A 115,343-nucleotide genomic window follows, 5' to 3' on the forward strand; every position below is an offset into this window, starting at 1 on the left:
GCAGATCGGCCATCTCGATATCGAGCGCGAAGCTCTTCCCGATTTGCCGAGTTATCAACTCCGCGGCCATGGACCCCGGCAGCGAACGCGCGGAGTCCACACGATCGTTGAGTGCCGCACGGTCGGCGGCGGTACGTTCGGACTCCTGGTACGCCTGTACCACCGTGCGGTTGAACAACTCGAAGAATCGCCGCGCAACACGATCACACTCCGCGTTCAGGCGCTCGAGTTCACCGAGCGCCTCGGACATCGATACATCCAGCGCGAGTAGTTGATCGAGCAGTCGAACCAGAGCGGGGTCCGCGACCCGATAGTTGATCGCGTCCAGCGGTTCGAACAGCCCGAGCGCGACAACACGTGCCAGGCCGTTGGGGACATCGCGCAAGCGCTCCTGAAGTGCGATCGCGGTGACGGTGTCTCCAACGGGACGCTCGTCGCCGCTGGCGTCATCCGGGCCCGAATCGGCTACGCCCAGGACCTCACCCAGGCCGTCACCACGGCCCCAGGCCTCCAGCAATTCCCGGATCCCGTTGAGCTTGATGCCGCGTTCGAGCAGTCGACTGATCGTGTGGACCCGATTGAGGTGATCGGCACCGTAGTACCCCGTGCGGCCCTTCACCTGCGGCGGCGGCAGGACCCCGCGCTCGTGGTAAACCCTGAGGCTGCGCACTGTAGTACCGGCCTCGCGCGCGAGTTCGTCGATGGTGTATTCCACGGCCGCCATACCAACAAGGAAACCATATCTATCACGCGGGAACGAGCCTCGGGCGGCGATGACGTCTGATAGCGGGCACATGAACAGTGGCACACGACCCACGCGTCCTCAAGTATTCCCACCGGCGGGAATCCTTCCCTGTTCTGGGAACCCTGGCGTGACCGGTGCCCCTACCCTCGTGCCATGGCCTCGCTGCCTGATGATCGAGTGAGCACTCTCGATCGAGAACACGCTTTGGGTGAGTTGTCGCGCCACCTGGCCGAAGGGCGATTGTCGGTGGCCGAGTTCGACGATCGCTGCGTACTGGCCGCTGTAGCAGAGACTCGCCCGCAGCTGGCCGAGCTGTTCACGGATTTGCCCGCTTTGCAAGGGCGAGCGCCCATTCCCGCAAACCGTCGATATGCGAATGCCCCGCTGGCTGTTCTCGCCTTGGCCGGCGTGATCATGAGCATGGCGACAGGTAGCGGGTTCTGGTTGGTGATTCCCTTGGTGGTATTCGTAGCGGCCGCGGTGCGGCACCGGTGAGTGCCGCTGTCACCACCAGGTTCTGGGGCGGATCTGGTTGGCCAAGTCGACAATTCGGTATCGGTGCCATCGATCAGTGGTGGTCGAGGCCAGGGTACGCAGGCTGCGTTCGAGCTCTCGCCGGAGCCCCGTGGTGGTGAGCGGAACACCGAAGAGCGTGGCCGTGGGCGGACATGCGGTGGATTCCAGCCAGGCGATGGCTGCGCCTACGGTGAGTAGTCGGAGTGGCAGCGCGCGCGGATCAGCGGCGTGTGCGCCGGCACGACGTGCCGCATCATGAATGTCATCCAGGGACAACCGAGTCGGCGGACGAGAGACCAGCAGCAACGCCGCGCTGATTTGCGCTACCGCGAAGTGGCGGGAAGCCTCGGGGACCTCATCGAGGATTGCGACCGCTTCGCTGAGTTCGTCCGCGACGATGAGTTGTCGAACGAGCCCGAACGCAGCGCTGACCACACTGCGGTTGGTGCGCCAGACCATGCGATAGAAGGTCGCCGCCACGGTGACCCAGCGGTCGCGCTCGTCTGCGCGTGATCGGTGGTGCACGATCAGTTCTGCAGACACCGCCATCGCGAGCGCCGCTGTGATCTCTCCGGGCAGACAGCCGTACACGACGTCGAAATGCTCGTGGGCGCGGTGATAGTCCTGTTCCAGCAACGCGGTAATCCCTTGGTACCAGGGCAGGCGCCAGTCCGGGGATGCCCCATCCAGGGTGGCGAGCGCCGCTTCGGCACTATGCACGTCATTGAGCTCGAGGTGTGCACGCAGGGCGACGAGAGTGCTTTCGTGGTCGTACGACCACGGCGGGGAAATCGTCCCATCCCGAACCCGGACGCGATCCTGTCGCAAGGTGTCGAGTGCCTGGTTGGGCTGGGAGTACAGCAGCGGGGCCAGCAGATCATGGCTGGGGTCCTCTGGATCTATCAAGGGGACCGGCAGCGCGTTGGCGACTTCGGACGGGCTCAGCAGGGGTGTGTGCGGCTGGCCGGCTCGTATGCCCTCGAGTGGACTCAGAAGAGTCGTGATCCCGAATTCCCCGCGGTGGGCCCCGAATTCGAGGGTTGCGCGAGGGTGTTCGCGTCCGGTGTCTTCGGCAAGGATTACCCGCAGGACGCCGGCGAGCTGGTTGTGCATCGCGTAGGCGCTGGAGAAGCGCCGGGCCGGATCGATATCGAGTGCGCGTTCGAGGAGCCTGTGCAGGCCCGGGTATTGGAGCAGGACCGGCTCACTGCCTGGGTCGGGTAGAGACCGGACGCCGTGCGCATCGGTATGGGACATCGACAACGTCAATGCGGCCAGCGTTTGCCCGACCGTGTAGATATCGGAGGCGATCGTGGGACCGGTGTGTGTGATTTCCGGAGCCATGTAGCCGGGTGTCCCGTAAATGCTGCCATACGAGGCCATCGCCGCCACGGCTCCGAGATCGATCAGCTTCACCTCGTCGTCGGTGACCATGATGTTGTCGGGTTTTAGGTCGTTGTACGCCAGTCCGAACGAGTGCAGGTAGTCGAGCGCCGGGAGTACTTCCATGACGTAGGCGATGGCTTGAGCCACCGGAAGCTGGGCGGGCTGCGCGAGGTCGTGGATTCGCTTGAGTGACAAACCGCTGACGTACTCCATCACGATGTACCCGTCATTACCGTGTCTGACGAAGTTGTAGATCTTCACGATGCCCGGGTGTGTCATCTCGGACAGGAATTGTCGTTCTGCCAGAGCTACGACATGCGCTTCGAAATCCTGGGGGTTCTGCAGCCCCTTGAGGACTACCCAACGATCACTGACATTACGGTCAACGGCCAGGTAGATCCATCCCAGCCCGCCGTGAGCCAGACACCCTTGCACCTCGTATTGGGCGGCCACCGTGTCGCCCGTGGCCAGCGGTGGCCGGAAGTTGAACTCGGAGCCGCAGCGGCCACAGTGGCCGGTGGTGGCGGCAGGAGTGGAATCGCTGCTCCGTCCGACCCGATGTTGGCAGTTCCAGCACAGCCGCTTGTGTTCGGGCACTTCGGGATTGATGAGCAGCGCGGTGTCGGGTGCGATGGCTGACACCTGCGGCATCGGCAACAGTCCATCGGCGAGGCGGCGCGGGGTCGGGCGTGTGCGGGTACTTTGCGGGCCGCTGACTGCATCGTCGGCACCGAACACCGCGGTGCCGACGTCCCGGGGTTCGGAGATATGTTGCGGCGTGGCGGTTTCGAGCGACGTTGTTCGTCGTCGAGTGGCCCAGGCGGGTTGCGCGCCACGCCGCGACATGTGGTCATCGTGTGACCAGCGATTCGACCAGGGATGTGGTCCTGGACGCGGTGGTGGGGACATCCGGGCCTTTCGAATCCGCCAGGTGATTCGGCCCTATTGTGTTCCCGCGTCCGGTGTTCCGTCGCACAAGGTTGTTCCCAGTGCGGGGAAGCCGATTCGTTGCGATGGGGTTCGTGTGGAACGGTGCGCGGACAGACCTACCGATCAGTGTCGGTCGTGGCCGTCGTCGGGTTGGTCGGTTCAGGCGCCAGCGCCGGTCGCTCGGCGATTACGGGGAATTGGCCTGTGTGGCCCTCGCGCTGGGCGGCGATGAGTCCGACGCGCTTGCGGGCGAAGAACCAGCCGATGACGAACGCGGGCGCGACGATCAGGAACATCGTGAGCACCGCTCCCCGCTGGACGATGTCTTCGCTGGTAGCCATCAGAATCACCACGCCGGCGAGGAAGATCAGAGTGGCGAACCCGGTGTACGGTGTTCCGATCAGGCGAAAGGTCGGCCTTTCCATTCGCCCCGCACGCCACCATTGCCACAAACGCAGCTGGCACAACACGATGGCCGCCCACGAGGTGATGGTGCCCAGCGCCGTCATGTTCAGAACGATTTCGAAGGCTTGTTCGGGGACGAGCGCGTTCAGTCCTACGCCGAAGAGTGCGATCACTCCCGTGGCGAGGATTCCGACGTAGGGCACCCCGGAGGCGGACATGCGCCCTGCGACCGCAGGTGCGCTGCCATTCATGGCCATGGAACGCAATACTCGTCCCGTGGAGTACAGCCCGGCGTTGAGGCTCGAGAATGCCGCGGTCAGCACGACGAGGTTCATGATCGAGCCAGCGCCTTCGACTCCGAGCTTGGAGAAGAACGAGACGAAAGGGCTTTGCCCGGCCCGGAAAGCCGTGTAGGGCAGCAACAGTGCGAGAAGGACCAGGGACCCGACGTAGAACAGGATGATCCGGGCCACGACCGAGTTGATGGCACGGGGGATGATCCTTTCGGGGTTCTCCGCTTCACCCGCGGCCGTCCCGACCAGTTCGACGGCGGCATAGGCGAAGACCACCCCCGTGGTGACCAGCACCAGCGGCAACATACCGGAGGGGAACAGTCCGCCGTTGTCGGTGATCACACTGAAGCCGGTGCGTTGACCCTGGATGTCGAAGCGTCCGAGGAGGAAGACGCTGCCGATGACGAGGAACCCGACGAGGGCGACGACTTTGACCAGGGCTGCCCAGAATTCGAGCTCGCCGAACCAACGCACCGAGATCAGGTTGATGGACACGACCGCCACGAGCGCGACGAGCGCGATGACCCATTGAGGCACCACCTCGGTCGCGCCCCAGTAATGGACATAGGTGGCGATGGCGGTGATGTCGACAATTCCGGTCATACACCAGTGGAAGAAGTACATCCATCCGACCGTGAATGCCAGTTTCTCACCGTAGAACTCGCGCGCGTAGGACACGAACGAGCCCGAGGAGGGGCGATGTAGCACGAGTTCCCCGAGTGCGCGCAGGATGAAGAACACGAAGACGCCGCAGATCCCGTAGACCAGGAACAGGCCCGGCCCGGCACTGGCGAGGCGCCCTCCTGCCCCCAGGAACAAACCCGTTCCGATGGCGCCGCCGATGGCGATCATCTGGATCTGGCGTGGCCGAAGGTCCTTGTGGTAGCCGACGTCTTCCGGATTCACCTGTTTGCTACCGCTGGACTCCCCTGCGGGATGTCGGACTGTTGTCACGGTGTGCACCTTTCGCGCTTGCCAGTTCACGAGTAATGTACCGTTATCCAACGTCGCATTCAATGGAGGCACAACTAGACCTGTAGCGTTGGTGCGTGCTTGCAGCTCAGGGCCATATATTGCGACATCCACCCAGGTCTGCGGGTGGTAGACGTGGTATAGTGGCGCGTCAAACGGCGATACGTTAATCATGTACCACGGAGGACGTATGGCATGGTTTGCTCGTGAGTTCATAGCGGTCCCGGACGACCGCAAGCAGCAGTTGGTCTACAAGTGGCCCGACCGCGCCATCCGGCGCTTCACGCGCGCGCTGGTCAATATCGACGAGACCGCGTTGTTCGTGCGATCCGGAGCAGTTGTGGCCACGCTCGGCCCCGGCAGGCATCGCATCGATGCCGACGCATTGCCGGCCCTGGGGGCATTGGTCGATTCGATGACCGGCGGAAACTTCTATCAGGCCGAGCTCTACTTCGTGTCGTCGCGAGAATTCACCGGTCTGCCCTTCGGAGGTCGGCTCGCCGATGTCACCGACCCCGTGAGCGACCAGGTGGTCAGCCTCCGCACGCACGGCGAGTTCGCTCTTGTCGTCCGCGACCCCGCGACGCTACTCACGTCTCTCGTCGGTACAGCCAACTTGTCGGACGCCGGGCGATTGTTCGAGTGGAGCGCAGCACTGCTGACCAAGGCGATGAAAATCGCCGTCGCGCAACGGGTGATGGCGGGAGAGTGGCCGGTTCTGGGCATTTCCAGCCGGCTGCCCGCGATCGAAGCTCTCGTTGTTCGCGAGGCGAATGTGGCTCTGTACGACTACGGGCTGAGGATCTCCCGGATTGGCAATCTGGATCTCACGTTGGCGCCCGAGGATGCCGCCAAGCTCAAGCGCCTCGCCAAAGACCAGACGTACATGAATCTGGCGGGCGACTTTCAGCGGTACGCCGCTGGCGAGCTGGCGTTGGGGGCGAGCGCGGGAATGGCACACGATGCCGGCGATGCACTGACGACAGCGGTGGGGATGGCCGCGGTGCAGCCTTTCGTGAGTGCCTCCCCTGCCCCGTGGTCCCAGCCCGCCCCGGCCTCCACGCACAGCGACAGCGTTCCATGCGAATCATGTGCCGCGCAGATCAGAGCTACCGCGCGATTCTGCATGGCGTGCGGCACGCTGCAACAACCTCGAACGTGCACCGGGTGCGGGAGCAGAGTCGGTCGCCGCGCCAACTTCTGTGGTCAGTGCGGCCGAGCCCTTACCGAGGCCGCCGGTTAGCTCCGCGTTCGCGCGCTCGGCTTCAGGCGCGCACCAGGGCGCGCAAGCGGCGGGCCGCTATCGACAGCGCGGCCACATCGGGGTTTCCTGTCGAGAGAATCTCCTCGATCACCTCGTTCGTGCGGACGATCCGAACGCCTCGCTCGCTGCTCCAGGCGTGCACACGCTGGTCCGCGACCGCGACAGAGGTCGACTCGGTCAGCACGTTCATCGTCACCGTGCGAAGTATCGCGTAGAGATCATCGCGAATAGCGATGCGCGTGAGCTCATGCCACCGGTCGGGACTGTGCAGGGCCGACACTGTTGTCAGGAGCCGGTCGACGCCGAGATGACGCTCGAGTGTGAAGTAGTCAGTGGCGACCTCGGCCGGCGGGCGTTCGGCGGCGTCGGCGATCTCGACGATATCGAGCAGGGCGAACAAATGCGGCAGGATCAAAGCACGTGCCGCCAGTTCCCGAGGAGCACCACGCTCGACCAGTTCTTCGGCTCGGGTGGTGACCTGACGGGCCGCCTCGCGCGGCATCCACTGTGCGGACGTGTCGCTGAGCGCACGAACAGCGGAGTGATGATCCACGGCGTGGTTCAAGCGTGTTCGGTCCGCGAGCATCCAGCGCGAGGCGCACTCCACGAGCCGGCGGGCTTCGAGTTCGAGTTCGTAGGCGACGTGGGTGGGCATGGGCGTGGCGCGTATGTCGTGCCAGAGTTCGCGCAGATCGAACAGCGTTGTGACGACCCGGAAAGCACGGACCGCGTCCTCGGTGGTGGCACCGGATTCCTCGGCGAGGGCGAACGCGTAGTCGAGTCCCGCGTTATCGACCAGGTCGTTGACGATCGTGGTGGCGATGATATCGCGGCGCAGGGGATGGCGTCGCATGGCGGACACGAACCGCTCCCTGATCAGCGATGGGAAGTAGCCGATCAACGCCGACTCGAACTCGGGCTCATCGATCAGGGCGCCCGTGAGCAATTCACTCTTGATCGCCAGCTTGGTATGTGCGGTGAGCGTTGCCAGCTCTGGAGAGGTGAGCCCCTGGTTTCGACTTCGCCGGCGTGCGATGTCGGCTTCGGCCGGCAGGGACTCGAGGACCCTATCCAGATTGTGGTGACGTTCGAGGTCCGCGATCAGTTGTGCGTGCGTTACGAGACGAGCGCAGCTCGACATTCTGCTCAATCCGAGCTGGATGTTCTGGGCGATGTTGTTGCCGACCACTGCCGTAGCCACGTCCGCGGTCATCGCCAACAGGAGTGGGTTTCGCTCGTCGATGGCGAGTTCGCCGGCGGACACCGCGGAGTCGAGGAGGATCTTGATGTTGACCTCGTGGTCGGAACAATCGACACCGGCGGAGTTGTCGACCGCGTCGGTGTTGCATTTTCCGCCGTTCTGGCAGAACTCGATGCGGCCTCCGGGCGTAATGCCGAGGTTGCCGCCCTCCCCGATCACGCGAGCGCGCACGGTGTCCGCGACCACACGCACAGGATCATTGCTCTTGTCTGCGACATCGAGATCTCGCTCGTGGCCCGCTTTGATATATGTGCCGATCCCGCCGTTCCACAACAGGTCGACCGGGGCTTGCAGGATAGCCCGAATCAAGTCCGGCGGGGTCAGCGCGGTGATGGACGCGGGGATGTCCAGCGCGTGCCGAATCGCGTCGTTGAGTGGGATTCGCTTGCTTGCGCGCTCCCACACGCCACCACCGGTGCTGATCGCGGTGCGGTCGTAGTCCGCCCACGAGGAGCGCGGCAGGGCGAAAAGGCGTGCGCGTTCGAGATAGGAGGTCGCGGGGTCGGGGTCCGGGTCAACGAAGATGTGGCGGTGGTCGAATGCGGCGATCAAGCGAAGATTGGGTGAGAGCAGCATCCCGTTTCCGAAGACGTCACCGCTCATGTCGCCGATGCCCACGACGCTGAATCGGTCGTTGTCGATGTCGATGGAGAGTTCGGCGAAATGGCGACGGACGCTTTCCCATGCGCCTCGCGCGGTGATGCCGATGGCTTTGTGGTCATAGCCGACCGAGCCGCCGGACGCGAACGCGTCGCCCATCCAGAAACGGTGTTCCTCGGCGATGCTGTTGGCCAGGTCCGAAAATGCGGCGGTGCCCTTGTCCGCGGCGACGACAAGGTAGGGGTCGTCACCATCCCTGCGCACCACACGTGGTGGAGCGATCACTGCCCGGGTGGAGTGGTCGATCGAGTCGGTGACGTCGAGCATGGCGGTGATGAAGCGGCGGTAGCATTCTCGCGCTTCGGATTGGATGACGTGCCGGTCGACGCCGGGTGCAGAGGCATTTTTGAGTACGAATCCGCCCTTGGCGCCCACGGGGACGATAACCGAGTTCTTGACCGCCTGGGCCTTGACCAGACCGAGAATTTCGGTGCGAAAGTCCCCCAACCTGTCGGACCAGCGGATTCCGCCGCGCGCGACCTCGCCGAACCGCAGGTGTACGCCTTCCACCCGCGGTGAGTAGACGAAGATCTCGAAACGCGGGCGTGGCGGAGGCAGCGCTTCGATGCTTCGAGCGTCGAACTTGAGGGCGAGTTGGTCCGAGGCGGGATCGGTGCGCGGGTGGCGGAAGTGATTGGTCCGCAGGGTCGCGGTGATCAAGGTGAGGTAGGTACGCAAGACGCGGTCCGCGTCCATTTCCGTGACCTCGTCGATCATGCTGGTCAGTTTCCGCAGACTTCCGGACGTAGCGGCGTCCCGAGTGTCGTGGTGCGGTTCGAACATCGTGTAGAACAGGTCCACGAGTTGGCAGGCGAGCAAGGGATGCGTCAGCAGTACGCGTGTAATGCTGCGAAAGCTGTAGGGGAAGCCGATCTGTCGCAGATATTTCGCGTAAGCGCGCAGCACTGCGATACGCGGCCAGTCCAACTGTGCCCGCGTCACCAAGCTGTTGAGATCGTCGATCTCGATCCGGCCGGTCCAAGCTGCGGTGAACGCCGCGGTAAACGTCGCGGTCAACGCTTCGAGCCCCCCGGAGGTTGCCGCATGGGCCGGGTGCGCGGGGTCCGCCGCGGCGGGTCGCAGCCCGAAGTCGTAGACCCACCTCGAATGTCCGGCCGCAGAGCGAATTTGGTACGGGCGTTCGTCGAGTACCTCGACACCCATACTGTGCAGCACAGGCAGCACGCGACTCAGGGACACATGCTCACCGGCGTTGTACAGAGTGAAGCGCCACGTCTGGTCGTCGAGGCGTATCTGCATCGCGGTGTCGATGTCTCCATCGGGAAGCGAGTGCAGTCGCAGCAGATCGTCGACTGCCCGATTCGGTGCATGATCTTGCTGGTAGGCGGGTGGAAACCCGGACAGGTACTCGCGCACGAGTGTGCGCGGCAGGCCGGCGGCCCCGGCCGCCACCTCGAAGCGATCGACCCAGGTACGGGTGGCTTCGAACAATTCGGTTTCGAGACGCCGATGCTCTTCGTCGGTAAGGGGCTCGAGCGCGTGGACACGCGGCCGATGAATCCGGAAATGGACTACCGCGAGATCGGACTCGGTAGCACGGGCGGAGTATCCGATTCGGTCGCTGCCGAACCATATCCGCAGGATTTTCTGCATACGTTCTCGCGCGATGCTCGAATACCGGTCCCGGGGGAGGTGCACCAGGCAGTACACGGCACCGGTGTCGGCTTGATGGCGAACGAAGATGCTCACCTGCCGTCGGAGGTCGGTGCCGATGACCGAGGAAGCGACATGCAGAAGCTGAGATACGCTGGTGGAGAACAACTCTGCGCGGGGATACGACTGCATCACCTCGAGCATGGCTTGACCGTTGAACGAGTTGAGCGCGAAGCCCGCGTTCTGAATGACCTGCAAAGCCCGGTCCGACACCACAGGAATGTCGAGAATGTTCTCGTGCAACGCGGTTGAGTTCAGGGTGCCCAGAAATATCCAGCGTCGAGCGGCCGGGTCGGAACGAACGATGGGTTTCACGCCGACGGTGACGACGAACAGTTCGCCCGAGGCCGACAGCCAGGAGTCGACCGATGCGGTGGCCAGGTGGAGCGACAAGTCCGGCGCGGTCGCCACATGCGACAGATCGACAGCGTGATGGGTGAGTTCGCTGAGCAGACCGAAATGGGTGTCCGAGCGACCATTCACGCTGTCGGGTGTGCCCGTGCACGCGGCTCCCAAGAGGGTGAACCTCCCATCGGCCAACCATCGCAGCAGCTGGGCGGCGTCGAGACTCGCGCGATCGGTGGCCTCGTGCTCGAGCGCCTTCGCGGCGTGGTCGAGGGCAGCGTTCATCGCCGGCGTGTGATCCAGGATATGGCGCAGGTCGGTCAAGATATTCGGGATCGCCTGTTGCAAGCGGTGGAGGACATCCGTGTCGGCTACCGCGCCGAGCTGAAGATGGATCCACGACTCCTTGACAGCAGTCACCGGTGCGGCGCTGCCCGGTGCGAGCAGAGCGTTCAGTGTTCCATCCACATCACGGTGGGCATCGAGAATGGGATGAAGCACGTCGGTGATCTCGACGCCGAGACGCCGGACCGCAGCGGTGACAGTGTCCACGAGCAGGGGCATATCGTCGGTGACGATCTGTATCGCCGGCTCGATGCCGCTGCCGTCGCCCGGCACGTAGGTGTGAACGACGGCGGTGCCGGCTCGCCGGGTCCGTCCCAGTTCGAGGTGGTGTCCGAGAATCGAGGCGGCGCGTTCGTGATCACGGCGTTCGTTGCCGCCGTGCTTTATCCACCGAAAGTAGGCAGCCTCGACAGCGGTGAGATCCCCGGCCGGCAGGTGAGTAGCCGCAGGGCTGCGGGAGATTGCCATCGTCGTGCCTTTCGGTTCCGCAAGCGGCGGGCCGCGTCTTGCGTGGATAATGAGCCGTTATTTGACGGTACACTATTCAGCGATGCGCTATCTTCTAGCCACGTGTCACCGACTCACCTGCGTATGGCAGGTACTCCCCCGCACGGCAGGTACATGGGAACAACCTCGCAGGGCCAGAACTACCGCCCGGGAGTTGTCACCAACCCCGCGCGTGAGAGAAATTGGCGAGCCGCCTCACCCGAGGAGAATCGGCCTGTGTCCATTCGGGTGCCGGTGGCGGTGTTCGCGTACCACACCGTGGCGGTCGGGCCCACAGCAGCGAAAGTCTCACCATCCGCGACGACCGAACCTGTTGCGCGCCATAGTTGCAGAGTCGAAGCCAGAACGTCCGGGGCCATCGGACGAACCTCGAATACGAGCCGTTGTCCGCCCGTGAGGTCTTTGAGTAGCGGCGAGTTGCCGGCGATCACACATCGTTCGGCACTCGTGTGATGGTCGAACTCCGCACAGTCTGCAGCATCCTCGAGCGTCGGCGGCAACGTGGTGTGTCCGGGTGCGTGCCAGATGGTTGGCCGGGGATCGCCGATGGCGTGGACTGCCACTGCCACTCCCCCGAGCAGTACAACGCCGATGATTACTGCAACGATCCACTGCCGGGGCACGACGTGTTCGGCGAAAACTCTCGCCTGGCGCAGCGGAGCAGCCAGCGCGGCGACCTCGGTGAGGACCGCGCCGGCGTTGACCGTGGTTGGCGCACCGCAATTTTCACAATCGCGGGAGTCGTGGGCGGTGTGGTGGCGGCAGTATCGGCAACTCGAACTCATCGACGATCACTTTCCAGTGATGACGATCGAGGAGATGGCGGTGCTGTTCACCGTGGGTGCTCCGGTCGAGCGCAATACGGTGAGCGTCACCGTCGAGGTCTTGATCGGTGGGTCGAACTGGGTGACGACCATTGATCGCTGGTCGAGGGTGTCTTGCGTGTAGGTGGTCGAATCAGGGTCGTCGAAGCGGTATGAGACGCGACTGGCGGTGCGGTATTTGCTCCACTGGTCGGTTCCATCGTCACCGATATAGTCCCAGCCTGGCACGATTCCGATGCTGTCGACCGCAAAGCTGCCACCGAGGTCGATTCTGAGGACCTGCCCGTCAACTCGGTAGGCGCGCACACATGACCACGCCTTTCCCGGTACACCCTCGAACGCATCCAAACCGGGTGTACTCCCCGGCGGGCATTTCGATACTGCCGCATGCACCTTGAGCGTCTCCGAACCCGCAGAGGCTGATGTCGAGGGACTGACGAGAGTTGACTGTGCGGGAGTGGGTGACGCGCTTCTTGTCGCGAGTGGCGCGGTCTCGGGGGTGGAGCCGAGGTTGGCCAGAAATGCGATCATGACCGCGACGAGGACAACAGCGCCGATGAGCAGGAAGGCACGCTTTCTGCCCTGCGTCAACGTTCTTAGTTGCAGGCGAACTCGCGCGAGGGGCGCGCCGCGCGCCGCGGAGTCCAGTGGTGTTGCGGGGTCCGATCCGAGCCGAGAGGGTGCCTCGAACGCCCGGGCACGGGCGGGGCGCGTGGACTCCAGATGGGCAGAGGGCGGGTCGGGATGCCCACTCAGCAACTCATTGATCCGTGCTCCCGCCCTGCCGTTCACCCGAGCGGGCGACGTGGGAGCGACCGGGGGCGTGGGCGGTTCGTCGGTGACCGGATCGCAAGGCTGAACGTCGTCCCCGGTTTCGGTTGGAGAGTCAGCATCGGTTGTCGCGTCGTCCAGCGTGCTGTCGTCCAACAGCGCTTCGAGCACCAAGGCGCGGTGGTGCAATACCGCATTGTCGCTCTCGGCGGCCATAGCGGGATGGTATCCAGATACGGTGCCGGTTATTCAGCTCGAATTCCTTCTGGTGGGAAGGAGACTGCTGGATCAGGTTTGTTGATTGTTGGGAGTGACGAAATACTCCGGCGTCACATCGAACACGCGGGCCAAAGCGATGATGAGGTCCAGACGAGGGATCGCGTCGCCATGTATGAGCCGGTATAGACCCGACTGGGAGACGGGTACGTCCGGATAGGCCAGCTCCAGGTGTTGAGCGAGGGCGTAGAGCGTCAGGGAGCGCGTGGTTCCGTCCTCGGTCGAGACCTCGGACTCTGCTATCAGTTCCGCGAGGCGACTGGAGAATATCGCCGCGGCCGCTTGCCGCGGGGTCAACGTGTCTTTCGTCTGCTCCGAGTCGAAGTCGGGCGGCTCGGAGTCGTCGGATTGGTACTGCGCTACCACACTGAGGGACATTACCGCGCATCTCCTTGGTCGATGGTCCGATCGTGCGGCAAGAGCGCTGGAGCTGCCGGAGTCAAGACGGGGGATTCGGTGCTGTCGGGTGGCGCCGTCGTTGGCCGTGCGTTCACGTAACGAGTTTCGCCGCGAGGCTCGATCAGATCGACGCGAACTGTGCGCGAAGGAATACTCAGTTCTATCGCGCCGTCCCCGACTTGTTCTATTGCCAGGTCGGAGCTGGGCCGCCGGGGTTTGTCGGGTGCGGTGATGGTGACTGTGGTGGCTGCCTGCGAGGTTCTCGGGCTGACGCGATCGAAGACGGCGATGGTAGCGGGGGCTCGCGACTCCGTTCCGTTCTCCGCGACTGTCTGGTTGTCGACTATCAGGCGCAGAGATCGCTCATCGCCGAGTGCGGTGATCAAGGGCCGCCATTGGTCGGGCCGGTCCGTATGCACCTCGACGCTGGCCCCGACGACGGTGGCGCGGAGCAGTATTTGCTGTGCGATCTGCAGATCCGCGTGGATGTCGACGGTGCGATGGCGTGGGTGGTAACGAACAGGGTCGAACAAAGGTAGCGCCAGACTGTGCTCGTGTCTGCCGCTGATGGAGCCCAGCACCTGGCCGCTGGGGCCGATCGCGATCGTCAGTTCGCCCGGGTCGTGCTCGGTTCCCGCGCGATGGGCCGGGCCGAGTGAGTGGGCGGTCGCGGCAGCGGGCAGTGTCGCCATGAAAGCGTCCGACTGGCGGCCGGTCCAGAGCGACAATCCGGCCGGCGGGGTCCAGGGGTTCTCGGTGCCGTGGGTGTCGATGTAGCGCACGAGCACTCGTGGTGCCGCGTGGTGGGCGAGGCTGACCACGACGGTGGTGAATCCGTTGCCGTGTGACCAGCAGCTATCCAGGTCGAGGGGCTCGTGGGTGCGGTGACCTGTGTAGACGCGAACCGAGCGGCCCGTGGTGGCGCAATCGAGCCTGCCCCAGCGCTCGTGAAGTCGATCCGGATCGATGCCTTCGCACAGTAGGTCGCGCGCGTGGTCGATCTCTTCGGCGGGCAACGGGTGCGCGTCGATCCCGCGTGCACGAAGCCGAGCCGCTACGCGATGCGCTGCGACGGCCAGAGCTCGCGGTGCGGCGACCGCAACGGGGCCGCGGCGCCGCAGATGGTGAAGGTTGTCGTGCAAATCCAGGCGCACGATCAGCCATGCGAGTCGCTGTCCGACAACAGGTCGCGCGCCGATGAGCTGATCGTAGAGATCACCGTAGGAACCCACCTGCCGAATACGTCGGCCGGTGGTGACAAGGTCGATATCGACCTTCAACCCGTATTGAGCACAGTATTCGGACAGGGTGTCCGCGCGGATTGTGGCTTCGGTATAGATCGAGCGCTCGCTGATCACGGTGGGAAGATCGAGGTTCGGTGACAGCTGGATCATCGATACCAGGACGGTGCCGGATCGAATGACTCCGCAGGTCCCAGCGGGGACGGTGATATCCCGGGCACTGACGGCGGCTCGGCGTTCGTGCGCACGGCGCCCCCGTCGCACCCTGAATTCGACTGTGCTCCAGCACCATCGAGCTGTGGTGCGTCCTCTCACGCGAACTGTCACCACGACCACCAGGACCACGACGGTCGCGGCGGTCCACCCCCATGAAACGTGGTTGACCAGAGTGGTCACCGCGGCGCTGCCCCCGAGGAGGACGACGGTCAGCGGGGTCCCATCGGGCCCGGCGAGAGAGGCGACGGGCGCACTCACGAGTCTCTCCGCAACAGGATCGTCGTCGCTGTCGCCGCCGATGCGGTGAGGGTCGCGAGGAGAAAGATCGCGAACGCGACATGCGTGGGACGGTCGTCGCGCGTAGGTCCGGGGCTGGGCATGGTCAATAGCGTGCTCCGGAACAGCGATTCCGAATCTGCGGGAGGGTTGCGGGGGCTGAGCGCCGCCAGCGGGTCGATCAGACCCGCGCCCACCGCATTGTCCATTCCACGTGCGGGAGCGTGGGCGGTCCCGCGGAGGCGGGCGATGATCTGGGCAGGTGCCTCCGAGGGAAACCGCGACCGCAGCAGGGCCGCTACGCCTGCTACGTACGCGGTGGCGAACGATGCTCCGCCGACGGCGGTGTAGGCACCGGGAGCGCCCACGCCGTTGATCAAACCACCGCCACCGGGGCCGAGCGATTCGATGCCCACCCCGGGTGCGGCGATCGAAATCCACGGGCCGGCAAGCGAATCCGTCAGCGGAGTTCCAGAGGCGGTGGTTGCTGCGACCGAAAGCACGGTAGGGCCGAACCAGCTCGGTGTGGAGATTGTCTGAACGCCACGCCAATTGCGAACATCGCCGGGGTGGGCGGGATCCGGTCCTGGATTCTGTGCGCACTCACCACCTTTGGCAGAGCCGGCTCCGGCGACGATCAGCGCCCCCCGCTCGATGGTGGCATACCCCACCGCCGCGGACAGCATGGCTTGGTCGATGCCCAAGCTCACGGGGACGCAGATGGAGTTCGGTACGACGATGACGCCGGCGCCTTCGTTGGCGGCGCGCGTGATCGCGCGTGCCAGGGCGCGAATCTGCACTGCGACTTGTTCGGCCGGGTCGTAGGAGGTGGGGTGTTCGGCGGTGAAGGCATTCGAGCGGACGCGGATCGAAAGCAACTGCGCGTCCGGGGCCACACCTTGGAAGGGATCGGCAGGGTCGGACGCCGCGCCGATTATTCCCGCGATGAGTGTTCCGTGGGCGTCGCAGTCGAACAGTCCATCGCCGGCGTTCAGCACGAAGTCGCCGCCTCCGATGAGGTTGGGCAGGCGCAGATGGGGCGTCACTCCGGTGTCGAGGATGGCGACGGTAATGCCGCGGCCGCGGCTCAGCGCCCGTGCCGCTCGCAGATCCAGAGTCGTCTCCGGTGGCGGGACCCTGGTCAGATCACTGTCGGCCAGGACGCCCGCGGCCAGGCAGGCTTTGTCCTGCTTCATCGCGAACTCCGGGCCTGGAGCATCGGCGGGGGCGGGCCCGGGAAGCACTTCGGGGGGCGCGATGGCCAATGCCGCGGGCGTCAGCGCGACCATGAGTACGACCGCGACCAGTGCCGTAACCGAACGGGCGTATGGGACCATCACAGGCTCCGCATCGCGGTGTAGACGCCCATGATCCAACAGGCCAATACCGGGACCAGGACGATCAATGCGTATTCGATGAGATCGATGATGCGGCGGGTGACGGGCGAAAGGCGTCTGCCGGGCAGGCGGAAAGTGGCCAATGTAGCTCCTACCGCTGTGCCGGTCAGCACGACGAGGACGACCGCGCGGGCAACGGGGCTGGGGTACGAGCTCACGAGGATCGCGGCCAGGCCGACCGCGATGGCCGTGGCGCCGCTCAACAACGCGATAGCTTGGATGCGGTCGGGATACCAGCGTGAGCGCATCGCGAGGACGCCCGCGATCGCGACCGCCAAGACGATTTCGCGATTTCCGGTGGGGCTCAGCAGCGCTGGGCCGAGCGCCCCGCCGACGAGGATGGTGGTGATGGCCGCGATCAGCCCGCGAAGACTGGTTACCGCGACGCGGGCTCGGCTTTCGAAGTCGGTCGCCGCGTCGTCGGGGTCGCGTTCGCCTGGATCGACATAGTCTTCGTCGGAGACGTCGCGGCGCGTGGTTTCGGCGTCGAAGAGGTCTTCGAGTGTCGCAGGGGAGATTTCGCTGCCGGGGTCGGGCAGGTCGGGGGGGCGGATACGGGCGAGGATCATCGCCAGACGAGGCGCGATCGTCAGCAGAATCAGGCCCGCCAGCACTACGCCGCCCAGCACGCGCGGTAGGGGGATTGCTGTCATGGCCAGCAGAAAGCACACGACTGTGCCGCAGCCGGTGACTGTGACCACAGCGGTGAGAAAAGAGGTCGCTACCGCGGTCAGGCGGCTGGCGGCGGTAGCTGCCAGCACAGCGATGATCGAGCCCGCGGCGACGTTGGCGGCGTTGAAGGGTCCAGGTTGGTTGTAGGGATTGGGGACGAGCATCGCGGCACCGACGAACAGCAATGACACTGCCGGGATGAGCAGTCCGACGCAGGTGGGGACCGAACCGAAGCGCCGGCGTGCGGTGATCGCCGCGACCCAACTCGTGGATCCCAGCAGCAGCGCCGGCACCGCACAGGTCAGGATCGAGCCGGAGAGCGTCCAGGACCAGGTGAGCAGCGCGGCGACGGTCAGTGCTCCCACGCTCAACGCGATCAGGCCGACGATTGCCGCTGTGGGCGGGTCGAATTCGGCGAACTCACGGTCGTTGATGACGGCGAGAGCATCGGTGATGTCCTCGACGACGGGTGTGAACACTTCGGCGGATTCGACACTGGCGAGCAGTAGGACCGCGCCATCCGCGATGTCGTGATCGGCGAGGCAGCGCCAGCGGGGCATGGGGTGATCGCCCGGTCTGGCGAGCGTCCAATGTCCCTGTGCGGCTGCGAATTCCACGGTGTCATCATTGATGGCGCCGCGCAGCACGGCGAGCAGGTCGTCGATGAACGTTTCGATCGTGAAGGCGGTCGGCAGGACGACATCGACCTGGTACCGGGCTACGAGCACGGCCACGCGCACGCATTCGACTTCGGCGTTCTCGTCGGCGTTGTGATCTGTGGTCCCCTCGCGGGAGGCGGCGGAGGTGGCGTTCATCTACGGGCTCCGCTCGAGCTCGGGTTGGGGTGGCCCGGTCAGCGTCAGGCCGGGGAAGTCGTCAGCGAGTGCGGCGGCGAGTTCCTCGAGCGCGGTGCGCGTGCGATCGTGTAGCAACCGCAGGTCCACTTCGCCTCCTTCGGCCAGGTGCGGGTCGTAGGGCAGCGCGCAGGTGGGCCTGTTGATTGTCGCGAAGAGGCCGGCGATGGCTGCACCGTCGACTGCGGGTTTTCCAGGATGCTGATGGGTGATCGCCACAGTCGCTCGATGGACCAGACGGGCGAAGCCGTGAGAACCGAGCCAGTTGAGGGTGGCGGCCGCGCCGGTGAGTCCGCTAATGGTCGCGGGTGTGACGATCACCGCCGCGTCGCTGTCGTGCAGCACGGTGGAGGTGACCGGTTCCAGGATGCCGGTGTGGCAATCGATCAGCATGAGGCTGAAATGCCTGCGCAGGATGTCGGTTGCGGCCACGTATTCGGCAGCGGATAGCGCATGAATGGTCTCATTGCTCCAGGGAGCCGCCGCGACGGCGAGATCCGCGGTAGTGGTGGACAGGTACGCCTGCACTGTGGAGAACACGTCGGTATCGAGGGCATGCGCGAGATCGCGCAGTGTCAGCCCGTAGGGATGGCGGCGCGTGCGGGTGGCGAGATCGCCGAAGTAAGGGCTCGCGTCGATGGCGACTACTCGGTCCGGGCGTAGCCGCGCGAACGTGGATCCGAGGGCAGCGGTGGTAACGGTGCGCCCGACACCGCCTTTGACGCTGATGACCGCGACGCGGTAAATGCGGGGCAGGGCGCGGCGGATGCGTTCACGTCGTTGCTCGACATGCTGCTCGGCGGGTGACACCGGAAACCGGAAACCCGCCCTGTTCAACACTCCGCGGACACCTCGGCGGGAGCGAAGTCTTGTGGGTCTGGCGACGATTCCGGTGAGCAGTTCCGGCGTGAGGAGTGGCGAGGGCGCTCCGATGTCGGTGCGCTGCGCGAGGGTGATGTCGGTGGGTCCGAGGTGGTGAAGAGTGCTCCCGTGGTCGCGCCGCACTACCGAAGCATCCGTCGTCCGGGCCGGGGTGGGCTGACCGGGAGGTTCCGGTGTGATTGCTGTCTGCGATGTGTCGGCGCCGAGATATGCGGCGTAGCCGTCATGGGCGGTAAGGCTTGTGACGTCGTGACCGTGCAGCTCCGGGTTGGGGTTCACCGTTGTCGTCCCTCTCACGACCGTGTGCGTCATTCTGTGGTGCGGCTGGTGTCGAACCAGCTGCCGCTGGGCAGAAGTTCGATGAGTGCGGCGATCCCGGAACCGATCGCGGCGGCATCACCGCGGGTGTAGGTCGAGCGCTTGCCGCCGTCCAACGCCCTGGCCGGGGCGGCGACGATCCGGCCGCGGGGTGTGTCGAGCACGCTGAGACTGAATTGTGGAATCTGGTCCGTGCCGTCCCGGTGTTCGATTGTGACGATTTCGGCACGCCGGATGACCTCGTCGAGCGCTCGGGTCAGGGTGGCGGCCGTATGGGCGGTGGCACCCAGCGCGAGCAATGCCCGGCGGCGCTGCTCGGGTTCAGCGGGAACGGCGGCGAACTGTTCCATCGTGGCTGCGAGTGTGTCGATTGCGAGCGGAGGGTAGGGCCCCAGCGCGGCCAGCACCGCGCTGGTCAGGGTGGTGAGTTTCCTGCCCTCGTGGAACACGGGTTGCAGCACGACACGGTCATCACACCGTATGGCGAGAATGTGTTCCTCTGCTCGGCGGACGAGCGATAACCGCAGCATCGATGCCGGTTGGCCGTCGAGCCCGGTATGCACAACGCGGGCGGCCAGTTCCATGTCTGGGCGCTCGAGACATCGCAGCCAGTGCGCGACATGTGTGTGCACGCTGCCCTCATGGACTATGCCCGCGGCAGCGAGCTCGGTCACGATGGCAGCGTGCACACGATGTTGGTCCTCGGGCCGATAGATGTTCGGCATCAGCGCGAGTACTTGGGGGTACTCGTCGATGCCGACCATCGACTTGAGTACCAGGGCAGCGTCGACGTTGATATCGACCGCGACTGGTTCGGATGGCGTCCCGGGGGGCTGCGTTGGCTCAGTCATGTCGTCACCCAGCATGTCGATTGGGGCCGGGCCACACAGCCGGTGACTAGATTCCGACTGCGAGGAACTTCGCGCCCTGCGCTTTGTCGGTGTTGTAGACGTCGCCTCCACCGCCGAGCTTTGACTGCAGGACCGCCCGCAGTTTTCCGAGTTCGAGGCTGTAGTCGTTGACCTTGGCAAGCAGGGCGTTGATTTTCGGGTCCCAGCCCTCTCGTGCCGCGTTTCCGTCGAAGCACGATTTCAGCGCACGCTCCATTGCACGAAGCTGTTCATTGTTGGCTTCGATTCCGTTCACGATGTTCTGAAGAGACAACGCGTTCGAATCCACAGCAGTATAATTGATTCGAATCTGACCGCTCATTTTCTAGACCTTTCTTGATGAAATCTGGCGCCACTCACGACCAGGAGCTGTTGTCTATTTTTCCATTGGATCCCAGGGCACTGGCATTGTTTATTCCAGCTGCGGCGTCCATGTCGCTCGTGTCGATTCTGACTCCGGTCTCGACAAGGACTTCGATCACTTCTTGCAGCGATCGCCCGAGCTTGACGCCGGCCATGTGCGCGTTCTGCAACGTGCTCTGGGCCGCATCGCCGGCGCCGGCGCTTGAAGCTGCGACGCGAAACTCTTCCTTGACACTTGCGAGGGCCCCGAGGTAGCCCTCATGAGTTCCCTGCAGGGCCATAGCCTTTTTCCCCGATGCCGCAATTTCCGCGGGGACAGCTACGAGGTCTCCACTCACTGTGTTTCCTACCTTTCACGGTTTTATTTGATCGGCACCGGCAGTTTGCCGGGACGAGCTTCAACGACTACCGAGTATTCGAAACAAGCGACACCGCATCGGTCTCGTCGTCGGAATATTCGATAACCCCGATCGGCATGGCGTCTGCCAGTTCGGGGACGTCCACCGTTTCGCCCGGAGCGAAGACTCTGCGTTCGGTCGATTCGTCCGTGCGGCGCCGCGACTGAGCGATCGGCGCGCTCGTGGCACGGGGTGCCGCCGCTACCGGCGCGACAGACGATGACGGCGTTGTGGCCAAGCTGAATGGGGTTCCGGTCGAGGGCGCCCAGTTGCCGGGCATGCGGAAACCTGTCGCTGTGCCCGGGAGGGCGTTGAAACCTCCGGTGGTCATGCCGATCGCGCCGATCGGTCCGCCGCCTTGCAGGGCGGCGAGCGTGGCGGAGTTCGGGCTCGCACCGTAGAAACCCGGCTCGTTCAGCGAGTCGATCGTGTCGCTTCCCAAGCCTGCGGACTCCGCCGGCGTGGCCAGATCCGTCGGAGCCGCGAAGTCGGTGGGAGTGTCCGGGGTGGGCACCGCTTGATCACCTGGGGACGGGTTGGGGTTTCCCCCTGGTGACTCTCCCCCACCCGGGGTTGTTCCCGGGTGCGTGGGAGTTTGCGATCCGTTGCCGGGAAGTATGTCTGTACCGCCCGGTGCCGCATGCCCGGGCAGCGACGCCTGTGGCAGTTCGTTGAGCGCGCCCGTCATGTTCAGCGGCCCTGCTCCGGGACCGCCGGCGATCATCGGGGCGGGAGCAGGTGCGGGAACGACTACGTTCTGTGCTGTTTGCGCGGCGTATGCGTACATCGTGTTCGCCGCCAAGGTCCACATCGTGAGATAGGCGGCCTCACTGACCGCTATCGGCGCGGTGTTCTGACCCATGGTGTTGGTGGCGACCAGAGCGGCGGTGGTGGCGCGGTTTGCCATGACGACGGGGAACGGTGGCATCGCCGCCAGTGCGGCGAGGTAGGCGGCACCCTGGGCGGTAGCCCTGATCGCGGCGATGTCCAGCAGTGCCGCGTTCTGATGCATCCATGTCAAATGCTGAAAGAACGCCATTTGCGCCTGGGTCGCGGCCGCGCCCCGCCATGTGACCATCAGTTCTTCGAGGTGCTGTTGGGCACCGAGGGCGGCGGTTCGGATACCGGTGGCCACTTGCGTGTAGGCCGCCGCGGTGGCCAACATCGGAGCAGCGCCGGTCGCGGCGCCGCCCGGGCCGAAGGTCAGCCGGAACGAATTGACTTCGGGCGGCAGAGCCGCCCAGCTACCGAACACTATCCGTCCCGTTCGCTTAGATAGTCACCTGGGCGGCGGAGATAACCGCGCCACTGGAGATATCTGTTGCCAGGTAGGAAGCCCCGACGCCCGGAAGCTGCGCCGAGCCGGCCGCGAATTGTGTCAGCCCTTCCGAGGTGGTGGCGATGTTGAGTGAAGCGTGTGCCGCGAAGACTGAGGACGCCATAATGCTGACATCATCGAATGCCGCGGGCACCGGTGACAGAAGTCCACTCGCTCCACTGAGAGAAGCGAGCAACTGTGTCTGTTCGCCAACAAATTTCGCCGTTGCCATCGGAAAGTCCGAGGGAAGCGCTTCAACGAACATCGTAATGCTCCTCTGGATATGGGATATCTTGCCATCCCGCTGAGAACCAAGTTATTTCATTCCCAACGGTGGGAGCATGCTCGAGCTAGTCATGGGGAGGCACCCACGCGGCCTGGACGAGGTCTTTTCGGCCGTGCAGCGGTTCGACGAGCACCCCGCGCCCGGGAGGCTGTTCAGTGGCCTTGGCATCCCCGAGCAGAATTCCGTCGAACTTTGATCCGTCCATGATGAGGCCGGAGGAGTTGAGATTCTTCATCTGGCCGAGAACGTTGTCATACATTGCCGAATCCGCTTGGGCGATGTTACGTGCGGCGATGATATGCAGGCCGGTGTCTCGGGCGTCGACGATGACATCTTTGAGCGGATCGAGCGGATTGAGGGATCCACGTTGGGCGACCATGTGGTAATCGTCGACCACGACGAATATCTCCGGCCCGGTCCACCATGACCTTTCCCGCAGTTGCTGAGCGGTCACGCCGTCGGGCGCGCGCCGTGTCCGCATTTTCGCCGCGAAAGGCGGAAGGCCGTCGATCACGTCACGTTCGGAGGTCAGGTAACCGATCAGCATGGCGTCGGGGACCGAACCCATGTGACGGCGGCGGTAATCGATCAGGAGCACTTTGGCCTGGTCGCTGGTGAATTGCTCGGCGATCGAAGCGAGCAGCGCGGCGACGACGGTGGACTTTCCACAGCCGGAGGAGCCGAGCACGATCATGTGAGCTGACACCCCGAAATCGATCGCGGCCGGCCTCAAGTTCGACTCGCGCACTCCGAACGGGATGATCAGTTGCTGCGCGAGGGTGGTCGGCGGTGACCAATGCTCCCGAATCTCGGTCAGATCGATGTGGCCGGGGAGGAGTTGCACCTCGGGTGCGCGGCGGTCGGGGTACCGGAGGCGAAGGTGCTCGACCGCGTGGGCCAAGCCTTCTGCGGCGGTTTCCGCGTCCCCGTGGCCGTCGATGCGTGGCAGCGCGGTGAGCATATGCAGCATATCGGTGGAGATGCATCGTCCCGGCCGGTTGGTGGGCACCGCGTTGACCACCGCGCGATTGCCCAGGAATGTCGTATCGGTGGTGTCACCGAGTCGCATTTCGATCTTGGTTTGGATGAGATCCTTGATCGCGGGGCGGACCACAACCCACCGCGAACTGGTGAGCACGAGATGGATACCGTAGTTGAGTCCCTGAACCGCGATGGACTCGAGCACTCGTATGTAGTCGTCGTAGTACTGACTGGTGGGGGCGAACCCGATGTCCCAGCCGTCGATGACCAGGAACACATCCCCGTAGGCGTCGCGTCGTTCCAGGCGCGGGTCACGTTCTGAACGCATTGCCCGAAACCGCCGCATGCTGTCGATACCGAGCTCGGTGAACAACGCCTGTCTGCTGTCGATGAGCGCGGTGATGAGTGCGAAGGTGCGCCGGATCCGGTCCCCTTCGCGCGCGGTTGCCACCGAGCCGACATGCGGCAATCCGCGAAGCGCGGACAGTGCGCCACCGGAGAAGTCGACGCAGTAGAACTGGGTCTGTTCAGGCGTGTGAGTCAAGGCTGCCGATAACACGAGGGTTTGAAGCGCCGTCGATTTGCCGGATTGCGGTCCGCCGATGATGGCAACGTGCCCTCCCGCCGCGGATAGGTCGACAGACCAGATGTCTTGGCGTTGCTGGCGCGGTTTGTCGACCAAGGCGAGTGGCACGTGCAGCCGCCCCGCGGCCACCGATGCGGTCAGTTGTTCGAGCGTGGGGGGTGTACCCAAGGGGGGCAGCCACATTCGGTGTGCTGGTTGGCCTTGGTGAGCCAGCTGACGCAGGACCACGTCCATGATCGACTCGGGTTCGGGCGCATCAGTGGCCGCCTCGGGAGCGGGGGCTGGGGCGGGAGCGGGTGGGCGCAGCTCGCTGATCGTGCTGGAGGTGAAGAGCTGCGGTGGCCGGTAGCCGACGCTGCGGCGTGCGTATTCTGTGCCGGCGGCGGTCGCTCGGGTCGGACGGCGGTAGGGTTCGCCGACGTACGCGGTTTGGAACCGTTGCAGTTCACCGGCACCGACTCGCAGGTAGCCTGCTCCTGGTTTCTTGGGCAGGTGGTACGCGTCGGCGGTCCCGATCGCGTCGCGGGAGTCGCTGGTTTGGTTGGTACGCAACGCGATCCGGTAGGACAGATGCGCTTCGAGTTCGCCCATGCGGTGGGCGGGGACTTTCTGCGAGGCCAGCAGGAGGTGGATTCGAAGAGATCGGCCGAGTCTGCCGATGGCGACGAAGAGTTTCGCGAAGTCGGGGTGTTGTTCGAGGAGTTCCGCGAACTCGTCGAGCACGATGAGCAATGTTGGCAGTGGTACGAGCCCGGCGCCTTGTTCGCGTGCTCGTTCGTAGTCCGCGACGCTGGCGAAGTTCCCGGCGTCGCGCAGGACGCGTTGGCGGCGGATCATCTCACCGTTGATGACGTCTTCCATGCGGGTGACGAGGTCTGCTTCCTCCTCCATATTGGTGACGACGGCTGTTACATGAGAGAGCTGATCGAAGCCGAGAAAGGTTGCGCCACCTTTGAAGTCGACGAGTAGTAGGTTGAGGGCGTCCGGTGAGTGAGTGGTGACCGCGGACAGTATGAGAGTGCGCAGAAACTCGGATTTGCCCGAACCGGTTGCGCCGATGCACATTCCGTGGGGACCCATGCCGTCCTCCGCGGATTCTTTGATATCGAGGAGCAGCGTCGTACCGGCCGGGTCGTGTCCGAACGGGATGCTCAGTCGCGAACGGTCGGCTTCGCGGCGATGCGGCCACTGCCGGTCCGGCCGCAAGGTGGCGGCGTCGGCGAGCGAAAGCATTTCCGACCAACTGGTTCCGGAGCTGGCCCGGTCGGCGGCTACGACCTCCACGACGGTCGAGAGCCGATGGGGCGCCAGTCGGCGGGCCAGGCAGATCGTCGAGAAGAGGTCGAGCGCGTCGGCGATTCCGACCTTGCGAGTACCGCGTGCGGTTACCTCGTGCATGGTTCTGTCCGGGTCGACGGTGAACCGCAGCGCACGGGGCAGGAGTTGATCGGCACGTCCGAGTCTGAGCCAGGTACATCCGTCGATGCCGGAGATATCGCGTTCGGTCGCGGATCCGCCGACGTCGACGATGACCACGTAGTGTTTGCGGTCTTGTGCCGGTTCGGAGTTCGCGGAGAACGGGCCCCGGTTCAGACCCGCTAGCACCTTGGAGCGGAGCTGTGCGACATTGGTGTAGATCATGCGGGCCGAACCCACGGCGTCGGTGTCGGTGTGGTGCTGGCTGTGCGGGAGCCACTTGAGCCACGACCAGTCAGCGGAATCCGGATCGGACACCACCGCGGCGATGGCGACCTGATCGGGGCCGTGCAGGACCGTGACCTCTGCGACCATCGCACGCACGAGCGCCGCTACCCGCGCGGGGTCTCCGGCAAGGCTGATCTGGGGTGTGGACAGCAGATTGATCGCGACCGGCATGCCACCGACCGTCGAATAGGCCTTCGCGAATCGGGTTACCTCGACGACCCCGACGGGGTCGAGGTCAGAAGTTGGGGCGGCTTCGGGAACGATAACGCGTACCTGATTGGCGATGCGCCCGCGCCCGACTCGAACTCGGAGGAATTGTGGACTGGCGGCCTGCACTTCCCACATGCGTTTGCTCGACACCAGATGGTGCAGGCTTGCCGGGCCGGGGTGTATGTAGCGCAGGTAATGGTGGAGTTCGCTTTCGGCTTCGTGCACGCCTTTGCGGCTTTCGGCCAGGCTCCGCAGGTAGTCCTTGCGTTCCTCGTTGAGGCCGGCGGATCCCGCACCCCCGCCACCGGCCATTCCGCCACCCATCATGCCCACCATCGACACGAGCATCATGAGCGGGAACAACATCGCCATCGGAGAGGCTCCGGCGCCTCCGCCTCTGAACATCATGACCATCATTCCGGCCATCGCGGCGACCATGACCACCGGCAGCACCATGCGGAATTTGGACATGGGGACCGGTCGAGGCAGTTCGGTGGGGGGTTGCAGTCGCAACTCGGCGACGGCGGGCGCTTTGGGACCGCTCACCATTCGTGCGGGTCGCACGAAACGCCGGGTGGTCACGACCCGCCTCCGAGCCCGGTGCCTCCGAGGTTGACCGGTATTCCGTCGTGTTGAATGCGAGCGTCACGTTGGGACAGTGTGGGTCCGACAGCGAACAGCGACACAATGCTCCACGGGGCGAGGACGGGTGCGCGCAATGCGAGGGCCCGCAGGGTCGCGTCGGCGTTGTCGGCTGCGGTATCGATTCCGTGGCGTATGCCGGTCTCGGTGATCCAGTACAGGGACTCCCGCCGCGGGGAGGCGGGGTCGGATCCGGTCACTTGCACGAACTGCCCCGTTGTGCGCGGGAGGTAAGCGGCGTCGGCGGTGCGGCCGCGGGAACCGTTCGCGGTGACCAAGGCGACGGTCTGATTCGATTCGTTTTCCCGTAGCGGTAGTTGTGTCCCGACGACGATGTGAGTTGTGGCGTTCGCGTCGTCGGCGCGGCGCTCCCATTGATAGCAGGTAACCGGATTGGTGCTGGGATCGACCAGGTCGATGGGACGCGGCGGGAATTTGGCTGTGCCCGGCCATATCCCAGGTCGCAGTGCGGTGGCCACGAGGCCCGGCCCGACGGTGCGGGTGGACAACGTTCCGGCGGTGTCGGCGTTGCGGATCATCGCGGCGAGTACAGAGCTCACGCGCACGGCGCCGGAGTTGGACAGGATGTAGAAGGAGGCTTCTGCGCCGGGGTTGGAGACGGCCAGGATTGTGCCGACCGGCGCGGTGTAGCCCGAACTCAAGGTCATCGATTCTCCGAAGCCGGGTATTTCGGGGGCGCGCAAGGGTGGCGCTTCGGGAATCGCGTCGAGCAGACCTCTGGAGACCGTGAGAACGGGTGCGGTGGCGTCGATCCCCAACGCGAGGAGTACGGGGGTGTCGGTCAGGGACACCGCTGCGCGTACGACTCCGGATTCGGTTTCGGGGTCGCGGTAGATCAGCCAGACGGTATCGTCTCCGCGGACCAGGCGCGCCTGATCCGCTTGCAGTTGTCGACCGGTGCTCTGATCGATGTTCAGCGGTGCTCCGATCGCCGTGGTAACCACTCCCGCTCGCGCCGCGGTGGGCAGTCCGGTCTCTGGATTGACGGGTGCGGCTGCGCCTAGTTGCGCGGAGTCGCATACCGCCCAGGTGGATTCGGTGTCGGGCTGGTCGACAAGAGTGGCGGGTGCACCCGGGATCCCGACCAGTGGTCCTCGGGGGAACTTGGAAATTTCCGCGCCGCTGACTTGAACGGGTTTGTCCGGAGAGCCGGCTATCAATCGGGCGGAGGTGAGATTCAAAGCGGGGTGGAGCCGGTCGCCGATGCGCACGTAGACGGCACCCGAGTCCTTGTCTGCGACGACACGTGCGTTGCCGATTAGCTTGGCGGGCTTGAAGAAGGCCATTACCGCCGCGGCGGCAATGCACACGCAGGCCAGAGCTATACCGATGGTGAGCGCGGTGGAGCGGCCTCGTCCCGGATCATCGAGCATGGAGGTGTCGCGGCGAACGAGCGCGTGTTCGAGTCGGCGCAGCAGGAAGCGCCAGCCCGAGATCTGGTGTCGGGTGACGACTCGAAAGCGGGCCACAGCCGGCTACTCCGGGTCGGACGGGGCCAGTCCCGCCAGCGCCGTGGTGATGTCGAAGGCGTCGATGGTCATCAGTTCCAGGTCGGTCAGTTCCGACACGTCGGGGTGGTCGCGGGTGACGCGGTAGTCACGTTCGGATTCGGCCGCTTCGATGACGTTGCGTACGAATCGTCCGTTGCCAGCCAGATCGATCAGTCGTCGCCCTTGCCGCGAGTGTCGGGCCAATCGTTCACAACGTTCGCGCAGGATGTCGCGGGCAGCGTCCGACAGCACGGAGTCCTTGCCCTCGGCGATGTGGTCGGCGATGGAAACCAACTCGTCCGGATCGTACGACGGGAAGCGCACTCGTTTCGTGAATCGTGAAGCGAGCCCGTCGTTGGAGGCGAGGAATCGGTCGATCTGGTCTTCGTACCCGGCGATGATGATGACGAGTTTGTCGCGGTCGTTCTCCATGCGCGCCAGCAGTGTGTCGACCGCTTCTTTTCCGAAAGCGTCTCCGCCCGAAAGACCTTCTTGAATCAGGGTGTATGCCTCATCGATGAACAACACCCCTCCGAGCGCGGAGTCGATGAGTGCGTTGGTCTTCGGTGCGGTGTGCCCCAGATGTGTTCCGACCATGTCCTGACGGGAGACCTCGATGACGTCGGCGTTGTCCACCACGCCCAGCCCCGCCAGTATCTTGGCGATCACTCGCGCGATGGTGGTCTTACCGGTGCCGGGTGGGCCCGAGAAAATGAGGTGCTGTGACTTGGTGTCCACGGCCAATCCCCGGGTGGCGCGTACGCGATCCATTTGGATACCCGACCGCAACCGTTGGACTTGTTCCTTGACCGACTGCATACCGATTTGCGCGTCGAGCAAGGTGGAGGCTTCGCGCAGTAGCGCGCTGCGCTGTTCTTTGGCCGCGAAGGCCATGACCTGGGCGGGGTCGGCCCCGGAAGCGGGGTCCCAGCGGTCGGTTCGAGATGCGATCACGTCAGGCGTGGTCACCTCGAGTCGATAGGCCTTGTCTCGCACGGCTTGTTGCCAGATCGATCGATCGGACCAGAGTGCGGATCCGGGGAGTCCTGCCAGGACTCGTTCGGCCGTGTCGTGGTCACCGGTGTGGCGCAGGATCATACCGAGCAGAAAATGCGCGTCGGCCCAGATGTAGGACAGGTTGCCGCTCGCGCTTTCCTCGACGATTCGTTTCGCGCGCGGCAGGGCTTCTCCGAATCTTCCGAGGTGAGCCAGGGATTGGGCAGCCATCAGTTCCGCGGCGATGTCGAGAAGACGGTCGCTGAACGAAGGCGCCTTGGCGCGTGTGCTCAGAACGTCGGGCCATCGACCGGTGCGAAAGTCCAGGGTCATGCGTACGAACTCGGCGACCTCATCCGCTCGGATCTCCGCGAGCATCGTCGCGGCTTCGCCCCACTCCCCCGCATCGGCGTATTCGCATGCCTGGGCGATGGAGATCTGGTCTCGGTCCGCCATCGGCATTCGGAGGCCGAAGACACGAATCTCGGCTTGACACCAGAGCGTCCGCTCGACGAGACCCGCCTTCTGCTGGTCGCGGTAAAGGTTGTGTACGGATCGGTACGCGCCATAGATGACTTCGGCGGTGATCTCGCCGGCCATCGCGCGTCCGAGCCACGCATCGCACATGTCCGGGTCCAGGTCGGTGGCGGCACGAAATGCCGCTCCGGCGCGCTCGTCGTTGCGGACGCCGCCGGCTACCAAACCTAGGCATTGCACGCCGGTATAGAAGGCGTCTTCGGCCGCTGACACTCGGAATCCTTCCGCCGATCTCGCTTGGCTGAACGATATCGAGGGCGTTGCGGGCCGCATCCCGGGTCACTCCCACCGGTGGGAAGAAGGAACCGACCTATTCCCAGACATGAATATGCCGCTAGTTATTGGCTCATTAATCAACGTATCGTTGAGTGCTCAATACTCACTGATCCGCGGAGTCGACGAACCTCCCGAGCGGAACGCTCCCCGACCCCTTAGATCACCGTCGTGGAAGGGACGGTTTCCTCATGTTCGACTGGCATTTCCTCGCAATGGCGGGGACTACGCTACTGTGCCTGATTGTCACCGGGGCCTGCCTTCGCCCCTACCCTCACCACGCCCGTGGCGAAGATGCTCCACCTACGACATCGAATTCAGTTGAGCTCGAATCAATTTCGCATCATGAAGCGGACGACAAGACAGCGGCAGCGGCGTTGCTGTCACCGGGTGAGCTACGTCGGGCACACAAGCTGATGCAATGGCATCGAGAATGCCGGGTCGGCTCGTGTCCCGACAAAACCGCGGCCTTCCGAGCATTGGTCGCGGCTCATCACATCGTGCCCGATTCTTCGCGAGAGTGCGCACTGGCCGATCCTCGTCCAATAAGCCGCTGTTGAGAGAGCCGCTATTTGACGATACTCTCGTGACGGTTGGTTGTTCGCTTCTCGAAGATCCAGCCGTCACCGGCCCGGTGCAGGACCAGAAGCGCATGGGCCTGGGCTTGTCAGATCCGCACTGCTCCCCTGGCAGGTCGCCCAGCCGTAGCGACGACCGACGAACAACTGCCCGTTCGCCGGTCGTCGCCGTGGCGCGGGCTCGGATACTCCCGCCGGACACCCTCTCCGAGCCGCACGGTCATACGCCGCCCTGATCGGGCACCAATGATTCCTCTGGTTCCTGAACCGATTCGTCCGGCGACGTGACCGCCGGGGGCCTCTTACGATCGTTCGGCAGGCCGGGTGCGGCTGGAGCGACGGGTCCCGGTGACGTCACCGCGGGCGCTGAGTTCTCTTGTGCGGGTGGCGCGTCCACGGTCGACGGCACGAGCACCGGAGGTGCGGAGTCAGCCGACAGCACAGGCTGGGGTGGCGCGACAGGATCGGGCGCAGACGCGGGGGGTGAGCTCGGGCGTGGGTCCACCGACTGTCTCTTGTCTGTATCTGCGCCCTCGTTCGACCGCTCCTGGTCACTCTTCTCCTGCTGGGAGTTGTCAGGAAGCAGCGTGGGCAGCATAGCGAGCATCGGTACGGCGAGGCCGAGTACTCCCTGCAGGATCGATCCGATATCAAGTCCCCCGCCCCCACCGCCCGCTTCCCCACCGGTGCCGCTAGGAGTTGCGGTCCCGCTACCGGCACCGCCGGCCATTTCCTCGTTGACCCGCAGCACCTTTCGGATGTGCTCGAACGCGGCCTGGATGGCATCGGAGATCTCGGCCAAAAGCGTGGACTCTTGCGCGGCGCTGAGACGTTTTGTTTTCGGATCGGCGCCCTTCTGAGCCAGATCGAACTTGTGCTGAAGGGTGGTAAAGATCGAGTTCACCGCCGCGAGGGCTTTGACTCGTCCGGAGCCGACGACGAGAGTCGCGGCCGCGACCTGGTCATCGAGCTGCTCGAGTGTCACGATCCGACCGGCCAAGCCATCAAGCGTCTGAGTGTACTTTTCGACGACCTGCCCCGAGGATCCGGACTCGGGCAAACTCGGTGGCACCAGGTAGGGCTGTGTTCGCCGCGGGGGCGGGCATGTCGGTCCCCGGCCCAGGATGTTCACGGCCAACAGTCGCGCGGCCTCGGCCGCGGCGATGACCTTCTTCAGCCCCGCACTGGCACCAACGGGGGCTACAAGCGGTTTCGCACGATGGTGAAGGTCCGTGCGCGTGCCCAGCGTATCGAGATCGACGTCGTTTTCCTCGGTTCTTGACACCATTCTCCAGCGCCCGCCTTTCGATTTCCTCAATTGTCACTGCTTCCTGCGACTGGGAAACGGGCTACCTCTCTCTGGTGGGAATTCAGTCTCGCCGAGCAGGAGTGAAAATAGGATATCCGGCCGTCACGGCGATCAATCACAGAGAATGGCCTGTTCAGATGATGGACTACGCAGAGCAAGCAGACTACGCTTTGCGGGCTTTGCGTGGGCTGTATGGCACGGCCGGACCTCGTGGGCTGGAGATTTCCGCTCCCCGCACGAAAATCGATCCGCTACCGGAAGGTGGATCGAAGGCGTTCGGCATCGCCGCCTATGGCGAGATGGTTCGTTCCCATACACATGCTCTCGACACGACCGCGTCGAGGGACGACGTCGTGCGCACGGTAACCCGCACCGTCGGTGATGGAACGGTCGTCGGGCGGGTGACGCTGGACAACCACGTCGCTGATTTTCGATCGCGGGTTCAGGCGATCGCGGCGATCGCCGACACTCGTCTGAGTGTTCCGGCGCTCTTGGATTCGGCTAACCGGCTGTTGTCATCGGCGGGCTCCCAAGTGAATTCGGACGCGATCGCGGCCCAGCGGCAGGCCGCCCAGATTTCCGCGTCGCCGTCTCCTGTGCGGCGACGGCGCATTCCGCGGCGATCGAGGGTGGCCAGGGTCGTGCCTGCGGGTCAGAGGGATCGCCCGAATTCAGCCGTGCGCGGTCCGCAACGTCGTCGCGGCACCACTGGCGATTCGGTGGGTGCACGCGCCGAGAATGCGGCTGCGGCTTGGCTGGGAACCCCGTATGTCTGGGGCGGTGGCGGTGCGCAAGGTCCCAGCGGAGGCGGATTCGACTGTTCGGGTCTGACCCAATACGCGATCGCTCAAGCAACCAATGGTGAGGTAGTGCTGCCTCGGACGACATACGATCAGATCAACAGTGGGATCCGGGTCCATCCCGGTGATGCCCGCCCCGGAGATCTGGTTTTTCCGCGGGATCCGTGGGGTTCGAGAGGTCCTGAGCATGTCCAGTTGGCGGTGGAGGGCGGCGTGATCGAGGCGCCATATACCGGGGCTCGGGTGAGGAGAATGCCGATGCCCCCGGACGCGGTGGTTGTACGGGTCTTGTGACTTCGGTCGGGTTCAGGTCGTGGTTGCCGTTTCGAGTCCGATGCCGGCGCCGGTGGGGCGGTAGAAGCCCACGAATTGACCGTAGTCGCCGTGGCCGTCGTCGACCGGGAAATGCTGGTCGAGTGGAACAAGTTTGGTGCTGGCGACGGTGTGAGGCACACCGTCTTTCAGCACGATCAATCCTGTCCGGTTCTCCCATTGCACGACGTCACCGGTGCTCAGGTCCGCGGGATTGTCCAGCTCGGCCCACGGGTGCTGTTGCGTGTTCTCGCCGGTGGTTCCCTGGTAGGCGGCGTGTGCGTTGCTGCCGTTGGCGTTGTTGAGTTCCCGGTTGAGCGCCTCTGCCACGACCGGTGGACCAGCGACCTGCACGGTGCTGCCATCTGCCTGAGTGATCGTTATCGGTCCGACCGGCGCGGCGGCGGAGTCGGGCGCGGCAGCCGGTGCGCCGGGGGTGTCCGCCTGGACTGCCGGGGCCGGTGCCGCGTCGAGTTGCGATGGTGGTGTGTCTTTTGGGGCCTCGATCACTCGATCCTCGCGCGGCTCGGTCTCGATCGTGGCGGACTCGTCTCGGGGAGGTCGGCGGGTCGTGTTGTTGTTTCCGCCCATTTTTCCCGCTAGCGCCTGCGCGAGCATCGACATCACCATCGGGTTCTGCATGGGATCGCTGCCGGCAGGAGAGGAGGTCCCCGTTCCTGTGGCGGCACCGTTGGCGATGCTTGTAGCCAGTGATTTCAAAGCGGCGCTGAGTTCGGGATCAGGCGCGCGGTTGGAGTCCCGCAGCTGGTCCGCGTCGGAATCGAGGTCACCGCCCAGTCCGAGTTGGTTCAGCAAGTCCGAATCGCTCGGGGAGGTCTCGCCCCAGTCACCAGGGTTATTCAGGTTCTCATCGGTCGTGTCGTCCGCAGTAGCGGTTCCAGCGTTGCCTCCCGCTTTTGTGCCCGGAGTGGTCTGTAACTTCTTGGACGCCTCAGCGACCAAGTCGTGCACGCTGCCTATTCTCGCTTCGACCGCGTTGCGCGTGGATTCGATTGCGGTGATGAGACCGCTCTCTATTTCTTTGGCTAGTGAGTACGTCCACACGTTGTCAATGACCTCTACCTTGGTGATCGCCGCACGTAGTTCGGTGTCCAGCTTTGCGAGAAGTTCGCGTATGTCATGTGACTCTTTCTGAACCTTAGCGACTATACCTTCGGCAGCTCCGGAAATCTGTGAACTTTTCACGACGAGCTCGTCTATCAATTTATCGATTTTTCCCTCGTTTTCCACATAGGGTTCGTTGATGGCGGATTCCATCGTGCCCGAGCCGAAGCTCCTCGATATTATCTGCGTCACTTCACGACCACGCGAAGGAGTGCCTGCACCCAGCAGGTCGACAAGCATCTGGAGGGCTATCTCGTTCAATCGGATGATCTCGTCCAGCGTGTCACTTCTCCCGTTGGGCCGAAACAGAGACACTCGAAATAGATGCTTCTTCTTATCGTCGGCAGGTACGAGATACGACAAAAGTGAGCCATTCTTGTCGTAGAGCGCAATGCTCCCGTCGTCGCCGACTCGGAGATTGGCTGCACTTGTAGTGCGTGTCTGCGTAGACCACAATGTGCTACTGAATGCTCGTGACACTATTTTCAGGGAGCCATCATCGCCGAGTGTGGCCCATTGCTCTCCATCGAATTTCGCGGGTCCGGATGCCCATGTGATGTAGCCGTCGTTTCGAACGAGAGCGAGGCCGCCCTTCTCGTTCCACGACAGCGTGTACTCGCCATTGCCGGACCGCAAACTGGCGAGCTCTTGCCCAACCATGAGGCGGTCGGAGTATCGGGCATGGATTTCTGCTTCAGACATCACGGTCACCTTGGTTTTCGAACATCGCTTACTTGTCGAGCAATGCCGGTGAGAGGGTAGCGCGGGAGCGCGCGCCGTTGCTGTCAGTCTCGGCTATCCCCATGGCTGGCAGTCATGTCCAGCGTGAGGCCACATAGCGTTTCGGGAGCGAAGCTATTCGAACTTTACTCGGCTTAGGACCTCCTGCGTGGACCACTTTTCCGTCACCGATATACATCATGACATGTCCGGGCCTCGAACCTTTGAACAGATTCTTCGGATAGATCAGATCTCCGGGCCTGATTTTATTGGCAGGTATACGCCGGGTGGCAGCCAGCTGCTGGGCTGCGTTGTGCGGAAGTCTCACTCCAGCGTGTTCGGCGGCATACTTCATCAATCCCGAGCAGTCGAATGTCGATGGGCCATCCGCGGCCCATACGTACTTCTTTCCCAACTGTGCGAGTGCGGTGCGGACGGCAGCCTCACCCGCGACGGTGCCCCTGTCGCGGGTCCGGACAAGATCCGAGAGGTAGTGGTCGGACAGTCGGTCAACCGCCCGGGCTATTTCCGCGCTGGTGGCTTGGGTGTCGCCCACAATGGTGTGCGCCCGCCGGAGAGCCTGCACCATGAGATGGTCGATTTGTCGGCGTCCCGCGGGGGTGAGCGCGGCTGAGTTCAGTGCGCGGATCCGGGTCACCACATCTGCGCGAATCTCCCGCAGCTCGCCCGCTGCGGCCTTGTTCTTCGCGGCGAGCTCCGAGAGATACTTGTTGAGCTGGCCGTCGAGCCGGTCGTAGGAGTTAGCGGCATTGCGCTGGTACAGGGCGGTTCGCTGGTACTCGTCGAGTCCGCCGGCGCCGTTTGCGGGGTTGGCGGTGGCGGGTGATCGAGAGGCGGGTATGTCACCGCCGGCCCCGTACAGCCGCTCGATATCCGATATCGCCTGCAACGCGCGAGCGGCTTCGGGTGATACTCCCCCACCTGCGGGCTGTTGGGAGCTTCCGCCGAGCAGGCCGCCGAGAGCTTGCCCCAGGATGGGCAGCATCATCGCCGCGGTGGCAGCGAGAGGTGCCGCGACCTCAGCGAGTCGAGTGAGGTCGATCGGTGGCGCCGCTGGGACGGGCGGAGGGCGCGTGTCGGGGTCTTCGGGCTCCGCGGCGGGTGAGCCGGGCTCTTTCGCAGGAGTCGATGCCGATGGGACGTCGACCTGCTGGTCACCGACTGCGGTCGAGAGGCCGCCGGTTGCAGAAGAAGTGAGCACCGGCCCGAAGGAGTACGTCATTGGCGTCCGGGGGTCGGGGAGGGTTGCCAGGCCAGGTGATTGAGGTTCGGAGACACTGGGCGCGGTGGGTGGAGGCGCGGCGGCGGGGTTTCGCTTCAGCTGCCACGGAGTGGGATTGCCACGATGGTCGGTTCGCGGCGCCGGAGCCTCCCCTTGGTGCCACTCGGATCCCGACTCGCCCGTGCCGGAGGAGTCGGGAGAGGAAGCGGTCATAGTCTCCGCGTGGGTCACCAGAACCGTCCCGCCGTCAGGTTGCCAATGTTGTCGGCGGCGGCATGTCCGTCGGCGCGGAGGTGATTGCGGTGGGCTTCACCGCTGGAGACGACGCGGCACCGCCCGGCACGATGGCGGTCGCGGCGGTCGTGGCTTCGGGCCGGAAGCGCGGATGCTGGATGAGTTGGGCATGGGCATACAAGCCGTCGCGCAGAGTCTGACGGGTCGGTGTTGTGGCCAACGGCAGCAACAGCTCGTTGCACCGCCGTTCGAATTGCAGATGGTGCAGGACCGGATCGTCGCTGGGGCGCAAGTGCCCCAACGGTACTCGGCTGGTGTCGTGCCGCCGGGTCATCACTTCGGCCGCGAGCAGAGCATCCGCGTCGTGCAGGGCCTGCCAGAGGTGCTCGCTGACATCACGGTTCTCCGCGAGAGTGTCCAGTATGCGTTCGCGGATACGGTAGGACATGCCCGCTTCGGAGGTCACCGGCGCACGACCCCAGCGGCGATGCCCGTCGTTAGCGAGTCGCAGGCACTGTTCGAAGACAGCGGAATCTTCGACCGATGCCATGAACTCCAACGATTCCACCGCTCCGGTGAGTCCGAGCCGGTCGGTCGTATCGGCGGTGAATACTCGCAGATTCACGCGGGCCTCGGGGGACACGTGTTCGGCGGTGGCGACGTCGGACAACATCGCGCGCAGTTGTGCGTCGATGGGACCGGAGGATGCGAGTGCACTCAGTTGCGCACCGGCTTTGTGTCCCCACTCTCGGGCGAACTCGACCAGAATGCGAGCGGGGTCGGAGACGCCTTCCCAGCCGGCTACTCCCGATTCGGCCTCACGCGCCAGGAATTCGGTCCAGTTCCACGGTGTCGACGCTTCTCGCGGCAGGTACACCGCGGGTGGCAGCCACCCTCGTGCTTCGTTCGAAGTCAGGAACAGACCGAGGCCCGCGGGTCCACGCATGACCGATACAGCCCAGCTCATCCCGATCGCACTTGAGTCCAGCGCTGCCAGCACCGAACCGAGCAGGGTTCGAGCGATCACCAGGTCTTGACTGACTGTTTCACCCAGCACATGCACAGGCTCCGCCGCCTGGTCACGAGCCGCGGCGACGGCTGCGAGGAATGGTGTCGGTGGCGGCGTATCCAAACGGCCGCTGACGCCGTTGGAAGTGACGCGGTCACCGCCCACCGTTGCTGGCACCGAGCCCCGTGACGATGTCCCCGATGTCGCCGTGTAGAGGCTGGACGGGCCGCCGGTGCTCGACTGCGCCGGAGCGGCCGCCATCGTCGTCGGGGTCGGACCGGACGGGGCCACCTGATGAACAGATTCGTCCTGCGATACGGCGTGGGAAACCTGGCGCTGGTCTTGACCTGCACCAAGGCTGTAGGCCGGGGCAGACGTGCCGGCGGAAGCATCGGGCATCGCGGTGCCGGTGGGAGCGGAGAGTTGGGCGCTGGTCGTGTCGGTGCCGGTGCGCAGGATTGTGAACGCGGCGTCACGGTCGGCACGTTCGTATGCGTCCGCTGCTTCGCGGAGTGTTGCCGCGGTCTGGTCATGCGCGTCGGCGAGACGATCACCCGCTTGTTTGCGTGCGTTGAAGAAGTTGTGCAGCGCGATGCGTACCGGCTCGGCGATCGGACCGTAAGCTTCGGGGAACGCGGCCAACCAGTCACTCGGTGGTGCGGCCCAGTCCCGGGTGTCGATGGCGACTTGATCGTGGTTGAGCGCCGCACGGCGCAGAGCCATGGGATCGAGATCGAGATTGTCGGTCACGGGCGTGCCTCCTTCACCTCGACGATGGACCGGCTGGATCGGTTGCCGCGGAGTCGGTTCGGCGAGCGTCGGTCCAAGCGGTGGCCGCCGCCCGGATCTGTGCCATCGAATCGGCGTCGAGCGCCTCGAGCACGCGAGCGGTTTGGGTTAGCAGGTCGGCGGTGTCCTCGTCGGTGCACGCCACACGTTCCGCGATTGCGACCCGTTCGGTGCGATAGAAGGGATCCGCGATGTCGTTGAGGAATTGCGCGGTGATGACGCCGTTGTCCGCGATGAAGGTGTCGATCCAGGTAGGGGGACGCGCCCACGCTCGCGTTTCGAGGGCGCTTGTTGCGTGTTGAGCAGCCCGCCTGCGTAGTTCGTCGGTATCTATGTCGAATTGCTCGCGCATCGTGGGCACTCCCCTTTTCTCTCCTGCGTTACCCACATTGTGAAAGCTCCCCACGATTGGGGAGTGGCTTTTCGCAGGTGGGAAGGTGTGAGACTCGGATTCCGTGGCGCGAGCAAGCATCTGGGCCGAGGGCAGCAGGTTCCCTGCTCGGTGCAACAACGAGGGAGTGGACATGCGCTTTGACGATCTCGCTCTGCCGATCGAGGTGGAACTCGAGACCTGTTTCGTTCGTGATCGTGCCGGAGCCTCCGCCTACCTGAATTTTCTGATGACACGAGGATTGGGCCGCGAGTGGGCTATGTGGTCCGAAGACGATCATCGTGAGTTCGACGAGGTGATCGAGGAACTGGCGGACTTCTGGCGCCGGGAAACCCGCCGACTGGTAGCGGCACTCGTCAGCGGTCCCGGGAACTGATGACGGAGGTCGGTACATCACGAAAACCGGTTCGCAGTCCCGTTCCCGACCCGCGGCTGCGCAGACCTGTACGAATGTATAGCAGCACTGTTCGCGTATCGGCTATGTCTTGCGTGCCATGGCCTGATTTCGCCACTGCTGCGTCTCGCGGTGGACGCGGTCCTCGAGATCCGGTGGAAGGTGCCAAATGATGTCGGATCGCGTGGTGATCATGAGCTTTTGGCGGATCGCCGCGACTTGGGCGTCCACTGTGCGGATAGAGGAGCCGCGTCGTTCGGCGATCGCCGCGTTCTGCCAGCCCGCTGCGGCCAGGGTGGCGACCTCGGATTCCGCCGGGGTCAGATCGCGCCAGCGTGAAAGAGCGCGAGCCGGGCCGATCGAACCGGGAGCCACATCATCGAGGGAAAAGTCGCCCAGCACGAAGCGCTGTAACTCGTCGGCTTCGGGTCGGAGTAGAGCGCCGCGCCGCGCCATCGAGGCATAGGCCTCGCGGCCCAGAACCTTGGTAGCGACGTTGATCGCATTGTCGGTCTCGCGGGCGATCAACGGTGTATCTCGAAATCCGAAACCCATGGAACGATGAAGGGTGGACAAGCCGCCCTGCAGGGTCGCGACTTCGATAGCGACGGCGGCAAGGTGCTGCGCCGGGTGTGCAGGCTGTGCGTCCACCATGGTCGCAAGCACACGTGCGCGTGCTGCCATAACGTATTGGACCACCATTCCACTGACCCAGCGGTCCCCACCGACTTGATGCTTCTTCACCAGATCACGTCCGGCTCGTTCGGCCGCATTGGGGTCACCGTGAGTCGTCAGGGTGATCAGCCAGGTCAGCTCGGCACCGGAAACTTCTTCGGCCGCCCCCGAGATTTGTGCGTTCTTCAAGTACTGATATGCGGTATAGAGGGCTTGAGCGGGCTGATGAAACAGGCCGCCCGCCAGGACCAGGAAGAGCTTGCTGCGTTTGACGCCCGCCTTGTCACCGATCTGCTCGAACTTGTTGTGTGCGCGGGTGAGCACGTCGATCGCGGCGGGGTCGAGTTGCATGAGCATGTCGAATCCCCAGGTGAATTCGACGGGGGCGGGTAGGCCGATGTCGATTAGAGCGGTCGACCGCCAGTGCTCACGCACGTCATCGTCGGGCAGGCAGGCGTGTGCGCATTCGTCGAGCAAGATGCTTGTGTAGTCGGGGCGCCCCTGCCACAGCGCGTTCCATCCGATCAGAGCGGTAGCGGCGATGCGGAGGTTGGTTGGTACCACGCTGGCGGTGCGCGTGGTGTCCAGAGCTTGTTCGGCCAGGCGGGTGATGATGCGGTTGGCCGCCAGTACGAACGGTGCGCGGGTGCCCATCAACAGGATGGCGATTTCGAGCCCGACGACGGCTTCTGCCGGGTGGTCGAAGCTGGTGTCGATCGCTTGCAGGAGGTCCTCCCACGCTCCTCGCGCCCAGGCCAACCATGCCGGCTCCCCTGCGCTGAACCATCCGGCTTCTCGTGAGATGACCACGTCCCGATAGTGGCGGCGGTGGCGTGCGAGCAACGGCGCGGGGGCGGTCGGGTCGCGGCCCACAAGCCGTTGGGCGGCGAAAGCGCGAACGCTGTGCAGTAGGTAGTACCGGACGGTGGTCGCGGTGAAGTGCGTTGACACCAGCGAACGTTCGACGAGTCGTTCGAGCAGCCATGTGATGTCCTCGGGAGACAGGTCCGGGCCGGCGCACACCGCTTGTATGTCGCGCAGTTCGGCTCCGCCGCCGCGGGCATCGGCATCGGTGGATTCGAAGCCGGACGCGAACACCGAGAATCGTTCCAGCAGTAGCTGTTCGGCGGGAGTGCAGATGTCATAGGACCATGCGATCGCGTCGCGTACCGCCCGGTGGTGGTCATCGACATCGGCAAGATCTTGCGGGTGCCACTGCATTCGCTGGTCGTCGGGCTTGCCCGAGAGCTCACGCAGAACCGTTTCGATCGGCAGATGTGAAAGTCTCGCGGCCGCCAGCCTGATGAACAAAGGGTTGTTGTCGACTCGTCGACAGATTTCCCTGGCGACTTCGAGGTGATGTGGATCGTCGGGGATGGGGCGGCGGGTGAGACGGGCGTGCCGCTTGAACAGGCCGATGGCACTGTCGATCGGCAGTGGCGGGATGGTGAATATGTACTCGTCGGACCAGCCGAACGGCTCCCGGCTGGTAGCCAGGATCACCAAGCTGGGGAGGCTCTCGAGCAGGTTGGTGACCAGGGTAGCGGTGGCAGGTAGAAGATGTTCGCAGTTGTCGAGGGCCAGTACCGTGCGGACGCGCGGTTCGCGGGTTGTCAGGGTGTCCATCAGCACGTCCCACGCGGACCGGCCGGTGGTGTCGATGGTGGCGACCCAACGGACCACCTCTTCGGCGATAGCGCCGGTGGTGGCGTTCGGGGGCAGGCGGTTGAGCCTCGCCCAGTGCACCGCGGTGTCGGGCTCGTCCAAGTTTCGGCGGGCCACTTCCCCCACCAGGCGTGTCTTTCCGATGCCGGCGGGTCCGGTCACGGTGATGAGGCGGGCGTTGCCTGAATGCTCGAGTTCGACGAGCGTCCTGAGTTCCTCATGACGTCCGATGAATTCGCTCACCGCCCCGAGCCCTGGGGGGTTGCTACGTGGAGTCTCTTGCATGATGTTCTACATACTTTCGCCGTCCCGGGGAGCAACCGGTCACCCTCTGCCGGGATCTCGCATTCCGGTCGAGGGCGGCTATTGTCGCATCCGACGACGCTACTTCACACCGCCACGTGGTGTCGTCGATTCTGTGCGGCAGTGGGCGTACGCGTACTGCAGCTCGCGGCGATTCCGCAATGTGGGCTCATTGCGTAGCAATAGAACAAGCTCAGTGCGTCGTCGGTTCAGGAGTAACTCCTGGATATGCCGGTCGGGGGTGTAGCGCGCGTCGCGGTTTCGCCGGGCGTGTAGGCGCTGGGTGATCAGGTCTGCACCGAGCAGGCCGTATCCGGCGTACAGACTCTCCCACCATCGGTCCGGGACCGGGCGCGCTCCTCGCAGGGCTGCGACGATCGTGGTGCGCAGCTGACTCAGCTCGTCGAGGCCGGTCCTCGTGTGGGAGGAGGGCATCGCTGCCGCGGTGAGGCATCGTGCGACAAGGCCCAGGCGGTCCCGGTGCAGTTGCGCGCGGTCGAAACGAGGCAGGACGTGTGGTTCTCGGTTGCCGGCGAACGCGAAGCGGTCCAGTAGGCCGGGCGCCGACCGGGTGAGGTCGAGGATGGGTTCGGGCCGGACGGACTCGGCGAAGGACGCTGCTGTCACGTCCGTGCGAAGGTCGAGATCGATGGGATGTGTCGAGGCGATCGCGGACATCGTGGCACCGTGGCGTGGGCTCCAGCGGCTCGCGAAGTCGGCGAGAATCTGTGCCGGGTCGGCGAAGCTGGTCCAGCCTGGGTCGGCTTCGTTCCAGTTCCATGGACTGCCCAGGTGCTCTGGCAGGTAGAACCCGCCGGGAATCCAGCCTTGTCCTTCGTTGGTGGTCAGAAAGACACTCACGCGTCTACCGTGCTGCAGGACGGCGATTGCGCAGGCAAGCCCAGGTGTCGAAGGCATGGCTGCTGCGATGCTGGCCACGAGCGTTCGAGCGAGGACGAGATCGGTGTCCACCGCAGGGCCGAGGTTGTGCGCGGGTGCGGCCGCAGCCGCGAGTGCCGCGGCGAATGCGGAGTTCAGCACCGCATCACCGGCACGATCGCTCTCGTGTGATCTGGCGGGGGATTGGGGAGGCCTGGCTGAGACAAGTCCCGCGCGGGAACGAGAAGACTCCGACGCGGACGAGCCTGCCTTGTTCTGTGAGATACGTTGTTTTTCAGTAGTTTTCGCTGCTTCTGTTGATCTGATCGCTGGCGTTTTCAGCTCGGAACGCTGCAGCGTCACCGGCTGTGCGGCACCGTCGAGGTGGATCAAGGGACGTCCGGTGATTGCCGCCAGGCTCGCGAGCATCGGCGTGACAGTGGCGCTGTCCCGCGGCGTTACTTCGGAGGTTCTCTCGGGTACCGACAGCACCTGGTTCTCATCGCGCACCTGCCGAGATGGCGCGAACGCCGCAGCGTCCGCAGCGATGTGCTCCGGTCGCGTCGGCGGCTCCGCGTGAGCATCCTGGCCGCCTGTCACGATGGAATCGGCCGAAGCATGTAGGGAAGTCGCGTACAGAGTGTTCACGTCGGACGCACCCCATGGTCGGACAGTCGGGCCCACCTGTACCTGCGAATCTGAGGTGGATGCTGGAAGCGGCGGTGGGCCGGTCGACCGCTCGTGCTGCAGGAGAGCGATCTCCGCCTCCGACAGCTGTGTGGGTCCCGTCGGAGTGTCGGCGGCATCGAGCTGTACGGAACGGATCGGGTCTCGGACGAGTTGAGTGAGGTCGAACAGGTTCGTCGGGCCGATCTGCTCGATTGCCGCCTTGACGAGGTCCTGGACGTCGGCACGAGCGTGTTCGGTCAGCGCGGCGACGTGCTCGTCCGACGGGTGTTCGCCGGCGGGCTCTCGCGCCGCCGCGGCTCGATAGCCGTCGACGATGTCGAGGATCTTGTGACGGGTACGTTCGACGTGTCCCGCGAGTGCGTCGAGGGTGTCCGCGGCGGCGAGCAGGGTCCGGGCGAAGGCTTCCGGTAAGAGGCTGTGCTGGCGGAGCACATCGGTGACGTTGCCGAGTCCCTGGCTCGAGCCGATGAGCTGGTCGAGTTCACGACTCGCGCGGACGGCTGCCGCGCTGTCGAGCTGGACCGCACCGGCGCGGGCAGCGTCCGCGAGTTCTCTCCATCGAGCTGGGGCGATCATGGGCCAGTCATCGGCGACGATCGCATGCCATTCGTGCGTCGGCCCCACGGGTGATGGTTGAGTCACCGGCCGGCGTTTCCGACGGCATGCGCGCAATCATGGTCGGCCCAAGCCAGTTCCGCTGCCATGTCCTCGGCGGTACGGGTGACCGAGTAGGTACTTTCTCGGAGTTGTTGGGCCGCGTCCAGCAGAGCCGCTCGGAGCAGGGCCAGATCGTGGACGATGCGGCTGTCGAGTGAACTGCCGGTCGTGTGGTCCGGGGTCAACCGCTCGGCGGTGGAGATGACCGTGTCGGTCGCCGTCGATATGGCAGCGAGAAATCGCTCCGCGGCGGCGGCGATGTCTATCGGTGAGCCGATATCCAGCATGACTGTGCTCCTGGCGCCGAAAGGTCAGGCCCTGTCTCGGAATTCGTCTTGTTCGGCGGCCGTGTACGCCGCCTGGGTGGGGAGGCCGAACGCGTCGATGGTGTGTCCGAGTACGCCGTTCGCCTCCATTTCCGAACGCAATCCGACTCGTGATTTGAGGTTGGCCAGGTGCGCGACTCGCAGTATTTCGCGCGCTAGCCAAATCTCTCCGTTGTCGCGCGCGTCATCGTTGATGTGCAGTCCGATGATTTCCCCGTCACGGTTGCAGGCGGCTCCGACAGACTCGTCGGGATTGAAGACCTCAAAGGTCACCGGCGATTCGGCGGAACCATCGGCGAGTGGCTCGGCGTTGTTGAGCTCCGGCAAATCTGTTGTGCCCGAGTCGGATTGCGGCGTGTGGTTGGTCGCGTCAGTCACGGGAACTCCCGACGGTATGAGCGCTGGTCGCGCGATCGAGGTTGGGTGAGTGCGTTGCCGGGGTGGACAGCGGGGATTCGGAGGTGATCTTGGCGGAAAGCGCTGTCCACGACTGGTCGCGGATACGATGGATCGTGCGCAAGGGCCAATATCGAGCGCTCATATACATGCCGCCGCTGCCGCCGGTCGAGATCTCGAGGCGGTCGGGCAGCGTTTCCGTCGAACCCAGGGTGACCGTCGTCGGCGGGGGACGGCGGTCATCAGCGGTGAACACCGCGGTGCCGGCTCCGGGGATGAACGCAAGTCGGCATCGCGGTTCCGTGGGTACAGTCAGGGCTTCGTTGTTGGTGGTAACCGTACAGTCTGGGTCGAGGAGCAGTTGCAGGATCCAGGACCGCGCAACGGCGCGTTCGTTCTCACCGATGATTGAAATAGTATGCGTCGCAGCGAGATTGATGATCAGCATGCTTTCGTTGCTGGTGATACCCGCGATCAGCAGGCGCTTGCGTGTGCCTGCGGGGGGTGGGAGATCATCCGCTGCCATCGTGATCGGGTTGGCACCGAGTCCGTTGCCGCTCGCGGGGTGGGCGGTGACGGTGCCGTCTGCGATGGCGATCGTGTAGGCGCTGATGGGATCGTGCAAGCGGTCGCCGACAGCGGCGAGGCGGATGAGTCCTTCTTCGTGCAACCAGCGCATGGTGTCCACGGTCGTTACCGTCATGCCGAGGCGCCGACGGATTCGGAGGGTGTCTCGGTGGTAACGGCCTCGCTCATGATCGCGTGGTGTTGGCGTGCGGCATCGGCGGTGCTTTCGGTGATCGCGGCCATGATCTCGGTGGTCAGTGCGGCGCTGGTGAATCGCTCGGTGGTGCCGGGCGCGAGGTAGAGGTTGGTCAGTCTGCCCAGTGCGTCGACTTCGGGGATTACCGCGCCGCTGGGTGAGGGTCGTCTGGCTCTTATGCCGTCGATGCGGTCGCGCAGGTCCGCGATGCGGTGCCGCAGGTCGCGAGCCATGTCGAGGGCGGCTTGCACGTCGGGGTGGATGTTGCTCATAGTGTTCCTCCATGGTGAGCGGGAGCGGCCGCCGTCGGTGGCGTCACGGCGGGGACAATGGCCGGTTTCTCTCCGATGACCGGGTCCGTGTGCGGGGTGTCGTCGACGTACATCAGCCGATCGGGATGCCACGCAACCACGCGGCCGCGGTCGTTGCCGTTGCCGCCTGGCGCACCGCCCGGCGCCATCGGCATGTAGGGCATGTAGCCGGATCCGGCCCTGTTCGAAGCCGCTGTGGTGTTCGCGGGGGCGCCGTAGGCGTCGATCACCGGCGCGCGCGGTGCCACATTTCCCGAGCCGGCCGGGGCGGCGACCAGGGGCATGGGGCCGACGATGCTGGGCGAGGGCAACGGCGCGCCGGTGAGCGAAGGGTCGGTCGGAACGGGTCCGCCCGGCGAACCGTAGCCGGGGTAGGGCGCGGAGGGAAGGTATTCGTCGGGGTAGTAGTCCTCCGGAACGTAGAGGTCGTCCTCGGAGATGGGGGCGTCATCGGCTGTAGGAGAGAAGGCGTCGGAGGCCATGGTGCTCAGTAGCATCGGCAGCATGCTTTCGAGCCCGCTCATGCCTCCGGAGTTCTGCTGTTGGCCACCACCCGGCGGAGTCTGGGTGTCCTCGTCAGCAGGTGCGGATCGAGCGATTTCGGCGAAGTAGTCGCGGGCGGTCTCGTGCGAGCGTGCTTTGAGCTGTTCGTACTTCGTCAGTGCCTGTTGGATCGCGATGTCGTCACCGGATTTGAGAGCGGTGATGAGGTCTTGCCGAGCCTGGGACAATTCCCGCGGCGTGGGATGCTTGGCTAGGGTTGAGTCGAACGCCGCGGCGTAGTCGAGAATGTTCCGGGACACACCCGCGAGGCCGGTGGCGACCTCGTCCAGCTGTTGGCGGTGGCTGCGAATATTCGTCGCAGCCGCGGCGCCGACGGGAATCCAGTCCTCGAGTTGGTCTGCCGCGTGTGCCAGCGCCGTTATCGCCTGCCTGTGCGGACCCTGCAGGTAGGTGGTGATGTCCTGTGCCAGCTGGCGAGACGCGTGCGTGCCGGGGCCCGTGTGGAGCTGACGCGCGAAGGTCACAGGATCGACCGGCCCGGCAGCCTGTGATGCGGCGGGGGGCTCCTGCGAAAGTATTATCGGTTGATCAGCAACGGGATTGACGATGATGGGCGCGCCGTTGCCGTTGAGGGCGCGACCAGCGTCATCGTCGGTGGTGCTGTACTGCGTTGCGGCCGTTCCGATGTCGTATGCGGTGCGCTGAGTTTTGTTGAGCGCGAATGCCAATGCGGTGCGCAATGCGAGCAAGGTTCGATCGCTCGTTCTCTTGGCCGCGGTCGAGCCCGTGTCGGCGCCTGCGGGCGTGAGCCACCCTCGCGGCACCGCGCCCGCGGTCTCGTGCGCGGTCCGGGAGAGCTCGGCAGCGATGGTCGCGAGAATGTGTGGTTCAACTTGAAGTGGCATTGTCTCGCTCGCTTTCGATCTCGGCACGGTGCGGGAGGGTTGGGGGGTCAGGCTGACATCACAGCGGGTCCGGAAACGGGGGCGAGCGGGTCGCTCGGCGCGGCGCCTGCGGCGTTGCCGGGTTGGGAGGCGACCGCGTCGATCGCGTTGGGGTGTGCGAAGCCCGCGAAATCGCCGAAATCCCCGTCGCTGTCCTGCATTACCGCGTCGAATGGCGTCAGGGCGCCGTCGGCGATGATCCAGAGCGAACCGTCTCCGTCGGTGTCGAACAGCACCACGATGGCGCTACGGCCGGTCCAGGTGGCGACGTCGCCGGTGACGAGTTCGTAGGGGTCGACGGGTCGACCGGGGCGCTCAGTTCTACCCTGCTCGGGACGCTCCCACTTGGCAGGGGTGTTGGCGTAGGCCGCTTGGGCGCTGGTGCCGGCATTATTGGACTCGGCCGCGGTCAAAGCTATATCGACGGTTGGCGAGACCCACGCGGTGCGCGAGTCTCGGAAGGTGTGCAGGACCTTTCCGTCGGCATTGGGGACTGGCGCGCCAGGTTGTGTGGCTGCGTTGGCGGCCGAGGTGGTGGTCACGGGTGCCGTGCTGGTGGCGGCCGGGCCCGCGGGCGCGGAGCCGGGTGACCAGGGTGTGCCCGTGGACACCGTCGGTGCGGGAGCTGCGGCGGGTTCGGGTTCGCGGGGTCGCTCGGGTTCCGTGGGCGTCAGGCGGTCGCGTCGGTCGGATAGGTCGCGGTCGTAGTCCCGCTGCATCGCGCCCTGCTGCATCAGCAGTGGGAGCATGGACATCAGTCCGTCCATTCCGCCGAAGCCACCGCCCGTATCAGCGGGGCTGTACGGAGAATCAGGGGGTGCCGGAGTTTGCGGCTGGTCCGGTTGGCTCGGACGGTCTTGGTCGGGCCGGTCGGGCCGGTCCGGGTCGGGCGGTGGAGGGTTCTTGTCGTCAGCTGTACCCAGCGCTTCGAGGTCCTCGAGGGCCTGCTCGGCTTGCGCACGAGCACGCTTCTCCGCCTCCAGCTCTTTTGTGAGGCCATCGACATCATTCGCCGTGTTCTGATGAGTCCCCGTCGCATCGGCCAGGATCGTTCCGACTTTGTCGAATGACCCGAGTACGGTGGCGACGAATGCGCTTTGGTCATATGCAGCCTGCGCACCGTCGTTCATTTCGGTGACAAGGCGGCTCAAGTTTTCGATGCCCACAACGTTGGTTGATTCTGTCACTGCGATTGTCGCTTCGACTCCTCGGTCGAAACCGATGAATCGATCGGCTGCCGCATTGAGATCGTCGACGAGTTTTTTGTAACGCGGAATGTCGATGTCGGACGCGACGAGCCTGGGTTGCAGTGCAGAAAGGCGCGAGAGTACAAGCTCCGCCCCAGGCGGCCTGCCGAAGGACATCCGGGTTTCGAAGATCCATTCGGTGAGAGTTTTCGACCCCGAAGGCTTGGTCGAAGCATTCATAGGTGGCGACACGAGTACACCTACGTGTTGGATATCGCGTGAAGGGCAGCTTTGGGATCATTAGTAAACCAATTACTGACGAACCTCGAGTCCATTCCGCGTGGCAGGAAGAATGCGCCCGTCTCTCCAGGCGGAGGCACATAGGGCCGCTCGCCTTCGATTTCGCGAGGCGGCTTACCAACCCAGTCACCTTTGACAGGATCCCTCGGCGGTACGGGTTCTTGCGTGTTTCGAAACATCTGCGTCGCATAATTTCCGACACCATAACCGATACCTCTACCGGTTGTTACGGCATCAGCCCCCGTAATGCGAAATACTAGTTTATTCTTAGCCAGTGCGCGAACTGCGCTTTCTGCTGTTTTGGTCCCGAGTCTTCGAGCCAGAGCCCCGCCGAGACCCCAGCCGGAAAGCCCGCCGGCCGCGCCACCCAACGTAGCCCATCCGACATCATCCCAGCTACTGAGGTTGCCTTCCGCCCATTGGACTCCCAAGTTCACGAGCGAGCCGCCGACTATTCCGCCCGCAGGCCCGAGGAGCATTGTCGCGACCGCAGGCACACCGGCCTGCAGTGCGAACGCACCTGCCTCCGCCCAAATGCCCATCATGGCCCCTTTCCAACCAACGCCGTCAGCGACGGTTCAATTGTGGAGCGTTCCCAACATTGGGAAGTCTGTATGACACAAACGGGGCCCGTCGTCGTTACTTAAGGAACAGGCCCTGTCTCCAAGAGCGGCACGGCTGGTTTCACTCCGACGCGCGACCCAGGCCATGGATCGTTGGGGAGTTCGTCCGTGACATTCTCGAATACACGACTTTGGTCCAACATATGCAAGGCGTCGGCGAGCATTCTGCGGTCTTCCGGGTCATCGTTTATGCCTCTGCGCGCATTTTCTTCGGACGACTCAGCCCAAGCGCGAACACGTTCTCTATACTCAACCGACAGCTCTTTTCCCATATTCTTGAGCGTGTCGATCGAAGCATTCTCCCACTCCCTCGGCTCGAGTGCTTCGTCCAGCATTATTCCCGATGTCCACGCATTCCTTGCTTTGTTCAGTAGGCGTTGATCGGTCATGCTTCCAATGGCCGGATCAGGAACATTGTTCGCGAAGTTATCTGCCGTCACTACAGCCCAGCCTCTGAACTGCCCCGCCCATGGTCCGGTTCGTCGACTATTCTCGGACGCTGCGGATAGTGCGGCTTGAGCGACGACTCTGGGCCGGAACTCGAACGGGTTGGAGTCGGTGGTCGCTCGGGTAACCGCCGCGACCGTGGCTATTCTGGAAATCACAGAGTCAGGTACTCCGGCGCGCACCATAGCACCGATTTTACCTTTGTAATCGGCCTCGTGATCGCCGAGCGTGTCCCACGCGAATGCGCGGCCGATGTCACTGGCCATGCCGCCATTGTCATTTGCCTTTTCGAGCATGCGAAGGTCTAGAATTCTGCGGACCGCGGCCTGCTCGGCGTACGACTCGAGCACCTGACCCGATGCGGATAGTCGCATAGCGTTGTTCTCAGCGGCTTGTCTGATTCCGGAGCGCGGGTTCAAGGGACCGAGGCGCCGCCCCAGCATCCATGCAGCTGCGGGGTTGTTGTTGAACGCGTTCATGGCGGTCATCGCGGCTGTCCATCGCATCATCGATGACACCGAAGCGGTACCACTGGATGATGGGATCATTCCGGAGTGACCACCGGAATGCGATACCATGGCTGCTATCCGCCTGGTAATTTCGTCGTTGCTGCGATCCAGTGCCGCATTCACCCGCCGAGCCTGCGACAACGCGCCCATAACAACGATGCTCGCCAAGAAGGATGCTTTCATCTCATGCCCACGTGCGTTATCGAAAATTCCTATCAGAATAAATGTATAGATGCTGACTCCGAGCGTGAACGCCGCCATCTTCCCGGCGGCGACCAATCCGCCCACGAACCCGTGTATGAGGGTCGTCTGGGTTGGCCCGGGGATATAGCCACCGAACGCGAGAGCAAAGATGATCTTGAATGCGTGGTAGACGGTGTCCAGGGCCGCGCCGACTACCTTGGCTGCCATGTAGACCGCCATCGCGAGCAGGAGCGTCGAGGTGACGATCAGCAACGCACCTGTACCGATCTGAGCGACACTGGGAGAGTCAGCCTGCGCGACAGCGGAGAGGTCACCACACCGTCGCAGGTTGTCCTTGACCGCGTCGCTCGATCCGGTTCTGATGCCGGCGGACCATGCGATGCCGCACGGACTGTCGTCAGGTATCGGATGGCCAAAGTTCCACATCTTCAGCGGTCGGCTCGCGAAGGCGTCCGCGAGTTCTGTTTGCAGCGCGGGGATCATCGCGGAGGTGCTCTGACCGGAGCTACCGTGCAGGCCCGCCGATACAGCGAGTGCGAGGTTGCGGGCTTGAGCCAGTAGTCCGTGAGACGAGAACGTCTCACCGAGCGGATTGGGCAGCACCAACACGCCGAGGGCCGCGTTGGCCATGATGGTTAGTGTCTGCGTTGTTGCCCGGCCCATGAATCCGCGGGTCAGCGCTATGGCGACGACGAAGCCTCCGATGCAAACCCCGAGTGCCCGAACCTCGGTGGTGGCGATGTTCAGCGCGAAGTTCTGGGCTGCGGCGGTCAGCAGGCCCGCGACGGCGTCCATCCATTCGAAGCTCAGCGTGTAGCCGATCAGCCAGATGGCGAGGATAACGATGATCAGGTATCCGGTGCACTCGAGCTTCAACAGCAACGACACGATCGTGTGATCCGGTCGTATGACGCTGCCGTTGTTGGTGATGAACGCGTAGTCCGAGAGCGCCACTCCGCGTTTGTCACGAATGTTGGTCCAACTGAGGGCATCGATGGTCGAGCTGTCCGACGTCCCGTTACCTCCGCTTGCCATGGCGACTGCACCGACAATCGCAGGCAGGACGATGAGGGTGAGGAGGATGGCCATCAATGTGACCGAGCGGCGCAGTGCGCGGTGGCCGGCGAGATGGGCACTCAGGCGGCGAATCTGAAGGGTCAGGAAATGTGTCAGCGAGCTCTGATGTGTCCAGAGTTCAAAACCGTTTGGTCCGAACCGAATACATCGTTCCTCCGTCATTCACGCAGTATGGGTATGACCTGCCTCACCGCCCAACGGGGTTATCCCCACCACTGGCAATCCGCGGAGTGATGTTGTTGCGGAGTGTTCAAGCAACGTTTGTCTCTGATTGGTCAGTAACCGACGTAGCGGCCGCCTGAACGCAGGGCCGCGATGCCGGGGACGTTGTCGACCGAACCGTACCTGTCGATGGAGTAGCGCACACCGGCAATGATGTTGTCTACCGGGTTCCAGATATCGGTATGCCCCGGTAGCGCGTGTGCGGCGAAGGTGGAGTCGATCGTCTGCATCAGTCCTTTGGACGGCGTGCCGGCCGCTGCGTTGCTGTCCCACAGATTGATCGCATGCGGGTTTCCACTGGATTCGTGTTCGATGATGGCGCCGATGAGCGCTGGATCGATCGATCGGGTGTCGTATCCGTTTGCTGCCAGCACACGCAGTGCTTGGTCGATCCATTGTCGCTGGGTTCCGACGGGCAGAGGAGTCGCCACTCCGGGCTGGCTCTCCAGCAGGGCCGGTCGGGATGGGCGCGGGGCGGTTCGTTCCAGGTAGCGCTCGACGAGGGAATTCACCAGTGCTGCACGCATCGAGGCCGAGTATCTGGCATGACCGAGAATAGATTCCGCGCGTGCCAGCGCCGCTATCAGGGTATGAGTGAGGTTCGTTCTCGCCGAGCGGAACTCGTCTACCGTTCCGAGGGCAGTTACCGCCGCGTTGACTTCGGCGATCAAGGACTGAATGGCGCTGCTGCCCCGTAGGCCGTCTCTTCCCTCCGCACCGAGTATGTCCAGCATGTCGGTATCTAAGGCGGCGAGGGCATCGGCACGAGTACTGGTTTCGGTGCGGATGGTCTGGTAGCGGCTGGTAGCTGTCAGGCCGCCGTCACTCGGCGCCGACGCAGGTGCCGTCATGTATGGAATCAGCGGCTCGGGCGGGCGCGGTGGTGTGGTCCGTGTTCCGAATTGCCCTGCCATCGTCGTCAGCGCCATCAGTGTGGACGAGGCGAAAGCAGCGGACGCAGCGTCCTGGCCGCTCGCCGCTGTGGCGACTCTACCAGGGCGCGTGAGTAATTGGCTGTGCGCGGAAGGAAGGGTGCGCTGATCGGCAACGGGAACGGATGAAGGCGCGGTTCGTGCGCTGTGTTTGCTGAGTGGTTCGGCATGCTTCTGGGACGAGCTCGCACCCACGGGTCCGGTGTCGGTCCGCGGTGGCGTTATCTCGGTAGCCATGGGCCGCAGGTCTATTCGGACGGAAGCACCCGCTTGATGCGGGACTCGTCGCTCGAGGGAATGGCGATCAGCCGCGGACTTCCAGCGGCGGTTTCGAGGCTGATCACGGCAACCTGCGTTGTTGGGGGTTGGGAGGACTCACACGCTGTGTTGTTTCGAGCAGGTCTCGAATCGTCGCGGACTGCTATCCCGACCTGTGTGGCTTGGTTGTTGTCGAAGCCCCAGAAGACCAAATCTCCCGGGGAGACGGCGCACGGGTCCACGATCTGGCCACACAGCGCCTGATCCTTCACTGTCGCGGGCAGAGCTATTGAGCTTCGGGAGGTAACCGGCGCTGTCGCACTTGATCCAGCGCAACTGCCCTGCATGTGTGGACTCGAGATTTGTTCGCATGAGCCCAGTAGAGGCGCTAGCGAGGCAGCGTGGATGATGTCACGTAGGGTGGTCGCCCACTGCACGGAATCGATGTCAGCGGCACGTGCTGTCGCCGTCGCTGGACTCGTGAGTGCGAGAGCCAATCGGTTGGCACATTCGACGGATGGCCCCACAGCGGGGCTATCAATGGGTCCGAGCTGGTAGGGGGCGTTTCGCATCGCCTGAGCGCAGTCCTTGACGCGTTCGGGCACGCGGTCGTCGGTGGGTGAAAAGCTCAACTGGGCGTAGGGATTTGCGGTGGGGATTTGACTGGAGCGGATCTGGCCACCCTGGCGTTGACAGGTGGTCGTGGTGTCAGGACCCAATGCCGCGTCGCATTGACATGCGAAGTCGGCGCTTTGTGAGGCCGTGACGCCGAGGAACCCCAGAAGAAGACCGGCGGGGCCGCAGCAGACGACCAGGCACACGGCTGCGATCCACACTGATTTCGGGATCGTTCGGGCCAGCACCGGCAGGTTCAACAGCAGCAGGCGAAACACCATGGCGGGCTCCCTCAGCGGTCCAGTTCGTCGAGCGACGGTGGTGCCGAGTTCACCGTCGAGCGGCGGATTCCCGAAGACCACAGGTCGGATTCCATGCTCATGACCAGTTCTTCGCGCAGTTCGGCAAACTGTCGCTCTCCGATGTCTGTGCTCAGCTGAGCGGGAGTCAGGGAAAGCATGTCATCGAGCGCGTTCACTACCCGGTTGGCATGTTCGGTGCCGATCGCCGCCATGATCGTTTGAGCGTCACGAGGTGTGTAGCCCAGCCCGTTGATCTCCCCGGCGGTGCCACGTGAAATCGCTCCGATGGCATCGAGTTTGGTGGTACTCGGGCCGGCGAAGTAGTCGTCGATGACGCGTTGCTGGTGAGTGGTGGTGGGGACGATGTCATCGAAGCTGTCGCGGTAGCGCAGGATTGACATCTCCAACTCGGCAAGCCGGGCCGGTGTGCCGAATTCCTGGTATCCACGCATCGCGGCGACCGCGTATGCGAGTTGCTTGTGTACTCGAGGCTCATCCTCGTGGTGCTGCTGAACGTAGGCGCGCGCGGCGACCGCGTCCTGCATGATTGCTTCGTCGGTGAACTGTGCCCCGATCAGCGCGGCCCACGCTTTACCGATATCGCCTCCACCGTCGTAGAGCATGCCGTGAATGGCGGCCGCCCCTCCCCGCACAGTGTTGGCTCCACCCAGCCCTGCTGCGCTCGGAAGGTCCAGGCGGCCAGCGAGCTGTGCGCCCGGGACGCTGAAGTGTTGACGGGTTTGTACCGCTCGGTCGGCTGCTCTGATTACCTGTCTGCGGTCGTAATAGGTGTTGGCCCAGTCGGGACCGAGTGCTGCCCAGGTTGACCAGTTGTTCAATTCACCAAGGTTTTTTACTCTCGAGTTGGGGCTCAACGCTCCTCGCCGACGCAACAACTGCTCGGTGATCGGCGAGCTGTTGACGACTGTGGCGGCAGCTAGCAGCGGCAGCGGCCCCCAACTCGAGAGGCTGCTGCCGGCACGGGCGACCCCCATTCCGGATGACGAATGGCCGCCGCTGACCGCGGTTGTTCCGCTTTGCAGGGCAGAGGCGACCCAATTCGCGATCCATTGGTTCCCTTTATCGATACCCGCGCTCATTCGTCGTAGCTGCAGGACACCGACGGCCGTCGCGATGGCGGCAAGAACCAGGACAGGCATGACCTGTTCCCGCGCTTGCGAGAGTATCTCTCCCAGAAAGAGAACGTAAACGCCCAGCAGAATGCTGTACGCGGCCATCCGCAAGGCGGTGATCACACCGTCGAGCAGGTTACGGACCAACATGGATTGTGGAGGTCCATAGATGAATCCGCCTGCCGCGAAGCCGAAGAAGACCATGACCGCGTGGTAGATCGAATCCAGGACCGCCCTGACAACCAGGGTCGACAGGTAGAGCGCGAAGAACAGGATCACCGCGGCGGCGATGAGCAGGAGGACGCCGGCGCCGACCTGTTCGAGGCTCGGGTCGGTAGTCGCCGCGTAGGCCGAGAGATCACCGCACGCACGCAGTCCGTCCCGTAGTCGATCCGAGTCGTTGCTGCTCATGCCTTGTGACCAAGCTGAGCCGCAGGCGGGACTGTCGTCGACGATGTGGCCGAAGTTCCATACTTGAGCGGGGTACCGTCCGAATCCATCGGCGAGACGCTCCTGGACGCTGGCAACAAGGCTGGCCGAATCGGGATTTCGATCGCCGGAGATGTCCGCCGCGACCGCCATGCCGACGTCGCGGCCCTGGGAGAGCAGCCCGTCGGGGGCAAGTATGTCCGCAACCGGGTTGATCATGAAGATCGGGAAGACCGCTACCACGATCATCGTGGCGATCTGCGTCACAGCTTTCGCATAGTGCCCGGTCATGACGAACATCGCGACGATGAGGCCGCCGATGGTGACCGCCACGGCCAATAGCAGCGGTGTCCCAACATGTTCGGCGAGCGCGTCGCCGAGATCGCGAAGTGGGTCGCTGAAGTAGGCGAGCCATTGGAAAGAGAAGATGTAGCCGATCAACCAGATCGCGAAGCTGACCATGACGATGTAGCCGATGAATTCCAGGTCGATCACGACGGCGAGTGCCGTGTCGCCGGGATTCAGGACCCCGCCGTGATCGATGACGAGTTCGTAGTCGGTGAGCCGAACTCCGCGGGAATCAGTGACGCGAAGCCAACTCAGCGCTCCACCGTTGGTCGGCAAGGAGCCTGGGGTATCCCCGGAGGCGGTGGCGATCGCACCCACGATCGCCGGCATCACGGTCATGCACACCGTCCACGCAAGGATCCGCAGTACGGCGCGCGTACTCGGGATACGTCGCCGCAGGTGCGTGCCGAGGCATCGAAGGACGATCATGGCACCACGCTGCGTGGCCGAGGTGACCGTGTGCTGTTGTTCGAGGTGGGGGTACTGCTGATGGCGTGCGCGCGGTCAGTGCGTGCCGGGCCCAGAACCTTACCTCGTCCGATTCGATTGAGTGCGTCTCGCATGAACATCTCACCGCGGCGTTCGTCGGGTACTTGCCGCCCGAGTCCCACCGGTGGCGAGGTTTCTTCTCGCAAGATCTGCAACAGGAACGGCATGCTGGTGAGGTCGATGCCGAGCCACTCGAGACTGTTTCTGGCAAGTGTTTCGTCGCGTTGCCGAAAAACGAATCGGTTGGGGATCAGGTTGTGGGCAGCGCCCTGAAAGTCCGAGGCTGGGTCATGTGAGGCGAGTCCGATGGCGGCAAGGTGCTTTCGGCCGTCGCGACTGAAGTCGGAGGTCACGGCCGCCCCGACCTGAGTTTGGGTGAAGTGATGGGCTTCGTCACCGATCAACAGCCCGAATCGTCCGTTGTCGCTGAGAAAGGCAGTTCTGGCGGCCACTCCGACGAGCTCGTACAGTGCCGTACCGAGCCGCTTGGTCAAAGGCAGCCGGTGATATAGGTGCGGTGTGGTTAGCTCCTCGACCGTGGGCAAGGCTAGCCGATGGGAGCGGACGACGGTGGCGGCGGCATCCAGTCGCAATGGCGGCAATTGGGGATCGAACAGCACTGGAACACGGTCGATCAGAGAGGTCAGGCGCAGGGCGAGCTCGCGGTAATCCTCACCGCTCTCCGAGGTCCCGCTGAGATCGCGTGTGGCACGCACCAGATCAGGCAGACTCGCGACGCGGTGTTCGGCGAGCCCGCGGGGGCTGAGGAGACCTGCCGCCGCGGTGCCCGCGCCCGAAGTAGGTGAGATATCCAGCAGTGGCAGTACACAATCCATTGTGTATTCACCCGCGACGCGTTGATCGAACATTCGCAGTGGATCGAGTGAGACCGTCGGATCCGTGAGATCGATGACCACCGCGTCGTCGATCGCGGCCGCGAAGTGCGCCCACTCCCCCACTTGACTGCGGTCGATGGCCAGAAACTGTCCGCCCATGTCGTGGACCAGCACCGCGATGAGTTTCAGGAAGTACGACTTGCCCGACCCGAGCTCACCGGTCACAGCGAAGGACGCCGACAGGTCGTGCAGGGCGGCTTCCATGATGCCGAAGTGAATGGGTTCGAAGTTGCCGGACATGAGGTTCAGGCCGATAACGGGTCCCGAGTCGTCGCCGATCTGGTTGGTTGTGTAGGGCACGAACCCTGCCCACATGTCCGACGGCATGATGTGGGCGTAGTCCTCGAAGGCTCTGCGAGATGGGCTGCCGGGAATCAGCAGCGACCAAAGATCGACCTGTGCTCCGACCGGCGCTGTCATCTCGATTTGAAATCGCTTGTAGCGACGGCGCAGGACGTTGACCGCGTCCAGAGTCGCTTCGCGGGAGGGGCTGCCGACCGCGATCACAGTGGTGAAGCTGACTTCTGATTCACCAGCGTTGGTTTCGAAATGCTGGTTGTATTCGCCGAGCATGCGAGCTTTCGACATCAGGGTGTTCTGCGCGAACGAGACTTCCTGGTCGCGTTGGTCCAGTTGTTCACCGAGTCGTCGCAAACTGAGTTCGTTGTTCCTGAGCACTGCCTCGGAAGGGGTGGTCGATACTCGGATGCCCCAGTCGACCGTCACGCCCTCGACACCTTCCAGGACGTTCAGGAACTCGCTTCCCCCGGGAAAGTTCATGCCCGCGTATGGAAATGAGCGTGGAGTGAGCATCGTTTGATACGAGGGTGCGCTACTCGACTGCTCTTGAATTACTTTGACGACGGGGGCGAAGGACGGGCGCATGCGCCGGGAATTGTCGGCTTTCGCTCCTTCGTCCAGTGCGGCCGAGCGGAAGACCGCCGCGGTGGCGTCGTCGAGTACGCCGACGCGGGTGGGAGCGATTGGATCCTCGCCGGCGCCACGGGCAAGGTAGTGCTCCCACAGCCATTGAAACAATGCCGCGGGAACAGGAGTGGGATCGAATTCACCGCCGACGCGTGACAGCACCGCGGTAGCGGTTTCCTCGTAGCGTTCCAGGTCGGCGCGAGTGATCGCGGCGGGGTCGATGGTGCTGCCGTTACGCCAGATTCGAGTGACCGCGGAGTTACCCAGGTGTGCTGATCCCACGGGGATGGACAGGAGGTGGATTCGGGTTCGGGGTTCGATCGCCCGGATTCGCTCGTAGGAACCGATGACCTCGGCAGCGTAGTCGTCGCACAGATCGAGGTCGATGCCTTCGACCATCTTGCTCAGGGCTTCGAGTGTATCGAGGCGGGCTTGGATGCCCAGCAGCAGTGATCCGGCAGGGAGGTGGTTCACCAGAGCATGGTGGGCTGCCAGTACGTCGAATTTATCGCTGGCGGTGCGCAGTCCGTAACCCATCGGGCGGATGAAGTAGGTTGCGGTGACCAGCCCCGCATGGGTGAACTGCAGGTTCCCCCGGATGGCCGCTGTTGGCTGAAGGTCCCGCCCGAACATGATCAGTTCCGATCTTGCGGACTGGTCGGACCGCCACCGAGCCACGGCGTTTCCGCTACCACGGAGGGGGACGTCGAGTCGTTGCTTTCAACCACGAAGCGTGGGGTGCTCGGTTGCGAACGGCCGGCGTCGGGCAGGAGCAGTACCACCGTCTGCTCGATGAGCACGATGTGTGGATTGGAGTCGGTCGTGATCGGTACACCCGATGCCGATACGGGTCGTCGTGCGGTGAGCAGTCGCGCAATCCACCATGCTCGCGAGATCAGTCGAACCCCGGTGTAGGGAACGAGACCCAGAGCGAAGACGACGACGACGGTGAAACAGAGACCGGTGATGAACGTGACCGCCGCGTTGACCGGAAAAGTCAAGGCACACAACGAGGTCGCCAGCAGCAGGGCTGCACCGCCTGCTATCTGCGGGAGAGTGTAGGGCCCGAACGGTAGCTTCTGGCCGTTCTGTGCCTTGCCGATCATGATCGGTACTCGCTTGACCGGTGTGAAGACCTTGATCACGGCGGCCATCAGCGGCGGTAGTTCCCGATAGGCTGATTCGGCACGATGTTGCCGGAATCGCTACGCACGTAGTTGATCAGAGAAGGCAGGGTCCAGAACAACACCACCGCCAAGAGCCCAGAGCCGACCGTCAGGAGCATCTTGCCCGGCGAAAGACGAGATTTCGCCGCATCAGCGATCAGTACCCCTCCGGCGATGAAGGCCAGGATGATCGTCCCCAGCCAGCGAAACTCCAGCAATGCTCGGGTGAGGAAGGTGGCTAGGGCGCCCATCGGATTTCCATTCGCTAGTTTTGGGTGGCAGGCGGGACCCGCACGGTGCTCGTGAGTGAGGGCACGGTGGTCGCGCTCGGAGGTTGGGCTCCGAACCCCTGTGCGTCCACCACGGCCAGTGGCATGGACAGTGCCGGGATCGCGTCGATTGTGGACACCTGCCATTGGCCCGCGGTTCGATCCAGGGTCAGCGGATAACTCAGAGGTTGAAAGCCGGCTGCGCCGAGTTTGGGTTTGACCGTTATCAGCACGCGCGCTGTGGCGGTGGAGTCTCCGCAGGTTGTGTCATCTGTTGTGACACCCGTGGATTCGATCGCAGCGAAGGGCGGAGGTTGCAGTCCCGTGATTCCGGAGTTGACCGCCGCGTATCGATTCACATCGCCTGTGCCGGTGAGGAATGCGGTGATGAACCCCACCGCGACGTCACCGAGTGGAGTTCCCGTGGCGCAGGAAGAACGGTAGACCAACTCGAGGTCGAAGCCGCGTTGTGGAGGGTTGACCACCGACGGCAGAGCGAGCGCGCGTAGCTGCCCCTGCGCTGCCGATACGCCGACGCGAAAATACAGCCGGATGTCGCCGGTTGTCCCCGCGCGGCCGGCGCGCACCGCCACCGTCACAGCCCATACGTCCAGGTCGTTGGTGGTGACGGCCCGCGACGTGAATACGACGATCGGGTCCCGAACCTGGACCGCGGCGGCGGGAAGGTCGATCCCTTGGCCGGCGGGAACGTATGCGTCGAGGTGATCCTTCTGTCCGGCAACGGTATTGAGGTATTCCACGACGAACTGTTGCGCGAAGGCACCGACCAGCTGGGCTTGTCCGACGGTGACCGCGGCAGGCTCGGCCACGATGGCCGGTGGGTCGCTGGCGAACACATCGAGGATAGTGTGACCGCCACCGACGACGGCGAGTGTCGCCAGTAACGTCAGGCCGACCTTCTCCCGGCGACGCCGCACAGCCATCCGGCGTAGTAGCTGATCGCCGCTGTCGAGCGATCTTCGATTTGAGATCCGCACCTTCGAAATGCTAGGGAAGGTTGCGAGATAGCCTGATCGTGAGTGCTCCCACAGATGGGAACCCTGTTCAGCTGGCGTGGTCGCGAGTAGTTATCTCGCGCAGCTCAGCGTCGTAACCGAGTGGCTGTTCCGGAGCAAACGGATTGTTGTTGCGGCGAGATATGCGGGTGGTTGCCCCCGAATCACATGCGGCCCAAGTAAGTTGCGCAAGCGCGGATTTGCGCTGCGGGAAACCGGGGTGGGGATACAGCAGTAACCGCGTGGCTGTGTATTCCCCGAAGTAGTTCAGGGTGCGGATTGTCATACCGGCAGTGTCGTTGGACCGCAGCTGGTCCCCGAGCTCCATCAGCTGTGCGCGGTCATCGGGATGAAAGACATCGACCGGTCTGTAGAGATAATCCCACCGCACCCAGGGCGCTGGATCAGTCAGCCAGTGGGCGATGCTGGTCCACTCCACCTGAACAAGAGCCAGATGGGTGCCGGCACGTCTGTGAGCTTCGCGCAGTCCGACACTCTCCAACGGTGCCCGTTCTGGCGCAGAGGCCGTGGATGTGACATCTTCGATCAGCCACCACGCGCCCCGTCCACGATGGTCGACTCGCGTTCGAATAGTTATGCGCCATACGCCGTTTCGCCCACGGCGGTCTCGGATGGTGGCGTCGAACTGCAGTCGGCCACCACTATCCGGATCATAGAGCAGCTCCAGCAATTCGGCGTGTTGGTCGAAGACGGTCGCGCGGTGAAAAAGCTCGGCGATGGAGAGAGTGGGCACGTAGGCCTCCCCTCCGACCCCGGTGAGCTGGGTGACGGTGTCGGGCTGGAGGATTGTCTGGGTGTCGAGGTCCCAGATCACCCCAACGGCCGGCTGAGGAGTGGGAACTGTGACGTTGGCGGGCCCGAGCCACACCCGGACAGCGTGCACCTCTCCGGTCGGCCCGAAGATCGGCCGAGTCAACAGCCGGTATCGGCCGGAATTGGTGGGGATCGTGAGGTCGACCCCCTCGCCGCGCTGCCGTGTGGCACGTACTTTGTCAGCTATGTCGCGGGTAGTGAGGGTGTCATAGCAAGCGGGAATTTTCGAGAGCAGACGTTGCACCACGCGGTACCAGCTGGCGAAGTTACGGGGGGCGTCACCCAGAGAGGCCACCGAAACGATATCCGCGGCCAGTGTCTCCAGTGTCAACCATGGGATCACCATCGTGCTTCTCTCGTCGCGTTCACTCCGTATCGGACGCTCCTGCTATTGCACATCTAGAAGCGAGCCTATTTGAAATGTACCGTTAATGGACGGTTCATTCAACAGGTGATCATCTATTGGCTGCTCACCTTGACAGCCACCGCGATGAGGCCGGCGCCAACCAGAATCGCGTCCTCGCCGAGTTCGGAACGAACCACTCGAAGCCCGGAGAGGAACCCCAGGCGTGCCCGGTCCGAGATCGCCCGGCCCAGTGGGCTCCACAGGGCGGAGCCGGCATCAGCGACGGTTCCACCCACCACGACCAAGCCGACATCGAGCACGGCCGCTACCGAGACGATCGCTCGACCGAGAGCAGTCCCAGCGCGTTCGAGCGCGGCCAGGGCGGTCGGGTCACCGGCCTCCGCCGCGTCGATGAGAGCCGATTCACTCGATCCGCCCCACCCACGGGCTCGGGACCAACGCACCATGGCGGTTCCGCCGGCCACCGCTTCCAGGCATCCGTGGCCACCGCATTCGCAGATATCGTCGAAGCCCGGGACCAGTACATGCCCAATGTGCCCGGCGTTGCCCGTACGCCCGACGACGGTGAGACCTCCGACGGTGAGACCCCCGGTGACACGGGCCGAGACGTGGACGGTCAGCGTATCGAGTTCGCCACGGGTGGAACCGAGATTGCTTTCCGCCATCGCGTGACATGCACCGTCGAGTGCGAGCATGACCACGCAGTGCGGAAACACCTCCCGTACCGCGGCGGCGATGGCGAATCCGGTTCTCCATTCGGGTATGGCAGCAGAGGCGATAATGCCCGCCGCCATGTCGATGGGTCCGGAAGCGCCGATGCCGACCGCGGTGACGCGATCGTTTCCCGCGACCTCGATCAGCAGGTCACGGCAAGCGGCCCATACATCCCGCGTCGGCGGCGCGATCACGCGCATCTGTTGCGTGCCTTCGGTTTCGCTGATGCGCCCGACCGCGAAGCGTGACGGGCCGATCTCCAGCGCCAGGATCGTCATCGGGTTGCCCATACGCGCGGCCGAGCGGAGCGGATTTCAACAGTCATCGGTACCGGTCCGCGGCAGTCGCAGCGGGGATTGCCGGCCCAGCACGATCCGTCGAGCCGGTGCGGCGAACGTGAGTTCGGAACGCGTTGGCTCGGTGCCGGTACGAATGATCCGCAGAGGTCGGCGGCTCTCGCTCGGCACCCCTCGGTAGCGTTCCAAGTTCAGCACAATCTTGCCGGCATTGTCGTAGCCGATTCCGGCCCAGATCATCGCTCGCGGACCCTCGCCACGCGATATGAGTGTCTCTGCGAGAGTTTGACATTCGGCGCGCAGGGGGCACTCGTGGCAGATTTGTGTCGCCGCTCGCCACAGATCGGGACTGCCGGTATCGAGGTCCCAGGTGTCGGGGTTGTCCGCACAGGGAGGCCGTCGGGCGGCTGGGGTGTTTACAGGTGGAGCACTCTCGGACTCGGATGATCCGACGTCCAACCACCGGTTTCGTTTCGTGTTCATCGCCATCTCCGGGGTACCTGGAGCGCGATTGGCAGCGCGCCCCGCGTTTAGCCTTCGTCAGGGCTGCTCAACAGTCCCCGGGAACCCCAGCCGATCGGCTGGTCTTCGGACCGTAACCGACCTCACAACAAGACGCAATACTTTGAGCCGTTATTTAACGGCACAATCTAGTACGTATCATTGGATACAGTCACATCGTTAGCTACCGTAGAGAGATGGCTGGCGAGTCGGAGTACACGATCGATGATTTGGCACGCGCTGCGGACACGACGGTTCGCAGCGTCCGCGTGTACCACGAACGGGGCCTGCTGCCGTCGCCCGAGGTACGTGGTCGCGTGGGCTACTACGATAGTGATCACCTTCACCGGCTCCAGACGATCAGCCGTCTGTTGGGACGTGGAATGCGACTGAACGGAATCCGGGAACTGCTGGAAGCATGGGACCGCGGCGACGGGCTGGGCGAAGTACTCGGTGTGACATCGACTAACGAAAACCCGCCAGACCGTGGCCACACCTTCGAGTTCGAACCACCCTCGCAATCCGTGACGAACGCGCCGGCTCCGTGGTGTGCGGAGTTATCGGCGCGGCTGACGGAGATAGGCGCGACTCCATCGGATGTGGAGCGTCTGCTCCAGCAGCTGGCGGAGGACTGCGGCCGGCTGGCTGAGCATTGCGCCAACGAACTGCTGCTGCGGCTGCTCGGTGCCGAACACGAAGAGGTGCCGCGATCGATGGGCGAGCGACGCCGACTGGAGGCGAAGCGGGCTGCGGTCAGGACTGTGGTCGCGCAAGCCGCCGCAGAACTCATCGACCGTGCCATCGATCGCTACTGCGACTCGCCGCCCGGGATACCAGGCAACTGAGCACCGAATAGGGTTGGTGGTTTTCCCACCACAGGAAAGTCGCCGCCCCGATGGTGTGCCACGCGATTGCTAGTGTCGTATTCATCGACGCCTCGTACGGACGATCTGAGCAGCAATTCAGGCGGTGCGCGTGAACAGAGCTATACAATCCCGACTGAGAATTGGTCGGTTTCCCTCTTCCGAGAACGAACTTCTCGAGCATCTCGATGCCATCATCGACGAATCGCGTGTTGACGACCGATACACCCTCGGCCCTTCCGTGAACAGGAATGTCAGTTTCAGTCACCTATCCGCGCTGCTTAATGTATTCCCTTGTCACACAGCCGATCTCGGTGTTTCAGGTCGTCCACCGACACTTTCTATGGCGATGGAGCTGGCGGTCGTCATGTACCTGGCCGAGTTGTCCAACGGTGATCCGGATTCGACCTTCGGATACATCACTTCCGGTGTGCGCGAAGCGAACCAGTTCGGAATCGATCGCGGCTGTACCATCCTGCCGTACGCCAGGGTCTACTGCAGCGAGGCCGCGGATTCTTCGATCGCCGCATGTGCGCGTTTGATGCGCAGGGAACTCGTGCTCGTGGAATGCGACGCCAGCGGTGCGATGGACATGCGGCATCTGTCGCAACTGTGCCGGACCGCGGACGGCGAAGGGGCTGTTGTCGTTGCCACCGTCGGGACCCCGCTGGAAGGCGCTGTCGACGACGTTGCCGCGATCGGCGCCGCGGCGATGGGCGCGGGCAATGTCCACATTCATTTGGACGCGACCATCGGCGGGCTGATCGCGCCGTTCACCAGTGACCGGAGCCGTTGGGGTTTCGCACACTCGAATGTCGGCAGTATCGCGTTGAGCCCGCACACCGTGCTGGGCTTGCCGATGCAATCTGCGGTCGCCCTGTGCCGCACAGACGTTCTCGATGCTGACGCAAGTGGCTTTGCCGCGTCGAGCGACGCCACGATCAGCGGGTCGCGCAGCGGTTCGCCCGGTGTGTTCCTCTGGTACGCGCTGGCACGTAGCGGCACCGCGGGCTTGGCGCGTAATGCGTGGCGCGCTCTGGATACGGCCGCCTACGCGGCGGACTCTCTGGCACTGCTCGGGCTCGATCCTGTGGTGCACGGGTCGTCGATCGTGGTCTCGTTCGACCGCCCCGCGGAGTGGATCTGTCAGCGTTACCACTTGACCACCGCCGGCTCCCGTGCCGCTGTCACCACGGTGGGACACGTGACGAAAGACCTGATCGACGAGTTCTGTCGGACGATCGCCGATGATTTGGCTCAGCACATGACCTGATCGGGTTCGGCGGGCAGTATTTCGCACCACCCGCCCAACCTCACGGCACCTGGAAATCAGCGTTTCCCTTGGCACCAAACAGCTTGTGGACGACAGACGTAGGAACCGCCCGCACGATCCCCGCCCGCCCGCCCGGCGCCATCGCGACTGTGGACCGAGGGCGCAGGGCCTTCTCCCCAATGCAAGCTCTGCCCGGTGGATCCGTGATGGAAGTGGTACCCGCTGCGATCCCGGGTGCCGTAGGAATTGTTGCCGTAACCGTATCCGGACCCTCGCGAACTGTCCGCATCGGCGCCACCGGCCGCGATGACTGTGGGTAGTACGGCGAAGAGTAGTCCGGCGATGAGGGCGGTACCTGCCCAGTACCGAATCTCGGTCGTATTTATGGCCATGGGTGCACTCCTGTGCGCGATCGCTCACAGCGCCTCGGACGGGCCGTGACTGCGAATTCACTCAAATTATGTACCGTTATATAGCGTCTCGACCCTCCGTCGATGGGAGCAGCTGGAGGTTAGCAGCGGATCGATGCCGGCTTACCTGCTCGAATGCGCCGACAAGTCCCAGCAGTGAGAAGACGGCCCGTTACGCAGCGGTACATTAAATGTGGAGTTACCACAGCCTCCGAGCGCTACACAGGGAGTTGCGATGTTTGGACGGATCACAAGGCGCTTGACGCAACCCTGTTGGCGCACGCTCGCTCTGTGCGCCGGCGCGGTGGCGCTGGGCTTGGCACCCACGCATACCTCGCAGGCGCAGGCCGCTCCGGACGGTGCGCCGTGCCTCTGGGCGGACGTTGCCTACCCCCGCGGAGCCGAGGAGATTGCGGGCGGCTGGCACTTCACGTGCGCCACGGACAGTTGGGGCGCACCCGTGTGGATCAGAGGTGAGCGGACACAATCGGAGAGTACCGTCGCGAATCCGGGCGCCGTGACCAATCCCGCGGGACACTTCAGTCCGGGCGCTCGCCAGCCGGGTACGTCGTATAACGACTATTGCGTCGGAAGCCAGCTTATCGACGGATCAGAGGATGTGTACCAGGTGGTGGCACATCCGAATGGCTTTCAGCAATGGAAATACGCGGCGCCACTTCGGGAGTGGCAGTACAGCGGGGGCGACGCTGTCGCTGACGGCACCTGGAGGAGCTCGAGCAACTGCCTCGACGGTGTCCTGAGCTGAGGAACCTGTCCCGACTCGCTCACCAGCGGTGAGAATGCTCGAGCATCAGACACGGCGGCTTCTCGATTGTGCTGTCACACAGCAGAGCTCACTGTGAGGTTGGGGCCGATGTCGCCGTTCCAGTTCCGATCTGTTGTCGTGTGCGACGACAACAATGTCGATCTCGCCGTCGCAGATCAGCACCGCGAAGTGAGAACATATCGTTTCACCATGGACCGTGGCGACCGGATCCCGTTGATGCGCTGTTCGAAGAAGTACATCGATGATCACCTCACCTCGGTCACTCGTCGCGCCCCTGACTGGCCCACCGATCTGGCACTGACCGCGATCACTGCTCGCCGTTATCCTCTGCCGGTGATCATCGGCCCGCCCGATTCCCACGTGAACACTGCATGGCCCGACCCGAACCTGCTATTGAGCGGCGTGTTCCGCCGCAGTGCGAATGAAGTGGGTGTGGTCGCGCAAGACTCGCGCGGTGGATCCACCGAATGGACGTTCGTGGACCGCAGATCCGAACAGTACGGACTGGTGTGGAGCGAGACGTTCGCCTCCCAGTACGGGGACTCGGCACTTGCGAACCCTTGGCCGGTCGCGCTGGCGGAGTTGGTGTTCGCCAGCGATGACGACCCCTTGTTCGGTCCGCGAAAGCTCTCGTTGCGATGGCCGTCGCGTAAGTCGTCGGCACGATCATGATGGGCGCTATCGGTGGAGCAAGCCCCTCGGCCACAGGTCGGTACAGACCGTTTACGGCCTCCCACTTGCCACCCGTGGGAATTCGGCGTCGCTCCTCCGCCGTGTGCCCGCCTATCCTGGCTTCACTGTTCGCCCTATTGACGAAAGCAATTGCCGTACAGCGTGATTGACAGCGCGTCGTCCTCCGCTGGGCATTCCCCCGAATGCGCTCGATCGCCTCGATGCCCCTTGACACTGGTTCCGGAACGTGCTTGTCCGGTAACACAGTTCAATCCGCAGTCGTCGCAATGATCCCGAATCAAGCCAGGTGAGACGGTAGATGAAGTAGCCCGCGCGGGAAGTATCGAAGAAGGCCCGGGCAGCGGCTGGTATGACCCCCTGGGCGCAGCACCCGTGTCTTCCGCTATCGGATTGCACGGCACGCAGTATCAGGTGAGTGCAATGACAACTACAGACCTCTCCACCGGTGAATCCTCCTGTGGGCCCACACGCCACCGAGATATCTCGACCACGGAGAAAGCGCTGTTCGAGGTGATCTTCGGTGATCAGCTCGACTTGCACATGCGGGTTCGAGACGTTGTCGTCGGACTTGCCGATATCGCTCCGTCCGGAGTTACCTTCGATCAGGAAGCCGAGCGCGGTCCTCGCCTGCTGCGTGAAGTAATCGCCGCACTCGGCTGCTCGGCGCGTGAGATCTCCTCCGATGCTCAGATGCGGGGCGCATTGTGCGACTGGGCGCAGGTGGCAGCACCGCGATTGCTCCTCGTACTGACAGGTCATTTCGATCTGGCGATCGGCGCGATACTCTCGCTGGGCAATGGCTCGGCGTATCAACAACAGTGCCTGGCCGAGCTTGATACCGGTGCCGCGCTGGGCGTCTTGATGCTGACGGAACTCGGTGGCACCAATGGCGCTGACCAGCGAACCGTGGCGGTTTGGGATCGACAGTCTCAGGGTTTCACACTCGGTACACCCGGCCCCGAGGCAGTGAAGATGATGCCGAATGTGGCCGACCCCGCAATCCCGAAAACAGCGGTCGTCACAGCCCGATTGATTGTCGACGGCCGGGACGAGGGGGTGCTGCCTTTCCTATTGAAGCTGCGTACCCGACGAGGGTTGGCTGACGGCGTGCACGTGGCACGTCTGCCCGACAAGGTGTCAGCGCCGATGGATCACGGGTTGATCAGGTTCGACGACGTGTGGCTCCCCCGCGATGCGCTGCTGGGTGGCGACTTCGCGCGTATCGACGTCAACGGCCGCGTGGAGAGCGGGCTCCCTCCTCGGGTGCGGTTTCATCGCGCGATCGGGGTATTGGGCGATGGGCGGCTCGATCTGGCGAATGCGGCGATCGCGAGCGCTCGTGCGAGCCTGTCGGGATTGGTGAACTACGCCTGCCAGCGTCGTCCCGGTGACGGGACGTTATTGGTCGACCGTGACGCGGTCCGGCGGGATCTGGCCGCGGCGGTGGCCGCGGTGTACGCGATGAGCGCGCTGGGCCGGCGGTTGCGCGATATGCGTGTGAGTCAGTCTGGAACGGAACCGGTGCTGTGGTCGATGCTGGCCAAGCCGTTGTTGACGAATACGGCGCTCGAGGTGCTCATGATGTGTCGCGATCGGGCTGCCGCGCAGGGTGCCCTGCGCATCAATCACCTCGTCGACTGGATCGGCAATCTGGCAGCGATGCGGACCGCCGAAGGAGAGAACCAGATCATGCAGGTCGTCGCTGGTCGGCGGGGCGCGGAGCTGCCTGCCCTGCGGTTGCCAGGGCAGGAGGTCGACATGCCCTGGTATATGGGGATGCTCGTCGATCGGGAACGGGTGTTGGCGCAAGGACGGGCCGGCCATGGTGTCCCCGCGCGTGGCCGGGATGCACGGGCGATCGAATTGGCGACGGCGACCGGTGAGAGGCTCGCGGTAGCCGCACTGGTGACCGAAGCGCACTCGGTCACGGACCCCCTTGCGCGGAAGCTGCTCGAATCGGCAGCAGCCGCCTACGCACTCGGCCGCGTGCACGACCGCGGAACCTGGTACGCGGCAAACGACCAACTGGACACGCCGCGCGCCGAGTTGATCACACAGGAACTGGACCGCAACCTTCGTGTTGTCGCCGAGCATCTTTCATCTCTGGTGGCAGCGTTCGCGACCCCTGCGTTGCCCGGGCCGCTGTTCAGCGGTGACTACATCGATGCATGGATGGAGTATGCCGGTTGGGCGCGAGCGTCCTTTCCTGCCGGTCGAAACAACCTGTGAGCGTTCGGATTTCGAGGTATCTGCTGTTACACGGGTTGATCGAACGATCAGGTTTCGCCTCCGTGCTCCAGGTCTGGAACGAGGAGTAACACCATGAGAAACGCGGCCAACGAGATGGCCGCGCTGATAAAGAACACAGCGGCGATCGACACTCTGTCTGCGATTTGCCCAAGTGACAGTGACCCGGTGAACTGGCCGACGAAAATCGCCGTTGTCGACAGCGCTGTGATTCGACCCAGCGAGTTCGGTGGCGTCATCCGCGCTATCGTGAGCGTCAGTACCGTGAATCCGAGGCCCGAGCCCACCCCTGCGATGACAGCGGCAACGAACACGGCCACCAGCTGATGGCCTGCCCCCAGGATCACCAGGGCCACAGTCCAACATACGGTGCCTACACGAAGCAGGAGCACTGGACCGGCCACCCTGCGAACCTTCGGATACGCGATTCCAGCGGTACTGGCTGCAACGGAGAACAGCGTCATGAACAGCGAGACCGCAACGGGCGCATGTACGCCCAGCTCCGACAATCGCTGAGGCATAAAGATCAGCAGAGTGAAAGCCAGCGAATTGGTTACCGCGATCAGAAGCAACCATGGAACGACCATGCGGTTGTGCCTCAGTAGTCCACGCGCGCTCCCCGTACTCGAGCTCTGGTCCACGATCGGGATCGGCCGGATCAGGATCGCCGCGCCAAGGGGCACAGCGATTAGATAGATCACGAAGCTGGTACGCCAGCCGAACCCGCCGAGCAAGCCGGCGACGACCGGCCATACCAGTCCGCTCGCCGTCATTACCGCGGTTCGCCACCCCGCGACGCGGTCGCTATCGGCACCGTAGCCCAGGAGAGCGACGGTGGTGCCGGAGAAAACCGCTGCCACGCCGACTCCCAGCAACAGGCGGCTCGCAAGCAAAGTAGTCAGCGAGGTGGCAAGGCCGCCGATGCCCCCGGCGATGCCGTAGGCGAGCAATCCGATGCCGAGCACTCTCCAGGCGCCGCAGTGGTCGATCGCCCGCCCGATCGCAGGGCTTGCCAGCGCCACCACCGCACCGTTCGAGCCTACGACCAGTCCGGCTGCGGTGGTGGTCAGATGCAGGTCATCTCGAATGAGCTGCAAAACGGGCGCTACGATACCGCTGGCCACGACGGCGAGGCTGCTTGCTCCCAGGGCCATCGCGACGACTTCCCCGCGGCGCGACTGATCGAGCGGCGCCGCGGTCGAAGGGGGAATCCCAGCGATCACTGTTTCACCAGCTCGGTGTCGAGTGGAGCAATCCGGAATCGAGGTTTCGCCAGGGCGCGGACCATACTCATCTGTGTATGTACCGTCTGACCGGGCTGTGGCTCGATGAACAGGTACGCGGCCGCGCCGACCGAGCCCAATCCGCCGCCGCTGATGTCACCGGTGCGTACACGAACGTCTGCGCGCACGACGCCCGGCAGCAATTCCAGTTCCTCCTCCGTCGGCGCCTGCTCGATGATTCCGGCGGGAAAGGGGATTCCCACCACCCCGAGTGCGGCGTGAGCACGTGGTTGGGCTGCCTTCGGTTCGGTACCCACCCCGAGGTCGACACCGACACTCAAGGTGTTGACGCCGAACAACAGTTCCGACAGTGCCGGCAGCGCACCACCACCTGCGCGACATGCAATTTCGCCCAGAACATGCTTACCGTCCGCCGTGCGGAACACTTCACAGTGCACTTGCCCGGTCTGAAGCTGCAGGGCGGTCATCGCGCGACGGGTCAACTCGGTGACAGCGTGCGTGTCGGGGTCGCCGTCAGGCATGGTGAGGAACTCGCACACGCCACCTTGTTCCACCGCGTCGAGCACAGTGTCCGTATACCTGGTCACCAGCGTCAACCGCGGTTCCCCGTTCCAGAGCACACAATCGCACGTGAATTCTGCTGCGACATCGATACACCGCTCGACTTGGAATCCGTTCGGCGAGGAGAGCAAGCCGCTGTAGATCCCCGTCGTCTGAAAGGCACGCTCCGCGTCGCTCAGCGGATCGTGTCCTTCGAAATGGCCTTGTGCGGCGAGGTCGAACAGATGCTGTGGCGAGTAGGCCCGGGTGGTTCCGACTGCACCGAAGCCTCGACGTGGCTTGAGCACTATGGGCCAGCCCAGCTCGTCACCAATGGTGACGGCGTCCTGCAGAGAGTGTGCCACCGACCACGGGGCTACAGGAATACCGGCCGCATGGAGGGCGCTCTTCATTGTCGCCTTGTCGGTGAAAGCGATTGCCTGCGACCAGCTTTGACCAGGAATTCCCAACAGAGTTCGTAGGTACCCGGCGGCAGCGATTGTCATTTCATCGGTGCCGACGACTCGAGTGACAGGAAGCCGGGCCGTCGCTGCGGCGAGTGCGGTGTAGTCCGTCCACGAGGGGACAGCATGCACAGGTGTTTCCGGTACAGCTGCACGCCAACTCTGTTCTGTCCCAACAGGAATAAGGCAATGAACAGGGCCTTTCAGGCGAGCCAGATACAGGGCGGCCACCTGCGGGCGAGTTGCGACTACCACGGTTACCACGTTCGCTCCCTACTGTTCCAGTGGCGTATGCACATCGGGACGGTTGCCCGATGCGGCAACCTCTGTTCAGATGTGTGACGCTGCGAAGTTCGAGCGGTTGCCCGACAACCTGGCGAGTCCGCGAATGGGGTGCCATTTGGAGTCGTGCTCTCGCAAATCAATGGCCGTTAAAAAATTCAGGTGCAACCGCGGAAACCGTGCTCCGCCGGGCGCGGCCGTGAAATTGCATGCCGGGCAAGGTATCAGAGCGACCTCGACCGTGATATCGGACCACTTCCCCAATGTGGGGATATAACGCAGGTGTACTCCGGAGCACCGGATCATCACTGCCGGTGGCAGACTCGGCGCGCCACACACCATGATGCCGACATGGTCAGACTGTTCGAACTGGTATGTGGCGCAGCTTTTTTCGTTCTGCCGAGGGATTGTTCCCGGGGAGTCGTGTTCCACGCCATGGGAACCGGACGGCTTGCGCGCCTGTGGTCTCCTGGGGAAAACAGCCCCTTCACTCGATGAGGCTCTATGGGATCCGACCTGGAGACAACTCGGCAGTTCGCATGCGATCGACGTATCGGTTGGCGACCACTCGTCGATGGTGATGAATGGACCGTCCTGGCTTTGGACTGCGAGCTCAGCGCCAGGCCCATCGCGGGCTTTCCGGACTTCGCTCCCTTGCTTCCGGTCGGCTGTTCGCTGTGGCAAGGTGTCCACCCGCCTGTCACCGCCGATGGCAGCGCCTCCGCCGAAGCATATCTTCGGTGGTGGAGTTTCGATCCTCCCAGTCCGCCACCGGTAACGGCCGTGCTGGGTTTCTGCTCCGGCAGCGTATTCGCTGCCGCCCTGGCCAACCGGATCGCCGATCGCCAGGGCACGCGTCCGTCCTTGATTCTCCTTGATCCGGGACGACCCGATCGGATGTCGCTGGAGCACGATTTTCGCCGGGCGGTCATCGCGCTGGCAACGCTGTCAGAACAGGAACATGGGGCCCTCACGGCGCGTGTGACCTCGGAACTGGACCGATGGGGCGGCGACTTCGGTGGCATGGTCGACTCGGTAGTAGCTGCCTATGAGTGGGCGAGCAGGGTCGCGTTCGAGCGAGCCGGCATAGATCTATCCGCCGGAGCCGAGCTGGTGTCTGTCTTCGATTCGTACACAAGGTACTTACGCGCTGCGCAGAGCCTGGCGACCCGACCGGAGTGGTCCCCGGCGATCACGATCCTCTCCGCGGATCGTGACCCGCTGGCAGACATCACGGGCACGGTGATCCGGACAGGGGTCAGACGTGACGATCTGCTTCGTTCGCGCGAAATCGCCGGCTTGTTCCGAGACATTCTGCTGGGTGGAGTCGAGCGATGACACCGGCGGCGAGTTTCCTGACTCTCTTTCAGGCTCAGGCGGCCCGGGCACCGTCCCGGACCGCTGTTGTCGACGGTATGAGCTCCTGCCGATACGACGAACTCGATCGCCGGTCGACCTGTCTGGCCGCAGAACTGCGCCGACGAGGCATAGGTCGGGGTGACCTGGCCGCCGTGCTGATCGAGAATTCTCTCGAGTTGGTCGTCGCCTTGCTCGCGGTGATGAAGGCCGGGGGTTGCTACCTCCCCGTCGATCCTCGCGATCCCAAGGAGCGAATCGAGTCGTTACTGACCGCGGCACGGCCGGTACTCTGCCTGACGCGAGATGGATCCTGCCCTGTGTCCGCGGCAGTCCCGGTTATCGATGTGGGCGGTGCCTGCCTGGGACAGAGTGCCGGTTCGGCATTGTCACCTGTGACACTGTCGCACCATGACCTCGCATACCTGATTTTCACCTCGGGTTCGACCGGTTCACCGAAAGGCGTCCTGGTGGAGCACGGCGCTCTGGCGTCGTATTTGCTTGCTGCGACCCGGGAATGTCCAGGCCTCGACGGCCGGGTCCTTGTGCATTCGTCGCCGGCGTTCGACTTTTCGCTGACGTGCCTACTGGGAGCACTCACGTCGGGCGGAACCCTTGTGGTCCGCACCGACGCCGATCTCGATGACACGAACCCCGCCGACGAGAAGTACACCTTCGTCAAGCTGACGCCGGGACATCTGGAATTGGTACGGCACTACCTTCCCGGGTGGTGGCCGTCACGAACACTGATGGTGGCGGGCGAGGCAGCTACCGCGTCGGTGCTCGCGCCATGGCGCGCTTCCAACCCTGATGTCACGATCGTCAACGAGTACGGTCCCACCGAGACCACGGTCGGATGCTGCCTCCACGTGGTCGACTCCGGTCAGGTTCTCGAATCGGGTTCGGTGCCCATCGGTGGAGGTCTGCTCGGCACCGAAACCTACGTCCTGGACGACAGACTCGAGCCTGCGGACTTCGGCGAGCTGTACATCGCCGGACCTCAAATAGCCAGAGGGTATTTGGAGCGGTTCGCCGCGACCGCGAGCCGATTCGTGGCGAACCCGTTCGACACCTCGGGGAGCCGCATGTACCGCACCGGCGATCTGGTGCGACGACGACACGGAGTACTCGAGTACGTCGCCCGTGCGGACCGGCAGATCACCATCGGCGGTTTCAGGATCGAGCCGGAGGAGGTCGCGGCAACGCTGATGTGCGCGGAAGGGGTAGCGAGGGCGGCGGTGATCTCGCACGAACCAGACTACGGCGCAGTACAACTCGTGGCGTTTGTGACCGTTCAGCCGAGCGCGAGGTGCAGCCCGATGGAACTGCGAGCATTTCTCGCCGAGCGCCTGCCGTCGCACCTGGTGCCGGCACATGTCGTGATACTCGCCCGGATTCCACTGACCCACACGGGCAAAACCGATGTGGCGGCATTGTCCCGCGAGTTCGTGCCGGCCGGTGCGTCCGCTACCGGTGCCGTACTCACCGCTGACGAAGACATGTTGTGCCGCTTGGCAAGCGACGTGCTCGGTGGTGTGAATCTAGGACCGGACGACGACTTCTTCGGGCAGGGCGGGACGAGTATGGCGGCCGCACGGCTGGTCACCAGAGCCCGGGCACACGGATTCACCTTCGGTCTCACCGACGTGCTGCGCAATCGCACTGTTCGCAAGGTTCTGGGCCCGAGTTTCACGCGTTGAAGGAGAACTATGAGCGCCGGGCAGCCAATCGACTGTGTCGATCTCTCTTCGGTCACGGGGCGGATGGCCGGGAGTGCCTACTCCGGGGTGGCGGTTGTCCCGGCCGAGCCGCACGTACCCACATTGATGCCATGGCTACGCGAGCATCGATGCCTGCTACGCGACGTCCTCGACACCACGGGCGCGGTGCTCCTGCGTGGTCTTCCTACTGATCTGGATTTGTTCGCCGAGATCGTACACACGATCGGGGGACCGATGTTGCCCTACACCGAAGCCTCGACTCCGCGCTCCCGCGTGCACGGCGAGGTGTACACATCCACCGAATACCCGGCCGACCAGCGGATACGGATGCACAACGAGAACTCGTACACCGATCGTTGGCCGCAGTTGCTGTTCTTTCTGTGCATCGAACCGGCTGCGTTGGGCGGCCACACCCCGATAGCCGACAGTCGTACGGTCTACCAACTGATCGATCCTGCGATCAGAAAGCGATTCCAGGATGGGGTGCTCTACATCCGTAGTTTCCGGGAGGGGATCGGCCTGAGTTGGCAGGATACGTTCGGGACCGACTCTCTGACAGAGGTGGCCGAGTACTGCCGAACCCATGATCAACAGCTTGTCCGGACCGACGACGCCTTGCGTACCCACGCCTATCGCCGGTCATCCCTGGTGGATTCCCGCAGAGGTGAGGACATCTGGTTCAACCAGGCACACCTATGGCACGAATCGGCTCTCGAAGAGGATGTGCTAGAAGCACTCATCGGTGCGTATTCACGGAACGGCTTACCACGCAATGTCTTCCATGCTGACGGAACCAGCATCTCGGCCTCGGATATCGATTCGATCGAGCATGCGTATCGCAGGTGCACGGTCACGATACCTTGGCGGCGTGGCGATCTGCTGATCGTGGACAATGTGCTCATTGCCCATGGCCGGACTCCGTTCCGCGGAGACCGACGAGTCGTGGTGGCGATGACATGATCGGCGACCCTTCTGATGGCACCGAGTTTCCTTCCTACGACACCTCGTTCGGGCAAGCACGGTTGTGGTACAGCCAGAAATTGGAGCCCGCTCGGCCGCTGTTCAACACTCCGTTCGTTGCGAGGATGCACGGCCCGCTCGAAATGAGGTGCCTGCAAGGCGCCCTCGATGTGGTCGTCGATCGTCACGAATCTCTGCGTACGCGTATTGTCGACGATGACGGTGTCCCTCGGCAGCACGTGGACGGCACGCGAGTCTCCATCGAGGTTCTCGACGCTCGCACCTGGACTCCAGCCGGAACGACGCAATTCATCGATGCTTTCGCCATATCCCCCTTCGATCTGCGATGCGGTCCGCTGCTTCGTGTCACGCTCGTACGCACGGCTGCGATGTCGTATCTGCTGCTGATCAACGCACACCACGCCGTGATCGACGGTTGGTCATTCCAAATCCTGAGCCGTGAACTGTCACAGACCTACGCAGCGCTGGCAGCGGGCCAGGCACCCGAGCTCGGCGAGCTGAGCGTTCAATATGGCGATTTCGCCGAATGGCAACGGGATGTACTGGGCTCAGGGCGTTTCGACGATCAGCGCGCGTTCTGGCGGCAGGAGTTGTCGCAGTGGCCACTGGAGTTGCAGATACCCATAGATTCGAACCGCCCGGCGGTACGGAACTCCAGCTGTGGGGCTGTTCCTTTCGCCTTGTCCGTGGAGACTGTGAAACAGCTCAGGGCTTTGGCGCGTCGACTGGGCGGCACCGTTCACATGGCGCTGATGACCGCCTTCCAAGTGTTCCTGAGCGACCTCACCGGCCAGGAGCGCTTCACCGTGGGCGCAACGGTCACGGGTCGCCGCTCCGCCGCGGTGGATGAACTGATCGGATTCTTCGCCAACACCATCGCTCTGCGAGCGGACTGCTCGACCACGCCGAGTTTCACCATCCTGTTCGAGCGCGTGAGACGAACCGCACTGCGCGCCTACGAGAATCAGGATCTCCCGTTCGACGAGATCGTGCGCGCGGTCAATCCACCGCGAAACTCGGCTCGTACCCCGTTGTTCCAGGCGATTCTCACCTTCTGCCCTCATCCGCTGGCACAGCTTCGCTTGCCCGGCGTAGAGATCGACCACATGGTGCTTGCACCCTCGGGAGGGGCTCACACCGATATCGACCTGGTCATGTACGACACCGGGAGCACAATACTGAGCTACCTCCTCTATCCCAGCACACTGGTGGAGAGACATCGCGCCTCGAAGTGGGTGGATGCGTTCAATAGCGTACTGGCGCGAGCGATTGCGGATCCCGACGCACCTGTGTTCGCTGCGAACCGTGCGATTCGCACCATCACGCCTCCGAAGGGGGCGAGTGGCGAAGTCGTCGAGCCTCGGGCGAGCACCGCTACCAGCGAACTCCGGGAGGTGTTCGAACACATTTGGGCCAGTGTGCTCGGGCATGCACCTGTGAGCGTCGAGGCCGACTTTTTCAGCGCCGGGGGCGACTCGCTACTGGCTGTCCGACTGCTCGCTCGTATCGAGGTCCGCACAGGAACCCAACTCCAGCTGTCGGAGTTCATTCGCGTGCCCACGATCGCAGGACTGTCACACCTGTACCACGGCGCCGAAGCCGACCGGGACCCTATCGTGGCCGCCACGCGGAAACCGACACGAGCATCCTTCGGTCAGCATCGTATGTGGTTCATGCAGAACATGTTTCCCGGCTCGTCGACCTACAACGTGCCCTACGCGGTCCGGGTTCGAGGCTCGCTGGACGTGGAGCTCGTTCGGCGAGCCATCGGCCATGTTACGGCTCGACATGAAGTGTTGCGCACACGTCTGCGTTCGAATGCCGATGTGCTGGAACAGCATGTCGAGGACGAGTCCCGAATCGAGGTCGGGGTCAGCCACCTCGGCGATGCTTGGTCCGGCAACCACGCACGATCGTTCGTAGATTCGGTCATCAGCGTTCCGTTCGACCTTTCCGAACTACCGTTGATTCGATTGCATGTGGGTCGCTTTGGTTCTGACGATCAAGTCCTAGTCATCGTCATGCATCACGCGGTGTCCGACGGGTGGTCCTTCGGCGTGTTTGCCCGCGAGCTCTCCCAGCTCTACAACGCGTACTTGACGGGCGATCCGATACCCCTGGTGCCACTGACCATCCAGTACGGCGATTTCGCCGAGTGGCAGCACAACTGCCTGAACTCGGGGCAATGGGGCGCTCAGATCGCGTATTGGCATAGCGCACATAGAGATTGGCCGTTACTGGAACTGCCGACTGACCGACCCCGGCCCGGGACGCCCAGTCAGGCCGGCGCTTCGATCGCCTTCACTGTCCCCGAGCGGGTTTGGGACACAGTGCGTGCGGCCGCGCGACGACTGGGTGGAAGCGTCCACATGGTGGCGATGACCGCGTTTCAAACGATGCTACACAGGGTCAGCGGCCAAGCCCGGTTCATCGTCGGCACAGCGGTAACGGGACGAACACGCGCGAGTTTGGGCGACTCGATCGGGTACTTCGCCAATACGATTCCCGTCAAAGCAGATTTCGTCGGCAACCCCCCGCCGGATGAAGCGTTCGCGAGAGTACGGCGTCAACTGCTGATGTCGTACGCCAACCAGGATGTTCCGCTGGACCGGATCGTCCATGAACTGGGTCGATCCGGAAGTCCCGCGGTTCCTCTGCTTTCCGCGGTGTTCACCTATGGACCGCAGCCACTCGAGGGTCTCGAGCTGTCCGGGGCGGTTCTCGAGCCTTTCGCAGTCCTGCCGGCCACCGCACGCACGGACCTGACAATCGAACTCGCCGATGGCGACCGTCCCACCGGGATTCTCGAGTACAGCACCGATCTGTTCGTCGACTGTACCGCTCAGCGTTTTATCCGAACCTTTCTGCAGGAGTTGGCGACATGGCGTCCATGACACCCGAAGAACTCGAGCGGGTACGGGCTGCCGTCGCCGCAACCTGGCGCAGCGTGCTGTCTCGGAACGCGATCGGATATGAAGAGAACTTTTTCGATGCGGGCGGTAACTCGTTTCAGTTGCTGATGGTCAAGGATCGCCTCGACGCGATGTTGGGTGTCCGGACAGATCTTGTGGCGTTCTTCCGGCATCCGACCATCTCTCAGATCACCCACCACATCTACGGGGTGAAGTCATGAACCTCGGAGGGGCGATCGCGGTGGTGGGCATGGCCGGCAGGTTTCCGGGTGCCGCGGACGTCGGCCAGTTGTGGAGCAACCTGTTGCTCGGCAAAGAATCAATCGCCCGGCCCGACCCAGGAGATCCGCCGGCTCTGACTGGTCCGTTCGGTGTGCTGTCCGACATCGAGCTCTTCGATGCCGGGTTTTTCGGATTCTCTCCCGCTGAAGCTGAGATGCTCGACCCCCAACATCGACTCTTCCTCGAAACCGCTTGGCATGCCCTGGAGAACGGCGCATGCCCTCCGCACCGGTTCGGCGCTCAGACGGGCGTATTCGCCTCGTCCTCGACGAGCACATATCTGCTCGGCCCACTGCTGCCTCGGTTCGTGACGGCCAACTCGACCGAGAAGCACCGCATGATGCTCGCTACCGACAAGGATTTCCTGGCCACCCGAACATGCTACAAACTGGACCTGCGTGGCCCGGGCATCAACGTGCAGACCGGGTGTTCTTCCTCGCTGGTGGCTGTCCACATGGCTGCGCGAAGCCTTGCGGCCGGCGATTGCGGCGTCGCGGTCGTCGGGGCGGCCAGCATTACTGTGCCGCAGGGCTTCCCGGTCGAGCACGTCGAAGGCGCGATCCTGTCCGCTGATGGCTATTGTCGGCCGTTCGACGCGGCCGCGTCGGGCACCGTGGGCGGGAACGGCGTCGCCGCCGTGGTCCTACGGCGAGCCGAAGACGCTGTGCGCGACGGCAATCCGATCCGAGCGCTGATTCTGGGCTCTGCTGTGGCGAATGATGGTCGGCTCAAAGTGGGATACACCGCACCCGGCTGGGAGGGCCAGGTGCGAACGGTCTCGGCGGCGTTGCGGCAAGCCGGAGTCAGCGGCGCCGATATCGGTTTCGTGGAGGCACACGGCACCGGCACACTGATCGGCGATCCCATCGAGGTGTCGGCATTGGCCGAGGCGATTCGACTGCATCGTGAGGGACCCGCGGTCGGGAGGAGTTGCCTGTTGGGGTCCATCAAGTCCAATATCGGTCACCTGGACGCAGCGGCCGGAGTAGCCGGGTTGATCAAAGCGGTCCTGTGCGTGGAGACCGGGATCGTGCCCGGGACGGTGAATTTCACCCGTCCCAACCCGAACGTCGCGTGGGACCGGACCCCGTTCATGGTCAATTCCGATTCGATCGAGTGGACGAAGTCGCCTCGGCAACGCGTGTGCGGTGTGAACGCCCTCGGGATCGGCGGCACCAACGCGCACGTTGTGGTGTCGGGTTGGAACGCTCGACCGCGCAGCGGGACAGCCCACCGCACGCACATGGTGACGTTGTCCGCGCACTCGCCCGCGGCGGTGGCGGCGCGGACACGCGATCTGCGACAGATCTTGATCGAGGATCCCGAGGTTGATTCACAAAACCTGGCGGGTAGCTCGCGGACCAGCGATGGGTCTTTGCCATATCGACGAGTTGTAATTGCCGATTCACGGGCTAATTTGATCCAAGCCCTGGTGGATACCCCTGCTCCGGGGACGATGATCCCGGCCCAGAACTCCGCCGGAGTGGGCTTTCTCTTCCCGGGCCAGGGCGCGGGGTACCGCGCGGTGGCTTGGGGGCTCCGCGCGGAGTTCGACGAATTTCGCCGAGAGCACGACGAGTGTCTCGCGATGCTGTCGGAAGCGTGCAGGCAGCCGGTTGCCGCACTACTCGACCCCGAGGGAATGACTTCGGAACAGACATTGACCGCTCAACCTGCGTTATTCGCAGTCGAAGTCGCATTGGCACGTTTCTTCGCGCGGGTGGGGATCACACCGGCCTGCCTGCTCGGTCACAGCCTCGGGGAGTACGCCGCGGCCACCTTATCGGGCGTGATGAGTCTGGAGGATGCGTGCGGTGTTGTCGCAGCACGTGCGCGAGCGATGCACGAGATGCCTGCGGGCGTGATGCTGGCAGCCGCGATCCGCGAGCGGGATGTTGCGGAGTTTCTGGAGCCGGGAGCTGACCTCGCGGCGGTCAACAGCTCCGGTTCGTGCGTCTTGTCCGGGCCGATTCAGGTCATGGCGGTTGTCGAGCAAAAATTGGCGGCGAATGGGACCGCGTTTCGACGACTCGCGGTATCCAGGGCCTTTCATAGTTCGATGCTCGATGAGCAACTCGGCGCGCTGGGTGAAGCGTATTCGAAGGCGCGCCTGCACCCGCCACAGATCCCGTTTCTCTCCAACCTCACCGGCACCTGGATCACCGATGAGCAAGCCCTCAGCCCACAGTACTGGGGCCAACAGTCTCGCGGGACTGTTCGCTTTCACGATGGCCTGAGCACGATGCTGAAGTCATCGATCGACCTACTGGTGGAAGTTGGGCCCGGTCACGGATTGGCGCGCCTGGCCACACGCCATCCCGACAAACCTGAAAACCTGTGCGTGGTGTCCGCGATGACCAGCGCACGGGAAGCGGAAGTGACGGACTTCTGTCGCGCGGTCGGAGCTGGCTGGGCAGCCGGCGTGAACATCGACTGGGCTGCGTTGTGGCCGCACTCTGGACCCCAGCTGCTGCCTGCCTATCCGTTTCAGCGGGACCGTTTCTGGCCGACGTCGCAACCCGAACCGACGACTGCGCCGGGTCCCGCGGCCGGAAACCCCGCCGCGCCGAAACCGCTCAGCCGCAGCGAAAGTGCGCTCTCCCCCACATCCGGCCCTTTTCTGAACGCGGTACGACGTACGTACACCGAGGTGATCGGCGCCTCGGTCGCAGACTCGGCGAACTTCTTCGAAGTCGGAGGTGATTCGCTCAGCGCAGTTCAGGCGGTATTGGGATTGCGCAATGAGATCGATTGCCCACTCTCGCTGCGTGATTTCGTCGATAACCCCTCCGTCGCACAGTTGGTCGATTTGCTGTCGAGCAGGCTTGCCGTGACGAACGGTCCGGACCACTCCGAGATCACGTCGTGTGGGGCGGCCCGCTCCCGCGCTACCGATTCGGAGTGCTCGACGGTCTTTGCGACGAAGGGCGCACCGAACTCGACCGCACGTGCGACCGGCGCCAACCTGCAGATGAGCCTATTCTTCCTGGCCTCGGCGTCGGCGTCCGAGGACAGGTACGCGCTGATCCGCGAATGTGCCCGCACCGCTGATGAACTCGGCTACACCGCACTCTGGATGCCAGAACGCCATTTCCATAGGTTCGGCGAGCTACACCCCAATCCCGCGGTCCTGGCCGCGGGATTGGCCACCATCACGCGCCGAATTCACCTGCGGTCGGGGAGTATCGTCGCACCGTTGCATCACCCGGCGAGGATCGCCGAGGAGTGGGCCGTTGTCGACAACCTATCCAATGGCCGCGTGGGTCTGGGCTTCGCTCCAGGCTTCCAACCGATCGACTTCGTGTTCAACCAGACCGGCTACCGCGACAAGCAAGCGATCACACTCGAACACATCGAGAAGGTTCGTGACCTGTGGCGCGGCCGTAGCGTCGCGGATGTCAACGGTGTCGGGGAACGAGTTCGGTTGACGACCTACCCACGCCCGATCCAGCCGGAACTGCCGATATGGATGACCGCGTCGGCGAACCCCGAAACGTTCGCGCTGGCCGGTCGGTCCGGGACCAACGTCCTGACCGCGCTGATTCACCTCGACATGGACAAGTTGCGAGACCGGATCGCGACCTACCGGGCTGCACGGGCGGAAGTCGGACTCGATCCCACAACGGGCGTGGTGACGGTCATGCTGCACGCCTACCTCGGCGAGGGCGACGACGATGCCGTGCGTGCGGTCGTGGAGCAGCCGCTGCGGGCATACCTGTGGTCCCAGAAGGAAGTGATCGATTCTGCGGCAAGGTATCTGATCGGTGACATCGATCTCGACGAGTTGAGTGCTGATGACCGCGACACCCTGATCGACTTCGCATTCGACCGGTACTACGGATCACGTTCGCTGGTCGGGACCGAGGCGAGCTTCTCGGCGCGAACACAGCAACTGCGCGACATCGGGGTCGATGAAATAGCGTGTCTGGTCGACTTCGGACTGGACTCCTCGACGATTGTGGCGGGCCTGAAGCGCATCGCGAACGCCGCGACGCTGGCTTCGGCTCGATAGGCACGGACCGTGCGCCTTCTCGGCCCTTGGCCCGGGCGCGTTCGGCTCGTACTCGGCGGGCAGGCTGTCTCATTGTTCGGTGACGGTTTGGCTGTGGTTGCTGTACCGCTGCTCGCGTTGGGGCTGACAGACAGTGCGATCGTCACGGGATTGGCGACGGCGTCGGCAACGATCGGTTCGCTGATCGTCGCGATTCCGGCAGGGCTGATCGTCGATCGTGTCGACCCGTGGCGGGTCCTGATCGTCGCCGATGTCTTGCGGACTCTTGTTTTCGGTGCACTGTTCGGTTTGGCGGTCGCCGGGTTGTTGACCGCCGCGTGGCTTGTGACGTTCATTGTCGCCGCCGGTGCCGCGCAGGCGGGTTTCGAGACCGCATTGACGGTCGTCGTACGGAACATGGTGCCGGACAAGGATCTCGTTCGCGCCAACGCGGTGGTGGAATTCGCGGCCCAATCAGCGTTTGTTCTGGGACCTGGAACCGCTGCGGTACTCACTGCGGCGGGGGGACTTCATGTCGTGCTGTTGGCCAACACACTGACATTCCTTGTGTCGTTGGCGACCTTGGTGAGCGCGCGCGAGATCATAGGAGTGGCACGATCGACGGCGCGGTCCACGTGGTCCCACGCGATTGCCGATTTGAAGCAGGCTGCGCGCTACCTGTTGTCGATTCGCCCCTTGGTCCTGCTGACTGCCCTGCAAATGGTGGTGAACTTCGGGCTCGCTGTCGAACGACTTCTCGTGTTCTACGCAAGTCACAGTCTGCACTCGAGCCCTGCGCAGATAGGGCTTGTGGTATCGGGGGGTGGCCTGGGGGGAATGCTGGGCGTCGTGACCGCGATCGGATCCGCACGACGGTTCGGCTCGATCACGACCGTCGCGGGGGGTGTGGTGGCCGCCGCGATAGCCACCATCGCTATGAGCTTCGCGAACTCGTTCCACATGCTGTGGATCGCCAACGTGATGTTCGTTTGGGCAGTCGTACTGGCGAGTGTGGTCAACCGTGCTCTGCGCCAAGAGCTCACCCGCCCTGACATGTTGGGCCGGACGACCGGGCTTGCCCGGTTGCTGTTTCGCTCGGTGGACCCGCTGGGGGTGGTGGTGCTGGGGGCGCTGACGACCGCGGCCGGCGGCGACGCCCGCCCGGCTTTCATGGCCGGTGGTGTGCTCGCGTTACTGGCCGTCAGCGGCGCCTGGTTCGCAGGATTGCGGGAATTCGGGAGCCCGCGGGGCGGGCCCGGCCGGCGGTGAATCAGTACTCTTGCTCGAGTCCGATGAGAACAGCATCCAGAACCTCAACCAGCTCGGACGCGTCGAGCTGTGCACAATGGAGCCGCCCGTAGACGCGCGGTGCGATGTCGGCATCGGACACATGAGTGTGCAGCCCGGGCAAATCCAGGCGCGTTGGCGCGTGTTCGTGCAACTCGAGGTGATTGGCTAGCAGCGCTGGTGGAACTGCGCGTTCGCCGCGGAGGTACTCCAAGGGGACCCGTAGATGGTGCGCAAGCTCGGTTGCCTGGGTTTTCGCGTACAGCAGGGCATCCGGTAACGATGCTGTTCGCGAGGATTCGAACACCGCTGCGCGGAGCGGCGTGAAGGGACCGACATCGCGGCCGGTGGTGCGTTCTTTGTCTCTGAACAGACGCGAAGACACTGCCACCACGTGATCGGTGCCGTCGAATGTGTTCAGCGCGATCGCGAGGCAGGCGTGCAGGACATCGTGCACCTCGAGGTCGGAGGCTTCGGCGGCGGCGCGCAGTCGAATGAGTGTGGGCTCCGCGATACGAACCGGGGCACAGGACGGTACCGCGTCCGCGGGCGTTTCGGACAACCCTCCGGTTGTGTGTGCCCAATAGGACTGTGCTGCGAATATGTCTTCGTGCGAGGAGCTTTCCGAGTGAGACAGCACGGGATAAGCGGCATCGAGGCAGCTCAGGTCGGCGGGGACGCCGTGTACGGCGTTCGTGTAGCAATCGCCGAGTTCGCGAACCAGAATGTCCATCGAAACTTCATCGGCGACCAGCCGATCTGATTGCAGCACAAGGACATGTGCCGTCTGATCGAGCCGTGTGAGGGTGATGAGCAGCGGAGTGCGTTCCGGGTCGAAGGCCGCGGTTTGCCAGTGCTCGACCGCGGCGTCGGCGCTGGATCCGTCCATCGTCACGATGGACAGCGGTGTGGGGAAGCGATGTCGCACCCTATGCGCGGGCGAGCGACCATTCGACTCCTCCTCCGCCACCGCACGCAGGATCGAATGACGGCGCATCAGTGCTGCTGTCGCGGCGCGTAAGGCAGAGTGGTCCACCGTGCCGCTCAACACCAGGATTCGGGTCAAGATTCGTTCGTTGCCCGGCAGTGCGCGTAGTCCCCGCTGACGCAGAGTGAGTGGAAATCTGGCTCCGCTGCGCCGGATGATGTTGTCCGCGTGCGGTTTTACCGGTTGCTGGACCATGAGTTCGTTGATCGTCGGGTTGCCCATGATGAGTTCGGCGGTGAACCGCAGACCCGACGTTCTGCTCAGTTCGATCGCGGCGTGGGCTGCGGTGAGTGAGTCTCCACCGAGTGCGAAGAAGTTGTCGTCGACGCTGACCTTCGCTACTCCCAGGAGTCTCGCCCAGGTGTGCGCGATCGTCCCGGCCAAGTCTGAGTTCACGTCCGGGGTGCCGCTGCCCGTCTGGTGCTGCTGGCTCATGGTGTGCTCCTCGCCGAGATTCGGATGCGCCAGTCCAACAGGTTCGCTTCTGGCGTGCCAGTGCGACTTACTCCCATGTGTGGCAGCAACATTGGATTGACCGGGCCAACCGGATGCGGGATCGTCGGCGGCAACCGGCATCGATCTGCGAGGACATCATGGGATCCGACGAGCCAGACGGTGGCCCATTCTTGATCCGGCTGTTCGAGCACTGGGTTGCGCAGACTCCCGACTGCGTGGCGGTGGAATCGTGTGGTGCACGGCTCACCTACGCGGCCCTGGCAGAGCGCGCAGCGGGTGTGGCGAAGTCGTTGCGGCCATGGTTGTTCGAGCACGACACGCGCGTCGGTGTATGTCTCCCCCGCGGAGTCGACCTGGTTGTATCGATCATCGGTGTCGTGGCTGCCGGCGCTGCTTACGTCCCATTGGATCCCGGGTCGCCTGTCAGATGGAACCGTGATCGACTGCTCGCGAGCGCGGCAACGGTTGTCCTGACAGATCGTGCACACTCTCAGGTGTTCGCGAGCATGGACATCGAGACGATCGTCGTCGAGAACACCGTCGGTACCGAATGGGATTCGGCCACAACCGTTTCAGAATCGCACGGGATCGCCTATGTCATGTTCACTTCGGGCACCACCGGTGTCCCGAAAGCAGTTGCGGTTTCCCAGCGGGGGGTCGCGAATCTCGTTACCGGCCAGAACTACGGAGTATCCGGACCCGGCCAGTGTCAGCTGTTGCATTCGCCGATCACCTTCGACGCCTCGACGTTCGAGATCTGGGGCTCGTTGCTCACGGGCGGTCGACTCGTGGTGGCCCCCGATGGGCCACTTTCCATCGGCGACCTGGTGCACATCATCAACGACCACAGGGTCACGTCGGTTTTTGTGACCACGGCGATGCTACGGGTCATCCTTGACGAGCAGCCGAACGCGCTACGCGGCCTGCAACAGCTGGTCTTCGGCGGTGAGGCGGTGTTTCCCAACCTACTCGCCGAAGCCGGCCGACTTCTACCTGGGACGCGTCTGGTGGCCGCGTACGGGCCTACCGAGGCCACGACGTTCATCGCGACGCATCAGGGTTGCCACGCCGACGGTGCGGGCGCGGTGATCGGGTTTCCTCTCCGGCATGTCCAGACCTACGTGCTCGGACCGGACTTGCGGGCGGTCGCCCCCGGAGTTCCTGGTGAATTGTGCATTGCCGGTGCAGCGCTGGCTGTCGGGTACCTCGGAGCGCCCGCGGAGACCGCTGAACGGTTCGTGCCGAACCCGTTCGCAACCGAGCCCGGACAGCGCCTGTATCGCAGCGGGGACCGAGTGCGCATGCGAGAGGACGGTTCGATCGAGTTCATCGGACGGATCGATGATCAGGTCAAGATCCGCGGAAAGCGCGTCGAACCGGTCGAGGTCGAGCGAGCGCTACTCGACCATCCGGGTGTGGTTGCCGTGCGCGTGAGCGCGGAGCAGACTGCGACGCGTGGGACCTATCTGGTTGCTCATATCACGCTGGGCTCCAACAGTTCTGTCGATGAATCGACCTTGCGTGCTCACATGGCCGCGGTGGTCCCGGACCACCTGCGTCCCCAGACGTATGTTCTTCGATCGACCTCACGGCTCACCGCGCACGGCAAGGTGGAGGGGGCCCGCCGGGTATCGACCACGGGCGCACAGACACCGGACGCGGTGTACTCGGTCGTAGTCAACGGGGCGGGTCAGTGTGCGCTGTGGCCCACCGGCCACACTGTGCCTGTCGGCTGGTCTTCCACCGGCTACGAAGGATCGAGGGTGGAATGCAGGGCCGCCGTGGAACACATCTGGCCTGACATTTTGAGTCCCGCGCGCTGGGACAGCTGAACTGATTGCCCGCGCCGATCGATCGATTCCTAAGGGTCGGTGGCGCGTTCGGCATCGGGCAACGCGCTTCTGTCGATCTTGCCGTTGGCGTTGAGTGGCAGCGCTTCCAGGATGACGAAACGAGCCGGCACCATATAGGCCGGCACGATCCCCGAGAGCGCTGTCCGGACGCTGCGGCCCGTCGCTCCTGCGAGCGGGTCGAGGGTGACGTAGGCGATCAGCCTGGGTGCGTGCGTGTTCGAGGTTGCTATCACCACTGCGCCGGTGACCGCGGGGAGCGCGGTGAGGGCAGCCTCGACCTCCGCGGGTTCGACACGAAATCCGCGTATTTTGACCTGGAAGTCCGCGCGCCCGCGAAAATCGAGCTCACCGTCCGCATTCCACGCCGCCAGGTCGCCGGTGCGATACATGCGAGCGCCCGGGCTGAACGGATTTGCCACGAACCGTTCGCAAGTCAGGTCAGGCCGGCGCAGGTAGCCACGTGCGAGTTGTGTCCCCGCGATGTACAACTCACCGGTTACTCCAACCGGCACGGGGTGCATCCGACTGTCCAGCACGTAGACGTAGCAGTTCCAGGTCGGCGCACCTATCGATACAACCGACCGTTCCGAGCCCCGCACGCGATGCAGCGTGACGATCACCGTCGTTTCGGTCGGCCCGTACACGTTGAAGAACTCGCTGTCAGGACATTGCTCCAAGAATCGTTGCGCAAGACTGCTGGTCAAGGCCTCGCCGACGGTGAAAACGCGGGCTGGAGCATGTGTGAAGCCGGCCGACAACAGTGCGTCGAGTAGCGAGGGAACGACATGCAGCAAACTGACGCGATAGTCGGCGATGAGCGCGTCGAGGTACTGAGGATCGCGTTGCCCACGCGGCGCGCACAACACCAGGCAACCGCCGCTGATGGTGACCGCCCAGAACTCCCACACGGACAGATCGAAGGTCGCCGCTGCTTTACTGATAATGGTGTCGTCCGCGTCGATTCCGAATTCCGCTGTCTTCCAACGCAGATGGTTCACTACAGCCGCGTGGCTGACAAGGACTCCTTTTGGGCGGCCGGTCGAACCCGAGGTGAATACGGCGTACACGCTGTTGGATGGGCGCAGGGTGGTGATTCGCTCGGTGTCGTCCACACTGCCGATGGCGAGATGACTCAGCGAGAGATCATCGATGCGGATGATCGGAGCTCGATCGGTGTAGAACCCGGTTTCTGTGTTGGTCAGCACGCAGCGGGGCTGCGCACAGGATAGAACCGCTTCAGTGTGTGAGCGCGGCGCGTCCGGATCGATGGGGACGTAGGTTCCCCCCGCCACGACAATTGCGTACTGTGCGACGACGAGGTCGATCGACCGAACGAATGCGACGGCGCACAGCGTTTCAGGCTCTATCCCTTGTGCGATCAGGAACCGTGCGAGCCGGTTCACCGCCGCTCCGAGTGCGCGATAGGACATTTCGATGCGGCCTGCTCCCGCCGCGTCGGCGATCAGTGCTATCGCGCCGGGGTCCAGGGCGCACGCCGCGTCCAGCAGTTCGGCCAGTGTCGGATCGACCTCGAAGTCTCGAGCCGTCGCGTTTCGACGAACGATCAGTTCGTCGTGTTCGGCAGGAAGTAGAACGTCCAACTCTCCCACCGGCGTCTCGGGGTCGGCCACGATGACGGCGAGCAGATGCACCACACGCCGGGCAATCGTGTCGGCGGTCACGGTATCGAACAAATCGACGGAGTACTCGAGGCGACCGTGCAGCGGAATCGGGGTCCTCGACCCGCTGTCCGGTCCTTGCTCGAAGATGAAGTGCAGATCCAACGGCGGATACATCTGATCCGAGGTGCTCGCGGCGACAGCGGGCCCGAATGTCAGACCGATTTGAAAAAGCGGATGCCGGTCGTGAGGCCCGCTGGCCCCGTGAAGATCGACAAGCCATTCGAACGAAGCTCCGGCATGTGTGAGCACATCCATTTCGTGACGGCCTTCGCGCACGAGTAGCGCGGAGAACGGCTCCGCTGCAGCGACATCCGTGCGGTACAAGCTCATTGCGTGCTGCCCTGAGCCGCACGCTCGTGCCCCCATCGGTATGTCGACACTGTCGGACAAGCGCGCGAGCAGCGCTGCCAGCGCTGTCCGGACGAACGTGAACAGGCTTACCTCTCCAGCCAACGCCCATGAACTCATCAGACGGTGTGTGTCAGCGGGGACGCTGATTGCCACCCAATCTATTCGATGGCTCGGGTGGACCGGACGAGGACGATCGAAGGGGAGGTTCAGCTGATCCGGCAGGGCTGAGAGCATTCGTCGCCAGTAGCCGGAGACTGCACTGTGAGGATCGAGCGCATCGTGATCATCCAAGGCCAATGTCCACCCTCCGACGGCAGTCCTCCAGCCGAAGGTGGCGTCGGAGGAGTTGCGTGACAACGCTTTACGGCTGCTGCGCTGATTGTTTCGCACTTCTCACTGGCGCGAACGGCCCTGCTCTCACGGCAGGGAAGGTGACTCCGCAGAACGCAGTCCGCGTCCGAGACGCCGACATTTGCAGCACCCCATAGGTATTCGCAGGTGGCACCTTCGAGCCAGTTCCTCGTGGTGGGGAGGGGCCGAGATTCGGCAGGTGTTTGCCGGTACTCTTTGCGCCGCAAATCGTTTCGACATGTCAGGTAGGCGCGTGGACAAATACGGCGGTGGTGACCGAAGTCGGATGGCGGTATGGGTGAACGGTGCGCTGACAACCGGCTCGAACTCGGTGGTTTCGGCGCTCGATCATGGTCTGACCGCGGGAGATGGAGTCTTCGAGACGATCAAGACACTCGACGGGGTTCCATTTGCGCTCACCCGGCATCTGGATCGTCTGGCCCGCTCGGCGAAGGGCATGGGATTGCCCGCGGTGGAGCCGGGGAATCTCCGGGACGGTTGCAGTGCGGTGCTGTCAGCGAACGACCCTATCGACAATGGCAGACTCCGAATCACAGTGACCGGCGGCCCCGCACCCCTGGGATCCGAGCGTGGCACACAGGGTCCGACCGTCGTCATCGCTGTCGATCCGAATCCGGTGCGATCGAGGACTACTACCGCTGTCACGGTCGAATGGACACGCAATGAACGCAGCGCCACCGCAGGTCTGAAGTCTACGTCCTATGGCGAGAACGTAGTGGCGCTGGCTACCGCAACATCCTTTGGTGCCACAGAGGCGCTGATGGCGAATACGATGGGTCGCCTGTGTGAGGGCACCGGCGCGAACGTATTTCTTGCCATGAACGGTCAATTGTTCACACCGCCCCTGAGTTCCGGCTGTCTGGCCGGCATAACCCGAGCGTTGGTCCTGGAGTGGGTCGGCGCTGTCGAACTCGACCTCCCCTTCAGCGCGCTGGCCGTTGCCGACGAGGTTTTTCTCACTTCCACGGTGCGTGACGTTCAAGCCGTCACACTCCTGGATGGAAGGCAACTGCCTGTCGGCCCACTGACCGCGAACGCGATGCGCATCTTCGAGGCACGCTCGATCAGCGACGTCGATCCCTGACGACCCGGTGCGCCACATGCCGGGTTTGTCAGAATCAAGATCGAGCGACCGCCGTTGTACGAGAACGCACTCACACGCTGGCGTGTATCTAGGTCCGCGCCAGCGCCCGCAACCCAGGCGACAGCGGAACATGGGTCAGACTCGGGCGGAGCTCGACCCCGAAGTCGGTCACCTCGACCTTCGCCTGTGGGTACACGGCGACAACTTCCTTGAGGGCATCTGTGAAGTTCCTCCGAAATTGGTGGCGCCGACGCCTGGCGGTCGGGTCAGCATTTGATCCGAACTGAATCATCAGAGCGTTCCATGGGATGCGTGTCGGCCGAGACACCGTGAACATGCGGTACGTCAACCAGGCGTACGCGTCGAGTCGGAGGGCCGAACCGCCGAGCGCCTTGATGGCGTTGAGATCGATGGGCACCGGATGCTCGGTAACCTCCTTGAAGAACTCAGGGGACAGCCGCACCATCGAGGTGAAAAGCGACTCCTGCTCGCCCTGTGGCTCCGAGCCACACCACAGGTTGTACGCCGACGCGACAGACAGATTCGCGCCCACTCGACGATTGGGAGCTCCCTGGTATTCCACGTTGATGCTTGCCTTGAACAGCCGGTGACCCTGATTACGCATTCGAGTCAGTGAGCCGTTCTTCCCGCCGGTCGAATCCAGACCCATCGCCTCCATGAATTGGGACAGCGATCCGAACTCGATCTCCGGAGACTGTGTACGGACCGCCTCGGTCGCGAGCAGCGTCATTATCAGCCGCGGCATCGTTCCGTAGGGGAATCCGATCGATATCTGTGAGCCTTCTTCATCGATGGTCATGCCGGGGGTGATCGTCAACAGTAAGTCGCCGTTGCGTCGGCCCCAGACCTTCTTGTCCGGGCCCGGATCCCGGTAGGGCAAGGACGCTTGGGCCAGCAGTCGCGGACCGAAACCGATGTCTTGATCAGCAGCCCACACCTCGGCAGCTACTCCCGCGAGGTCCAAGGAGGTTCTCTTGGGACGCGGCATGGCTAGCAGCGCACAGAGGTGGCGCACCGCCGAGGACGGCCGGGGGAATCGACACCTCCTGGCGCCGCGCATATCTCGCGGACACGAACCGAGTGATCGGAGTACGGCAAAAACGTACATCTACTGCCCATGAGCTTCTCGCATACATTGCTCATCCGTCGACCCCGCACATGGAGGGGAGATGTCCGGACATCAAAGACCAGGTCCTCATACGGGAATTCTCACCGATCTACAGAGAAGGCCGGAGTTCGATATTCCCAGAGATGGGAACTACATTGCCGCACATGTTGATTGGTAGACGAGCGCGAGACCTGTGCTCATTTAGCTGTCGCCGTCGCCGATTTTTATCTCCTACACCACTCTCGGCTGTCTTGTCTCCGGCTGGGACGACAGAGGTCTTCTACGACCATCTGCTGAACGATGGAAATCGTTCGCCGCAATGAAACCGTATGTTGTCAAGGGTATTTGCCTACTCGAGCTCGTCGCCGATACGGGCGCACCGCCGGTCCTCAGCCACACCGGATCCGGTTTCGCGTACTCTGGAATCGGCCCGGCTCGAGTCGCTCGCGGGCCGTTCACACTTCCGGGCAGCGATTCAGGGCGCCTCGTCCTGGAAACGGTAGACGGCGACGTTGTCCGGCGCCTGCTCGGTCGATCCGCCTGCCGCATAGGTGAAGTCACCGGACACGTCGTCATGGCATCGCAGCATCAGCGAGTAGGTCACCGGCTCCCGGGTATCGGTCTGTGTGCTGTCGATGACCGCCCTGCCGGGTTCCGGGACCGAATACCGATAGGTGCCCTCGTGCCAGCCACCGGTGCCGACCACCAGGTAGCGCAGGGTGTCGGCGGTGTGGAAGCGGACCACGACCGTCGAATCGCCCGAGGGGGCCGCGGGAGCGGACCGGGTGGTGCCGCGCAGGACCAGGAACTTGCCCGCCACCCGGTCGGGGACCGCGCAATTCGGCGACGGGTCGGTGGGGTCGGCGTGGCCGACGGCGGTGGACAGGAGCGATCCCAGCGCGAGTGCGGCGACGGCGGCGACGCAGGCGGAATTTCTCATGTGCTACCCCATTCCCAGCTCGGATGCGGTCCGGGCTCATTCGAGGGCCGGGCCGTCGAAACGCCGGATCAGCTGTGGCGGTGACGGTTACGGCCAGCACCAATCGAGCGTCGCCGAGCCGGGGGTGGGAATGTGGACGCAGATGTTGATCCAGATGTAGGGAGCGTCCGCGTTGTGGCGCAGGGGCTGGACCGCGTCCGAGACCGTGGCCTGTTCGGTGGTGGGCTGGTCGGCGAACGCCGCGGGGGCCGCGAGGGTGATGAGCGGGACCGTCAGCGCGGCGACCGCAGCCGCGCGTGTTCTTCCTGCGAACATGTCGTGCACTCCTTGGTCGGAACATCACTAGTCGGGTAGTTGCCGCATTTCGAGCAGCGTGAGGCCGAGGTTGTCCAGGCGGGCCAGGACCCCGCGCATCGCGGTGGGGTCCGGAACAGCGCCGAACAACACCGTCGTGCCGTGCTGAGGCGGGGTCGAGGACAGATCGGGGAACGCGGCCAGGGCACGATCGGACAGCTCACCGTCGACAACGAACTGGTATCTCGTCGACATCACCGATGACCTGCCTTTCCGGCCCGATTCCTGGGTTTGCGCAGTTCAGCGTTCTGCAGTGTGCGCGCCGGGTGCGGGTGCGCCTTCATCCGGCGCGGGTGAATTCGGCGGCCGGGTCAGAGCAGTCCGCTGCGACGGGCCACGACCATGACCTGCATGCGGGAATTGGTGCCGAGTTTGGCGTAGATCCCGCGCAGATGGGTTTTGACGGTGTTGATCGAGACACCGAGATCCTCGGCGATCTGCTGGGTCGTGCGCGCGGAGGGCAGCTGGCGCAGCACCTTGAGTTCGGTGTCGGTGAGGGTGGGGTGCCGGGAGAGCCTGTTCACCAGGGGATGCCGGCGGATCGTCGAGGCAAAGGCGTTGTGCTGGCCGAAGCTCTCGGCGAAGGCGTCCAGCAGCGTCAGCGCGCCGGGGACGTCCAGGAACGGTCGCACGATCTGTTCGGGTGCGCCGGTGCGCAGCGCGTTCGCCAGACTCTGCCGGGCCTGGACCTTGCCGCCGAGTTCGTCGTGCGCGCGGGCGTGCAGCAGCCAGGCGGTAACCGCGAGGACGGTATGCGTGGCCGGATCGGCCAGCAGCGGCTGGACCAGGTCCAGGACCACCCTGGATCTGTGTGCCGCCGATTCCAGCGCCGCCTGGGAGACCGCGATGTCGGGTGATTCGCCCAGGACGGCACGGGCTTGATCGACCAGCAATTGCGCCTCGTAGGTTTCGCGCACCGCCAGCAGCCGCCACACGATGAAGGGGATCAGGCCCCCGCTCATCATGGTCGGGTGGGTGTCGAGCAGCCGCGAGAACCCGTGCCGCAGCAGTTCGGCGTCGCGGCTGTGGTCATCGGTGTTGTCCGAGGCGGCGAGGGTCGCGACCAGATAGGTCGGCCAGCCGCCGGCGGGTCCGGTGGAGCCGTCGAGCAGCTGCTGCTCGGCGAGAGCCATAGTGGGACCATCGGATTCGCGGATCGCGCCCTGCAGGTAGCCGCCCAACGCGGCCAGCGCCGCCGCGTTCGCCGCCTCGGCGGTATGACCCAGGTCGTGTTCGCGCGCGAAGTGCACTGCGCTGTCGGCCCGTTGGCGCATGAGGGTCAGCGATCCGGCCAGTCCCGCGGCCATGGCCAGGCGGGTCGATGCCCGCAGGCGCAGGCGCGGGTGGGCGCGCACGTCCGCGACCGCTATCGCGGCGCGCAGGCGCTGTTCGGCTTCGGGGAGATCGCCGTGCGCGAACCGCGCGGTCGCCGACTCGACGGCGAGGTAGCAGTCCACGTCGGGTTGTCCTGTCGCGGCGCTGATTTCACCGCCGCCGAGGTCGGCGAGGGTGCCGGTCGCCAGGGCCAGTTCGATGTCGACCGCGTCGCGCAGCGCGGTGATGGTGTCCTGATCGACCAGTGAATCGGCTTGTGCTCCACGATGTTCCAGCGCTTCACGGTAGGCGCGGGCGGCGGCGATATCGGTGCGGGCCAGTGCGTCGACCACGTGCAGCAACCGCACGAACGGGTCGGCGAGCAATCGCGCGTCCAGCCCGGCCAGTCCGTCGAACAGCGACTCCCCCTGCCCGTCGAGAATCATGGCCAGCGCCTGCTCGCGCAGAAAGTCCAGCAGCGGTGCGCGGTGCGGCACCTTCAGCAGATGCGCCAGCGCGAGCGCGGGTTCACCGGCCGAGCGCAGGTACAGCGCGGTGCGCAGATGCAGTTCCTCCGCGACCCCGGGTCCCAACCGGTTGAGTTCGGCTTGGAAGTAGGCGCGCAGCAGCGGGTGATACGCGAACCAGGTCGTGCCGCCGCGCGTGACGCTGGTGATCGGATAGTTCTGGCGGGTGAGCTCGTGCATCCACTGTGCCGCTCCCCCGCCGACCAGGTCATCGGCGAGTGGCCCGGTGAATTCGGCCGGGACGCTGGTGTAGGTGAGGAACAGCCGCAGGCCGGGTGAGAGGGTGCTGATGAGCTCGCCCGCGAGCAGGTCCGAGATCGAGGTCGGCGGGACCGCGAGCGCGGCCAGGGCGGTGGCGGGCTCTTCCTCGCGCGCGGCGAGGAAGATCGCGGCGATCCGGACCAGCGCGGCCCAGCCGCGGGTCAGGTCGGTGAGCAGGCCGATGCCCGAGTCGTCGAGTTCGCAGCCGTGCTGGCGGCAGATCTGCTCGGTCTCCGCGGCCGAGAAGGCCAGGTCCGCGCCGGTCCAGCGGCGTAGTTGGGAGCTCAGGTCGAGCAGGTGCCAGCGGATCGGGGGCTCGAATCGGGCGGCCACGATCGTGCGCACGCAGGCCGGCGCGTGCAGCAGGAAGTGTTCCAGGCCCGCCAGTGTCACCGGGTCGGTGGCCAGGTGGGCGTCGTCGATGATCAGCAGTGCCGGTTGCGCGCGGGCGGCCAGCGCGTCGGCCAGGTCCGCGGCTTCGCTCATCGGCGTGGTCAGCGGGCCGCGCGCGGGGCCGGGCAGGTCCCACATCGTGCGCAGGCGCTGCCACAGATTCGGGGTGACGTGCGGTGCGCCGGACAGGGTCAGCCACGCGACGCCACCGGGGAATTTCCGGGCGGATTGGCGGGCCGTCCACTGCGACAGCAGCACGGTCTTCCCCGTCCCGACCGGAGAGCAAATCAGCAGCACGTTCGCGTCGGAGTCGAGCGCGTCCCGATTCAGGGCCTTCAGATGCGCGGTCCGCGCGAGCGGGGTGAAGGCGAAGGACGGAATGCCGTCGCGACCGCCGGTGGCTGTTCCACGATGCGCCGACGAGCCCGTAGTACCAGGGTTCGTCATCAATTCTCCCGCGGGCATGGTCTGGGCGACACGTGTTCCACCCGGGCGACGCTATCGGAATGACCTGCCCATTTCGGACATTAAGGCAGAGTGTGTCCGAAGCTTCACCCGGAACAGGTGAAGGGCACTTTTGCGTGATTGGCTAATGTCTGGCTTCTTGTCTGCACGACCTCGACTCGCACGGTGTTCGCGGCGTCGGTAATCGGGCACAGCATCGCGCGGTCGACGAGCGGGAGGTGGACGACGGTGTCGAACCCCGACGACGCACAGCTTCCCGGCGTCCGAGCGCCCTGGTCGATTCCCCGGGGCCTGATCGTGCTGCTGGCGGCGGCCAGCGCGGTGATCGCGGTGGCCGGCATCAAGGTGTTCGCCTCGATCGTCGGACCGGTGTTCCTGGCCCTGATGCTCGCCATCACCGTGCAGCCGATCCAGAACTGGGCGCGCAAGCGCGGGCTGCCCGCGTGGCTCGGCATGGTGCTGGCCCTGCTGGCGTCGTACGCGATCGTGCTCGGATTGCTGGCGGTGCTGGTGGTGTCCGCGGCCCAGCTGGCGACCCAATTACCGGACTACTCGGGACGTTTCGACGACCTGCTCGACGGCGTCCGCTCACTGCTGTCCGGGTGGGGCGTGGGCAAGGACCAGATTCAGGACCTGCTCAGCGGACTCGACTTCGGGCAGTTGATCGCCCTGCTCGAATCGGCGCTGCGCTCGATGGCCGGGGTGCTCTCGAACCTGGTGTTCGTGCTGGCGCTGCTGTTGTTCATGTCGTTCGACGGCATGTCGTTCCGCAGCCGGGTCACCGCCGTCGAGCGGGTCCGCCCCGATATCGCGTACGCCCTGCGCACGTTCGCCTCGGGCACTCGCCAATATCTGCTGGTGTCAACGGTTTTCGGGCTCATCGTCGCGGTACTGGACGGCGCGGCGCTGTGGTGGATGGGTGTGCCGCTGCCGCTACTGTGGGCGGTGCTGTCGTTCATCACGAACTTCATCCCGAACATCGGCTTCGTGGTCGGGGTGATCCCGCCCGCGCTGATGGCGCTGCTCGAGGGCGGCCCGCGGCTGATGCTGTGGGTGATCGTGGTGTACTGCGTGATCAATTTCGTGATCCAGTCGGTGATTCAGCCCAAGTTCGTCGGGGACGCGGTCGGGTTGAGCGTCACGGTCACCTTCCTGTCGCTGATCTTCTGGACGTGGGTGCTGGGGGCGCTCGGGGCGCTGCTGGCCATACCGCTGACCCTGCTCGTGCGCGCGCTGCTGCTCGACATCGACCCCACCACCCGCTGGGTGAGCGCGCTGATCGGCAGTTCACCGCCGGAACTCGAGGCACAGGTCCCGATCACCGTGCGGTCAGAGCAGATCGATCACCCCGCGCACGGTGAACAACGCACCGAACCCGAACAGCACCCCCAGTGACAACGCCCGACTGTGGGCCAGCATCCACGTTTCGGCGCGATCGAGGGCGGTGCGGGCGCGTTCACCGAGGATGACGAACACACCCATCGGGATGAGGAAGTCCAGCGAGGCGGCCACCAGCAGGGCCAGGGTCGCGACGAGCGCCGCCCCGGCGCCGGATCCCGAGCTCGAGATCGAGCTCATGGCCGCCATCATGATGAACAGGTTCGGATTGATCACCGCGAGCGCGATGCCGATGACGAAAGCCTTGCGCGGCCCGGCGGATTCGAGTTCCGCGAGCAGGCGGGGACGGGAACCCACCGGCGGTGGCTTGCGCGTGGCGGTCCAGCAGCCGACCGCCAGGAACAGCAGACCGACCACCAGCCCGGCGCCGTGCGACACCTCCTCGGGCGTCGCGCCGGGATCGGACGCGCCGCCCAGCAGCGCCGAGATCGCGATCATGGCGTAGACCAGGACGAAGGCCGCGCCGAACGCGGCGGCGTTGGGAATCGGCCTGCGCGAGTGCAGGAGCAGGATGCAGCCGATCACCGCGCCCGGGGTGATCAGCAGCCCGACCAGTTCGGGCAGCAGTTGCAGCAGCAGCTCACCCACGCGGATCTCTCTTTCGCGGTTCGGATTCGGTGACCGGGGCGGGCAGGTCGGCGGTCGCGGCGCTGATCGTCGGATAGACGGGGACGCCGTCCGTGCTGGCGCGGGCCGAGGTCAGCTCGTCGCTGAACTGCCCGATCGAACGCGCGATACGGAAGTCGATGCGGCGGTGAGCGAGACTGTCCCGCAGCGCGTTCAGCATCGCGGCGGCGGTGACGTCGACCGACGGCGAGGTTTCCGCGTCCAGCACCACCAGGCGGGTGCGGTCGGTGCACAGGTGCTCGATGCGCTCGCGCACGTAGTCGGCGTTGGCGAAGAACAGGCCCGATTCCACCCGCACGACCAGCACGTCAGCGCGCAGCGGCAGGTCCGGGTGGCGTTCGACATCGAGCCACAGCGTGCCCTGCTGGGCCAGCTGCGCCACGTGGGGCTGGGAGGCGCGATAGACCAGCAGCAGCATGGAGATGCCGATCCCGATCAGCAGGCCGGGCAGCGTGTCGAACAGCAGCACGCCCGCCATGGCGCCGATGGCGCCGAGGAAGTCCGCGCGCGCGGCGCGGCCGTAGATGCTGCCCAAGCGTTCGGTCCACACCCGGTACAGCCCGCGCAGCGCCGAGATGTCGACCAGCTCGATCACCGCCGCGATCACGACACCGGCCAGGGTCGCCTCGGGCAGCTTCTCGAACAGACCGGTGAGAAAGAGCAGGGTGACCACGGTGAGCACGGCGACGGTCAGGCCGCTGAGCTGGGTCTTGGCGCCCGCGGAGCCGTTGACGGCGGTCTTGGACAGGCTGCCGTTGACAACCATGCCCGAGGCGAGTCCGGCGCCGAGATTGGCCGCGCCGAGCCCGAAGAGCTCCCTGTTCGCGTCCACGGTGTAACCCGCTTTGGCCGCATACGTTTTCGCCGCGCCGAGACCTTCGGCGAAACCGATCAGCACCACGCCGACCGCGGGGCCGAGCAGATCGAGGTAGTCGTGCAGCTCGAGGCCGCCGGGCAAACCCACACTCGGCAGACCCGAGTCGATGTGCCCCACGATCGCGACGCCGTGCTCGTCCAGGTGCAGCACCCGGACCGCGAGAATGCCCAGCAGCACCGCCAGCAGTGACCCCGGCACCAGCGGCAGCCAGCGCCGCAGGCCCAGCACCACCGCCAAGGAGAGCAGTCCGACAAGAGCTGCGCGCCAATTGGTTTCGCCCAGGTGGGTCAGGACTCCCCACGCCTGCCGGAAGAAATTGCCTTCGTGTTTGTGGATGCCCAGCAGTTTCGGGACCTGCCCGATGATGATGGTGAGCGCCAGGCCGACGATGAATCCCTTGAGGACCGGTTCGGAGATGAACGATGCCACGAAGCCCAGGCGAATGAGCCCGGCCAGCAATCCGACCAGCCCGGTCGCGATGGCCAGCGCGGTGGTCAGGGCGATGTAGCGGTCGGTGTCCCCGGCCGCGAGCGGGGTGATGATCGCCGCGGACAGGGCCGCGGTCGCCGACATCGGCCCGACGATCAGATGCCGGGAGCTGCCCGCGAGCGCGTACAGCACCAGGGCCGGCAGGGCCGCGTACAGGCCGATCACCGGCGGTACCCCGGCGATCGAGGCGTAGGCCAGCGCCTCGGGGACCATGACCGCCCACACGGTCAGGCCCGCGATGAGATCGGGTCGCAGCCAACGGGTCTGGTAACCCTGCAGGGATTGGAATACGGGCCAGCCGGTCACAAGTCCCATCCCTTCCGCCGGGGCGTCACAGTCCGCCGATTCCCTTGCCGATCACCACGGCGCCCATCACCAGCAGCACGATCGCCATCACCGCGTGGTTGTTCGCTTGCAACCAGCGGCGGGTGGAATCCAGGGTCGGGCGCAGCCGATCCGCGGCGACCCGGTAGCCGAGCACGACCGCGAGCACGCTCGCCGCGGCCAGCACCGTGAACACCGCGACCGTGAACACCCGCTCCCCCACGCTCAGGTCCGCCGAGCCGATCGTCACCCCCGCCGAGACGCACAGCAGCAGGTTCTTGGGGTTGACCGCGGACAGCAGCACGCCGAGCCCCGCGGCCTTGACGACGGTGAATTCGTCGATTGCGGTCATCCAGCCCGGGGGTTCCCGGTCGGTGCGCCTGCGCCACTGGGCGGCGGCCAGAGCCACCAGGGCCACACCCAACGCGATCTTGATCCACGATTCGGCGGTGGAGGGCTCGCGGTCCTGCGATCCGCCCAGCACCCCCGAGAGGGCCACGATCACCGTGGTCACCACCGCGATGCCCGCCACCCAGCCCAGTGCGAAACCGGTGCCGGTGCCGGAGGCGTTGCGCGAGAGAATCATCAGGATCGCCGCGACGATCGGGATCGGTGAGATCGCGACACCCACGGCGAGGGGAAGAAGATCGCCCAGGACACTGCCCATGGGCTCACCGTAGGAGCGCCGCGAGCGGGACTGCTCGCACGATTCGGGTGAAATCGGCGACGCCCGGCCCCGCTCGCGCGGGCGGATGCTGGGCCCGGGCGAATGCCGATGTCTCCGATTCGCCCGGGTGCTGCCCGATGATGGTGATCCGGGTCGCGATGTGCTTCATCCGATTCGGGTGAGGTGGGCGAACCCCGTGGGACGACACGATCGGCGGTATGACCGCACGCGCCGTGGTGGACCGGTTGCGCCGCACGCCGGCCGGGCGAACCGCGTGGCGGGTGGTGTCCGGGCTCATCGAAATCCAATGGGTGGACCGGTCTTTGGCGCTGGCCGCGCAGATCTTCATCTCGGTCCTGCCGGTGATCATCGCGGCGTCGGTGTTCAGCGGCTGGCATACCGCCGCGGACACCCTGAGCGATCAGTTCGGCTTCGACGCCGGACGACTGGGCGTCACCGAGGCGGAAACCAGTGATCCGTCGTTCGCCGCGTTCGGCGTGCTGGGCCTGGTGATGGTGCTGCTCAGCGGCACCTCGTTCGCCCGGGCACTGGGCCGCGTCTACGGCGCGGTCTGGTCGGTGCCGTCCATGGGGCCGCGCGACGCGTGGCGGTGGCTCGCCGCGCTGGTGGCGGTCGCGCTGTCGGTGAGCCTGGTCGCGCAGACCCGCGGGCTGTCCCGGCTCGACTACGCGGGCCGTCCCCTGGCCCTGCTCGGGGAAGTCGCGGTCTGGACGCTGGTGTGGGCGTTCGCGCCCTATCTGCTGACCAAGGGCGCGCTGTCGGGGCGATTGCTTTGGGCCACAGGGCTTTTGACCGCCGTCGGCTTGACCGCGGTGCATGTGGCGGGCCGAATCCTGCTGCCGCGGATAACGGCCAACGCGCAGCAGCATTTCGGCCCGCTCGGGCTGGCATTCACTTCGGTCAGTTGGCTTTTCGTCATGTCGATGGTGATCGTGGGCGCGGCCGCGATCATCGAGGCGGTCGCCGACGACGACAATCCCGTCGGCCGCTATCTGCGGGGATCGGGCGGGGCGCCCGGCACCGGGTCGTGAGCGGTACCGGGTTCGGCGGTGACGGCCTCGGCGGGGGGCGTCCGGCCCACCAGTTCCACCACGAGCAACGCCACGACCGCGATGAGCACCGTCACGATCACCACCAGCCCGCTCGGGTACGACCACAGTGCGAGCGTCAGCACCGCGGCGGCGATGATCGCCACCCGTAGCGGGGTGCGGAAACGGGCGGCGAACGCTTCGATCGACCGGGGATCGCGGTCGGCGCGCCGCGATCGCGCGGCGGCCAGGGCGCGCCCGTAGCCGCCGCGGATCGCGACGGCGGTGCGGGAGGACCCGGTGAGGAATCCGGCGGCGGCGATGACCACGCCGAGCACGAGCACCGCGCGCAGGGTGGTGCGCAGGGGTTCGAGGACCGCGTCGATCAGTGTCGCGGCCGCCGGTCCGGACAGGACGTTTGCGGGTACGGCGTCCAGATAGGCCGATCGCCCGATTCCGAGCGCGACGGCGAGCAGTGCCATGGCCGCGACCAGCGCCGCTCCCACCCACGTGAACACCCGGCGGCGCGCGCCTCTGGGCGCGGCCCAGATCGCGCAGGCGGCCGCGAGCACGGTCGCCCACGGCAGGATGCCCGCGGCGCGATCGAGCATCGACACGTAGCGCTGGGCGGTGACCAGCTCCTCGGATTGGAACAGCACGTACGACCCGTTGATCTCGGGCACCCGGTCGGCGAAGGCAAAGCCCTTGTCCACCAGGGCTACTCGCACCCGGTCGACGATCGGGCCGAGCTCGATCCGCACGAAGCCGTCCTCGTCCATGTCGATGGCAGCGGGACCCTCGCCGCGCATGACGGTGACGAACTTCTGATGCGCCTGCCGATTCGCCTGGATCCAGAGCGTGTCGAACGCGTCCGAGGCCAGGACCGATTCGGCCGTCTCGTGGACGAAGTGCTCGGCCTGTTCCTCGACCACGGGCGCCAAGCCGATCACGGCCGCCGGGACCCGGGGCGCGCTGTCGGTGATCGCGGTCAGCGCCTGCGCGGTGACCGCCTGGACGTCGATCCGGTCCATGATCGCGGCGGTGACCCGGTCGGCGAGCCCGTCCTGGATCACCGGGTCCGAGCTCAGCGGTGTCACGGTCTGCACGTATCGATCCGTGTCCAGCAGCTCCCCGCGCACGAAGCGGGCCAGGACGGCCGAGATACCCAGCACGACAACGAAAATCAGCAGGATGACCGTGGCCGTCCAGCGAATCCAGGACCGCCCCGAGCGCGGACCGTCGACCGAGCCGCGGCGAGCGGCCGCTTCCCGGCGCAGGCGCGTGAGCTCGGCGCGTTCGGTCTCGTCCAACGGGCCCGCGGGCCGCTCGTCGTCCATGACATCAGCCCCGTTCGTTCGGCGTTCGGGTCGGCGCGCGCGGACGTGCCGAGGTCGCGGTTACAGCTAGTGCGCGTCGGGGGTGACGATCGCGAAGTTCTTGTCACCGGGGTCGAGCACGGCGACCAACCGCCGCAGCACGGAGTCGTCTCCGGTGAGATTTCCGCCGGCGGTGGCGATTCCTTCCGCGGACAGACCACCGAGTACCAGTCTCGGGAGGTCCTTGGTGGAAGTGGTCACGGTAGCTTCCGCGGGGTCGGGCTGCGGATGCTTGCTGTACGTGAGAACACCGTTCGCCAGGCGGATGCGATAGGCCTGATCGGTGTCGGTGAGCACGATGTCGATCGACAAGGTCTCGTCCCAAGCCCTGGGGCCGTCGACCTGAATCGCGATGGCGTCGAACAACATTTCTGGCGAGAGGTGGTTCAGGATATCGGGTGCGTTGGTCTGGGTCGGGGTGCCGAACTGGCCGTCCCGCAGCTCGGTCGCTCCGGAAAGGTAGAAGTTGCGCCAGGTTCCGTTCTCCGAACCGTAGCCGAGCTGTTCGTAGGTGTCGGCCAGCAGTTCCCGTGCCGCGGCGTGGCCGGGTTCGGCGAAGATCACATGGTTCAGCACCTGGGCGACCCAGCGGAAGTCGCCTTCCTCGAACGACTTTCGCGCCTTGTCGACCACCTCGTCCGCGCCGCCCATGAACCGCAGGTAGCGGATGGATTGTTCGACGGGGGTGTGCTCCCACAGGCTGGCCGGGTTGCCGTCGAACCAGCCCAGGTAGCGCTGGTAGACGGCTTTGACGTTGTGGCTGAGCGAGCCGTAGTATCCGCGCGCGCTCCAGGCGTTCTCGAGCGAGGGCGGCAGCTCGATGGCCTCGGCGATTTCGGGCCCGGTGAGTCCCTTGTTCATCAACCGCAGCGTCTGATCGTGGACGTACGCGTACAGATCGCGCTGGGTGGTCAGGAACTGCTGGACCCGCTCGTTGTCCCAGACCGGCCAATGATGGGACGCGAAAACAACTTCCGCGTCACCGCCGAACAGGTCGATGGTCTCGGTGATGTAGCCGGCCCATCCGTGCGGGTCGCGCACCACCGCACCGCGCAGGGTCAGCAGATTGTGGAAGGTGTGGGTGGCGTCCTCGGCCGCGCACAGGGCGTTGAAGTCGGGCAGGTAGACCAGCATTTCCGAGGGCGCTTCGGTGTCCGGCGCCATTTGGAAGATCATGCGCACCCCGTCGACGGTTTCCTCGTGGCCGGTGGTGGTGATGAAGTCCGTGGGCGCGATGAGGGTGACCGTGCCGGTCGAGGTCGTCTGCCCCAGGCCCGCGCCGACCTGGCCCTGCGGACCGCGGGCGAGCGCCGCGCCGTAGGAGTACCCCGCGCGCCGGCCCATCGCCGTGCCCGCGTACACGTTCTCCGATACCGCGTGCTCGGTGAATCCCTCGGGCGCGAAGATCCGCACCGCCCCGTCGTCGACCTCCTGCTGGGACACGAAGCCCTTCACGCCGCCGAAGTGATCGACGTGGGAGTGGGTGTAGATGATCGCTTTGACCGGGCGATCGCCGCGATGCTGCCGGTACAGCTCGAGCGCCGCGGCCCCGGTCTCGGCGGAGAGCAGGGTGTCGATCACAACGACGCCCTCGTCGCCCTCGATGAACGAGGTGTTGGACAGGTCGAGTCCGCGCACCTGATAGACGCCGGGTACCACCTCGAACAGGCCGTCGATCGACACGAGCCTGGATTGCCGCCACAGGCTCGGATTCACCGTGTCCGGCGCGTCGCCTTCGACGAATGCGTAGGTGTCGTTGTCCCACAGCACTGTTCCGTCATCGGCGGTGACCGCGTTGGGTTCGCGCCGTCCGATCAGTCCCCGGGTGGCGTCCTCGAAGTCCTGGGTGTCGGAGAACGGTAACCGGTCCAGCAGCTCCTTGTTCCGGCGGACGATGGACTCGGTTGCAGGTTTCGGAGTCGCAGCCATCGGGCGAGTGTGTCGCCCGCAGCGCGGCGGCGGTTCACCCGAACCGGGTGAACGGCGGTAATCGGGCGCACGGCCCGCAGACCGTGCGGATCCCGCGTCGGCCTCAGACCTCGATGTCGGAGTCGATGGCGCGCAACCGGTGCCGGGCCAGCGCCAGGTTGGCGCGCTCGCGATCGAGCGCGAGATACAGGAAGAGCCCGGCCTTCGGACGGCTCGAGAGCGGGCGGATCACGTGGTACTGGCCGGCCAGGGTGATCAGGATGTCCTCGATCTCCTCGTGCAGTCCGAGGTGTTCGATGGTGCGCATCTTCGCCCGCATCACCTCGGTGTTGCCGGCCGCGGCGATCTGGAGGTCGAAGCTCTTCGTGCCGCCGGCGGTGCCGAGCGCCATGCCGCTGGTGTAGTCGACCAGCGCCGCGCCGATCGCGCCGTCGATCGACATCATGTCCTTCAATGCGACGTCAATGCTGCTCATCCGTGTTGTCCTCTTCCTTCTGGGTGTGGGAATCATCGGTCGCCGGTGGCTCTGCCGAGTACCTCGGCGATGCGCTGGGCGATCGGTCGGGATTCGAGGTGGGTGCGGCCGACCGTGGCGCTTCCGGTTCCCAGGACGCCCAGGATGGCCTTGGGCCCGGCCGCGTAGACCGCGACGTGCCCGGCGGGCCCGCACACGACGAGCTCCTCGAGATCCGTTCCGAGGGCGGTGTCGACCAGGCGCTGCGACAGCGCCAGCTGCGTCGAGATCAGCGCGGCCATGCCGGTCGGCTCGATCCGGGCGGGCAGATCATGGGTGACGAGCAAGCCGTCGCTCGAGGCCACCACCGAGCCGATCAGGTCGGGCAGCTGCCGCCGCAGGGCGGCCAGCAGCAGGTCCACTTCAGTCGGGTCGGGCGTGGCGGGCATGCGGATTCGCTTCTGTCGGTGAGGTGGTGGTTCCGGATGGTCCCGAACTCGCGGGCATCGTCTCGGCGACGAGTTGGCGTATTCGATGGCGGGACAGTCCGAGGTTGCCGATGCGTTCGTCGAACACGGCGTGCAGGAACAGGCGGGCGGCGTAGTCACCGTCGATCGGGTGGATCAGGTGGTAGGCGCCGGGACGGCAGACGATGATCTCGGTGGGGTCGTCGGGGGCCGGACCCGACAGCGCGGGACACGAACTGATCGATCGCAGAATGTCGGTGGTCAGCGCCGCGTCAGCGTGCCCGTCCACCGTCGGGTGCGCACCGGCCGCGGCGATCAGCAGACCGCTGGCCCCGTCCGCCAAACTCACGCTCACCGCACCCGGGATTTCCATCACCCGCTGCAGCAAGCCGTCGATTCCTTGCACCTACCACCCTGTTCACGATCTTGATAGCCGCAGCGTACACAGCACGGCTACCCACCGCATATCGGCGCGGGACCGAACTCGTTGCGGCGCTGGGCGTTCGAATTCCTGCGGCACGACCGGAGACGCCACCCACGTCGAGCGAATCGCCGGGTCGATCGCCGCCGCAAGCGATCACCGACGGTGCAGCAGCCCGCCGAATCGAGGCTTGCGCAGCTCGCTGGTGTCCACGATGACCTCGAGTGGATGCGGCAGGGACAGTTTCGCGCCGAACTCGACCTCGTCGACGCACCGGTACGCCCCCTCGTGCAGCTCCGAATGAATCGTCAGTTGACCTTTGGCGATGTCGACCAGCAAATACAGCGGCACACCCGCTCCGCCGTAGAAGTGCCGCTTGTACGCGCAGTCGGAGTCGAATCCGATATCGATCGCCAGCCACGCGCCCTGTCCGGCGAAGGCGTCACCGCAATAGGGACTACTGGTTCTGGGCGAGTTCATGGGAGAGGCCAGCAGCCCGGCTGTCGCGAACAGACCCGAAACATCATCCAGAACAACGCCATTGGGTTGCACCACGAGCTTGCCCAGGGAGTCGCAGTCGCGCAGCAACTGGGCGAAGCACCGCGCGTTGCGCAGGACCGTCGCCCCGGCTCGTCGCCCGATCGACGGGCGGATCACGATCCACCCCTGATAGATGCCCTCGACCGAGCCCCTCCCGCCCAGCTCGCCGCCCATGACCCGGGCCAGCTCGCGCACGGCGTCATCGATGACTCGGTCCGGGCGGCAGATCCGAAGTCTGTTGTCCAGCAGTTCGGACTGGTACCCGGTGGGCAAACGGATGTCACGGCGCAACATCGACAACTCGTCGCGTGCCGCGAACACCGTCGCACACAGGAACCGGTGCGTTCGGCCCCGGTGCCTGACGATCGCACCCGGGGCTTTCGCTCGCCCGTATTTGAACAACTGGCGAACCGCGCGATGGCCGACGTTGTCCAGTAGCACCTGCACGATCGTCATGCGGCGCACCTCATCCCGGGAGTCCGTGTCTGCGACGATGTCCCGGATCTGCTTGATGCTCGCCTGACGTGCCCGCGGTCTCGACAGCTCGGGCAACGATCGCCGCTTCATGTACCGCTCGGCCCAGTCCCCCAGATCCTCGACGCTCAGGCACGCCACCTGAACGATCTCCTCACGCAGCCAGATCGTTTCCTCGGCGGTGCAGATGTCCTCCACATCCCGTTCGGCCTGCTGCTGCAATTTGCGCACCGGGCCCATCAGCCGGCGTCCGCCGAGAAAACCCCGCCAACTCGCGGGAGTCTGCGTCCGCAATACGGCCGGGGCCGCGATTCCACACAGCACCGTCGGGAGCAGAGTCGGCGCGAGCCCCGCCATCTCACCCAATTCGCCGTGGCGAAACTGTTGCACCACAGCGTTCAATGCCAGGAGCGCGGTGCTTGCGATCGCGTCGAAAAGAATCACGTACGAGAAAGGCAGCCACGCTTTCCAGCGCAGCGCCTTCTCATTTCCGACAGCTCGCAACATGAGCGAAGAAAGCACCGCGATCAGAGCGGCAAGCACCCACAGCGGGAAGTTCAAGTGCAGGTTCCGCCTAGTCGCCACTCATCGCGAATGCGTCGCTGCGCCGATATCTGATGCCGTCCAGCCGCTCGAAAGGCGTATCGATCGCGCCGATTTCGCGCAGTGACTGCAATGCGGCGGTTACTCGGCTCGGAACCAATTTCGAGCGACTACAGACCTGGCACAGGTCGTAGCTGATGCCCGACCGCATCGCCGCCAGGACCTGCCGCTCATCCGACGTTCCGAGATTGACCCGGTTACCGGCTTCGCTCGGCGTGATCGGATCCCGCAGGCTCGCCTCGACGTAGTCGTACACCGCTTTCCGTGCGGCATCCTTGTTTCCCAGGAAGGCTTCACAAATGCCGTACAGCAGTATGGCGACGGAGTGCTTGCTCGAATGCTTCGCTCGGCCCGCCTCCAGGTAGGCGATTTTCGCGCCGCCGTAATTGCCCGCCGCGTACAGCTGATTGCCCAGGGCCAGCGCCGCCGCGGCGGGGTCTCGCTCGTCCCGCTCACGCAGACAACCGGGGACCGTAGCCACGTTCTCGGCCCGCGAGGCCGCGGCCAGACCCAGCATCACCTGTTCACGAATGCTGTCGTCGACCATCAGATCCCGCAGGATCCGAACCACCCGCGCTACGTCGGGACGGTACGGCGGTGCGTCCTTCGCGATGGTGATCAGCCCCATCGCCGATTCCAGGTAGTCCATCGACTGTTCGGCGGGAACCGCCTGCAGTGTGGCGATCCTGTCCACGCCGATCGCGGACAACAGCGTGCTCAATTCCGGATCCGAGGCACGGCAGGTGATGACCATGCGGGTGTCGACGCCGGCGTTCCATCGTGCGATCTCGCCGAGTAGGAGACCCCGCCGGTCGGTCCGTACCTCGTCGTACCCGTCCAGGAACAGGATGAGGATGCCGTCGTCGAGCCAGCGCCTGGTCACCGTGGTCGGGATCGCGTACAGGTAGGACGCTTGCTCGATGATCCACTCCGGCAGCGCGAGTCCCGCGCTCCAGTCTCGTAGCGGAAGCACGAGCGGCACCTTGTGTGCCTGCTTCTGCAAGTAGTCGTTGGCGATGAATGCCGCCAGCTTCAAGGACAGCACGCTCTTGCTGGACCCCGGGTTTCCGAGCAGCACCGTGCGCCGCACGTCGTCGCGGTACAGCAGCGGAACGAGGCATTCATCGCCGACGGTTTCGGAGTGCTCGATCGAACCCGCGGGATCGATGCGCCCGTCGACCACGGTGCTATGCGACGCTATCGTGACCTGCGGTGCGATATCGGGCGCATCGACGCAGTACGACTTCGCCAGTGCGCCATAGTGGTTGCGCAGGCGTTTGACCGACTTGTTCGCGTCGGCCACGCGGTGCGAGTCCGGCTGCCGCGAGAACCGGTCGAGCTTGGCCAAGGCCACAGCAGCGGGAACCACGCCCAGTGCCAGCGAAAGCGGTGCGGAAAGCCCGGCGTCCGCGGTAACCGCCAGGGTCGCAACGGCAGCGGAAGCGGCGGCCACCGAGCTGGCCCGGGCCAGCCATACCCGGAATTCGGGATTCTGCGCGGTGAGGTCCAGGAGACGCGTCCGCTGCTGATCCATGGTCGCCCCGATCGAGATGACATGTCGTGAGGTCATTGCGTACGTCCCGGCACGACGGAACCCGACTGTGGCACGCCTGATTCCCCACGGCCGCTGCTATCGCAGCAATAGAGTAGAGCGCGCTCGCGGGTTCCGCGGGCAGGCATGCGACACAATGAGATAACGGTCGCGTTGCCCATCCCTAAGGCGACCGACCGGGATATTCCGGTAGGCCGGACATTTCTCCGAATACACCCCGGCCGCGCCTTCGCGTACGAGTGACGAAATGCGATCCCGCTCAACGGCAACGATCCCCTCTACTTTCCCGAGGCAGCCGGAACCATCATCGCGACCTCGAGCGCTGCGGAATTCATTGAAGCATCGCGGAGTCACGAATTCGCCCGGGGGTCGCCACCGTGCACAGAATGTCCCCTGATTGGCACGAAATGCCACGTGTGACGGGAAAGGACAATGCTCGCAATTGAACTCGGTCGCCATGACCATCGCGTGTGATGGGCACGGCGACCGAGCGGGCAGACCTTTCCGAGCGACTACACCGGGGTCAAGCGCTGCTCGCCGCCGCGGGCTGCTGCCGCCAGCTTACCCATGTAGCGGCTCAGGACCGTGCGGTCGATCGGCGGGCATTCGATGGTCGTACCGGCAAGGGCCGCACGGGTGTTGGTGTCGGACCAGCGGGCGTGGGCGGCCAGGCCCGCGTAGGTGGGCGACAGGAGGGCGGCGCGGGCCAGTACGTCGCGGTCGGAGTCGGTCGCCGTGCTCGCTCGGCGTTCGAGTTCCCGGCGGACCACGTCCAGGGGCTCGACCCGCACCTCGACGCCGTGTGATCGCAGGCTGTCCAGGACCGCGGGGATCGAGGTGGGCTGGTGGTTCACCAGGTGGTAGACGGTTTCCCGGTGTGGGCCCGACCCGATCGCGACGATCGCGCGTGCCACGTAGTCGACCGGGACCAGGGAGATCGTCGCCTCGCCCACGTCCGGGGCCAGGCCCAGGGTCGCGGCGGCGCCGACCATGTTCCAGAATCCGTCCTGGGGATTGCCGACCGCGTTCACCGTGTGGGCGCTGACGGTTCCGGGCCGCAGAATCGTCACCGGCAGGCCGCGCTCGCCGGCCTGGCGAATCAGTTCCTCGCCAACCCATTTCGAGATCAGGTAGCCGTTGTCCTGGAGTTGGCCGGCGGCGAGGCGGTCGGATTCGGTGACCAGGTCGGGCCGGGTCCCGGACGGTATCGCGGCCCCGAGGGTGGATACGAAGTGCACGGCTTTGGCGCGGACGGTGGTGGCCAGGCGGAGCACCGTTCTGGTGCCCTCGACATTGGCCGCGCGCAGGCGCTCGTAGGGATCGACGTGGTTGACGCGAGCGCCGTTGTGGTAGATCGCGTCGATACGCTCGGTCAGAAGCTCGAACTCACCTGCCGCCAAACCGAAGTCGGGTAGCGAGAGGTCGCCGCACAGGACACGGACCCGATCCTCGATGCCGTCGGCGCCCAGCCTGAACTGTCCGAGCGCCGCCATGATCCTGGCGCGGGCCTCGGCGTCGGAGTCCGCTCGAATCAGACACCACACCCGGGCGTCGGTGCTGCGCAGGAGCTCATCGAGCAGGTGCACGCCCAGGAATCCGGTGGCGCCGGTCAGCAGGATCTCCGACGCCGCGCCCGGGGCCGCCGGCGCGCACCCGGCCGGTGAGATCTCCTGTGCGAGAACGGCGTCGGCCGCGTGCGAGGACACCACGGCAGGCGCGGGCGGGTTGGCGATGTGCGCCGCGAGCCCGGCGACCGTGGGCGCGCTCAGGATCGCCCGCATCGGTACGTCCCGTTCCAGGCGGGCCGAGAGGCGGCGATGCACGTCGAAGACGCCGAGCGAGGACCCGCCCAGATCGAAGAAGCTGTCGGTGACACCGACCCGGCCCACGCCGAGCACCTCGGCGAAGACCTCCGCGATGGCGATCTCCACCGGGGATTCGGGTGGCGCGGAGCCGATCTCGTCCGTGTCCTCGATGGCGGGCAGCGGCAGTGCCGCGCGATCCACCTTGCCGCTGGAGTTCGTCGGGAAGGCCGCGAGCACGGTGATCACCGCGGGCAGCATGTAGCCCGGCAATACGTCGGAAAGCTTGCGCCGCAGCGACTTCGAATCCACGTCCTGACCCGGTGCGGGAACCACGTAGCCGAGCAGCCGGACGTCGCCGCCCGCGCGCTGGGCGGTTACCGCGGCCTGGGCGATCGCGGGATTGCCGAGCAGCGCCGATTCGATCTCGCCCAGTTCGATGCGGTGCCCGCGCACCTTGACCTGCAGATCGGTGCGACCGAGGAAGTCGAGTTCCCCGTCTGACCGCAGCCGGGCCAGGTCGCCGCTGCGGTAGGCGCGGGCGCCGGGCGGGCCGAAGGGATCGGCGACGAATCGGCCCGCGGTCAGCCCCGGCGAGCCCTTGTAGCCGCGGGCGAGCTGGACACCGGACAGGAACAGCTCGCCGGTGACGCCGCGCGGGACCGGGCGCAGACGCGCGTCCAGCACCCGGCACTGCGAGTTCCAGGCGGGGAGCCCGATGGGCAGGCGGGGCTCGTCCAGGTCGCTCGCGCGCACGTGCCGCTCGGTGATGCTGACCGCGGCTTCGGTCGGGCCGTAGAGATTGTGCACCTCGGCGGAGCAGATCTCGGCGAAGGTGCGCACGGTTTCCGGCGGCAGCGCCTCGCCGATGACGAACAGCGCGCGCAGGGTTCGCAGCGCCTCGGGCTCGGGGTGCTGGGCGATGAGCGCGGCCATGGCGGGCACGACGTCGGTCAGGGTGACCCCGTGCGCGGCGACGGCCCGGCAGATCGCGTCGGGGTCGCGGTGTTCGCCGGGCAGCGCCAGGATCAGCCGGGATCCGGCCCACAGCGGCACGAAGTAGCCCCACAGCGATACGTCGAAGGTGGCCGCGGTCTTGTGCAGGTACACATCTCGAGCACCGACCTCGTAGCGCCGGCACATCCACTCCACCTGATTGGCGATGGCCTCGTGGGTGATCACCACGCCCTTCGGCCGCCCGGTCGAGCCGGAGGTGTACATGACGTAGGCGGCGTGATCGGGCCGCAGTTCGCCTGTCCGTTCGGCGCCGGACACCGGTTCGCCCGAGTAGGCGCTCAGGTCGAGGGTGTCGATCAAGTGCACCTCACCCATCGCGAAACGATCTGCGGTGGTGGACAATACGCAGTGCGGCTGCGCCGAGGCCAGCACGTAGCCGATTCGGTCGGCGGGGTGGTCGGGATCGATCGGCACCCAGGCCGCACCGGCGTCGACGGTCGCGTGCATGGCGACGACCTGATCGATCGAGCGATGCATGGCGATCGCGACGATCGACTCCGGTCCCACCGCCCGCTCCTGGATCAACCAGCGCGCGAGCCGGGCGATCCGTTCGGCGAGCAGCCGGTAGGTGATCGATTCGCCGCCGCAGACCACCGCGATCTCGTCCGGGCGCAGTTCCGCGTGCCTGGCCACTACTCCGGCGAGGGTACGAACCGGGATCTCTTGCGCGGCACCGTGACTCGATAGCTCCGGATCGTCGTCGCGGACGAGCGCGAGATCGCCCACCCGGCGCCGCGGGTCCGCCAGGATCGATTCCAGTACCCGGATGTAGCCGTCGAGGAAGCGCTCGATGGTGGCCCGGTCGAAAAGGTCCGTGCTGTAGCCGAACCGAATGCCGATGAGGCCGGGCGCACCGTCCTCGCCGTGGGTGTCGATCACCCCGATGTGCAGATCGGATTTCACGGTCTCGGCCGCGACGTCGAGCATCGAGGTGGTGATGCCGGGCATGGACAGCGCGGCCTGGGTGAAGTTCTGGAACGCGAATCCAACCTGGTAGAGCGGATGTCGGCCCGGTGATCGGACCGGGTCGACGGCGTCCACGACGAGTTCGAACGGTACTTCCGAATGCGCGAAATTGGACAGGTCGCGGGTGCGGGTTCTGGCGAGCAGGTCGGTGAAGCTCTCGGCGAGATCCACACTGGTCCGCGAGACCGTCGTATTGACGAACATGCCGGCGACCCCGTCGAGCGCGGGCTCGGATCGCACGGTCATCGGCACGCCGATCGAGATGTCCGAGGTGCCGGACAGCCGGGCCAGCAGGACCGCGAGCGCGGTGCGCATGACCATGAACAGACTCGCCTGCTGGGCGTGCGCCAGGTCGAGCAGCGCGGTGTGCGTGTGCGCGGGCAGCGTGCGGTCCAGGGTCGCCCCGCGCAGCGAAGCCACGTTCGGGCGACGCCGGTCGGCGGGCAGGTCGAGCTGGTCCGGGAGCCCGGCCAGTTCGGTCTGCCAGTACCGAAGCTGTTGCGACAGCAGCGAATCCGGGTCTTCGCGTGAGCCCAGCAACTCCCGCTGCCATAACGCGTAGTCGGCGTACTGCACCGCCAGGGCCGGCCAGGTCGGCGCGACTCCGCCCAGTCGAGCACCGTAGGCGTCGGCCAGGTCGCGGGCCAGCGGGGCCATGGACGAGCCGTCGGCGCAGATGTGGTGCAGCGCGCACACCAGCAGGTGCCCGGATGGCGTGCGCAGCAGCCGAACTCGCAGCGGCACCTCGCTCGTCACATCGAAGCCCTGCCAGAGCAGTTCACGTACGCGCGCGTCCACGCCGGCGTCGGGGACCTCCTGGACCCCGAAACGGTCGAGGATGGCCTCCGGGTTTTCGATGAGCTGGTGCGGCCCGTGTTCGTCGGCGGGGTACCGGGTGCGCAGCGCTTCGTGCCGGGTGACGACATCGAGCAGGGCGCGGGTCAGCGCCGGAACATCGACGCCCTCCAACCGCAGCGCGAAGCCGATGTTGTCCACCGCGGCCGCGGTGTCGAACTGATTGCGCAGCCAGAAGCGAAGTTGGTTCGCGGACAGCGGTATCCGTTCGGGCCGCACCCCGGCCAGCAGCGGTGGCCGGGCGGTTTCGAAGTGCCTGGTGCGGATCGCGGCGGTCAGCAGGGCCGGGGTCCGGTACTCGAACAGCAGCTGCGGCGGGATCCGCAGCTGCCAGATCTCGCTCAGGCGGGCGGCGGCCTGGGTGGCCAGCAACGAGTTTCCGCCGGCGGCGAAGAAGTCGCTGTCGCCGTCCAGATCCCGGGTGCCCAGCACGCGGACGAAGACCTCCCGCACGAGGTCGTCACCGATCCCGCTCGCGCCCGCGACCGGCGCGGTCCGGGCGGTGTGCGCGGCGAGCGCGGCCCGGTCGACCTTGCCCGAGGGGGTGAGCGGGAACTCCTCGAGTACGCGAATCGAGTTGGGCTGCATGAAGGATGGCAGTTCCGCGGCGAGCCAGGCCCGCAGTTCCGCGGTGAACGTGTGCGCCGGCGCGTGCTCGGTCCGAACGAACGCGACGAGTTCGGTGCTGCCGGTGGAGGTGGTCCGATCCACCGTCACCGCGTCCACGACGCCCGGCATCCGGCCGAGCGTCG

Annotated in this window: 80 protein-coding genes (2 of these 80 cut by a window edge); 19 read left to right on the forward strand and 61 right to left on the reverse strand. The window is 64.7% G+C overall.

What is annotated here, in order from left to right; all coding sequences use genetic code 11:
• Positions 1–724 carry the 5' portion of a MerR family transcriptional regulator gene (locus ACFVBH_RS26960; RefSeq protein ID WP_379005667.1) on the reverse strand. 8 nt of this gene lie to the left of the window's left edge, so only the first 724 of its 732 coding nucleotides appear in the window; the start codon lies at positions 722–724; the stop codon falls past the left edge of the window.
• A gap of 174 nt (positions 725–898) precedes the next feature.
• On the opposite strand from ACFVBH_RS26960, the gene ACFVBH_RS26965 reads away from it, so the two are divergent.
• Positions 899–1,240 carry a DUF1707 domain-containing protein gene (locus tag ACFVBH_RS26965; RefSeq protein WP_354987225.1) on the forward strand — a complete coding sequence of 114 codons (342 nt, stop codon included), beginning with the start codon at positions 899–901 and terminating at the stop codon, positions 1,238–1,240.
• A gap of 9 nt (positions 1,241–1,249) precedes the next feature.
• Here the strand turns inward: ACFVBH_RS26965 and ACFVBH_RS26970 are convergent, their stop codons facing one another.
• Together ACFVBH_RS26970 and ACFVBH_RS26975 are read right to left on the reverse strand one after the other, a co-directional pair.
• Positions 1,250–3,493: a tetratricopeptide repeat protein gene (locus tag ACFVBH_RS26970; protein ID WP_379005669.1), complete on the reverse strand. Its 2,244-nt coding sequence runs from the start codon at positions 3,491–3,493 to the stop codon at positions 1,250–1,252.
• Between the two features lie 200 nt (positions 3,494–3,693).
• Complete coding sequence (locus tag ACFVBH_RS26975) at positions 3,694–5,229, reverse strand: amino acid permease (protein WP_379005671.1); 1,536 nt, start codon at positions 5,227–5,229, stop codon at positions 3,694–3,696.
• A 208-nt stretch (positions 5,230–5,437) separates the two neighbouring features.
• On the opposite strand from ACFVBH_RS26975, the gene ACFVBH_RS26980 reads away from it, so the two are divergent.
• Positions 5,438–6,490 carry an SPFH domain-containing protein gene (locus tag ACFVBH_RS26980; protein ID WP_354987228.1) on the forward strand — a complete coding sequence of 351 codons (1,053 nt, stop codon included), beginning with the start codon at positions 5,438–5,440 and terminating at the stop codon, positions 6,488–6,490.
• Between the two features lie 22 nt (positions 6,491–6,512).
• On the opposite strand, the gene ACFVBH_RS26985 is transcribed toward ACFVBH_RS26980, so the two are convergent.
• From ACFVBH_RS26985 to ACFVBH_RS27065, 17 genes are all read right to left on the reverse strand, one after another.
• On the reverse strand, positions 6,513–11,264 hold the full coding sequence (locus tag ACFVBH_RS26985; protein WP_379005674.1) for an NAD-glutamate dehydrogenase: 4,752 nt from the start codon (positions 11,262–11,264) through the stop codon (positions 6,513–6,515).
• Between the two features lie 179 nt (positions 11,265–11,443).
• The gene (locus tag ACFVBH_RS26990; RefSeq protein WP_379005676.1) at positions 11,444–12,088 is read right to left on the reverse strand and encodes a hypothetical protein; all 645 of its coding nucleotides are present in this window, start codon (positions 12,086–12,088) and stop codon (positions 11,444–11,446) included.
• A gap of 6 nt (positions 12,089–12,094) precedes the next feature.
• The gene (locus ACFVBH_RS26995; protein ID WP_379005678.1) at positions 12,095–13,114 is read right to left on the reverse strand and encodes a discoidin domain-containing protein; all 1,020 of its coding nucleotides are present in this window, start codon (positions 13,112–13,114) and stop codon (positions 12,095–12,097) included.
• A 72-nt stretch (positions 13,115–13,186) separates the two neighbouring features.
• The gene (locus ACFVBH_RS27000; protein WP_354987232.1) at positions 13,187–13,552 is read right to left on the reverse strand and encodes a helix-turn-helix transcriptional regulator; all 366 of its coding nucleotides are present in this window, start codon (positions 13,550–13,552) and stop codon (positions 13,187–13,189) included.
• Complete coding sequence (gene eccE / locus ACFVBH_RS27005) at positions 13,552–15,288, reverse strand: type VII secretion protein EccE (protein WP_379005680.1); 1,737 nt, start codon at positions 15,286–15,288, stop codon at positions 13,552–13,554. The genes ACFVBH_RS27000 and eccE overlap by 1 nt, the downstream gene beginning before the upstream one ends.
• Positions 15,285–16,595: a type VII secretion-associated serine protease mycosin gene (gene mycP / locus ACFVBH_RS27010; RefSeq protein ID WP_379005682.1), complete on the reverse strand. Its 1,311-nt coding sequence runs from the start codon at positions 16,593–16,595 to the stop codon at positions 15,285–15,287. Before mycP ends, eccE begins: the two co-directional genes overlap by 4 nt.
• Positions 16,596–16,642: 47 nt before the next feature.
• On the reverse strand, positions 16,643–18,115 hold the full coding sequence (gene eccD, locus ACFVBH_RS27015) for a type VII secretion integral membrane protein EccD (protein ID WP_379005684.1): 1,473 nt from the start codon (positions 18,113–18,115) through the stop codon (positions 16,643–16,645).
• Between the two features lie 75 nt (positions 18,116–18,190).
• Positions 18,191–19,390, reverse strand: a complete 1,200-nt coding sequence (locus ACFVBH_RS27020) for a MinD/ParA family protein (protein ID WP_379005686.1) — start codon at positions 19,388–19,390, stop codon at positions 18,191–18,193.
• A gap of 29 nt (positions 19,391–19,419) precedes the next feature.
• The gene (locus ACFVBH_RS27025; RefSeq protein ID WP_379005688.1) at positions 19,420–20,280 is read right to left on the reverse strand and encodes an ESX secretion-associated protein EspG; all 861 of its coding nucleotides are present in this window, start codon (positions 20,278–20,280) and stop codon (positions 19,420–19,422) included.
• Positions 20,281–20,326: 46 nt separating this feature from the next.
• Positions 20,327–20,608 carry a hypothetical protein gene (locus ACFVBH_RS27030; RefSeq protein ID WP_354991774.1) on the reverse strand — a complete coding sequence of 94 codons (282 nt, stop codon included), beginning with the start codon at positions 20,606–20,608 and terminating at the stop codon, positions 20,327–20,329.
• Positions 20,609–20,675: 67 nt separating this feature from the next.
• Positions 20,676–21,020, reverse strand: coding sequence for a hypothetical protein (locus tag ACFVBH_RS27035; RefSeq protein WP_379005690.1), 345 nt, complete (start codon positions 21,018–21,020; stop codon positions 20,676–20,678).
• Between the two features lie 67 nt (positions 21,021–21,087).
• Positions 21,088–22,335: a PPE domain-containing protein gene (locus ACFVBH_RS27040; protein WP_379005692.1), complete on the reverse strand. Its 1,248-nt coding sequence runs from the start codon at positions 22,333–22,335 to the stop codon at positions 21,088–21,090.
• A 16-nt stretch (positions 22,336–22,351) separates the two neighbouring features.
• On the reverse strand, positions 22,352–22,663 hold the full coding sequence (locus ACFVBH_RS27045) for a PE domain-containing protein (RefSeq protein ID WP_354991777.1): 312 nt from the start codon (positions 22,661–22,663) through the stop codon (positions 22,352–22,354).
• A gap of 85 nt (positions 22,664–22,748) precedes the next feature.
• Positions 22,749–26,747, reverse strand: coding sequence for a type VII secretion protein EccCa (gene eccCa, locus ACFVBH_RS27050; protein ID WP_379005695.1), 3,999 nt, complete (start codon positions 26,745–26,747; stop codon positions 22,749–22,751).
• Entirely contained in the window at positions 26,744–28,297 is a 1,554-nt protein-coding gene (gene eccB / locus ACFVBH_RS27055; RefSeq protein WP_379005697.1) for a type VII secretion protein EccB, read from the reverse strand. Before eccB ends, eccCa begins: the two co-directional genes overlap by 4 nt.
• A gap of 6 nt (positions 28,298–28,303) precedes the next feature.
• The gene (eccA, locus tag ACFVBH_RS27060; RefSeq protein WP_379005699.1) at positions 28,304–30,064 is read right to left on the reverse strand and encodes a type VII secretion AAA-ATPase EccA; all 1,761 of its coding nucleotides are present in this window, start codon (positions 30,062–30,064) and stop codon (positions 28,304–28,306) included.
• 858 nt (positions 30,065–30,922) lie between these two features.
• Positions 30,923–32,020 (reverse strand): hypothetical protein, encoded by a 1,098-nt coding sequence (locus tag ACFVBH_RS27065; RefSeq protein WP_379005701.1) that lies wholly within the window; start codon positions 32,018–32,020, stop codon positions 30,923–30,925.
• A gap of 128 nt (positions 32,021–32,148) precedes the next feature.
• Here ACFVBH_RS27065 and ACFVBH_RS27070 point away from each other — a divergent pair, with 128 nt between their 5' ends.
• A complete protein-coding gene (locus ACFVBH_RS27070; protein ID WP_379005703.1) occupies positions 32,149–33,105 on the forward strand; it encodes a C40 family peptidase in 957 nt (318 codons plus the stop codon).
• Between the two features lie 12 nt (positions 33,106–33,117).
• On the opposite strand, the gene ACFVBH_RS27075 is transcribed toward ACFVBH_RS27070, so the two are convergent.
• The 4 genes from ACFVBH_RS27075 to ACFVBH_RS27090 all read right to left on the reverse strand — a co-directional run bounded on the left by ACFVBH_RS27075 (position 33,118) and on the right by ACFVBH_RS27090 (position 38,769).
• Positions 33,118–34,950 carry a hypothetical protein gene (locus ACFVBH_RS27075; RefSeq protein WP_379005705.1) on the reverse strand — a complete coding sequence of 611 codons (1,833 nt, stop codon included), beginning with the start codon at positions 34,948–34,950 and terminating at the stop codon, positions 33,118–33,120.
• 112 nt (positions 34,951–35,062) lie between these two features.
• Complete coding sequence (locus tag ACFVBH_RS27080) at positions 35,063–35,977, reverse strand: C40 family peptidase (RefSeq protein ID WP_379005707.1); 915 nt, start codon at positions 35,975–35,977, stop codon at positions 35,063–35,065.
• 481 nt (positions 35,978–36,458) lie between these two features.
• Positions 36,459–38,204 (reverse strand): type VII secretion target, encoded by a 1,746-nt coding sequence (locus ACFVBH_RS27085; RefSeq protein WP_379005709.1) that lies wholly within the window; start codon positions 38,202–38,204, stop codon positions 36,459–36,461.
• Positions 38,205–38,217: 13 nt separating this feature from the next.
• Positions 38,218–38,769 (reverse strand): hypothetical protein, encoded by a 552-nt coding sequence (locus ACFVBH_RS27090; RefSeq protein WP_379005711.1) that lies wholly within the window; start codon positions 38,767–38,769, stop codon positions 38,218–38,220.
• Between ACFVBH_RS27090 and ACFVBH_RS27095 the strand changes: the two genes are divergently transcribed.
• The gene (locus tag ACFVBH_RS27095; protein WP_379005713.1) at positions 38,768–39,010 is read left to right on the forward strand and encodes a hypothetical protein; all 243 of its coding nucleotides are present in this window, start codon (positions 38,768–38,770) and stop codon (positions 39,008–39,010) included. The genes ACFVBH_RS27090 and ACFVBH_RS27095 overlap by 2 nt on opposite strands.
• Before the next feature lie 102 nt (positions 39,011–39,112).
• Here ACFVBH_RS27095 and ACFVBH_RS27100 read toward each other — a convergent pair whose 3' ends face one another.
• The 17 genes from ACFVBH_RS27100 to ACFVBH_RS27180 form a co-directional block, all read right to left on the reverse strand.
• A complete protein-coding gene (locus ACFVBH_RS27100) occupies positions 39,113–41,611 on the reverse strand; it encodes an ATP-binding protein (RefSeq protein WP_379005715.1) in 2,499 nt (832 codons plus the stop codon).
• Positions 41,612–41,752: 141 nt separating this feature from the next.
• Positions 41,753–43,864, reverse strand: a complete 2,112-nt coding sequence (locus tag ACFVBH_RS27105) for a hypothetical protein (RefSeq protein ID WP_379005717.1) — start codon at positions 43,862–43,864, stop codon at positions 41,753–41,755.
• 14 nt (positions 43,865–43,878) lie between these two features.
• Entirely contained in the window at positions 43,879–44,184 is a 306-nt protein-coding gene (locus ACFVBH_RS27110; protein ID WP_354984826.1) for a hypothetical protein, read from the reverse strand.
• Positions 44,185–44,208: 24 nt separating this feature from the next.
• Entirely contained in the window at positions 44,209–44,601 is a 393-nt protein-coding gene (locus ACFVBH_RS27115) for a hypothetical protein (protein ID WP_379005720.1), read from the reverse strand.
• On the reverse strand, positions 44,594–45,307 hold the full coding sequence (locus ACFVBH_RS27120; RefSeq protein WP_379005722.1) for a hypothetical protein: 714 nt from the start codon (positions 45,305–45,307) through the stop codon (positions 44,594–44,596). Before ACFVBH_RS27120 ends, ACFVBH_RS27115 begins: the two co-directional genes overlap by 8 nt.
• An 11-nt stretch (positions 45,308–45,318) precedes the next feature.
• Entirely contained in the window at positions 45,319–45,654 is a 336-nt protein-coding gene (locus ACFVBH_RS27125) for a hypothetical protein (RefSeq protein ID WP_354984829.1), read from the reverse strand.
• A complete protein-coding gene (locus tag ACFVBH_RS27130) occupies positions 45,651–47,129 on the reverse strand; it encodes a hypothetical protein (protein ID WP_379005724.1) in 1,479 nt (492 codons plus the stop codon). Before ACFVBH_RS27130 ends, ACFVBH_RS27125 begins: the two co-directional genes overlap by 4 nt.
• A 20-nt stretch (positions 47,130–47,149) precedes the next feature.
• Positions 47,150–48,568, reverse strand: coding sequence for a hypothetical protein (locus ACFVBH_RS27135; protein ID WP_379005726.1), 1,419 nt, complete (start codon positions 48,566–48,568; stop codon positions 47,150–47,152).
• Between the two features lie 703 nt (positions 48,569–49,271).
• Positions 49,272–51,650 carry a hypothetical protein gene (locus tag ACFVBH_RS27140; protein ID WP_379005728.1) on the reverse strand — a complete coding sequence of 793 codons (2,379 nt, stop codon included), beginning with the start codon at positions 51,648–51,650 and terminating at the stop codon, positions 49,272–49,274.
• 113 nt (positions 51,651–51,763) lie between these two features.
• Positions 51,764–52,639: a transglycosylase SLT domain-containing protein gene (locus tag ACFVBH_RS27145; protein WP_379005730.1), complete on the reverse strand. Its 876-nt coding sequence runs from the start codon at positions 52,637–52,639 to the stop codon at positions 51,764–51,766.
• 1,168 nt (positions 52,640–53,807) lie between these two features.
• On the reverse strand, positions 53,808–56,066 hold the full coding sequence (locus ACFVBH_RS27150; protein ID WP_379005732.1) for a hypothetical protein: 2,259 nt from the start codon (positions 56,064–56,066) through the stop codon (positions 53,808–53,810).
• 86 nt (positions 56,067–56,152) lie between these two features.
• Positions 56,153–58,672, reverse strand: coding sequence for an ATP-binding protein (locus ACFVBH_RS27155; RefSeq protein ID WP_379005734.1), 2,520 nt, complete (start codon positions 58,670–58,672; stop codon positions 56,153–56,155).
• Between the two features lie 2 nt (positions 58,673–58,674).
• Entirely contained in the window at positions 58,675–59,193 is a 519-nt protein-coding gene (locus ACFVBH_RS27160; protein ID WP_379005736.1) for a hypothetical protein, read from the reverse strand.
• A complete protein-coding gene (locus ACFVBH_RS27165) occupies positions 59,193–59,456 on the reverse strand; it encodes a hypothetical protein (protein ID WP_354984838.1) in 264 nt (87 codons plus the stop codon). The genes ACFVBH_RS27160 and ACFVBH_RS27165 overlap by 1 nt, the downstream gene beginning before the upstream one ends.
• 14 nt (positions 59,457–59,470) lie before the next feature.
• Positions 59,471–60,472, reverse strand: a complete 1,002-nt coding sequence (locus tag ACFVBH_RS27170; RefSeq protein WP_379005739.1) for a conjugal transfer protein — start codon at positions 60,470–60,472, stop codon at positions 59,471–59,473.
• A 67-nt stretch (positions 60,473–60,539) separates the two neighbouring features.
• On the reverse strand, positions 60,540–61,670 hold the full coding sequence (locus tag ACFVBH_RS27175; RefSeq protein ID WP_379005741.1) for a GAF domain-containing protein: 1,131 nt from the start codon (positions 61,668–61,670) through the stop codon (positions 60,540–60,542).
• 113 nt (positions 61,671–61,783) lie between these two features.
• Entirely contained in the window at positions 61,784–62,683 is a 900-nt protein-coding gene (locus tag ACFVBH_RS27180) for an ROK family protein (protein ID WP_379005743.1), read from the reverse strand.
• A gap of 716 nt (positions 62,684–63,399) precedes the next feature.
• On the opposite strand from ACFVBH_RS27180, the gene ACFVBH_RS27185 reads away from it, so the two are divergent.
• The 4 genes from ACFVBH_RS27185 (at position 63,400) to ACFVBH_RS27200 (ending at position 69,457) form a co-directional block, all read left to right on the forward strand.
• Positions 63,400–64,047: a MerR family transcriptional regulator gene (locus ACFVBH_RS27185; RefSeq protein WP_379005745.1), complete on the forward strand. Its 648-nt coding sequence runs from the start codon at positions 63,400–63,402 to the stop codon at positions 64,045–64,047.
• Between the two features lie 361 nt (positions 64,048–64,408).
• Complete coding sequence (locus ACFVBH_RS27190; protein ID WP_379005747.1) at positions 64,409–65,338, forward strand: pyridoxal-dependent decarboxylase; 930 nt, start codon at positions 64,409–64,411, stop codon at positions 65,336–65,338.
• Positions 65,339–66,622: 1,284 nt separating this feature from the next.
• Positions 66,623–67,207 carry a hypothetical protein gene (locus tag ACFVBH_RS27195; protein WP_379005749.1) on the forward strand — a complete coding sequence of 195 codons (585 nt, stop codon included), beginning with the start codon at positions 66,623–66,625 and terminating at the stop codon, positions 67,205–67,207.
• A 441-nt stretch (positions 67,208–67,648) separates the two neighbouring features.
• Positions 67,649–69,457 (forward strand): acyl-CoA dehydrogenase family protein, encoded by a 1,809-nt coding sequence (locus ACFVBH_RS27200; RefSeq protein WP_379005751.1) that lies wholly within the window; start codon positions 67,649–67,651, stop codon positions 69,455–69,457.
• A gap of 47 nt (positions 69,458–69,504) precedes the next feature.
• Here ACFVBH_RS27200 and ACFVBH_RS27205 read toward each other — a convergent pair whose 3' ends face one another.
• Positions 69,505–70,629, reverse strand: a complete 1,125-nt coding sequence (locus tag ACFVBH_RS27205) for an MFS transporter (protein WP_379005902.1) — start codon at positions 70,627–70,629, stop codon at positions 69,505–69,507.
• 65 nt (positions 70,630–70,694) lie between these two features.
• The gene (locus ACFVBH_RS27210; RefSeq protein ID WP_379005753.1) at positions 70,695–71,987 is read right to left on the reverse strand and encodes an acetyl-CoA carboxylase biotin carboxylase subunit family protein; all 1,293 of its coding nucleotides are present in this window, start codon (positions 71,985–71,987) and stop codon (positions 70,695–70,697) included.
• A 522-nt stretch (positions 71,988–72,509) separates the two neighbouring features.
• On the opposite strand from ACFVBH_RS27210, the gene ACFVBH_RS27215 reads away from it, so the two are divergent.
• From ACFVBH_RS27215 to ACFVBH_RS27245, 7 genes are read left to right on the forward strand one after another with little or no spacing between them, the layout of a single operon-like run.
• A complete protein-coding gene (locus tag ACFVBH_RS27215) occupies positions 72,510–73,343 on the forward strand; it encodes a hypothetical protein (RefSeq protein ID WP_379005755.1) in 834 nt (277 codons plus the stop codon).
• A complete protein-coding gene (locus ACFVBH_RS27220; protein WP_379005757.1) occupies positions 73,340–75,061 on the forward strand; it encodes a non-ribosomal peptide synthetase in 1,722 nt (573 codons plus the stop codon). Before ACFVBH_RS27215 ends, ACFVBH_RS27220 begins: the two co-directional genes overlap by 4 nt.
• A gap of 9 nt (positions 75,062–75,070) precedes the next feature.
• Positions 75,071–76,042 (forward strand): TauD/TfdA family dioxygenase, encoded by a 972-nt coding sequence (locus ACFVBH_RS27225; RefSeq protein ID WP_379005759.1) that lies wholly within the window; start codon positions 75,071–75,073, stop codon positions 76,040–76,042.
• Positions 76,039–78,957, forward strand: a complete 2,919-nt coding sequence (locus ACFVBH_RS27230; protein WP_379005761.1) for a condensation domain-containing protein — start codon at positions 76,039–76,041, stop codon at positions 78,955–78,957. The genes ACFVBH_RS27225 and ACFVBH_RS27230 overlap by 4 nt, the downstream gene beginning before the upstream one ends.
• A complete protein-coding gene (locus ACFVBH_RS27235; RefSeq protein ID WP_354984852.1) occupies positions 78,945–79,196 on the forward strand; it encodes a phosphopantetheine-binding protein in 252 nt (83 codons plus the stop codon). Before ACFVBH_RS27230 ends, ACFVBH_RS27235 begins: the two co-directional genes overlap by 13 nt.
• Positions 79,193–83,269: a type I polyketide synthase gene (locus tag ACFVBH_RS27240; RefSeq protein WP_379005764.1), complete on the forward strand. Its 4,077-nt coding sequence runs from the start codon at positions 79,193–79,195 to the stop codon at positions 83,267–83,269. The genes ACFVBH_RS27235 and ACFVBH_RS27240 overlap by 4 nt, the downstream gene beginning before the upstream one ends.
• Before the next feature lie 9 nt (positions 83,270–83,278).
• Positions 83,279–84,517, forward strand: a complete 1,239-nt coding sequence (locus ACFVBH_RS27245) for an MFS transporter (protein WP_379005766.1) — start codon at positions 83,279–83,281, stop codon at positions 84,515–84,517.
• 1 nt (position 84,518) lies between these two features.
• Here ACFVBH_RS27245 and ACFVBH_RS27250 read toward each other — a convergent pair whose 3' ends face one another.
• Complete coding sequence (locus ACFVBH_RS27250) at positions 84,519–85,958, reverse strand: condensation domain-containing protein (protein WP_379005768.1); 1,440 nt, start codon at positions 85,956–85,958, stop codon at positions 84,519–84,521.
• Between the two features lie 158 nt (positions 85,959–86,116).
• Here ACFVBH_RS27250 and ACFVBH_RS27255 point away from each other — a divergent pair, with 158 nt between their 5' ends.
• Positions 86,117–87,811, forward strand: coding sequence for an amino acid adenylation domain-containing protein (locus ACFVBH_RS27255; RefSeq protein WP_379005770.1), 1,695 nt, complete (start codon positions 86,117–86,119; stop codon positions 87,809–87,811).
• Positions 87,812–87,840: 29 nt separating this feature from the next.
• On the opposite strand, the gene ACFVBH_RS27260 is transcribed toward ACFVBH_RS27255, so the two are convergent.
• On the reverse strand, positions 87,841–90,255 hold the full coding sequence (locus ACFVBH_RS27260) for an amino acid adenylation domain-containing protein (protein ID WP_379005772.1): 2,415 nt from the start codon (positions 90,253–90,255) through the stop codon (positions 87,841–87,843).
• Between the two features lie 214 nt (positions 90,256–90,469).
• Here ACFVBH_RS27260 and ACFVBH_RS27265 point away from each other — a divergent pair, with 214 nt between their 5' ends.
• Positions 90,470–91,321: an aminotransferase class IV gene (locus tag ACFVBH_RS27265; RefSeq protein WP_379005774.1), complete on the forward strand. Its 852-nt coding sequence runs from the start codon at positions 90,470–90,472 to the stop codon at positions 91,319–91,321.
• A gap of 88 nt (positions 91,322–91,409) precedes the next feature.
• Here ACFVBH_RS27265 and ACFVBH_RS27270 read toward each other — a convergent pair whose 3' ends face one another.
• The 5 genes from ACFVBH_RS27270 to ACFVBH_RS27290 all read right to left on the reverse strand — a co-directional run bounded on the left by ACFVBH_RS27270 (position 91,410) and on the right by ACFVBH_RS27290 (position 96,686).
• Complete coding sequence (locus ACFVBH_RS27270) at positions 91,410–92,330, reverse strand: replication protein RepA (RefSeq protein WP_354984859.1); 921 nt, start codon at positions 92,328–92,330, stop codon at positions 91,410–91,412.
• A gap of 595 nt (positions 92,331–92,925) precedes the next feature.
• Positions 92,926–93,390: a hypothetical protein gene (locus ACFVBH_RS27275; protein ID WP_379005777.1), complete on the reverse strand. Its 465-nt coding sequence runs from the start codon at positions 93,388–93,390 to the stop codon at positions 92,926–92,928.
• 87 nt (positions 93,391–93,477) lie between these two features.
• The gene (locus tag ACFVBH_RS27280) at positions 93,478–93,705 is read right to left on the reverse strand and encodes a hypothetical protein (protein ID WP_354984861.1); all 228 of its coding nucleotides are present in this window, start codon (positions 93,703–93,705) and stop codon (positions 93,478–93,480) included.
• 27 nt (positions 93,706–93,732) lie between these two features.
• Positions 93,733–93,939: a hypothetical protein gene (locus ACFVBH_RS27285; RefSeq protein ID WP_354984927.1), complete on the reverse strand. Its 207-nt coding sequence runs from the start codon at positions 93,937–93,939 to the stop codon at positions 93,733–93,735.
• A gap of 116 nt (positions 93,940–94,055) precedes the next feature.
• Positions 94,056–96,686: a LuxR C-terminal-related transcriptional regulator gene (locus ACFVBH_RS27290; RefSeq protein ID WP_379005780.1), complete on the reverse strand. Its 2,631-nt coding sequence runs from the start codon at positions 96,684–96,686 to the stop codon at positions 94,056–94,058.
• Between the two features lie 246 nt (positions 96,687–96,932).
• On the opposite strand from ACFVBH_RS27290, the gene ACFVBH_RS27295 reads away from it, so the two are divergent.
• On the forward strand, positions 96,933–98,099 hold the full coding sequence (locus tag ACFVBH_RS27295) for an AI-2E family transporter (RefSeq protein WP_379005782.1): 1,167 nt from the start codon (positions 96,933–96,935) through the stop codon (positions 98,097–98,099).
• Here ACFVBH_RS27295 and ACFVBH_RS27300 read toward each other — a convergent pair.
• From ACFVBH_RS27300 to ACFVBH_RS27310, 3 genes are read right to left on the reverse strand one after another with little or no spacing between them, the layout of a single operon-like run.
• Complete coding sequence (locus tag ACFVBH_RS27300; RefSeq protein ID WP_379005784.1) at positions 98,034–98,690, reverse strand: GAP family protein; 657 nt, start codon at positions 98,688–98,690, stop codon at positions 98,034–98,036. The genes ACFVBH_RS27295 and ACFVBH_RS27300 overlap by 66 nt on opposite strands.
• Positions 98,683–100,401, reverse strand: coding sequence for a SulP family inorganic anion transporter (locus tag ACFVBH_RS27305; RefSeq protein ID WP_379005787.1), 1,719 nt, complete (start codon positions 100,399–100,401; stop codon positions 98,683–98,685). The genes ACFVBH_RS27300 and ACFVBH_RS27305 overlap by 8 nt, the downstream gene beginning before the upstream one ends.
• Positions 100,402–100,426: 25 nt before the next feature.
• A complete protein-coding gene (locus ACFVBH_RS27310) occupies positions 100,427–101,086 on the reverse strand; it encodes a GAP family protein (RefSeq protein ID WP_379005789.1) in 660 nt (219 codons plus the stop codon).
• Between the two features lie 218 nt (positions 101,087–101,304).
• Between ACFVBH_RS27310 and ACFVBH_RS27315 the strand changes: the two genes are divergently transcribed.
• Positions 101,305–102,138, forward strand: coding sequence for a hypothetical protein (locus tag ACFVBH_RS27315; RefSeq protein WP_379005791.1), 834 nt, complete (start codon positions 101,305–101,307; stop codon positions 102,136–102,138).
• Here ACFVBH_RS27315 and ACFVBH_RS27320 read toward each other — a convergent pair.
• The 8 genes from ACFVBH_RS27320 to ACFVBH_RS27355 all read right to left on the reverse strand — a co-directional run.
• Positions 102,096–103,472: a hypothetical protein gene (locus tag ACFVBH_RS27320; protein WP_379005793.1), complete on the reverse strand. Its 1,377-nt coding sequence runs from the start codon at positions 103,470–103,472 to the stop codon at positions 102,096–102,098. The genes ACFVBH_RS27315 and ACFVBH_RS27320 overlap by 43 nt on opposite strands.
• A 66-nt stretch (positions 103,473–103,538) precedes the next feature.
• Complete coding sequence (locus tag ACFVBH_RS27325) at positions 103,539–105,440, reverse strand: alkyl sulfatase dimerization domain-containing protein (RefSeq protein ID WP_354984869.1); 1,902 nt, start codon at positions 105,438–105,440, stop codon at positions 103,539–103,541.
• A gap of 103 nt (positions 105,441–105,543) precedes the next feature.
• Positions 105,544–105,915: a hypothetical protein gene (locus ACFVBH_RS27330; protein ID WP_354984870.1), complete on the reverse strand. Its 372-nt coding sequence runs from the start codon at positions 105,913–105,915 to the stop codon at positions 105,544–105,546.
• A 32-nt stretch (positions 105,916–105,947) separates the two neighbouring features.
• A complete protein-coding gene (locus ACFVBH_RS27335) occupies positions 105,948–106,343 on the reverse strand; it encodes a roadblock/LC7 domain-containing protein (protein WP_379005796.1) in 396 nt (131 codons plus the stop codon).
• Positions 106,318–106,749 (reverse strand): hypothetical protein, encoded by a 432-nt coding sequence (locus ACFVBH_RS27340; RefSeq protein WP_354984872.1) that lies wholly within the window; start codon positions 106,747–106,749, stop codon positions 106,318–106,320. Before ACFVBH_RS27340 ends, ACFVBH_RS27335 begins: the two co-directional genes overlap by 26 nt.
• Positions 106,750–106,938: 189 nt before the next feature.
• Positions 106,939–108,357 (reverse strand): hypothetical protein, encoded by a 1,419-nt coding sequence (locus ACFVBH_RS27345; RefSeq protein ID WP_379005798.1) that lies wholly within the window; start codon positions 108,355–108,357, stop codon positions 106,939–106,941.
• Positions 108,358–108,370: 13 nt separating this feature from the next.
• Positions 108,371–109,969, reverse strand: a complete 1,599-nt coding sequence (locus ACFVBH_RS27350) for an NACHT domain-containing protein (protein WP_379005800.1) — start codon at positions 109,967–109,969, stop codon at positions 108,371–108,373.
• Between the two features lie 494 nt (positions 109,970–110,463).
• On the reverse strand, positions 110,464–115,343 hold the 3' portion of the coding sequence (locus tag ACFVBH_RS27355; protein ID WP_379005802.1) for an amino acid adenylation domain-containing protein. Its footprint extends 1,249 nt past the window's final position; only the last 4,880 of its 6,129 coding nucleotides appear in the window; its start codon lies beyond the right edge, outside the window — the gene reads right to left on this strand; the stop codon is at positions 110,464–110,466.

Origin of the sequence: Nocardia sp. NPDC057668, from assembly GCF_042799795.1 — a bacterium.
GTDB lineage: Bacteria > Actinomycetota > Actinomycetes > Mycobacteriales > Mycobacteriaceae > Nocardia.

Excerpts from the sequence above, each read along its gene's own strand:
- ACFVBH_RS26965 (WP_354987225.1), top strand. The coding sequence starts at position 899 with ATGGCCTCGCTGCCTGATGATCGAGTGAGCACTCTCGATCGAGAACAC.
- ACFVBH_RS26970 (WP_379005669.1), bottom strand. The coding sequence starts at position 3,493 with ATGTCGCGGCGTGGCGCGCAACCCGCCTGGGCCACTCGACGACGAACA.
- ACFVBH_RS26980 (WP_354987228.1), top strand. The coding sequence starts at position 5,438 with ATGGCATGGTTTGCTCGTGAGTTCATAGCGGTCCCGGACGACCGCAAG.
- ACFVBH_RS26985 (WP_379005674.1), bottom strand. The coding sequence starts at position 11,264 with ATGGCAATCTCCCGCAGCCCTGCGGCTACTCACCTGCCGGCCGGGGAT.
- ACFVBH_RS26990 (WP_379005676.1), bottom strand. The coding sequence starts at position 12,088 with ATGAGTTCGAGTTGCCGATACTGCCGCCACCACACCGCCCACGACTCC.
- ACFVBH_RS26995 (WP_379005678.1), bottom strand. The coding sequence starts at position 13,114 with ATGGCCGCCGAGAGCGACAATGCGGTATTGCACCACCGCGCCTTGGTG.
- ACFVBH_RS27000 (WP_354987232.1), bottom strand. The coding sequence starts at position 13,552 with ATGTCCCTCAGTGTGGTAGCGCAGTACCAATCCGACGACTCCGAGCCG.
- mycP (WP_379005682.1), bottom strand. The coding sequence starts at position 16,595 with ATGGTCGCGCTGACGCCCGCGGCATTGGCCATCGCGCCCCCCGAAGTG.
- ACFVBH_RS27025 (WP_379005688.1), bottom strand. The coding sequence starts at position 20,280 with ATGACTGAGCCAACGCAGCCCCCCGGGACGCCATCCGAACCAGTCGCG.
- ACFVBH_RS27045 (WP_354991777.1), bottom strand. The coding sequence starts at position 22,663 with ATGTTCGTTGAAGCGCTTCCCTCGGACTTTCCGATGGCAACGGCGAAA.
- ACFVBH_RS27070 (WP_379005703.1), top strand. The coding sequence starts at position 32,149 with ATGATGGACTACGCAGAGCAAGCAGACTACGCTTTGCGGGCTTTGCGT.
- ACFVBH_RS27075 (WP_379005705.1), bottom strand. The coding sequence starts at position 34,950 with ATGTCTGAAGCAGAAATCCATGCCCGATACTCCGACCGCCTCATGGTT.
- ACFVBH_RS27080 (WP_379005707.1), bottom strand. The coding sequence starts at position 35,977 with ATGATGCTGCCCATCCTGGGGCAAGCTCTCGGCGGCCTGCTCGGCGGA.
- ACFVBH_RS27095 (WP_379005713.1), top strand. The coding sequence starts at position 38,768 with ATGCGCTTTGACGATCTCGCTCTGCCGATCGAGGTGGAACTCGAGACC.
- ACFVBH_RS27090 (WP_379005711.1), bottom strand. The coding sequence starts at position 38,769 with ATGTCCACTCCCTCGTTGTTGCACCGAGCAGGGAACCTGCTGCCCTCG.
- ACFVBH_RS27110 (WP_354984826.1), bottom strand. The coding sequence starts at position 44,184 with ATGCTGGATATCGGCTCACCGATAGACATCGCCGCCGCCGCGGAGCGA.
- ACFVBH_RS27125 (WP_354984829.1), bottom strand. The coding sequence starts at position 45,654 with ATGAGCAACATCCACCCCGACGTGCAAGCCGCCCTCGACATGGCTCGC.
- ACFVBH_RS27135 (WP_379005726.1), bottom strand. The coding sequence starts at position 48,568 with ATGAATGCTTCGACCAAGCCTTCGGGGTCGAAAACTCTCACCGAATGG.
- ACFVBH_RS27140 (WP_379005728.1), bottom strand. The coding sequence starts at position 51,650 with ATGACGGAGGAACGATGTATTCGGTTCGGACCAAACGGTTTTGAACTC.
- ACFVBH_RS27145 (WP_379005730.1), bottom strand. The coding sequence starts at position 52,639 with ATGGCGCTGACGACGATGGCAGGGCAATTCGGAACACGGACCACACCA.
- ACFVBH_RS27150 (WP_379005732.1), bottom strand. The coding sequence starts at position 56,066 with ATGACCGTGATGCCGGCGATCGTGGGTGCGATCGCCACCGCCTCCGGG.
- ACFVBH_RS27155 (WP_379005734.1), bottom strand. The coding sequence starts at position 58,672 with ATGTTCGGGCGGGACCTTCAGCCAACAGCGGCCATCCGGGGGAACCTG.
- ACFVBH_RS27160 (WP_379005736.1), bottom strand. The coding sequence starts at position 59,193 with ATGGCCGCCGTGATCAAGGTCTTCACACCGGTCAAGCGAGTACCGATC.
- ACFVBH_RS27165 (WP_354984838.1), bottom strand. The coding sequence starts at position 59,456 with ATGGGCGCCCTAGCCACCTTCCTCACCCGAGCATTGCTGGAGTTTCGC.
- ACFVBH_RS27175 (WP_379005741.1), bottom strand. The coding sequence starts at position 61,670 with ATGGTGATCCCATGGTTGACACTGGAGACACTGGCCGCGGATATCGTT.
- ACFVBH_RS27180 (WP_379005743.1), bottom strand. The coding sequence starts at position 62,683 with ATGACGATCCTGGCGCTGGAGATCGGCCCGTCACGCTTCGCGGTCGGG.
- ACFVBH_RS27185 (WP_379005745.1), top strand. The coding sequence starts at position 63,400 with ATGGCTGGCGAGTCGGAGTACACGATCGATGATTTGGCACGCGCTGCG.
- ACFVBH_RS27190 (WP_379005747.1), top strand. The coding sequence starts at position 64,409 with ATGGCGATGGAGCTGGCGGTCGTCATGTACCTGGCCGAGTTGTCCAAC.
- ACFVBH_RS27195 (WP_379005749.1), top strand. The coding sequence starts at position 66,623 with ATGTCGCCGTTCCAGTTCCGATCTGTTGTCGTGTGCGACGACAACAAT.
- ACFVBH_RS27200 (WP_379005751.1), top strand. The coding sequence starts at position 67,649 with ATGACAACTACAGACCTCTCCACCGGTGAATCCTCCTGTGGGCCCACA.
- ACFVBH_RS27205 (WP_379005902.1), bottom strand. The coding sequence starts at position 70,629 with ATGGCCCTGGGAGCAAGCAGCCTCGCCGTCGTGGCCAGCGGTATCGTA.
- ACFVBH_RS27215 (WP_379005755.1), top strand. The coding sequence starts at position 72,510 with ATGGGATCCGACCTGGAGACAACTCGGCAGTTCGCATGCGATCGACGT.
- ACFVBH_RS27220 (WP_379005757.1), top strand. The coding sequence starts at position 73,340 with ATGACACCGGCGGCGAGTTTCCTGACTCTCTTTCAGGCTCAGGCGGCC.
- ACFVBH_RS27225 (WP_379005759.1), top strand. The coding sequence starts at position 75,071 with ATGAGCGCCGGGCAGCCAATCGACTGTGTCGATCTCTCTTCGGTCACG.
- ACFVBH_RS27230 (WP_379005761.1), top strand. The coding sequence starts at position 76,039 with ATGATCGGCGACCCTTCTGATGGCACCGAGTTTCCTTCCTACGACACC.
- ACFVBH_RS27235 (WP_354984852.1), top strand. The coding sequence starts at position 78,945 with ATGGCGTCCATGACACCCGAAGAACTCGAGCGGGTACGGGCTGCCGTC.
- ACFVBH_RS27240 (WP_379005764.1), top strand. The coding sequence starts at position 79,193 with ATGAACCTCGGAGGGGCGATCGCGGTGGTGGGCATGGCCGGCAGGTTT.
- ACFVBH_RS27250 (WP_379005768.1), bottom strand. The coding sequence starts at position 85,958 with ATGAGCCAGCAGCACCAGACGGGCAGCGGCACCCCGGACGTGAACTCA.
- ACFVBH_RS27255 (WP_379005770.1), top strand. The coding sequence starts at position 86,117 with ATGGGATCCGACGAGCCAGACGGTGGCCCATTCTTGATCCGGCTGTTC.
- ACFVBH_RS27270 (WP_354984859.1), bottom strand. The coding sequence starts at position 92,330 with ATGCCGCGTCCCAAGAGAACCTCCTTGGACCTCGCGGGAGTAGCTGCC.
- ACFVBH_RS27275 (WP_379005777.1), bottom strand. The coding sequence starts at position 93,390 with ATGAGAAATTCCGCCTGCGTCGCCGCCGTCGCCGCACTCGCGCTGGGA.
- ACFVBH_RS27280 (WP_354984861.1), bottom strand. The coding sequence starts at position 93,705 with ATGTTCGCAGGAAGAACACGCGCGGCTGCGGTCGCCGCGCTGACGGTC.
- ACFVBH_RS27285 (WP_354984927.1), bottom strand. The coding sequence starts at position 93,939 with ATGTCGACGAGATACCAGTTCGTTGTCGACGGTGAGCTGTCCGATCGT.
- ACFVBH_RS27290 (WP_379005780.1), bottom strand. The coding sequence starts at position 96,686 with ATGACGAACCCTGGTACTACGGGCTCGTCGGCGCATCGTGGAACAGCC.
- ACFVBH_RS27310 (WP_379005789.1), bottom strand. The coding sequence starts at position 101,086 with ATGGGCAGTGTCCTGGGCGATCTTCTTCCCCTCGCCGTGGGTGTCGCG.
- ACFVBH_RS27315 (WP_379005791.1), top strand. The coding sequence starts at position 101,305 with ATGACCGCACGCGCCGTGGTGGACCGGTTGCGCCGCACGCCGGCCGGG.
- ACFVBH_RS27320 (WP_379005793.1), bottom strand. The coding sequence starts at position 103,472 with ATGGACGACGAGCGGCCCGCGGGCCCGTTGGACGAGACCGAACGCGCC.
- ACFVBH_RS27325 (WP_354984869.1), bottom strand. The coding sequence starts at position 105,440 with ATGGCTGCGACTCCGAAACCTGCAACCGAGTCCATCGTCCGCCGGAAC.
- ACFVBH_RS27330 (WP_354984870.1), bottom strand. The coding sequence starts at position 105,915 with ATGAGCAGCATTGACGTCGCATTGAAGGACATGATGTCGATCGACGGC.
- ACFVBH_RS27335 (WP_379005796.1), bottom strand. The coding sequence starts at position 106,343 with ATGCCCGCCACGCCCGACCCGACTGAAGTGGACCTGCTGCTGGCCGCC.
- ACFVBH_RS27350 (WP_379005800.1), bottom strand. The coding sequence starts at position 109,969 with ATGACCTCACGACATGTCATCTCGATCGGGGCGACCATGGATCAGCAG.